Here is a 115,343-nt window from a genome sequence, read left to right on the forward strand (position 1 = left end):
GCGTCGGTCGAGGAGTTGCTCAACCGCCCGGCCGCGACGTTCTGGATCTGGCGCTCCGCGCCCACCGAGCCGACCGAAAATGCGCCCGCCGGGGTTCCCCCGGCGAAGGCGTAGTTCACACCGCCGATCGTCGTGCCGCCGACAACCGTCGTGGTGCCGGATACGGAGTTCAGGCCGATTGCCACGTCGCCGGCGTTGTTGGCCACGGCATTGGGGCCGATCGCGACCGAATCCGTCCCCAGAGCCTGGGAGTCGGGCAGGGTCGAATTGGCGTGGAAATACTTGATGCCGGCACCGGTGTTGATGTTGGTGATCGTATTCCCGATGTCGGCGATATCGGTCGTATTCTGCGTCACCTGCTGATTGGTGGCGAAAAGCTGCGAACCGTTGATGGCGTCGGTCGAGGCGTTGCTGAGCCGGCCCGCGGCGAGATTGGTGAGGGTCCGCTCCGCGCCCGGCGCGCCAATGCTGACGGTCGATGTCGGAGCCGTTCCGGCGAAGCTGTAGGCCGTCCCGCCGATCGTCGTGCCGCTGGTGCCGACCGCTGCGGCGGTCACCGAGCCGGAGCCCAGGGCGACGTCGCCGGAGCTTGCCGCCGCGGTCGCACCGTCGCCGAGGGCGACATTGCCGGCGAGACCGGCGGCACCCGCGGTGGAGCCATTGCCCAGCGCCACGGAGCCCTGCCCGATCGCCTTGTTGTTGTTGCCGATGGCCACCGCGCCGGCGGCCTGATTTGCGGCGGTGGCGCTGGCCGTGCCGTCGCTGTTGGCGATGTTGTTGGCGCCGCCGGTGAAGGCGCCGGTACCGCTGGCGTAGCTCGGATCGCCGATGGCCACCGCGCCGTCGCCATAGGCTTCGTTGCCGTAGCCGATGGCGACCGCCTTGCCGCCGTCGGCCACCGCGCCCGTGCCGATCGCGACGGAATCGGCGGTGATCGCGCTGGCGGCGGTGCCCATGGCGACCGCGTTTATGTCCTGTGCCACCGCGCCCGATCCAACTGCCGTCGAGCCTGCCGCTGTCGAGGCGGCTGTCGTGCCGATGGCGATGGAATCGTTACCGCTGGCAGTGGAGGAACGGCCACCCGCGAACGCATTGGCACCGGTGGCTTTGGAGGCGGAACCAATCGAAGTGGAGTTCGCTCCCGACGCATTGGCGCCGATGCCGAGTGCGGTGCTGGCTACCCCGCCGGCGTTGGCGCTCACGCCGGCAGCAAGCGAATTGTCTCCCGTCGCATTCGCTCCAGACCCGAACGAGGAGGCATTTGCGCCGCTGGCAACGGCGGTGTTGCCAACCGCGGTGCCGGCGGAGCCGCTCGCAATTGAAGCACTGCCCATCGCGACGGCGAAAGCGCCGGAAGAGAGCGAATTGGTGCCGATCGCGATGCTATTCGGTAGCGCCGTGTTGGCCTGAACGCCCGCCTGCGCGCCCAAGCCGAGTGCGATGGACTGGTTGCCCCAGGCGCTCGCCGTGTTGCCCATCGCCGTGGCGCTCGTTCCCGTTGCCTTGGTCAGTATGCCTATGGCAACGGTGTTTTGCTGAGACGCCGTCACATCCGTGCCAAGGGCGATGGCGCCCTGCGCAGTAGCGCCCGCTCCCGCAAGAGTGCGCCCGCCGATATTGATGGAGTTGATCTGCGTAGCGACCGCCTGGAAGCCGATGGCGACGGCATTCTGGTTGCTTGCGATGGCACTGTTACCTTGGGCAATCGAATCCACGCCGGATGCTGTTGCCCCGAACCCGAGCGCGGTGGCGCGCAGCCCGGTCGCGCGGGTAACAGTGCCGATCGCCGTGGAGTTCACTCCATCGGCACGCGCATTATTGCCAAAGGCGGCCGCGCTTGTGGTTGCAACCGAATTGACGCCAATAGCGCTTGATCCGTCCCCGTTGGCCTTGGCGTTCCCGCCCACGGCGAGGGCATTGACGCCGGTTGCGCCTGCGAAGACACCGATGCCTATGGAATTGAGGCCATTGACACCCATCGCATAGCCGATGGCAATCGTGCCGTCGCCCGTTGCACTGTTGGAGCTGCCCAACGCCACGCTGTTATTGCCATTCGTCGCGGTGCCGTTACCGATGGCGACGGAGTTGCCGCCGGTCGCCGAACCGCCGCCCGCGGCATATTGCGCCAGCGCCGGCGTGGCGAGGCCGAGCGCGGCGATTGCCGCCAGGCCGCCGAGCATGCTGGCCGGGCTCATGCCGCAGGCCAGAGCCGAACGCGCGTTGCCGCCGCTGCCCAGTGTTCCGAGACCCATATTCTTGCGACCGAGGCCAAGCACTCGATGCGCGTTGCGCAGCGCCGCCATCAGGCGACGACGGAGCGAGCGGCAGTCGGTGGCGCCGGAGACCCAGTTTCCGGCAAATCGGGCCGACCCGCGCTGACTGATACGTTCTTGCCTGAAGTTCATTGCGAGAATGCCTCCTTGGGTGGATCGCGCTCGATAACGGCAGGTTCCGCCGACCCTGCCGCCAAAGCGTGTCTGCTCGAAAATGGAATGATCACATCAACGCCGCGCGCGAGCAGCGCATGGCCCTGTTTTTCCCCGATCGCCTCGACGCGATCGAGCGTGTTTTCAAGCCAGGCGTCACCCGCCTCGGGCACAGCCTGGAGCGCCGCGGCAACCCGCTCGGTTGGGATCAGCCGCTCGAGATAGGAGCGCACCGCCGCCAGATGGACGGCAGGCGTGTCATGCGCGTGAACGACGGTCGTGAGGCCGTAGAGATAATGGGCCAGCAGCATGTCCTGCTTGGCCAGGGGCACGCCATCTCCATAGCGCTTCTCAAGCGTCCTCGATGCCGACTCCAGCCAGTAACCGATCTCCTCGGAAAGGCTCCGGCGAACCGCCGTGTCGTCGCTCATGTCCCCTCGGCCAGCTTAGAATCCGAATACCGGATTTGCTGCAGAAAGACAGGTTTTCAGGGGCTCGTATTCCAACAAATTGCTGTTTATCTGAAAATATACCGTAGATCTTCCATAGGTTAACGCAAAATTACTTTAGTAATACCTTTTATAAGCCGATCCATAGATAACCGCGCGGGAATTAGCCCTGCCTGCCGGCCCGCGATCGAACCAGCCTCTCTCGCACCTGCATTGGTGTCACGTCGCGATATTTCTTCATCGTGGTGGTAAGATGGCTCTGGCTCGAGAAGCCGCTCAGATAGGCGATGTCGGTGATCGACATGCGCCTGTCGGCCAGCAGCTTCTCGGCAAAGTCGAGGCGAAGGGCAAGAACATATTGATGCGGCGTCACGCCGAACGTCTTGGAGAAAGCACGGGCGAAATGGTAGGGTGACAGCCCGCACACAGCCGCCATCTCGGCGAGCGCAAGCTTGCGCGAAAAGTTCTCGCTCAGGAATTGCTCCACGAGGCGAGCGTGGCCGATCGACAGCCCGCCTTTCGCGTTCAGCAGTGGCCGCCTTTCAGCAGGAATTTCCGAATACCAGGCTGGCAGATCGTCATCGCGCCGCAACTCGGACTCCTGATGCTCAGCCCTCCGCAGCTTTGGCCCAACCTTAGCGGGCGCTTTTGGTTCCCTGGACACAATGGTTCGTGATCGCACGTGCTGTCGGCGCTATCCAGTTTGCCCCCCGGCAACAGCCGTCAAAGGCCATGATTTGGTCCATTCGGTATTTCATGAAATTGCTGTTCCGTCGGGAAAAGTTCCCTTGCGAAAAGTTTTAGCTGCCACGGATGCGGCTGACCCGTCGACGGGTAAGATTTGATCGTCGCGAGGTAACGAGGACGGCTCTCAGGGGCGGCGCATTTCCGTGACGGATTCGCGCGACGGCAAGCAGGTCTCGCCCGACATCAAAGCTTGCGGGGCGTGATTCGCGTCGCGCCGAGTGCGGTGCCGCCTCTTTGCTTCAGCGGCCTCGCGCCAGGCTGCCCAAAATCCCGCGCACGATGGCCCGGCCGACGGACGAGCCGACCGAGCGCACCACCGACTTGATGGCGGCTTCGGCCACGGTCTGGCGGTTTGACGACCGCCGGTTGCCTGTCCCCAGGACATCCTCGAAGCCCGGAATGGTCCAGCGCGAACCGCCGCTGTTTTGCTGCTGTGCCTGGGCCTCGGCGTCCTGCGCCTCCTTGGCCTTTTTCTGCAGCATTTCGAAGGCCGATTCGCGATCGACGGCCTCGTCGTACTGGCCGGTGACCGGGCTCTCGGCGATGATCTTGCGGCGCTCATCGGGCGTGATCGGTCCGAGCCGTGAGGACGGCGGCCGGATCAGCGTGCGCTGGACCATGGCCGGCACGCCCTTGTCCTCCAGCATCGACACCAGCGCCTCGCCGGTGGCGAGCTGAGTGATGGCGGTGGCGCAATCGAAATCGGGATTGGGCCGGAAGGTCTCGGCAGCGGTGCGCACCGCCTGCTGCTCGCGCGGCGTATAGGCGCGCAGCGCGTGCTGGACGCGGTTGCCGAGTTGGGCCAGCACCTTTTCCGGGATGTCGAGCGGGTTCTGGGTGACGAAATAGACGCCGACACCCTTGGAGCGGATCAGCCGCACCACCTGCTCGACTCGATCGATCAGCACCTTCGGCGCATCCTCGAACAGAAGATGCGCCTCGTCGAAGAAGAACACCAGCTTCGGCCGGTCGAGATCACCGACTTCGGGCAGCTCCTCGAACAGCTCCGACATCAGCCAGAGCAGGAAGGTGGCGTAGAGCCTGGGATTCATCATTAGCTTGTCGGCTGCCAGAACGCTGATCGCGCCGCGGCCGTCGCGCGTGGTGCGCATGATGTCGGCGATGCGCAGCGCCGGCTCGCCGAAGAAGTTGGCGGCACCTTGGCTCTCCAGCACCAGCAGCGTGCGCTGGATGGCGCCGACCGACGGCTTGGTGACATTGCCGTAGCGTGCGCTGAGTTCGTCGGCGCGCTCGGCGATGTTGGCGAGCAGCGCCTGCAGGTCCTTGAGATCGAGCAGCAGCAGGCCTTCCTCGTCGGCGATGCGGAAGGCGATGTTCATGACGCCTTCCTGAGCTTCCGTGAGGTTCATCAGCCGCGACAAAAGCAGCGGCCCCATTTCGGAAATGGTAGCGCGGATCGGATGGCCCTGCTCGCCGAACAGGTCCCAGAAGATGACCGGGAATTCCTGGAATTGATAAGGAGCGAGCTTCACCTGCTCGGCGCGCTTGACCAGGAAATCCTTGGCCTCGCCCATCATGGATATGCCGGAAAGGTCGCCCTTGATATCGGCGCAGAAGACAGGCACGCCGGCGTTGGAAAAGCCCTCGGCCAGGACCTGCAGGCTGACGGTCTTGCCAGTGCCCGTGGCCCCGGTGACGAGGCCGTGGCGGTTGCCGTAGCGCAGCAGCAGCTCTTCGGCGCGCTGATAGGAATCGTCGGGCTTGCGGCTGGCGCCGATGAAGATGCTGGTCTCGTCAGCCATATCCGGTCTCCGCAATCTGTTTCGCTCAAAGCCTCTCCCGACGTATAGTAACGCCAGTCGCATGCGGCAATGCCCGGTATCGTTTTGGGGTGCATCGAATTTGGCCTTTGGCGCTTGCGGATTTTGCGCATGTTTGGCAATCGATTGCCTGGCCGCGAGAACCGGCCGGATGACGCATTGTGATATCCAGTTCCTGACCTTAGATTGGTTGGACCGGCTGATGCGGCCAAGAAGCGAGGAGAGCGATGGGCGCCGGCGCCTTGACCAGGGATGTCGACCTTCTGAACCCGGACGCCAAGCGTTGGCTGGCGCTGGCGGAAAAGGCCCTTGCCGGCGGTTCCTTCGAGGAAAAGCTCGTTTCCCATACCGACGACGGCATCCGGATCGAGCCGCTGAGCCAGCGCTCGACGACCGCCGAGCCGTTGCCGCGTACAAATCCGACCGCGCCCTGGATCGTCAGTCAGCGCGTCGACGACCCGGATGTCGCCCGGGCCAGCGCGCAAGCCCTGGAAGACATCGCCCAAGGCGCTACCGGCCTGTCGCTTGTCTTCGAGGGTGCGCCGAATGCCTTCGGCTACGGCCTGCCGCGCACCGCGGAAGCCTTGGAAAGAGTGCTCGACGGCGTGCCGCTCAACCGCGTGCAAGTGCGCATCGACGCGCATCCGTGGAGCCGCGCCGTGGCCGACTGGCTGCTCGCCTTCCTGAGCAAACGCCGCTCCGATCCGGCCAAGCTCAACCTTTCCTTCGGCATCGATCCGGCGGCGATCTTCGCCGGGACCGGGCGGCTGCGCACCTCGATCGAGGCGCTGCAGGAATCGATGCCGCAGTCGCTGGCGCATTTCTTCTCGATGGGCGTGCCGGGCGTGCTGCTCGAGGCCGACGGCCGCGTCTTCCACAATGCCGGCGCCACCGAGGCGCAGGAGCTTGGCACGATGATGGCATCGGTCGTGTCCTATCTCAGAATGTTCGAGAAGGCGCGCCAGCCGCTGGTCTATGCGGCGCCCTATATCGGCTTCGCGCTCAGCGTGGACCAGGACCAGTTCCTGTCGATGGCCAAGGTGCGGGCGTTGCGCAAGCTCTGGGCGAGGGTCCAGGAAGCCTGCTCCATCCCAGCCTCGACCGCCAGCATCCATGCCGAGACCTCGTACCGCATGATGACGATGGCCGACCCGGAGACCAATATTTTGCGTACGGCGATCGCGGCCTTCGCGGCGGCAACCGGGGGCGCAGATTCGATCTCGATCCTGCCGCATACCATCACGCATGGGCTGCCGGCCGGCTTTGCCCGCCGCGTCGCCCGCAACGCGCAGTTGATCATGGCCGAGGAGAGCCACATCGGCCATGTCGCCGATCCGGCCTGCGGCTCCGGTTCGGTCGAGACGCTGACCAACGATCTCTGCGCCGCGGCCTGGGAAGAATTCCAGCGCATTGAGGCCGAGGGCGGCGTGCTCGCCAGCCTGCAGCAGGGCTATATCCAGAATCGCGTCCAGACGGCCGCCGCCAAGCGCAATGGCGCTTACCGGTCGGGCGAACGCGGCATTGTCGGCACGACGCTTTACCGCGTCGGCACAGAGCGCCCGGTCGAGACACTGCCGCAAGAGCGGCGCCCGGCCCTGACCGAAGGCGTTGCGACCTGCGAGCCGCTGTTTCCGGTGCGCATCGACCAGTCGATCGGAGCCGGATCATGATCCCGGATTTCAGCCAGATCGGCTGGTCGGAGCCGCGTCGCGCGCCGGTCGAGATCAAGGGCCAGCGGATGACGCCGGAAGGCATCGCCGTAAAACATCTCTACACGGAAGGCGACCTCAAGGGGCTTGCCAATCTCGACACCTATCCAGGCCTGCCGCCCTTCGTGCGCGGCCCCTACTCCACCATGTATGTCCAGCAGCCCTGGACGATCCGTCAATATGCCGGCTTCTCGACGGCCGAGGAATCCAACGCCTTCTACCGGCGCAACCTCGCGGCCGGCCAGAAAGGCCTGTCGGTCGCCTTCGATCTCGCCACGCATCGCGGCTATGACAGCGACCATCCGCGCGTCGCCGGCGATGTCGGCATGGCGGGCGTGGCGATCGATTCCATCCTCGACATGCGGCAGCTGTTCGACGGCATTCCGCTCAACGAGATGACGGTGTCGATGACGATGAATGGCGCGGTGCTGCCGATCATGGCGCTGTACATCGTGGCGGCGGAGGAACAGGGCGTCGCCCAGAACGATCTCGCCGGGACCATTCAGAACGACATTCTGAAGGAGTTCATGGTCCGCAACACCTACATCTATCCGCCGAAACCTTCGATGCGGATCGTGTCGGACATCTTCGCCTACACCTCCAGGCATATGCCGAAGTTCAACTCGATCTCGATTTCCGGCTACCACATGCAGGAAGCCGGCGCGACGGCCGATCTGGAGCTTGCCTACACCATCGCCGACGGCATCGAATATGCCCGCGCCGGCGTCGCCGCCGGCCTCGACATCGACCGTTTCGCGCCGCGCCTGTCCTTCTTCTGGGCGATCGGCATGAACTTCTTCATGGAGGTCGCCAAGCTCAGGGCCGCAAGGCTGCTGTGGTCGAACCTGATGAAGAAGAATTTTGCGCCAAAGGACGAGCGCTCGCTGTCGCTGCGCACCCATTGCCAGACGTCCGGCTGGTCACTGACGGCGCAGGACCCCTACAACAACATCATCCGCACGATGATCGAGGCGATGGCGGCAACGCAGGGGCACACGCAGTCGCTGCATACCAATTCCTTCGACGAGGCGATGGCGCTGCCGACCGACCATTCGGCGCGGATCGCCCGCAACACGCAGCTCATCCTGCAGAAGGAATCCGGCACCACGCGCATGATCGATCCGTGGGGCGGCTCGGCCTATGTCGAGCGGCTGACGCACGATCTGGCGGCGCGCGCGCTCGCCCATATCGAGGAGGTCGAAAGCCTCGGCGGCATGGCGGCGGCGATCGAGAAGGGCATTCCGAAGCTGCGCATCGAGGAAGCCGCGGCGCGTACCCAGGCGCGCATCGATTCCGGCGAGCAAATTCTGGTCGGCGTCAACGCGCACCGGCCTGAAGCGGATATCGACGTCGATGTGCTGAAGATCGACAATGCCGAGGTGAAGGCCAGGCAATTGGCGAAGCTGCAGCGGCTGAAAGGCACACGCGACGTCGCGGCGCTGGAGAATGCGCTGGCGGCGCTGACCCGTGCCGCCGAGAGCGACGAGAACCTGCTCGAATTCGCGGTCCGCGCGGCGCGCGCCAACGCTACCGTCGGCGAGATTTCGCTGGCGCTGGAAAAAGTATTCGGCCGCCACACGGCGGCGGTGCAGACGATCTTCGGCGTCTATCGCGAGGCGCTCGGCGACAACCCGGCGCTTGAGCGGCTGCAGGAAAAGATCGAAGCGTTCGAAAAGAAATCCGGCGGCAAGCCGCGCATCCTGGTCGCCAAGATGGGCCAGGACGGTCATGACCGCGGCCAGAAGGTGATCGCCAGCGCATTCGCCGATCTGGGCTTCGACGTGACCGTCGGGCCGATGTTCCAGACGCCGGATGAGATCGCCAAGCTCGCGGTGCAGCATGACGTCGACATCATCGGCGCCTCCTCCTTAGCCGCCGGGCACCTGACGCTGATCCCAGAGCTCAAGGACGCGCTGAAGAAACTTGGCCATGGCGACATGCTGATCGTCGCCGGCGGCGTCATCCCGCCGCAAGACTACGACGCGGTGCTGGCGGCAGGGGCGGCGGAGATCTTCCCGCCGGGAACCGTCATCCCGGAAGCGGCCAACCGGCTGATGGATCGGTTGCTGGCCGATCAGTGAGGGCTTGCTGATTTGGCCAAAAGGTTGTTCTATGGAAATAGATGCAACCATGGCGTGCTGATGTTCAAGACAACCATCCACGGGCTTGAGGACGGATCGGGGGCCTTGCTACTGCCACGCGAAATGCTTGACAGCTTGAACCTTCAGGTCGGCGATGAGCTCCAGATCGTCGAAACCGACGACGGCGTCATTCTAAGGCCAATCCGCCACGACAACTACAAACGGCAAATGAACGCTGCTCGCGATGTCGTGGACAAATACGAAGCTGGGTTGTTACAGCAGCTGGCAATTAGGCTTGGCTGCTAGTTCTCGACCTTGTCCGAGAGCTTGACGATTTCCCATTCCTTGCCGTTGACGGTCACGACCTCGCCGATCTTCTTGCCGAATAGAGCCACGGCCATCGGCGAGACATGGGAAATGCTGCCCTTCGACGGATTGGCCTCGTCCTCGCCGACGATGCGCCAATGCACCTTCCTGCCGTCATCGCCTTCCAGGGTGACGCCCATGCCGAAGCGCACCACATCGCTGCCCGGCTCCGGCACCGAAAGCTCCGCGCTTTCGCGTCGCGCGGTCCAGTAGCGCAGGTCGCGCGATACGACAGCGAGGCGCTCGCGGTCGCCACGCCTTTCAGCCTTGGCCATCAGGTCGCGCAGCTCGGCGAGATTGTCCTCGATCATCGCCAGGCCGCGCTCCGTCACCAGGTTGCGGTGCGTGCTGACCGGCCGTTCGCCGACGCCGGCAATGGCGTTCTCGCTGTCTTCTTCGCGCGTGAAAGCTCTGCTCATGCGGTGAACTTAGGCTTGGCGAGGCGACTGCACAAGCGGTTTGCCGATGAGCCCGCCTTGGCACGATTCCTGCGACAGACAGGGCGAAACGCCAGGACCTGTGCCGATGTTGAACAGACGAACGCTGCTTGCCCGGACCGCCGGCTTCGCCGTTGCCGGCGTCTTTGCCGGCAAGGCATCGGCCAAGTCGCTGCCGGGCATCGAGATGGCCGCGATGCGCGGCTCGATCAACGCCACGGAGATCGGCGTGCAGCCGGGCGCGGTCGACGACCAGAGCAAGGTTTTTGCCAGGATGCTGGCCGAGGCCAGCGACCGCGACCAGCCGGTATTCCTGCCGCCGGGCAGCTATCTCGTCTCAAACCTGAAGCTGCCCGAGCGCGTGCGCCTGTCGGGTGTGCCAGGCGCGACGCGCATCGTCTATGGCGGCAACGGCCATCTGATGATGGCCGAACAAGCCGAGCATATCGAGCTCAGCGGGCTGGTGCTCGACGGCGCCAACCGCTGGCTAGCCGACTACACGCAGGGGCTGCTCGACTTGCGCCGTGTCGCCCATCTCGTCATCGACAATTGCCAGGTGACCGGCAGCGGCAAGAACGGGCTGGCGCTCGAGCATGCCGTCGGTCGCGTCGGTCGCTCGGATATTTCGGGTGCTGCAGATGCCGGCATCTATTCAGTCGAGGCCGGCGGGCTGGAGATTTCGGGCAATAACATTTCGGACTGCGCTAATGGCGGCATACTGGTGCATCGCTGGCAGGCTGCGGAAGACGGCACCATCGTCAGCGGCAACCGCGTGCAGAGGATCGGCGCGCGCAGCGGCGGCACCGGGCAGAACGGCAACGGCATCAATGCCTTCCGCGCCGACAACGTCATCATCTCCGGCAACGTCGTCTCCGACTGTGCTTTCACCGCGATCCGCGCCAACAGCTCAAGCAATTTGCAGATCACCGGCAACACCTGCTCGCGCTCGGGCGAAACCGGGATCTATTCGGAATTCTCCTTCGAAGGCGCAATCATCAGCAACAATCTGGTCGACGGCGCCGCCAACGGCATCTCGATCGTCAATTTCAACGAAGGCGGGCGGATGGCCGTCTGCTCGAACAATATCGTGCGCAACCTCTCGACCATCGGCCCCTACACCGCCGATCCGCCCGGCTTCGGCGTCGGCATCAGCGCCGAGGCCGACACGACGGTGTCCGGCAACGTCGTCGAGAACGCGCCGCTCTATGGCATGCAGCTCGGCTGGGGTCCTTATCTGCGCAATGTCGTGGCGACAGGCAACATCATCCGCAAGGCGGGCACCGGCATCGTCGCTTCGGTCGTCGAAGGTTCAGGCAGCGCCGTTATCTCGGACAATGTCATCGACGGCGCGAAAAACGGCGCCATTGTCGGCCAGCGCTGGGCCGATCCAGTGACCGGGGACCTCACGCAGTCAACCGATACGGGCTACGCGCATCTCACCGTGGAGCGCAACAAGGTGAGTTAGGCCACGGCCACGATGATATGCGCCTGGATCTTGGCGGCAATTTCGCCGCTACCATGTCTGTCGGCTATTGCGGCTTCGGCGTAGTCAGTTGCCGACTCCAATCTTCCGGCCTCCCTGGCCTCGATCTCATTGCGAAGCACGGTGCCCTGACAGTAGGCGATGGCGGGAACGCGTGGCGAGGATGCGCGGCTCTGCTCGGCCCTGGTGTCGATCGTCACATCGGAGAATCCCGCGGCTTCGAGGTCGCTGCGGATCAGGTCCTTGTCGTGGTAACCATGCGGCGTGCGCGCCAGGAAGCGCGGCGGATCATGCGGAAATATCCTGGCGAGAGCATTCGTCACGTCATCGGCGAATATATTCTCCTCGATGCGATCCCAAACGCTGAAGAGGAAATGTCCGCCGGGCTTCAGCACACGCTTTGCCTCGCGATAGGCAGCGGAACGGTCGGGAAAGAACATGGCGCCGAACTGACAACAGACGAGGTCGAAGGCCGCATCCTCGAAAGGCAGCTTCAGGGCATCTGCCTGGCGCCAGGTAATGCGGCTGTCAGGCCCCTGGCGCGAAGCCGCATAATCGAGCATCGGCTGATTGAGGTCGGTTACGATGTAGCTGGCACCAGGAGAGAGTTTCGGCGCCAAGGCACGGGTGACGGCTCCGGTGCCCGCGGCGGTCTCCAAAACGGCCAAGGGTGAGAAAGACGCCGCCCGCCGCGCGGTCTCCGCGGCATAGGCCTCGAAAATCAGCGGCACCATATGACGATCGTAATTTTCCGGGATCGACCCGGCAAACACCTTGTCCGATTCCAGCATAGCCAGCGCCCAGCATCGATTGATGGTTAGGGAGACTAGCAGAAACATGAACTCGCTGCTGTTCGGTTTTGCGTAGAACCGGCGCAGTCCAGGTCGCCAGCAATGAAATTGGCAATCTCAGATTTAGATACACATTGTGTATGCAAAAATGCTATATCGGTGATGGAAGGATACTTCGCCATGGTCACCAAAAACCAGGACACCCACGCCAAGCCCGTCAATCTGCGCATCCGCGAGGATATCCGCATCCTGATCGACCGCGCCGCGAAGATACGGGGGAAGACCCGCTCCGACTTCATGATCGACGCTGCCTACCGCGCAGCCGAAGACACGCTGCTCGACCAGACGCTCGTCAAGGTCGATGCCGAAAGCTATCGGCACTATCTCGATATCCTCGACCAGCCGCCGAGCGGCGAGGGATTCGCCCGCCTGATGAATGCGCCCAAGCCTTGGCAGGACTGATGCTTTCGGCGCCAGCTCTTTTAGCCGATGCGCACGAGCTCGACCTTTTTCAAAGCGGGACCGACAGCCTGGATCAATGGCTTCGACGGCGGGCGCGCGCCAATCAAGTCGGCGGTGCGTCCAGAACCTACGTGATTGCGGAAGGTACGCGCGTCGTCGGTTACTACTGCCTTTCATCGGGCGGACTTGACCTGGCGGATGCGCCCGGTTCGATCCGGCGCAATATGCCCGATCCCGTGCCCATGGCTGTGCTTGGCCGTTTGGCTGTCGATGCGAACTGGCAAGGCAAGGGTCTGGGTGTTGCTCTGCTGCAGGACGCGGTGCTGCGGACGGGCCAAGCGGCAGCCATTCTCGGCATTCGCGGTCTGCTGGTTCATGCCATATCGGATGAAGCCAAGACGTTTTATGAGCGCTATGGCTTTCAGGCTTCGCCAAAGAATCGGATGACTTTGGTGCTGTCGCTGAAGACAGCTAGTTGAGCGCCGCTGTCGGCCGCAGCAAGCCGACCTTGGCACCTATGCGGCTTTCGACCGCGGGATGGGCAAGTTCGATGAGCCTTGCCGCAACCGCATCACCGTTCAGCAGCTTCGCCAGCACGGCGGCGATCATCACCTCCGCCGCTCTGCCGGCCCCGTCATCGCATTTCAAGGCGATGCCGAGGCCAAGTTCGGGCAATGCCGCGCAATAAACGCCTTCGGCGCCGGTCTTGACGAAGATGCGACCGGGTGCCGCCCGCATCAGTGCGACGTCGGCCCTGCCGGTGCCGGCGACCAGGAACGGCTCGGCCATGCAAGCGGCGAGCAGCCGCTTCGCCGCCTTGGCGCGCTCGGGCGCAAAGCCCCTGCCCGTCGCCATGCGGGCAAAGCCCAGCGCAAAACTCTTCAAGGGCACGGCGTAGGTCGGGATCGAGCAGCCGTCGATGCCGCAATGATCGACGTCATGCGCCGCGCCCGTCACGGCTTGCATGGCGTCGCGCACCATCTCCTGCAAAGCGTGGCCGGCTTTGACATAGCCGGCGTGGGAAATGCCGGCATGCACGCAGGTGCACAGGAAGCCGGAATGCTTGCCGGAGCAGTTGTTGTGCAAGGCGTTCGGCACGTTGCCGGCGCGAGCGAGCGCGATGGTGGCGTCGTGGCTCGAGGGCCAGTGCGCACCGCATTCCAGCGCCGTCCTGTCGAGGCCTGCCCTGGCGAGCATCGCGTTGGCCAATTCGACATGGGCCGGCTCGCCCGAATGCGAGGCGCAGGCCAGCGCCAGCTCGCGGTTGCCGAAGCCGTAGGCATCGGCGGCACCCGATTCGACCAGCGGCAATGCCTGGATTGCTTTCACCGCCGAGCGCGGGAACACCGGGCGGTCCGTATCGCCGATCTCCCAGACGGCCTTGCCGTCGGCATCGAAGACGGAGACCGCGCCGCGGTGGGCGCTTTCGACCACCTCGCCGCGCGTGACTTCGACCAGAACCGGATTTGTCATGTTGCCTCCCGCACGCGCCGCCCAAGGAGGGCGCGCTTTGATGCGGGCCGCTTCTACCTGATCCGGTCGAGGATGGAAACGTAGTTGGCGACCGCCGCGCCACCCATGTTGAAGATGCCGCCGAGTTTTGCGCCCGGCACCTGGATGCCGCCGGCTTCGCCGGTGAGCTGCATGGCTGTCAGCACATGCATCGAGACACCGGTAGCGCCGATCGGGTGACCCTTGGCCTTCAGGCCGCCGGACGGGTTGACCGGCAGCCGACCGTCCTTTGCGGTCGTGCCATCCAGCGCCAGCCTGGCGCCCTCGCCTGGCTTGGCGAGCCCCATCGCTTCGTATTCGATCAGCTCGGCAATGGTGAAGCAGTCATGCGTCTCGACGAAGGAGAGGTCGTCGAGCGTGACGCCAGCCTTCTTCAGCGCCTGCTCCCAGGCGCGCTCGCAACCCTCGAAGGAGAGGATGTCGCGCTTCGACATCGGCAGGAAGTCCTGCACATGTTCGTTGGCGCGGAAAGTTACGGCGCGGCGCATCTTCAGCGCCGTCGCCGTGTCGGTGAGAACGAGCGCCGCGGCGCCGTCGGAGACCAGCGAGCAATCGGTGCGCTTCAGCGGACCGGCGACGAACGGGTTCTTCTCGCTTTCCTGGCGGCAGAACTCGTAGCCGAAATCCTTGCGCATCTGGGCGTAGGGATTGTCGACGCCATTCTTGTGGTTCTTGGCGGCGATCATGGCAAGCGCGTCCGATTGGTCGCCATAGCGCTGGAAATAGGCCTGCGCGATCTTGCCGAAGACGCCGGCGAAGCCAGCCGGCGTGTCGCCATCTTCCGGCAGGTAGGAGGCCTTGAGCAGGTTCTTGCCGATCTCGGGTCCGGGCGTGGTCGTCATCTGCTCGGCGCCGACCACCAGCACGATGCGAGCGGCGTTGGCGTCGATGGAGCGGATGCCTTGACGGACGGCGGCCGAGCCGGTGGCGCAGGCGTTCTCGACGCGCGTCGCCGGCTTGAAGCGCAGCCGGTCATCGGCCTGGAGCACGAGGCTCGCGGTGAAATCCTGCGGCGAGAAGCCGGCGTTGAAATGGCCAAGCACGATCTCGTCGACATCGTCCGGACCGATGCCGGCGTGGTCGAGCGCTTCGACGGCGACCTTGGTGATCAGGCCCTCCAGCGTCTCGCCTTCGAGCTTGCCAAAGCGCGAATGCGCCCAGCCGACGATGCATGCGGTCATGGCAGCCTCCATTTGCGCCGCAGCCTAGCACGATCGCGCGCGGCACGTGATTCAATATTGTTCAATAGTGAACCGTTTTCCAGCCCCAGGCATGGACCAGATCGAACTGAAAGGTTGATCCCATGTCGATTTTTTATTGATTGATGCGTCAATAAAAAATAATCTAACCGCAGAACCGGATTCCAAAATGCCGAAAATCGGAATGGAGCCAGTGCGCCGCAAGGCACTGATCGACGCGACGATCTCGGCGATCGGCGAACGCGGATCGCTGGACGTGACCATGTCGGAGATCGCCGGCCGCGCCGGCGTGTCGTCGGCGCTGGCGCATCACTATTTCGGCGCCAAGGACGAGTTGCTCTTCGCGACGATGCGGCACATCCTCGCCGAGCTCAACACCGACACCAGACGCGCGTTCAGCCTTGCCGCCACGCCGCGCCAGCGCGTCTCGGCCGTCGTCGCAGTCAGCTTTTCCGACGACCAGTTCCAGCCTCAGATCATCGCGGCCTGGCTCGCCTTCTATGTCGAGGCGCAGAAATCGATGGAACTGCGGCGGCTGCTGCGCATCTATGCGCGGCGGCTCAATTCGAACCTGATGAGCGGGCTGACCGGCATCCTGCCTCGGACCGAGGCCGACCGTGTGGCGGAAGCGACCGCGGCACTGATCGACGGGCTCTACATCCGCCGCGCGCTGAAAGACGGCGTGCCCGACGCGCAGACCGCGATCGCGCTCGTGGAAGACTATCTCGAAACCAAGCTCAACGGACGGAGCCTGCCTTGACCACCCGGCGACCCAATTTCCTGATCGTCATGGTCGATCAGCTCAACGGCACGTTCTTTCCGGACGGCCCGGCGGACTTCCTGCACGCGCCGCACCTGAAGGCGCTTGCCGCGCGCTCGGCGCGTTTCGCCAACAATTACACCGCCTCGCCGCTCTGCGCGCCTGGCCGCGCGTCATTCATGAGCGGGCAATTGCCGTCGCGCACCGGGGTCTATGACAACGCCGCCGAGTTCACGTCTTCCATTCCGACCTTCGCCCACCATCTGCGCGCCGCCGGCTATTATACCTGCCTGTCCGGCAAGATGCACTTCGTCGGGCCCGACCAGTTGCACGGTTTCGAGGAGCGGCTGACCACCGACATCTATCCCGCCGATTTCGGTTGGACGCCGGATTACCGCAAGCCCGGCGAGCGCATCGACTGGTGGTATCACAATCTGGGTTCGGTCACCGGTGCCGGCGTCGCCGAGATCACCAACCAAATGGAGTATGACGACGAGGTCGTGTTCCTGGCCACGCAAAAACTCTACCAGCTGTCGCGCGAGCAGGACGACGCGGGTCACCGTCCCTGGTGCCTTACCGTTTCGCTGTCGCATCCGCACGACCCCTATGTGGCGCGCAAGCAATATTGGGATCTCTACGAGAACTGCCAGGCGCTCGATCCTGAAACCCCGTTCATCCCGCATGACGGGCAGGATACGCATTCGCAACGGCTCTATCGCGCCAGCGACTACCAAGCCTTCGAGATCACGCCAGAACAGGTGCGCCGTTCGCGGCGCGGCTATTTCGCCAACATCTCCTATGTCGACGACAAGCTCGGCGAGATTCTGGACGTCCTCAAGCGTACCCGCATGCTCGACGACACCACTGTCCTGTTCTGTTCGGACCACGGCGACATGCTGGGCGAACGCGGCCTGTGGTTCAAGATGAGCTTCTTCGAGGGATCTGCCCGCGTGCCGCTGATGATTGCCGGCAAGGGCGTTCCGGCCGGGCCGATCAAGACACCGGTTTCCAATCTCGACGTGACGCCGACGCTCTGCGACCTCGCCGGCATAGACATCGCCGCAATCGCGCCGTGGACCGACGGCCAGTCGCTGCTGCCGCTGCTCGACGGCAAAGCGCGAAGCGGGCCGGTGCTGATGGAGTATGCGGCCGAAGGCTCCTACGCGCCGCTGGTCGCGATGCGCGACGGCAAATACAAATTCGTCCATTGCGAGCTCGACGCGCCGCAACTGTTCGATCTGGATACCGATCCGCTCGAGCGTGACAACCTCGCCGAGGATCCGGCGAACGCAGCCCTGGTGGCGATGTTCATGGACAATGTCAGGGCCCGCTGGGACATGGCTGCCTTCGACGCCGCCGTGCGCGAAAGCCAGGCGCGCCGCTGGGTTGTCTATCCGGCGTTGCGCAACGGCGCCTACTACCCGTGGGATTTCCAGCCGCTGCAGAAGGCGTCGGAACGCTACATGCGCAATCACATGAACCTCGACAATCTCGAAGAGAGCAAACGCTATCCGAGAGGCGAATAATGGCTGACGTTCTCGTTCCCACACTCGACCATCTGAAACAGGCCTATGCCGTCACCTCGACGGCCACGCAGGTGACGCCGCTGCTGGAGTCGGTTGCGCTCGCAAAAGAGACAGGTGCAGCGCGGATCTTCGTCAAGCCGGAGTCGCTGCAATGGGCCGGCTCCTTCAAGGTGCGCGGCGCCTATTGGCGGTTGAACCGGCTTTCGCCGGATGAAGCGAAAAAGGGGGTCGTCGCCTATTCCTCCGGCAATTTCGCGCAAGGGCTGGCGGCGGCCGGCCAGGCGCTGGGCATTCCCGTCACCATCGTCATGCCGATCGACGCGCCCGCCGCCAAGCGCGACGCGACCGCCGGTTATGGCGCGCGCGTGGTGCTGACCGACCATGGCGAGCGCGCCCGCGAGGAAGTTGCGGCTGCAAAAGCGCGCGAGATCGCCGAGAGCGAGCACCTCACCTTGCTGCATCCCTTCGACGATCCTGAGATCGTGGCCGGCCAGGCCGGCGCGGGACTTGAAGCGCTCGACCAGCTGGCAATGAAGAAGGCGCATGCCGATCTGGTGTTCTGCTCGGTCGGCGGCGGCGGACTGATCGGCGGTGTTTCGCTGGCCTTCCACTATCTGTCGCCCAAGACCGAGATCATCGCCGTCGAGCCGGAAGGTTTCAACGGCATGGGCTCGTCGCTGGCGCATGGCGCGATCGAGACGATGCCGATCGGGCCGAAATCGATCTGCGACGGGCTGATGGCGCGCAAGCCCGGCGACGCGCCCTTCGCGGCGGTGAGCGCTGCCGGGGTGCGCGGTGTCACCGTCGACGACGCCTCGGTGCGGCGGGCGATGAAGATCGCGTTCGAGCGGATGAAGCTGGTGCTCGAACCTTCGGGCGCGGCATCGCTCGCAGCGCTGCTCGGCGGCAAGGTGGATGTGAAGGACAAGACCGTCCTTGTGGTTGCAACCGGCGGCAATGTCTCGCTCGCCGACTTTATGGCGCACATGAACAATGCTTGAAGCGGATTTCGTCATCATCGGCTCCGGCTCCGCCGGCTCGGCCATGGCCTACCGGCTGTCGGAAGACGGCAAGCACTCGGTGATCGTCATCGAGTTCGGCGGCACCGATATGGGGCCGCTGATCCAGATGCCGTCGGCGCTGTCGATCCCGCTCAATATGAGCCTTTACGACTGGGGTTTCGCCAGCGAGCCGGAGCCGCATCTCGGCGGGCGCGTGCTTGCCACCCCACGCGGCAAGGTGCTCGGCGGCTCGTCCTCGATCAACGGCATGGTCTATGTGCGCGGACATGCGCATGACTTCGACCACTGGGCCGAACAGGGCGCCGCAGGCTGGGCGTTCGCCGACGTGCTTCCCTATTTCAAGCGCATGGAGGACTGCGACGGCGGCGAGGACGGCTGGCGGGGCAAAGGCGGACCACTGCATGTGCAGCGCGGCACGCGGAAAAATCCGCTCTACGGCGCCTTCGTCGAGGCAGGCCGCCAGGCCGGGTTCGAGCTCACCGACGACTATAACGGCTCGAAGCAGGAAGGTTTCGGGCCGATGGAACAGACCATTCTGGGCGGCCGCCGCTGGTCGGCGGCGAACGCCTATCTCAAGCCGGCGCTCAGACGCGGAAATGTCAGGCTGCTCAAGGGTTTCGCCCGGCGCGTGGTGATCGAGAATCAACGCGCGATCGGCGTCGAGATCGAAGCTGACAAAAAGATTCAGGTCGTCAAGGCGCGGCGTGAGGTGATCGTCGCGGCGTCGTCGATCAATTCGCCGAAGATCCTGATGCTGTCAGGCATCGGCCCGGGTGCGCATCTCCAGGAAAACGGCATCCAGGTGGTTGCCGACCGGCCGGGCGTCGGCGCCAATCTGCAGGACCACCTGGAGCTTTATATCCAGCAGGAATCGACCAAGCCGATCACGCTGAACTCGGTGCTCAATCCCTTCTCCAAGGCGCTGATCGGCGCGCAATGGCTGTTCTTCAAGACCGGCCTTGGCGCCACCAATCATTTCGAGGCGGCAGCCTTCGTGCGTTCGCAGGCCGGCGTCGACTACCCCGATATCCAGTACCACTTCATCCCGGCGGCCGTGCGCTACGACGGGAAGTCGGCGGCGAAGTCGCACGGCTTCCAGGCGCATGTCGGCCCGATGCGCTCGAAATCCCGCGGCTCGGTGAGCTTGCGCTCGCCCGATCCGAAGGCCAAGCCGGTGATCCGCTTCAACTATATGTCGCATCCGGACGACTGGAGCGAGTTCCGCCACTGCATCCGGCTTACGCGCGAGATTTTCGGCCAGAAAGCCTTCGATGGCTTTCGCGGCAAAGAGATTTCACCGGGCAGCCATGTGCAGTCGGACGACGAGCTCGACGCCTTCATCCGCGATCATGCCGAGAGCGCCTACCATCCTTGCGGCACCTGCAGGATGGGCCGCGCCGATGACCTGACCAGTGTCGTCGATCCGGAATGCCGGGTGATCGGCGTCGAGGGGCTGCGCGTCGCCGACTCCTCGATCTTCCCGCGGGTGACCAACGGCAACCTCAACGCGCCCTCGATCATGACCGGCGAGAAGGCGTCCGACCACATCCTTGGCCGAACGCCGCTGGCGCCATCCAACCAGGAACCGTGGATCAATCCGCGCTGGCAGGTGGCGGACCGATAGGGCATTGTCGGGCAGACCGCCCGATCGGCCAACAGTTCTGGAGAAAGCCATGCGCGCCCAACCGACGGCATCGCACTACGTCAACGGCCGCTACATCGAGGACGAAGGCGGTGCGCCGCTGCCGGTGATCTATCCGGCGACGGGCGAGACCATCGCAACGCTGCATTCGGCAACGCCGAACGTTCTGGAGCTCGCCATCGAGGCCGCGCGCGCCGCGCAGCCGGCCTGGGCGCGGCTGAAGCCGGTCGAGCGCGGACGCATCCTGCGCCGCGCCGCCGACATCCTGCGCGCGCGCAATGCCAATCTTGCCCGGATAGAGACGCTCGACACCGGCAAGGCGATCCAGGAGACGCTGGTGGCCGACGCCCCTTCGGCCGCCGACTGCCTGGAATATTTCGCCGGAGCGGTCGCCGCCTTCAATGGCGAGATGATCGATCTCGGCGGACCCTTCGCCTACACGCGACGCGAGCCGCTCGGCGTTTGCGTCGGCATCGGCGCCTGGAACTATCCCATCCAGATCGCCGGCTGGAAGTCGGCGCCGGCTTTGGCCATGGGCAATGCCATGGTGTTCAAGCCGTCGGAGAACACGCCGCTTTCGGCTCTGGCGCTGGCCGAAATATACAGCGAAGCGGGGCTGCCCGACGGATTGTTCAACGTCGTGCAGGGTTACGGCGATGTCGGCGCAGGTCTCGTCGGCCATGATGTCGTGGCAAAAGTTTCGGTGACCGGCTCGGTGCCGACCGGCCGCAAGGTGCTGTCGCTTGCCGGCTCGAAAATGAAGCACGCGACGATGGAGCTCGGCGGCAAGTCGCCGCTGATCATCTTCGACGACGCCGATCTCGAGAACGCCATCGGCGGCGCCATGCTCGGCAACTTTTATTCCACCGGCCAGATCTGCTCGAACGGCACGCGCGTCTTCGTGCAGAAGGGCCTGCACGACCGCTTCGTCGAGCGGCTTGTCGAGCGCACCAAGAAAATCCGCATCGGCGACCCGCTCGATCCGGAAACGCAGATGGGTCCGCTGGTTAGCAAGGCGCAGCAGGACAAGGTCGTTTCCTATATCGAAGCCGGCAAGCAGGATGGCGCCAGCCTAGCCTGCGGCGGCAATTTGCCGTCACTGCAGGGTTTCGAAGGCGGTTTTTTCATCGAGCCTACGGTGTTCACCAATGTTGCCGACACCATGCGGATCGCGCGCGAGGAGATCTTCGGACCGGTGATGAGCGTGCTCAAATTCGGCAGCGAGGACGAGGTGATCGAGCGCGCCAACGATACCGAATTCGGGCTGGCGGCGGGCGTGTTCACGCGCGACCTGCCGCGCGCGCATCGCGTCATCGCCGAATTGCAGGCCGGCACCTGCTGGATCAACGCCTACAATCTCACGCCGGTGGAAATGCCTTTCGGCGGCGTCAAGCAGTCCGGGATCGGCCGCGAGAATTCGCTGGCCGCGCTGGCGCATTATTCACAGCTGAAGGCGGTTTATGTCGAAACGGGGGACGTGGCAGCGCCCTACTGAATAGTTACGGTCGCACATTCTTAGGGAGGGCTACGATGATCTTCTTGATCACTCCCTCGTCCACGTCAAGGTCCGAAATCAAGACGACCACATTTGATCTGAGCCTGCTCGTGACTGCCCCACCGAACCGGAACAGCCCGCTCCTGACATACACTGGTCGGGTAAGTTTCAGATGAGCGGCCAACGAAGCCCTACTGGATATAAAGCTTACGCGCTGGACGTTGCTCCAAGGCATCGGGCCATCCAGCTGCCGCCTATCCCATAGGGTTTCTTTCGTGAGAATGAGCGATGGACGTGAACTCGCCGCGTCCATTGCCGCCCTTGCTAGCGTTCCCGCGAACAGTGCGCCGACAAGAAGACAGCCGAGGATCCCAGCAAGCCACCCCAGCCGGTCGAGTGAATTTCCTGCTTCCCAGTTTTGGACCGCAGTGGAGTAGAAGCTCACTGAAGAAGATAGTGCCCACACCGAGGCTATGCCGAAGATGGGCAAGTACCAAGGAAAGCGGCTGCGGGCTTCTATTGGGAGTTTAATCCTTGTCGGCGGAATGCCCTGGGTCTTCCAAAGGGTTGTATCGCCCGGAAGGTCTACAAAGTCGCCGGCGTCCGCCTCTTCCAACCTTCACCCCTTCTCCGTCGTTCCGTCCAGATACTGCGTCAGCGCACAGACTAGGTGGTAGAAGATGCTGGCCGGCACGTCGGTCGCCAGCGAACGGCCGCGTTCGTCGATGCGGTCGATCCACAGGCCGAGCGGCGCCGGATCTATGTGCCAGCGGAACAGGCGGCCGACGCGCGCCTCGATCTCGGGCTTGAGGTCCGGCCCGCCCGAGCCGTCGAGCGCGATTGCCGCTTTGATCGCCTCGGCCTGCGGCCAGCTTCGCGAGACCGTGTCGAGCGGCAGTCCCTGGCGCGAGACGGCGCCATAGGCGAGGCCGGTGGCGCGGTTCAGGCCGTTGGCAACGGCCGAGGCATAGAGCTTGCGCGCGAAAGCGGTGAGTTCGCCCTGGCCGCTGCGAGCGGCGAAATCGACCAGCAGCGAGGCCCATTCGAAGTGATGGCCAGGCTCGGTCCAGCTCCGCTTCTCGCCCGCCGCCGGCTTCCAGCCGTCGTCGAAATATTCACCCAGTGTCCAGCTTTCGGCATCGAAGAAATGGCTGCGGAAAAGATCGATGATGCGTGCCGCGCGGCGCAGATAGGCGCGCTCGCCCGTCGCCTTGTGCCAGGCGAGGAAGGCCTCGAGCAGATGCATGTGCGGATTGGAGCGCCGTTCCTCCGCGCCGTCGGAGGTTTCCAGAAAGCCGGTCAGGCGGGCATCTTCCAGATGCGCGTCGAGGAAGGCGAATGTCTCCTCTGCGAGCCGCAGCGCGTCGGGATGGCCCGACATATGGGCGTGGGCGAGCGCCAGAAGCACGCAGGAATGGTCGTAGGCATCCTCGACCGGATCGGCGACCGAGCCGTCGATGTTGAGCGTGCGCACCCAGCCGCCGCGATCGGTGCGGCCCTGCCCCGCCATGAAGTCGATGCCGTGCGCGATCAGCCGGTCGGCCGGGCCGTCCCAGCCGCGCTCCTTGGCGACCGCGAAAGCATAGACCTGACGCGCCTGGGTGCGCATGCGCTTGGGTTTCATCAGCGGCGCGGCGTCGAAGCCCAGCGCCTCGTGGAAGCCGCCATGGCGTTCGTCGACGCCGAGCGTCGACCATAGCGGCAGCGTCTCCTCGAACAGCCAGTGGCGCACGCGGCGCCGCCAGGCGCCGCTCTCGATGACGCGGTCATGCGCCGGCGTGAACCTTGTTTCGAGCCGGCCGGATTTCTCCAGTTGCTCGACGATCTTCTTGACGTGCTGGCTGTGGCTGACCGGCGCGACGAACGTCGCATCGGCCGTGGAGACGATCGCCACGTCCTTCATGCCGATGGCCGACAGCAGCCGACCCTCGCTGCGGATATAGGAATTCTCGCAATCGATGGCGACGACGTCTCCAACGATGACGTTGCCGCCCTTGTCGGACGGGCCGACATCGAGCAGCGACTGCCAGGAGCCGAGATCGTTCCAGCGGAAGCCGGCGGGCACCATGGCGATATCTTTCGCCTGCTCCATGATGGCGTAGTCGATCGAGGTCGACGGGATCGCGGAATAAAGGTCCAGCGGCATATAGAGGCCGGACAGATCGCTGGTCGCAGCCTCGTAGGCGGCCTCCGTCGCCTGCCAGATTTTCGGTTCATGGGCCGCGAAGGCGTCGCGCATTGCGCCGGCGCGAAACAGGAAGATGCCGGTGTTCCAGTAGAAGCTGCCGGCGTCGACATAGGCCTGCGCGGTGGCAAGATCGGGCTTCTCGACGAAGCGCGAGACGTCGAAGACGCCGTCCCTGCCGGTCCCGACCTCGATATAGCCGTAGCCGGTCTCGGGCTGTGTCGGTTTCAGGCCGAACACCACGAGCCGCCCGGCATTTGCCGCGGCCGCGCCCGCCTCGATGCTCTGCCAGAACTGAGCGGCCGTCGAGATCTCATGATCGGACGGCACCACCAGAACCAATTCGTCGCCATAGTCGGAGAGCGTGCGCAGGCTGGCCAGCGCCACGGCGGCGGCCGTGTTACGGCCCGTCGGCTCGAACAGCGGTCCGCCGCCGGCCAGATCGATGCCGGCAAGGTCGGCATGGACGCGGTCGGCGTGACGCTCTGAGGCGATCAAGAAAATCGGCGTCTCGCCTTGCGTGCGCGCCGCCAGCCGGCGCACGGTCTTGGCCAGCATCGAGCCGTCGCCGGAGAAGTCGTGGAACTGCTTGGGGTTGTCCTCGCGCGATAGCGGCCACAGCCGCGACCCGACGCCGCCGCTCATGACGAAACTGACGATGCGCTGGCTCATGAACGACCCTGTCAAAAGTCCGGCTCCCATGGGTCGGACTTACGACAAAAGCCTTTAAGCCCACCTTTACCTCACAACCAAATGCTATGCCATTGGGCCAAGCTTCGCGAAAGAAAGGAAATGCGACAGAAGGACTGCCATTGCCGCTTGCAGGATCAGAAAGCGGCAGCTATAAGCCCGCGGTCTGGTCACGGAGTGTAGCGCAGTCTGGTAGCGCACCTCGTTCGGGACGAGGGGGTCGCAGGTTCAAATCCTGCCACTCCGACCAGAAAAAACAAGCACTTGGCCTTTCCCGAAATCGCCATCCGTCTGAAATCCGGACTGCCGTCAATCGTCGCCGTAGCTCTCCGGCAGATGGCGCCGGAGTTCCATCGCGTCGTGGAGAACGCGGCCAATTCCGACGACCTCAAGCGTCATCCGGTAGAGCAGAAAATGGCGTGGTCGCAGAACAATGCCGTGTTCGGTCCGTGCTCGATCCCGACTATAGCGCAAGTGATAGCTGCGGATATTGTTTCCCAGGTCCGCGCGGGCGATGCTGCCCACCCTTCGGGATCGGCAGCAATGTCGCGCAGCGCCGCAATCAGCAACCCTTCGTAACGGACACGCGCGATCTCGCCGAAATTGAACTTCCGTGTAGGCGAGTATTTGAACGATGTCTTCCTTCGCGGCTGCTGAAAGCCGGTACAGGACCATGGCGTTACAAGCCTGGTTTTTTCGCGCGTAAGCTTGCCTGCCGCCCCAGGCCATTCATAAGTTTTTCGAGACTGTCTCCAGCAATATCCTCGAAACGGCCTTGCTCGATGTCGTGGAAACCGATGCTGGCTGCCTCCCTGAGCGCGGCCAGCTTTGCCGACTCCCTCGCCTCGCGCTGCTCGATCAGCCGCAAGCCGTCACGCAATACCTCGCTGGCGTTCTGATAACGCCCGGTTTTCACCAGCCGATCGATCACCTCTTCGAGGTGTTCCGTCAGGACAACATTGCGGGTCGGCATCGCGGTATCAGCTCCAATTCAACAGGCATGATCTAGGGGGATAGCATATTATGCCAATACCGTCGCTCGAACGATGTGTGATCTTCGAAAACAGAATCGTGCGACAACGCTCGACAACGGTTTCTCACTTTGGCCTAATGGCAACCCGCCATGCTCCTGGATGCGCGGGACCGCAGGACGGCGAACCAGGGTTGAGAGTATGAAGTTCACGCCGACGGCCATTCTACCGACAATTGCGGTCCTCTTGTTCGCGGCGGGCTGCTCATCGACCACCGCGTCGATCAGCCCGGCGAACTACGACAAAATGAACTGCCCCGAGCTCAACAATGCGGTCGGCGACACCGCGACCGATATTTCACGCACCGCAATCGCTCGCGGCAAGGTCGCCAACACCAGCGTGCCGACATGGCTGCTCGGCAGCGAGCGCGTGAAGACGGCGATCGCCAATCGCGAAACCGCGCGGATCGAACGGCTGCAGCAACAGCAGCAGGTGATCGTCGCGACGCGGAACCAGAGGTGCCCGTCCTCGCCGTGAGGCGAGCTAGGTCAAGCTTGCCCCGGCTTCAAGCGCTCATGCGGAACCGTGCCGTATCGATCGCGGCGTTCATCAGCGTCTGGGTGTAGGCTTCGCGCGGATTGTCGAAGATTTCTTGCGTCGGCCCTTCCTCGACGATCTTTCCCTGCTTCATGACGATGATGTAGTCGGCCATGGCGCGGACCACCGCGAGGTCGTGGCTGATGAAGAGGTAGGACAGCTCGTGGTCGGCCTGCAGCTTGCGCAACAGCTCGACGATCTGCTTCTGCACGGAACGGTCAAGCGCCGAGGTCGGCTCGTCGAGCACCACCACTTTCGGCTTCAGGATCATGGCGCGGGCAATGGCGATGCGCTGGCGCTGACCGCCGGAGAATTCATGCGGGTAGCGGTTGCGCGCATTGGGGTCGAGGCCGACCTCGCGCAGCGCCTCGACGGCGCGCTGGTCGCGCTGCTTGCCGGTCAATGAGGGCTCGTGCACCAAAAGGCCCTCGGTGATCACCTGGCCGACGGTCATGCGCGGCGACAACGAGCCGAACGGATCCTGGAACACGAGCTGCAATTCGCGCCTGAGCGGCCGCATCGCCTGGCGGTCCGCGTCCGAAATGTCGCGGTCGCCAAAGCGGATCACGCCGTCGCTGGGCAAGAGCCTGAGCAGCGCGCGGCCCAGCGTCGACTTGCCTGAACCGGACTCGCCGACGATGCCGATCGTCTGGTTGCGCTTCAGCCGGATCGAGATCCTGTCCACCGCGCGCAGCATCAGCGGCTCGCCGCCAAGAAAGCCGCCGCCGATCTTGAAGACGACTTCGACATTGCGGCCTTCGAGCAGCACCGGCGCACTGGCGGGCGGCGCCACCTTGGTGCCCGTCGGCTCGGCCGCGAGCAGCATCTTGGTGTAGGCATGCTGCGGATTGGCGAAGAGCGCTTCCGCATCGCCCTCCTCCACCACCTCGCCCAGGCGCATGACATAGACGCGGTCGGCGAAGCGGCGCACGATGCCGAGGTCGTGGGTGATGAAGACGATGGCCATGCCGAGCTTGCGCTGCAGTTCGGCAAGCAGCATCAGAATCTGCGCCTGGATGGTGACGTCGAGCGCCGTCGTCGGTTCGTCGGCGATGAGGATGTCCGGATCGTTGGCCAAGGCCATGGCGATCATGACGCGCTGGCGCTGGCCGCCCGACATCTCGTGCGGATAGGATTTCATCCGCCGTTCGGGATCGGGAATATGCACCAGCCTGAGCAATTTCAGCGCCTCTTCCCGCGCGGCCGCCGCGGAAAGCCCGCGATGCCGGCGGATCGGCTCGATCAGCTGGTTGCCGATTGTGTAGAGCGGGTCGAGCGAGGTCATCGGCTCCTGGAAGATCATGCTGATCTTGCGGCCGCGCACCTGGTTCAGCTCGCTCTTTGACATCGTCAGGAGATTGCGGCCGCGGTAGTCGACCTGGCCGGTCGCCTCGCCATTGGAGGAAAGCAGGCTCATCGCCGCCATCATCGTCTGGCTTTTGCCGGAGCCGGATTCGCCGACGACGGCGACCGTCTCGCCGGCGTTGACCTTGATGTTGATGCCCTTCACGGCCTCGACCGCGCCGTCGAGGGTCTGGAAGCGGACGCGCAGGTCCTTGACGCTGAGGATCGTTTCGGAACCAGTCATCTCAGCGGTCCTTGGGATCGAGCGCGTCGCGCAGGCCGTCGCCGACGAAATTCAGGGCGAACAGCGTCGAGACGAGGAAGAAGGCCGGGAACAAAAGCAGCCAGTTGGCGTAGCCGATGTTCTTGGCGCCGACCGAGATCAGCACGCCCCAGCTGGTCATCGGCTCCTGCACGCCTAGACCGAGAAAGGACAGGAAGCTCTCCAGGATGATGACCTGCGGCACCAAGAGCGTCATGTAGATGACCACCGGGCCAAGCAGGTTGGGGATGACATGGCGCAACAGGATGCCGCGCTGGCCGACGCCCATGGCCTCCGCCGCCTGGACATATTCCTGCCTGCGGATCGACAGCGCCTGGCCGCGCACGATGCGCGCCATGTCGAGCCACAACACAGCGCCGACCGCCAGAAACATCAGCACGAAGTTGCGGCCGAAAAACACCACCAGCATGATGACGAAGAAGATGAAGGGCAGCGAATAGAGCACGTCGACAATGCGCATCATCACCTCGTCGACCTTGCCGCCGGAGAAGCCCGCGGTCGCGCCGTAGATGACGCCGATGACGCCGGCGACGACGCCGGCGAGCAGGCCGATGGCCAGAGAGATGCGTCCGGCCATCAGCGTCCGCGAAAGCAGGTCGCGGCCGGTGTTGTCGGTGCCGAAGAAGAAATATTGCTGCTTCACGGCCGAGCTCATCGTCACTTCGAGGCCGTCGGGCGACTTGTTCTCGATCCTGGTGTCGTCGAAGGCGTCGGAGCGGTCGAGATAGCGGATGTTGCGGTCGTCGATCGGCTTGGTCGAGGTGACGGTGACGATGACGCGATTGCCGTCCTGGTGCCATTCCTTGATGTCGGCGCGCATGCGCTTGATGGCGTCGCCCAGCGCACCCTGGATCATGTCGGGTTTCGGATAGGCCGAAAAGCTAGGCGGCATGCGCACATAGTCGCCATATATGGTGGTGTATGCGTGCGGCACGACCCAGGGACCGCAAATGCTGATGACGGCGATGAAGGCCAGGTAATAGAGGCTGAGCATCGCGGCGCGGTTGCGTTTGAGCCGCGCCCAGGCGTTGCCCCAGAGCGAGCGGCCGACAATCGGCTCGGGCACGGCGACGGCGAGGTCAGTCATAGCGCACCCTCGGATCGACGACCGCATAGAGCAGGTCGACGATCAGGTTGAAGACGATGGTGAAGAGCGCGATCACCACCACGGTTCCCATGACAAGCGTATAGTCGCGGTTGAGGGCTGCATCGACGAAGTAGCGGCCGACCCCGGGGATAGAGAAGATGGTCTCGACGATGATCGAGCCGGTCAACAGCGCGGCCGCCGCCGGACCGGTGAAGGAGACGATCGGCAGCACGGCGCCGCGCAGCGCATGCTTGACCACCACTGACCAGTCCGATAGGCCGAGCGCGCGGGCGGTGCGGATATGGTGCGAACGCAGGCTCTCGATCATGGAGCCGCGCATCAGTCGGGCGACGATTGCGATCTGCGGCAAGGCCAGCGTCAGCACCGGACCGACCTTATTGATCAAGGCGCCGTCGCCCCAGCCGCCGATCGGCAACAGCTTCCAGGACAACCCGAAGACGAGCTGGATCACCGGCGCAGTGACGAAGGTGGGGATGGTGCTGCCGGCGGTGGCCAAGGCGATCACCGAATAGTCGCCTATTTTGTTCTGGTTGAGCGCGGCGATGGTGCCGAGGATCGAGCCCAACAGCAGCGCCAGCACCAGTGCCGAGCTACCGATCTGTACCGAGATCGGCAGGCCCTTGGCGAAGAGTTCGGTGACGGTGAAATCGGGCAAATTGTAGCTCGGGCCGAAACTGCCGCGCAAAAGATTGCCGAGATAGTGGACATATTGCAGCCAGAGCGGATCGTTGAGGCCGAACTGGGCTTCGAGATTGGCCCTGATCTCGGGGCTCAGGCCCCGCTCCTGGTTGAACGGGCCGCCTGGCGCGACGCGGATCAGGAAAAACGCCACCGTCACGATGACGAACAGCGTCGGGATGGCGGTCAACAGCCGCCGGAAGACATAACGCAGCATCGGCGCCCCGCTTCAGCCAGGGCGACAGGCTCTCCAGTCGAAGATCCGTGGCGCGCCGGCATCTCTGATCTTCGCACCGGGCAGCCCGAAAATCCAATCCGACTTTCGGCCCGGCACGACGACAGACCGCGACCGCCGCTCCCAAAAAGAGAGCGGCGGCACGGCCAAGGTTTTTTTCAGTCCTTGGAGATGAAGCGGGACGGATGAATGTCCATCACATTGTCGTCGAAGCCATGCAGCTTCGAGGAAACGATGTCGTGGTAGCTGTAGTAGAGAAGCGGGATCTCGCCAACGTCGTCGACGAGGATGCGCTCGGCTGCGGCGAGGTCCTTCATGCGCTCCTCGGGCTTGCCGCCTGCGGCAGCCGCCTTGTCCATGGCGGCTTCATAGGCAGGGCTGTTGTAGTTCGAGTAGTTGTTGCCGCTCGCCTTGCGCGAGATGCCGAGGAAGGTCTCGGGATCCTTGTAGTCGGCGATCCAGGCGGCACGGGCGACGTCGTAGTTGCCCTTCTGCTCGAGGAAGCTGTAATGGGTCTTGGTGTCGGTGTTGAGCAGCGTCACCTCGACGCCGAGCGGCTTCAGCTGTTCCTGGATGGCCACCGCCGTGTTCTTATGGTTCTCCGAGGTGTTGTAGCGGATCTCCATCTTCAACGGATGCTCGGGTGTATAGCCTAGCTTTTCCAGGATCTTCTTGGCCGCATCCTCGCGGTCGATCTGCGGCATGTCGGCGTATTTGGCCAGTGCCGGCGTGTAGCCCTCGATGCCCGGGGGCACCATCGAATATCCAGGCAGCATCGAGTTCTGCCAGACCTTCTCGGCGAGGAAGTCGCGGTCGATCGCCATCGAGATGGCGTTGCGCAACTCGACATTGTCCCAAGGCGCCTTGTCGGTCTTGACCGCGTAATAATAAGTGCCGAGATACGGCCCGACACGGACTTGGTCGCCGAATTTGGTTTTGAGATCGGCGAGCTGCTCGGTCGGCAGGTCGCCATAGCTGTCGAGCTCGCCCGCCTCGAAACGCTTCATCGCCGACGAGCGATCCTCGGTCGGGATGTAATTGACCACGTCGAGCTTGACGCTCGCGGCGTCCCAGAATTTCGGGTTCTTGACCAATTTCATATGGTCGTTGGGAACCCACTCCGCCAGCGTATAGGCGCCATTGGAGACCAGCTTGCCCGGCTTGATCCAGTCGGCGCCGAGCTTGTCCATGGAAGCCTTGTTGACCGGATAGGTCGCTTGGTGGGTCAGCATCTCCAGGAAGTAGGGCGTCGGAGCCTTGAGCGTGACTTCAAGCGTGTTGGCGTCGATCGCCTTCACGCCCATATCCTCGGCCTTGCCTTTCTTGGTGTTGAAGTCCTCGGCGCCCTTCACCGGATAGAGCATCGAGGCGTATTCTGCAGCGGTGGCCGGATCTTCCAGTCGATGGAACGAATAGACGAAGTCGTCCGCCGTCACCGGGGTGCCGTCCGACCAGAGCCCGTCCTTGCGCAGCTTGAAGGTGTAGACGGTGCCGTCATCCGATACCGTCCAGCTTTCGGCGGCGCCCGGAATGAGATTGGTCTTCTGATCATGCATGACGAGGCCCTGGAACAGGTCGCGTATGATATCGGCTTCGTAGACAGTCGACGTCTTGTGCGGATCGACCGTCTCCGCCTCGGCGGCGGCGCCGCGGTTGTAGACGGTTTCGGCGAAGGCAGGCGTGTAGAATGTGCCGGTGGCCAAGGCCAATGTGGTGGCGAACACCGTCGCCTTCAGCATGTCTTTCAGCATGAAGTTTCTCCCTGTCGGCGCAGCCCCTCAGCCGCGCCTTCTTAAGTTTTGACACCTCGGAACCGTTGAAACGGCCCCGTTTCAGGCGTGCCGCCGGTTCCTTCCGGCGGCTGGTGGCAGGAGACTAGACAGAGCGAAATCTTATTTCAACCATTGCCTGCTTGACGCAAAGTGAGCGCCATAACGCTAAAACAGCGAAACCTAAAGCTTAGAGCTTGCTTTCAACTTGCCACACCTGCCGGTTGTTCCAGCTGTTTTCTGTTTTTGCAGGCGGCCTTTGGCATTCTCCGCGCCATGCTGAAGAACCGAAAATTGCTTGTTCCGTGGTGTCGTTTCCGGGCTGACGCCACGGGCACGTCGGCAATCGAATTTGCCATGCTGGCGCCGGTCTTCATCCTGCTTCTGCTCGGCATGGTTGCATATGGGATTTATTTCGGCGCCAGCCATTCGGTGCAGCAGATCGCCGCCGACGCGGCGCGCACCGCGATTGCCGGCCTCAACCAGACCGAGCGGCAGGCGCTGGTTACCGATTTCATCACTCACGATGTCTCGGGCTATCCGTTCGTCGACGCCAACAAGCTGACCGTCAACGCGCAGGACAGCGCCGTCGACGGCAGCCAGTTCGTCGTCTCGGTCACCTACGATGCGCGCAACCTGCCGATCTGGAACCTGTTCCGGACGCTGCCGCTGCCGGGCACGACGATCCAACGTCAATCGACGATCCGCGTCGGAGGCATATGATGCCCATCAAGGGGGGGCTGGAGCGGCTTATCGTTTCCCGAAAAGGCCAGACCGCTCCATCTGTTTTCAGTGACGCAATTCCGGACGGAAGGCTACGGCGAGGTCGCCGAACTCAACCGCCTCGCACTTTTCCTGGAATTGCTTTCATGGCGGCGACGCGACGGCTGCTCGCCGACCGGAGCGCGAATTTCGCCGTCATGACCGCGCTGTGCACGCCGGTGGCGCTGGCGCTGACCGCCTTCGCGATCGACGAAGGTTCCCTTTACAACGAGCGCCGCGCCGCGCAGTCGATCGTCGACCTTGCCGCAATCACCGCGGCCTCGAACATCACCAACGCCCAGCAGGCGGTGCTGACCGTGCTCAGCGACAACGGTATCACCTCGGTCGCCGTGCAGCAACAGGGCGCGACCGTGGCGCCGACCGCCAGCAAGGCGGTCGTCCAGGTCGTGCCAGGGCGCTACACGGGCGTCAGCACCATTGCCGCCGGCAGCCGGTTCGAGGCGGGCAAGCTGCCCTACAATGCGGTCCAGGTGACGCTCAAGAAGCAGGGTACGCTTTATTTCGCCGGCTCGATCATGGCGCCGCCCACTCTCGGCACGACCGCTATCGCCAGCGCGCAGCCGCAAGCGGCTTTTTCGGTCGGCTCGCGGCTCGCCAGCCTCAATGGCGGCATTCTCAACGCGCTTCTCGGCGGCCTTCTCGGCGGCAACATCTCGCTCAGCGTGATGGACTACAATTCACTGGTGTCGGCCGATGTCGACGTTCTTTCGTTCACCGATGCGCTGGCGACGCAATTGCATCTGACCGGCGTTTCCTACAACGACGTGCTCGCCTCCAAAGCAACGATCGGACAGATCGCCACGGCAATGGCCAATGTGCCGGGGCTCGACCGCACAGCCAAACTCGCTCTGCAGACCATGGCCTCCAGCGCCACCAATACGGTCAGGATTCCGCTCAGCACCCTCATCGATCTCGGCTCCGTCGGTGATCTCGGCATCGGGCAAAAGCCGGCCGGCCTTAACGTGACAGCCAGCGCGCTCAGCATGCTCACCGCGGCTGCCGCTCTGGCCAATGGCACGAATCAGGTCGCGGTCAATCTCGGCGCCACCATACCGGGCCTGGCATCGACGACGCTTGCGATCGCCATCGGCGAGCCGATGCAGAACTCGGCCTGGCTGGCAGTGGGAGAAGCCGGCACCGTGGTGCGCACGGCGCAGACCCGCATCAAGCTCAACGCCAGCGTGACACTCGGCAATTCCAACCTCGGCGGCGGCACCAGTCTTGTCGCCGTCCACCTGCCGCTCAATGTCGAAGTGGCCTATGCCGAAGCGAAGCTGACCGACATCACTTGCCCGACGGGTCCCTCCAGTATCAAGGTTTCGATCGCCGCGCAGCCGGGCGTGGTCTCAGCCCATCTCGCCAACAGCAATGCCAGCGGCTTCGCGGATTTCACCAAGCCGCAGTCCTTCTCCGACGCCGATATCGCGGACCTGAAGCTGTTGCTCGTCCCGCCGCTGCAGGTGACAGGCTCGTCGGCCTTCTCGGTCACCAACATGACGCCGACCAACCTGATCTACAATGCGACCGACATCGCAAACAAGGCGATCAAGACGGTGTCGACGAAGAACCTGACGCAGTCGCTGACGACATCGCTGATCAATAACCTGTCGCTCTCGGTCAACGCGCTGGGGCTCGGCCTCGACATGACCGCCCTGCTCGGCACAGTGAAGCCGGCGGTGACGACGCTGCTCAACGGCGTGACCGCGCCGGTCGACGACCTCCTCTACAATGTGCTTGGAGCTCTGGGCGTCCATGTCGGCGAGGCGGACGTGCGCGTGACCGGCGCGACCTGCGGACGTTCGGTGCTGGTTCAGTAAGAAACCGTCAGCCAATCCTGCCGACGAAACTGCCCAGAGGCGGCAGCGCCAGCACGCTGTCCTCGACCACACCGGTAAGAACGCCGGCGGCGTCAACGTCAAATGCCGTTATCTCGGCCTCGCCGATCTCGGTGGGCAGCGCCCAGCCTGTTGCCTCGGTCGAGAAATTGAAAACGCAAAGCAGCCTTTCGCCATCACACTCACGGAGGAAAGCAAGCACATCGCCCTCGGCCTCGAGAAAGCGGATCGAGCCGGCAATCAGTGCCGGATGGCTCTTGCGCAAGGCAAGGATCGAGCGATAGGCGGCAAGCACCGACCGCTCCTCGCCATTCTGGACGTCGACCGCCCGGGCGCGATGCGCCTGCGGCACCGGCAGCCAGGGCTTGGCCGTCGAGAAGCCGGCATTGTCCGCCTCCGCCTGCCAGACCATCGGGGTGCGGCAACCGTCCCTACCCTTCACGCCGGGCCAGAAGCGGATGCCGACGGGATCACGCAGATCCTCATAGGCTAGCTCCGCCTCCTCCAGCCCCAGTTCCTCGCCCTGATAGACGCAGATCGAACCGCGCAGGCAGGCAAGCAGCGCGATCGAGAACTTCGCCACCGCGCCCGGGCTCTCGCCTTGCCGCGTCCAGCGGCTGACATGGCGTACGACGTCATGGTTGGAGAAGGCCCAGCAGATCCAGCCGTCCGGGGCAGTCGTCTCGAACGCCTCCACGCAGCCGCGCACATGGGCGGCGGAAAATTGCGGGCTGAGCAGGTCGAATGTGTAGCACATCTGCAATTTGTCGCCGCCCGATACATAGGCGGCGAGCGTCTGCAAGGAGCGCTCCTCGTCACCCACCTCGCCGACCGCGGCGCGGTGGGGATATTCGTCGAGCAGCGCGCGGAAGCGCTTCAGAAAGTCGAGGTTCTCGGGACGGGTCTTGTCGAAGAGATGCTCCTGGAAGGCATAGGTGCTGGTGGCGCCATTGGTGCCGGCGGCACTTGCGGCCAAGGGCGGGTTGTCGCGCAGCCAGCGGTCGTGGACATAGTAGTTGACCGTGTCCAGCCGGAAACCGTCGACGCCGCGTTCCAGCCAGAAGCGCACGGTGTCCAAAAGCGCGTCCTGAACGTCCGGATTGTGGAAGTTCAGATCCGGCTGAGCGGCGAGGAAATTGTGCATGTAGTATTGCCGGCGGGTGGCGTCCCATTCCCAGGCCGGCCCGCCGAACAGCGATTGCCAGTTGTTGGGCGCGCTGCCATCCGGCCTGGCGTCAGCCCAGACGTACCAGTCCGCCTTGGCATTGTCGCGGCTGGCACGGCTCTCGACGAACCATTCATGCTTGTCGGAAGAATGCGAGATCACCTGGTCGATGATGAGTTTCAGGCCGAGCCGGTGAGCCTCGGCGACCAGCGCGTCGAAATCTTCCAATGTGCCGAACATCGGATCGACGTCGCGATAGTCGGATACATCGTAGCCCATGTCGGCCATCGGCGACTTGAAGAAGGGCGAGAGCCAGACGGCATCGACGCCGAGCGACGCGACATGGGCGAGCCGCGCGGTGATGCCCTTGAGGTCGCCGCTGCCGTCGCCGGTCGTGTCCTGGAAGGACCGTGGATAGACCTGGTAGATGACGCAGCCGCGCCACCATTCGCTCCCTTGCCCGGAATTTTCGGCAGCCATCACAAGCCCTTCCCGTTGCGCGATTGGGCGGCACGCCGCTCGATCATGAAATTGACGCTGCGGCCGGGCAGCGGCCGCGCAAGATCGACCGGCTGCGCCTCGATCGCCGGGTGCCACTCGTAGCCGTCCCGGACCGGCAAGGTGAAGACGCATTGGCGGCGGTCGCCATTGACCATGACGGCAAGGCGACTGCCTCCGCTATCGCCGAGCATCATGACGAGGCGATGTCGATCGGGATCGTTCCACTCCGTCTCGCCGAGCGGCGCGCCCGTCTCCGTCAGCCACTCGACATCCGGAATGGCCGAAACATCGGCCGGCTTTCCGGTCAAGAAATGCGTGTCCGACAGCGCGGGAAAGGCACGACGCATCGCAGAGAGCGATGAGGCATATCGCTCCAACGCCTGATCGCGGCCGGCCCAGTCGAGCCAGGTAATGGCATTGTCCTGCGCATAGGCGTTGTTGTTGCCTTTTTGCGTGCGGCCGAACTCGTCGCCGGCGGTCAGCATGATGGTGCCGCGCGAGGCGAAAAGCGTCGCCAGCAGCGCGCGCTGGTCGTCGAAGCGCGCCTTGGCAATCGCTGCGTCATCCGTCTCGCCCTCGGCGCCGTTGTTCCATGACAAATTGTCGTTGTGGCCGTCGTGATTGTGCTCGCCGTTGGCGTCGTTGTGCTTGCGCTCATAGGCGACGATGTCGGCCAGCGTCATGCCGTCATGCGCGGCGATGAAATTGACCGCACGGCTCGCCGGTTGGCCCTCCCTGCCGAAGACATCGGAGGAACCTGCAAGCCTTGTGGCCAAGACGCCTACCGCGTCGGCATCGCCGCGCCAGAAGCGCCTGACATCATCGCGATAACGATCGTTCCATTCCAGATATGGCGGCCGGAAATTGCCGAGCTGGTAGCCGTTCGGACCGATGTCCCAGGGCTCGGCGATCAGCACGCGGTCGGCGAGCCCGGGATCGCCGGCAATGGCCCGAAGCAGCGGCGCTTCCGGGTCGAAGGCGCCGTCGACGCGGCCGAGCACCGGCGCCAGATCGAAGCGGAAGCCGTCGACGCTGGCCAAGCTGACGAAATGGCGCAGCGTGTCGAGCACCATCTCGCGCACAACCGGATGGTCGCAGGCGACGGTGTTGCCGGTGCCGGTGTCGTTGACCAGCCTGCCGTCCGGCTGATGCCGGTAGTAGGCCACCGCATCCAGTCCGCGCAGCGACAAAGTCGGCCCGAGCCGGTCGCTTTCGCCGGTGTGGTTGAAGACGAGGTCGAGAACGGTGCCGATGCCGGCCTGACGCAGAGCGGCGACGGTGTCGCGCAGTTCCTTGAGACCGCCGGGCGCGAGGCGCGGATCGAGCGCCATGAAGGTGACGGGATTGTAGCCCCAGGCGTTGCTCAGCCCCAATGGCGGCAGATGCCGCTCGTCGATCGACGCGGTGACCGGCATCAATTCGACGGCCGACACACCGAGACGCTTCAGGTGCTCGACGATGGCCGGATGGGCGAGCGCCGCGATGGTGCCGCGCTGGGTTTCCGGCACGTCCGGATGCAGCTTGGTGAAGGAGCGGACATTGAGCTCGTAGATCAGCCCGCCAGGCCGGAACAGCGGCGGCTGGGGCGGCACCGGTTTGGGCAGCGAACGCGCAATCGCCTTCGGCATCAGCGGAGCGGTGTCGGCGCCTTCGTTGCGTTTGGCGGCAAGCCGCCAATGATATTGGTATGGACGATCGACCTCGACGGCATAGGGGTCGGCGAGAAGCTTGTTCGGATCGAACCACAGGCCGCGCTCCGGCGCATAGTCGCCGTCGGCGCGGAAGCCGTAACGCGCGCCGTCGCCAAGGCCGGAGACAAGGAGCGCGTGCCCGCCCCCGCCTTCGGGGTTGAGCTCCACCCGGTCGGTTTCAAGCGCGCCGGTGTCGTCGAAGATCGAGACCCAAAGACGTCTCGCGGATGAGGACCAGGCGGCGAAGCGGATGCCTTCGGGGGTGATGGTGGCGCCGAAGGTCATGCGAGCGCCTCCCCTTCTCCCCTTGTGGGAGAAGGTGGATCGGCGCGCAGCGCCGAGACGGATGAGGGGTGTTGGAAGAAATGAGGCGCCGGCGATGCGAGCGCCGGTTTGCGCCAAGCTGGAGCACCCCTCATCCGTCGCCTTCGGCGACACCTTCTCCCACAAGGGGAGAAGGGGGAGTCGCGCGCCCCCACCCTCAAGTAATCACGCTCGGCTTGTTGCGGCCGGTGTGGCTCTTAATGCGGGCGATGTCGTCGGCGGCGGCGATGAGAGCCGCGAGCGCTTCCTGCGTGTCGAGGTCGTGCCTTGCCTTGTCCGGCTCGTAGCGCTCGATATAGAGGCGCAGCGTCGCACCCGAGGTGCCGGTGCCGGAGAGGCGAAGCACGACGCGCGAGCCGCCCTCGAACAGGATCCGGATGCCCTGATGCTCGCTCACCGAGCCGTCGACCGGATCGCGATAGGCAAAATCGTCGGCCTTGGCGATCTTCAGGCCGCGCACGGTCGTGCCGGGCAGCGAGCCGAGCTTGGCGCGTAGCTCGTCGACCAGCGCGTTGGCGCGATCGCTCTCGACCTCCTCATAGTCGTGGCGCGAATAGTAGTTGCGCCCGTAGGTCTCCCAGTGCCCGGTTACGATGTCCTTGCAGCTCTCACCGCGCGCAGCGAGGATGTTGAGCCACAGAAGCACGGCCCACAGCCCATCCTTCTCGCGCACATGGTTGGAGCCGGTGCCGGCGCTTTCCTCGCCGCAGATGGTCGCCATGCCGGCATCGAGCAGGTTGCCGAAGAACTTCCAGCCGGTCGGCGTCTCGTAGATGCCGATGCCGAGCTTTTCGGCGACGCGGTCGGCGGCGCCGCTGGTCGGCATCGAGCGGGCAATGCCTTTCAGGCCGTCCTTGTAGCCCGGCGCCAGTTTGGCATTGGCCGCAAGCATCGCCACCGAATCCGACGGCGTGACGAAGATGCCTCTGCCGATGATCAGGTTGCGGTCGCCGTCGCCGTCGGAAGCCGCGCCGAAATCCGGCGCGTCGGGCCCCATCATCTCGTCATAGAGGTGCTTTGCGTGCACCAGGTTCGGGTCCGGGTGGTGGCCGCCGAAATCGGGCAGCGGCTTGAAGTTGCGGCAGGTGCCGTCCGGCGCGCCGAGCCGGCGTTCGAGAATCTCCTTGGCATAGGGGCCGGTTACCGCATGCATGGCGTCGAAGCGCATGCGGAAGCCCGACTTGAAGAGCTTCCTCAGCGCGTCGAAGTCGAACAGGCTTTCCATCAGTTCGGCATAGTCCTTAACCGGGTCGCAGATCTCGACCGTCATGTCGCCGGCCTTGACGGTGCCGATGGTGTCGATGTCGATGGCGCCGATATCGGCGATCTTGAAGCTCTTGAGCTGCTTCGACTTGGCAAAGATCGCGTCGGTGATCTTTTCCGGCGCCGGGCCGCCATTGCCGGCATTGTACTTGATACCGAAATCCTCGTGCGGGCCGCCCGGATTGTGGCTGGCCGACAGGATGATGCCGCCGAAGGTCTTGTATTTGCGGATAATGTTGGAGGCGGCCGGCGTCGACAGAATCCCGCCCTGCCCGACCATCACCTTGCCGAAGCCGTTGCCGGCGGCGATGGCGATCGCCTTCTGGATGACCTCGCGATTGTAGAAGCGGCCGTCGCCGCCGATCACCAGCGTCTTGCCCCGAAAACCGTCCAGCGCATCGAAGATCGACTGGATGAAGTTCTCGGCGTAGTGCTCCTGCTGGAACACCGGCACCTTTTTCCGCAGGCCGGAGGTGCCTGGCTTCTGGTCGGTATAGGGTTTGGTGGGGACGGTTTTGATCATGCCTCAGGCAGCCCTTTTTGAAAGCAGCAAGCGATAGAGTTCGACGTATTTTTCGGCGCTCTTGTCCCAGGAGACATCGGCCTTCATGCCCTGGCGCTGGATCGAGGCCCAGGTCGCGGGCCGCGCATGCTGCTCGACCAGCCGCTCGATGGCGTGGAGCATCGCGCCGCCATTGTTGGGCGCGAACTGGAAGCCGGTGGCGACGCCGGCCGACAAGGCGGCCTCGTTGGCATCGATGATGGTGTCGGCCAGACCGCCTGTCCTGGCGACGACCGGCACGCAGCCATAGCGCAGGCCATAGAGCTGGGTCAGCCCGCAGGGCTCGAAACGCGAGGGGATGATGATGGCGTCGCAGCCGCCTTGCATGACGTGCGAAAGGTCTTCGTCGTAACCGACGACGACACCGACGCGGCCGCGATGCCGGGCGGCGGCGGCAAGCAGCGTGCCTTCGAGGCCGGCGTCGCCTGAGCCGAGGATCGCCAGCCGCGCGCCGGCGGCGACGATGCCGTCGACGACCGCGGCCAGGATGTCCATGCCCTTCTGCCAGGTCAGCCGGCTGATGACGCAGACGATCGGGCTGCCATCCGCTTCCAGGCCGAAGCGCTCTTCGACCGCCTTGCGGTTCTTGCCGCGCGCCGCAAGCGTCTCGGCCGAATAATTGGCGACCAGATGCTTGTCGGTCTGCGGGTTCCAGATGTCGACGTCGATGCCGTTGACGATGCCGTAGAGATCGGTGGAGCGCATGTTGATCAGCCCGTCGAGACCCATGCCGAATTCGGGCAAGCGGATTTCCTGCGCATAGGTCGGGCTGACCGTAGTGATGGCCCAGGCGGCTTGCAGGCCGGCCTTGAGAAAGCCGACGCCGCCATAATATTCGACGCCGTCGAGCTGCATCGCCACGCTCGGCAAGCCGAGCTCGCCGAAGATGCCGGCGCCGAACTGGCCCTGGAAGGCGAGGTTGTGCACGGTGATCAGCGACGGCACGCCGACCGCCTTGCCGTAGCGCATATAGGCAAGCGTCATCGCCGACTGCCAGTCATGGGCATGAACGATGTCGGGCTGGTAACCGGAGATCGCGCCGCCGGCAATGTCACCGCCGGCCTGGCTGAGCGCGGCGAAGCGGCGCCAGTTGTCCGGCCAGTCGGCGCCGGAGGCGGTGCCGTAAGGGCCGCCCTGGCGATCGAAGAGATGCGGCGCGTCCAAAACGAAGAGATCGAGATCGCCGATCTTGGCGGCATGGATCGAAGCCTTGGCGCCCTGCAGCAGCGGATATTGGTAGACCGCCTTCTTCTTGGCGAAGGCCGCCATCACCACGGGATAGCCCGGAACCAGGGTGCGCATCGCCACGCCCTTGCCGGCAAGCGCGATCGGCAAGGCGCCGGCGACGTCGGCAAGGCCGCCGGTCTTGATCAGCGGGAAGATTTCGGGCGTGACCGACAGAACCTGCATGCGCTCCACATTCCGATCTCAAGATGACAGGTCAAAGTGACAACCTGTTGATCCAGTCGTCAGCTTGCTGATCGTTCCTGTCAGCTCGCTGATAGACCCGACAGTCTGCTGATCGACCTTATCGGGCTGACAACTTGTTGACCGACCCTAAGTGGTCGAGAGCTTGTTGATCATGTCCTGCGTGATCAGGCAGATGCCCTTCTCCGATACGCGAAAACGCTTGGCGTCGAGTGCCGGGTCCTCGCCGACAACCAGTCCTTCCGGGATGTGGACGCCGTGATCGATGACGACGCGCTTGAGGCTCGCGTTGCGACCGACCTGGACGTCGGGCAGCATCACCACTTCCTCGAGCTTGGAATAGGAATTGATGCGCGCGCCGGTGAAGATCAGGCTGCGGCGCAGCGAGGCGCCGGAAACGATGCAGTCGCCGGAGACAAGCGAGGAGATCGCCTCGCCGCGGCGGCCGTCCTCGTCATGCACGAACTTTGCCGGCGGCTTCAACTCGGCATAGGTCCAGATCGGCCAATCGCGGTCGTAGAGGTCGAGCTCGGGCGTGATATCGGTGAGGTCGATATTGGCTTCCCAATAGGCGTCCACCGTTCCGACGTCGCGCCAATAGGGTTCGGCCTCGTGCGAGGAACGCACGCAGGATTTTGCGAAGCGGTGGGCGATCGCCTTGCCGTGCTGGACGATGTAAGGGATGATGTCCTTGCCGAAGTCCCGGCTGGAGCCGGGCTCGGCGGCGTCGCGGCGCAGCTGCTCCATCAGGAACTTGGTCTTGAAGACATAGATGCCCATCGACGCCAGGGCGAATTCCGGCTTGTCCGGAATGCCGGGCGGATCGGCCGGCTTTTCGACGAAAGCTATGATGTTGTCCTTCTTGTCGACATGCATGACGCCGAAGCCGGTCGCCTCCATGCGCGGCACTTCCAGGCAGCCGACGGTGACGTCGGCGCCGGCGTCGACATGCTGGCGCAGCATCAGCTCGTAATCCATCTTGTAGATGTGGTCGCCGGCGAGGATGACCATGTATTCGGGGCCGTAGGCCTCGATGATGTCGATGTTCTGGTAGACGGCGTCGGCCGTGCCTTCATACCACTGCGTTTCCGAGACGCGCTGCGATGCAGGCAGGATGTCGAAGCTTTCGTTTCGCTCGGGCCGCAGAAAGTTCCAGCCGCGCTGCAGGTGGCGGATCAGCGAGTGCGCCTTGTACTGGGTGGCGACGCCGAGGCGGCGGATGCCGGAGTTGAGCGCATTGGAGAGGGCGAAATCGATGATGCGCGTCTTGCCGCCGAAATAGACCGCCGGCTTGGCGCGCCGGTCGGTCAGCTCCCTGAGGCGGCTGCCGCGGCCGCCGGCCAACACATAGGCCATGGCATCGCGTGCCAGCGGCTGGGTTCTTCTGATCTCTGCCATTCTGTTACCCTCCCAAACAAGCTGCCCGGACTGTTGCAAGAGCAGGATGAGACATCATCTGCTTCAATCCGTGACGAATTCCAGCATGATCGTCGACAGCGGCGGCAAAAGCATCGTCGCCGATACGCCGCCTCCTTCCCCGCTTGCCTCGACCATGCCGCTATTGCCCATGCCGGAGCCGCCATAGACCTCGGCGTCGGTATTCATGATCTCGCGCCATTTTCCCGCCTTCGGCAGCGGCACGCGATAGTTCTCGCGCGGCACCGGCGTGAAATTGGAGATGACAGCTATCGAATTGCCGTCCGGCGCGCTGCGCAGCCAGGCGAAGACCGAATTGTCGCGGTCGTCGACGATCAGCCAGGAGAAGCCCTCCGGCTCGCAGTCGCGCGCATGCAGCGCCGGGCGCGAACGGTAGAGATAGTTCAGGTCGCGCACCGTCTGCCAGACGCCGCGATGCGGTGCGAATTCCAGCAGATCCCAGTCTAGCGCGCGTTCCTCGCTCCACTCGCGGCGCTGGGCGAATTCCTGGCCCATGAACAGGAGCTTCTTGCCGGGATAGCCCCACATGAAGGCGTAATAGGCGCGCAGCGTGGCGAACTTCTGCCAGTCGTCGCCTGCCATCTTGTGGAGCAGCGTGCCTTTGCCGTGCACGACCTCGTCATGCGAAAGCGGCAGCACGAAATTTTCCGAGAAGGCGTAGACCAGGCCGAAGGTGATGTCGTTGTGATGGTGCTTGCGGAAGATCGGCTCCTTGGAGAGATACTCCAGCGTGTCGTGCATGAAGCCCATGTTCCACTTGAAGCCGAAGCCGAGGCCACCTTCATGCACGGGTCGCGACACTTTCGGCCATGAAGTCGATTCCTCGGCGATCGTCATCACGCCGGGGTGGTGGCCGTAGACCTCCTTGTTCATCTTCTGTAGGAAGCTGACGGCCTGCAGGTTCTCGCGCCCGCCCTTCTCGTTGGGAATCCACTCGCCGGCCTTGCGCGAATAATCGAGGTAGAGCATCGAGGCGACCGCGTCGACGCGCAAGCCGTCGACATGGTATTTCTCGGCCCAGAACAGCGCGTTGTTGACGAGGAACGACACTACCTCGCGGCGGCCGAAATTGTAGATGGCCGTGTTCCAGTCGGGATGGAAGCCCTGGCGCGGATCGGCATGCTCGTAGAGCGCGGTGCCGTCGAAATGGACCAGGCCATGCTCGTCGACCGGGAAATGCGCCGGCACCCAGTCGAGGATGACGCCGATGCCGGCGCGGTGCGCGCCGTCGACGAAGCGGGCGAAGCCGTCGGGGTCGCCGAAGCGGGCTGTCGGCGCATAAAGCCCGGTGGTCTGGTAGCCCCAGGATGGGTCATAGGGGTGCTCCGATATCGGCAGGAACTCGATATGGGTGAAGCCAGTGTCGGCCACGTAGGGGATCAGCCGCGCGGCGAGCTCGTCCCAGGAGAGGAACGTGCCGTCGTCGCGGCGCTGCCAGGAGCCGGCATGGACCTCGTAGATCGAGATCGCCTCGCGCCGGGGATCGGCTTTCTGCCAATAATTGCGATGCGCCTCATCGCCCCATTGATGCGCTATGGGCGGCGCCGTCACCGAGGCGGTCGCCGGGCGCAATTCCGATTCGAAGGCGAACGGGTCGGCCTTCAGCGGCAGGCGCACGCCGTCGGGCCCGATGATCTCGAACTTGTAGGGCTTGCCCGCGCCGATATCGGGAATGAACAATTCCCAGATGCCCGTGTCCTTACGGTCGCGCATCGTGTGCCGGCGACCATCCCAGTCGTTGAAGGCACCGACCACGGAGACGCGCCGCGCATTGGGCGCCCAGACGGCGAAATGCACGCCGGTGGCGCCCTCATGTTCGACGATGTGGGCGCCGAGCTTGTCGAACAGCCGTAAGTGCGAACCCTCGGCCATGTAATAGTCGTCCATCGGACCGAGCACCGGGCCGAAGGAATAGGGATCAGTCAGCCACCAATCGCCGCCGGCATTCCTGGCGTGATAGCGCAGCGGCTGGCGCTTGCGGATCGAGACCTTGCCCTCGAAGAAGCCGGCATCGTCGCTGCGGGAAAGCTCGCCGACCTCCTTGCCGGTCAGCGTGTAGGCGGTGACGAATTCGGCATTGGGCACGAAGCAGCGGGCAATGAAGCCCTTGCCGGCTTCATGCACGCCCAGGACCGCGAAGGGATCGCCGTGCGTTCCGGCGACAATCGCCGCGACATCGCCGGCTGGCGCCAGTCCGTCCGGCCCGCTTGTCGCAGCGGTCGCGCGCGGCTTCCTCATCAAACGGTCGCCCTCCCCGGGCACCTTGTTCTGGCGCATGCCTCGCTCCGGCATGCGCCGTTCTTTGTCTTGGTGCATGTCGTGGTCCCAAAACCGCTACGCACTTTTGGGCGACATGCATCTGGCCACATTCTTTGTGGCTCATGCAATCATATCAGACGGGCACGTTCCAGATGTCTTTCGCATATTGGCGGATTGTGCGATCGGACGAGAACCAGCCGACGCGGGCGACGTTGCGGATGGCGCGCGCGTACCAGTCGGGGCTGTTGCGCCACACGGCGTCGACCTCGCGCTGGCAGGCGGCGTAGGAATCGAAGTCGGCCGCCACCATGAACCAGTCGCTTTGGTAGAGCCCGTTCATCAGGTCGCGATAGCGGTCGGGATCGTCGGGTGAGAAGACGCCGGAGGAAATGGCCGATACCGCCTGCGACATCTCGGACGAGGTCTCGATCACGCCGCGCGGATTGTAGCCATTGTTGCGCCGCTCGGCGACCTCCGCGGTGGTGAGGCCGAAGATGAATATGTTGTCGTCGCCGACATGTTCCTTGATCTCGACATTGGCGCCATCGAGCGTGCCGATGGTCAAGGCGCCGTTCAGCGCGAACTTCATGTTGCCGGTGCCCGAAGCTTCCATGCCGGCGGTCGAAATCTGCTCGGAGAGATCGGCGGCCGGCATCAGCACCTCGGCCAGGCTGACATTGTAGTTCGGCACGAACACCACCTTCAGCAGGCCGCGCACCGACGGATCGCCATTGATGACCTTTGCGACGTCGTTGGCCAGCTTGATGATCAGCTTGGCGTTGTGATAGCTGGGCGCCGCCTTGCCGCCGAAGATCTTGACGCGCGGCATCCAGTCCCGTTCCGGATGCGAGCGGATCTGATCGTACAGCGCGATCGCTTCCAGTATGTTGAGCAGCTGGCGCTTGTATTCGTGGATGCGCTTGACCTGGATGTCGAACAGCGCCGACGGATCGATCCTGATGCCGAGCCGGTCGGCGACGAGATTGGCGAGCCGCGCCTTGTTCTGCCGCTTCACACCGGCGAATTTCTCACGGAAAGCCGCGTCATCGGCGAGCGGATCGAGATCCTTGATCGCCTCGATGTCGTCCATGAAGCGGTCGCCGATCGCCTCGCGGGCAAGCGAGGTCAGGCCGGGATTGCACTGGATCAGCCAGCGCCTGGGCGTGATGCCGTTGGTCTTGTTGTTGATGCGATCGGGATAGAGCTTATGGAGATCGGCGAACACCGTCTCCTTCATCAGCTCGGTGTGCAGCGCCGAGACGCCGTTGATCGAATGCGAGCCGACAAAGGCCAGATTGCCCATGCGCACGCGGCGGTCGCCATTTTCCTGGATCAGCGAGATGCGGGCGATCTGATCGCCCGAGAACTGGTTGGTGGCGCGGGCCTCGAGCAGCACCTGCGCATTGATGGCGTAAACGATCTGCATGTGGCGCGGCAGCAGACGCTCGAACAGCGGCACCGGCCAGCTTTCAAGCGCCTCGGGCAACAGCGTGTGGTTGGTGTAGCCGAAGGTGCGCTTGGTGATGTCCCAGGCCTGGTCGAAGTCCATGCCGTGGACGTCCATCAGGAGCCGCATCAGCTCCGGCACGGCGACCGCGGGATGGGTGTCGTTCAAGTGGATCGCCGCCTTGTCGGGCAGCGATTTCAGGTCGCCATACTGGCTCAAATGCCGCTGCACGATGTCCTGCAGCGAGGCGGTGGAGAAGAAATATTCCTGCCGCAGCCTCAGCTCCTGGCCGGCCATATGGGAATCGGCAGGATAAAGCACGCGCGACAGCGCGTCGGCCTTGTTGCTCTCGGCCAGCGCGCCGATGTGGTCGCCCGCATTGAACTTGTCGAGCAGGATCGGGTCGATCGGCATGCCGGACCAGAGTCTCAGCGTGTTGACGCGCCTGGCGCGCCAGCCGGCCACCGGCGTGTCATAGGCGACGGCCAACACATGCTCGGTCGGCTTCCAGACGTGGCGTTCGAGCCGGCCATCCTTCGAGGTGATCGCCTCCACCGAGCCGCCGAAGCCGACCTCGAAGGAACGCTCGCGCCGTTCGAACTCCCAGGGATTGCCGTGATCGAGCCAGGTCTCCGGCAATTCGACCTGCCAGCCGCCGTGGATTTCCTGGCGGAACATGCCGTTGGCGTAGCGGATGCCGTAGCCATGGGCGGGGATGTCGACGGTCGCCATGCTTTCCATGAAGCAGGCGGCGAGACGGCCGAGGCCGCCATTGCCGAGTGCCGCGTCCGGCTCGAGCCCCGCGATCAGGTCGAGGTCGACGCCGAGCGAGGACAGCGCCTCGCGCATGTTCTCCATCAGGCCGAGATTGGAGAAGGCGTCGCGCATCAGGCGCCCGATCAAGAATTCGAGCGAAAGGTAATAGACGCGCTTTTCCTGCTGGTCGTAAGCCTCCTTGGTCGCCTGCATCCATTGATCGACGATGCGGTCGCGCACCACTTTGATCGAAGCGGTCAGCCAGTCATAGGGCGTGGCGACGGTTGTGTCCTTGCCGACCCGGTATTTGAGCGACATCAAGACTTCTTCGGCGAGCGTCTTGGGGTCGGGATTGTCGAGAACAGGGACTTCGATCGTCATGGCGGATGTCATGCTGCCTCTCGTTCAACTGGCCTGATCATAGCGGCTTTCACCGTTCCTCCCAGCCCATCTTAGTGCGTTGCAGCATAGGTTCAATCGATTTACTCAACCGACCCATCAGCCCGCCTGCGGCAACAGGGACATGTCGTGGGGATCAAGCCGCCAGCGCGTCCTCCGGCGGCTTCTTGGCGCCGGTCATCAGCGCCACCGCATCCGACATGGAAATCTGCTTAGGATCGACGACGCAGAGACGCCTTCCAAGCCGGTGGATGTGGATCCGGTCCGCCACCTCGAAGACATGCGGCATGTTGTGCGAGATCAAAACGATCGGCAGGCCGCGCTTCTTGACGTCCAGGATCAGCTCAAGCACGCGGCGGCTTTCCTTCACGCCAAGGGCGGCCGTCGGCTCGTCCATGATCACCACTTTCGAGCCGAAAGCGGCAGCACGCGCCACCGCCACGCCCTGGCGCTGGCCGCCCGAAAGCGTCTCCACCGCCTGGCTGATGTTCTGGATGGTCATCAGGCCGAGCTCCGTGAGCTTGTCGCGAGCACGCTTCTCCATCGCCGGACGGTCGAGCATGCGCAGCCAGCTGCCAAGCGGACCTGGCTTGCGGATCTCGCGACCGAGAAACATGTTGTCGGCGATCGACAGCGCCGGCGACAGGGCGAGGTTCTGGTAGACGGTTTCGATCCCGGCTTCCCGAGCCTCCATCGGCGACTTGAAGGCAACTGGCTTGCCCTCAAGCCGGATTTCCCCTTCGTCGGGCACGGCCGCGCCGGAGATCGCCTTGATCAGCGATGATTTGCCCGCGCCGTTGTCACCGATGACGGCGAGGATTTCGCCCGGATAGAGGTCGAAATCGGCATTGTCGAGGGCGGTAACGCGGCCATAGCGCTTGATCAGGCCGCGCGCTGTGAGAATGGGCTCCTGGGTCATGACTATGCCGAAACCTTTCTGATCCATTGATCGATCGCCACGGCGCCGATGATCAGTACGCCGGTGAGCAGCACCTTCCATTGCGGATCGGCGCCCAGCATGTTGAGGCCCATCGAGACGACGCCGACGATCATGGCGCCGAACAGCGTGCCAAGGATCGAGCCGCGCCCGCCGAACAGCGAGATGCCGCCGATCACCGTCGCGGTGATGGCCTGCAGATTGTAGTCGGTGACAGCGGCCGACGGCGAGACCGAGCCGTTGCGGCCGATCGAGACCCAAGCCGCGAAAGCGGCGATCAGCCCGGCAAGGGCATAGACCATCATCAGCACTTTCTTGGTCTGGATGCCCGACAGTTTCGCAGCCTCCTGATCGTCGCCGACGGCGTAGACATGGCGGCCCCATGCGGTGTGGTTGAGCACGTACCACAGCAGGATCACCAGCAGGACCATGGCAATGACGCCAAGCGTCAGCACGGCAGAGCCGACCCTGAAGCTCACCGCGAACAGGTGCAGCAGCGGCGCCTGGACGTCGACGTCGGTGTCGCGGATCGTCTCATTGGCCGAATAGATGAAATTCGTGGCCATGACGATGTTCCAGGTGCCGAGCGTGACGATGAAGGGCGGCAGCTTCATGTAGGCGACCAGGAGACCATTGAGCAGTCCGCAGGCGCCGCCGGCGGCAAGCCCAATCGCCACGGCGAGAATGGCCGGCATGCCATAGGTCACCGCGCAATTGCCCATGATCACCGCCGAAATCACCATGATGACGCCGATCGAGAGATCGATGCCCGCGGTCAGGATGACCAATGTCTGCGCGGCACCGAGGATGCCGACGATGGCGATCTGCTGCAGGATCAGCGTCAGCGTGTAGGACGAAAAGAAACGTCCGCCGATGGCGATGCCGAAGATGATGACCGACAGAACCAGCACGATCAGCGGCACCGCCGCCGGCGTGGAATGCAGGAAGTGCTGGGCGCGCTTGACGGCCGATTTGTGCTCGTCGAAGGCGGCGACGCTGGTGTCGCTTCCCGTAAGTACTTTCTCGAATTCCTGTATCTGAGACATATGTCCTCCCGTCTGCATACGGCCTCTCATTGCCGCACACGCCGTCGACGCCTATTCCGGTCTTGTCGCCAGGATTGTCGCGCTTTGACGAAAGCGCATCGTCCACCCGATGCGGCCGGGGATCAAGCCCCCAGCCGCACGGTTCGTGGACCTCTCAGAGCATCAGCCCCAGCACTTGGCCAGGCCTTCCTTGGTGTCGATCGACTTGACGCCATTGGCCGGCTTGTCGGTGACAAGGTTGACGCCGGTGTCGAAGAAGTTCTTGCCTTCGGTCGGCTTGGGCTTGGTGCCGTCCTTGGCGAAGGCGGCGATCGCCTCGATGCCGAGCGCCGCCATCTGTAGCGGATATTGCTGCGAGGTGGCGCCGATGACGCCTTCGGTGACCGACTTCACGCCCGGGCAGCCACCGTCGACCGAGACGATCAGCACCTGCTTCTCGAGGCCGACGGCCTTGAGCGCCTGATAGGCGCCGACAGCGGCCGGCTCGTTGATGGTGTGGATGACGTTGATGGTGTTGTCCTTCTGCAGAAGGTTCTCCATCGCCTTGCGGCCGCCCTCTTCGTTGCCGTTCGTCACGTCATGGCCGACGATGCGCGGATCGGTTTCGTCTCCGATCTTGTTGGGGTCCTTCACGTCGATGCCGTAGCCCATCATGAAGCCCTGGTCGCGCAGGACGTCGACGGTCGGCTGCGAGGGGGTCAGGTCGAGGAAGCCGATCTTGGCGTCCTTGGCCTTGTCGCCGAGCGTAGCGGCCGCCCAGGCGCCGATCAGCTTGCCGGCTTCGAGATTGTCCGTTGCGAAAGTGGCGTCGGCGGCGTCGATCGGATCGAGCGGCGTGTCGAGAGCGATCACCAGCAGGCCGGCGTCACGCGCCTTCTTCACCGTCGGCACGATGCCCTTGGTATCGGAGGCCGTGATCAGGATACCCTTGGCGCCGTCGGCGATGCAGCTTTCGATCGCCGCGACTTGGCTCTCGCTGTCGCCGTCGATCTTGCCGGCATAGGTCTTGAGGTCAACGCCGAGTTCCTTGGCCTTGGCGGTCGCACCCTCCTTCATCTTGACGAAGAAGGGATTGGTGTCGGTCTTGGTGATCAGGCAGGCGCCGACGCCCGCGGCCGACGCGGACGAGGCAAATGCGAGCAGGCCCAGCCCGGCCGCCGCGAATACGGTGGATTTCAGCAGCGATTTCTTGGTCACGATTTCCTCCCAGTGGAACCATTCCGGACGCCAGCCAACCCGGCGCCTCAAACGCATCCAACCATTTCTCCCAGCGTGGACGCCAGATCAAAAGACACCAGTCCGCAACGGCTGTCAATAATTAAATCACTCTTATTTATTATTGACAGCCTTGCGCTGTTCACCCATTCTGAACGAAAAGCATCGAGGGGAAACAGACGGGAGGAAACAGGGTGGAGACCGGCATTGCGAGGCACGGTTCGCCCGAGGCTTTGGAGAGCCGGCTGCACCGCGGCACCAACCAGAGCGGCATGCGCGACCATAATGAACGGCTCGTGCTGTCCCTGGTGCGCCAGCATGGCAGCCTGGCCAAATCCGACATTGCGCGCATGACCGGGCTGTCGGCCCAGACGGTGTCGGTGATCATGCGCGAGCTCGAGGAAGACAAGCTGCTTGTGCGCCAGGCGCCGCTGCGCGGCAAGATCGGCCAACCGTCGATTCCGATGGCGCTCAATCCGGAAGGCGCTTTTTTCATCGGCCTCAAGATCGGCAGGCGCTCGGCCGAGCTCGTGCTGATCGACTTCCTCGGCAACGTGCGCGCCATGCTGCAGCATTCCTACCGCTATCCCGCACCGCGCGAGACCGTCGAATTCGTCACTGCCGGCATCAAGACGATGCGCGGCGAACTGACGCCGGCGCAGGACAAGCGCATTGCCGGGCTCGGCATCGCCATGCCGTTCGAGCTATGGAACTGGGCAGACACGGCCGGCGCGCCGCGCGAGATCATGGACGAATGGCGCCATCGCGACATCCGCGCCGACATCCAGGGGCAGTGCGAGTTCCCGGTTTACCTGCAGAACGACGCGACTTCGGCTTGCGGCGCGGAGCTCGTCTTCGGACGAGCGGGCGCAGCGCGCGATTTCGTCTACTTCTATATCGGCGCCTTCGCCGGCGGCGGCATCGTGCTCAATGGCCGCCTCTACAGCGGGCCGAACGGCAACGCCGGCGCGCTGGGCTCGATGCCGGTGCCGGGGCCGGACGGCAAGCCGACGCAGCTCATCGACGTCGCATCGATCGCGATGCTGGAAAAGGCGCTCTCCGCCAAGGGCATCGACGGCTCCTATCTGTGGACCTCGCCGCAGGAATGGGGCGAGATCGGCGCCGATCTCGACGAGTGGATCGCCAGCGCCTCGCGGGCGCTGGCCTATGCCATTGTCGCTGCCTCGTCGGTCATCGATTTCGAAGCGGCGGTTATCGACGGCTGGATGCCGCTCGATGTGCGGCGCCGGCTGGTCGATGCCGTCACGGAAGCGATCGCCCGGGTCGATGCCGAAGGACTGAAACTGCCTGTCGTGCGCGAGGGAACGGTCGGCATTCACGCACGCGCCATGGGCGGCGCCAGCCTGCCGCTCTCCGAGCGCTTCCTGATCGGGCCTCACACGTCCGGAGGCGCCTGACATGCTGATCGGCATCCCGTCGCTGCTCGGGCCCCAGTTCCTGGCGACGCTCAGGGCAATGGGCCATGGCGACGAGATCGCGATCGTCGACGGCAATTATCCGGCCGAGGAACAGGCGCGGCGGCTGATTCGCGCCGACGGCCACCACGTTATAGCCGTCCTCGACGCCGTGCTCAGTGTGCTGCCGGTGGACGAGGCTGTGCCGGAGGCATTGTTTCGTGCCTCGGTGAAGGGCGACCCGGCGCTGGCCGACGCCGTGCATCATGAGATGGAATCGGTTTGCGCCAGGCGTGCGCCGGGCCACAAGGTGGTTGCTCTGGCCGGGCCCGACTTCTATGCACGCGTCAAGGCGGCGCACGCCATCGTTGCGACCAGCGAACCCAGGCTCTTTGCCAACATCATCATTCGCAAGGGCGTGATCCATCCGCCGGAGACCAAGACGACATGATCCTTTGCTGTGGCGAAGCCCTGATCGACATGCTGCCGCGCACCACGACGCAAGGCGAAGCGGCCTTCGCGCCCTATGTCGGCGGCGCGGTGTTCAACTCGGCGATCGCGCTCGGCCGGCTCGGCGCTCCGGCCGGCTTTTTCTCCGGCCTCTCCTCCGACCTGTTCGGCGGCCAGTTCCGCGAGGCGCTCGGCGCAAGCAAGGTGAGCTCCACCTATGCGCACACCTCGCCGCGTCCGACGACACTCGCCTTCGTGCGGCTCACCAACGGCCAGGCGACCTACACCTTTTATGACGAGAACACCGCCGGGCGCATGCTGACCATCGAGGACCTGCCGAAGCTCGGGCCCGAGATCGAGGCGATGCTGTTCGGCGCCATCAGCTTGATCTCCGAGCCGGCGGGATCGGCCTATGAGGAATTCATGCGGCGCGAGCACCGGAGTCGGGTGATGATGCTCGACCCCAACATCCGGCCGAATTTCATCCCCGACAAGGCGAAGCATCTGAGGCGTATCCGCGAGATGATGGCGATGGCCGACATCGTGAAACTGTCCGACGAGGATCTCAAATGGTTCGATGAGGCCGGCTCACATGAGGATGTGGTGCGCAACTGGCTGGAGCGCGGGCCGAAGCTGATCGTCGTCACCCATGGCAGCGAAGGCGCCGTCGGCTACAGCAAGGCGCACAAGGTCACCGTCATGCCGCAGAAAGTGAAGGTCATCGACACGGTCGGCGCAGGCGACACCTTCAACGCCGGCATTCTGGCCTCCCTGCACGAGCAGGGCCTGCTCACCAAGGCGGCGATCGGCGACCTGCCGGAAGATGCGATCCGCAAGGCGCTGGAGCTCGGCGCCAAGGCGGCGGCGGTGACGGTTTCGCGGGCCGGCGCCAACCCGCCCTGGCGGCACGAAATCGCCTGATCCAGCGTGGGAGCGGACGCGAATCCGCCCTTCGCGGCCGATCACTTTATGTTTCCCACCGGTGGAACGACGCGATGGGAGGGGCCGGAAAACGCCTCTTGCGGCTCGGATTTCCGGGTTTTTCAGGCATTGCGCCGGCAAAATCGGCAACAGGCTGCGACACCTGAGCAATTTGCGCCGGCCGCCACCGGCTTTCTCAGCCGGTTCAAGTCTGTTACCAGCGGGCCGGTTTTACAGGCAGTTTCGAGGGCGACATGCAGTTCATCGATCTTGGCGCGCAGCGCGAACGTATCCGCGACCGGCTGAAGGCCGCGATCGACCACGTCGTCGAGGACGGCCGTTATATCCTCGGGCCGCAGGTCACGGAATTCGAGAATAAGCTTGCCGCCTATATCGGCGTCAAGCATGTGATCGCCTGCGCCAACGGCACCGACGCGCTGCTCCTGCCGCTGTTTGCCGCCGGCATCGGCCCGGGCGATGCCGTGTTCGTGCCGAGCTTCACCTTCGCAGCCACCGCCGAGGTGGTGGCGCTCGCCAAGGCCGAGCCGGTATTCGTCGACGTCGACCGCGACACCTATAACATCGACATCGCCAGCCTCGAGGCGGCGATCGAGATGATCAAGAAGGAAGGTAGGCTGAAGCCGAAGGCGATCATCCCGGTCGACCTGTTCGGGCTCTCCGCGAATTACGAGGCGATCATGGCGATCGCCAAGCGCGAGAACCTGTTGGTGATCGAGGACGCTGCGCAGTCGATGGGCGGTTCCGCCGACGGCACGATGTGCGGCGCCTTCGGCCATGTCGGCTCGACCAGCTTTTATCCGGCGAAGCCGCTTGGCTGCTACGGCGACGGCGGCGCGATGTTCACCAACGATGCTGCGCTGGCCGACAAGCTGCGTTCCTTCGCCTTCCACGGCAAGGGCGAGACGCAATATGACAATGTCCGCGTCGGCATCAATTCGCGCCTCGACACGCTGCAGGCGGCGATCCTGATCGAAAAGCTCGCCATCCTCGAGGAGGAGATGGTGGCCAGGCAGGTGGTCGCGGACCGCTATGCCAAGGGCCTTGGCGACATCGTCAAGGCCTCACGCAATCTCGGCCACGGCCGCTCCGCCTGGGCGCAGTACGCCATCGAGACGCCGAAGCGCGACGGGCTCAAGGCCCATCTCGGCGAAAAGGGCATCCCGTCGGTGATCTATTACGTGAAGCCGCTGCACGAGCAGGTCGCCTACAAGCACTTTCCGCGGACACCGACCGGCCTTGCCGTCTCGGAGGAATTGCCGAAGCAGATTCTCTGCCTGCCGATGCATGCCTATCTGAGCGAGGCCGATCAGAATCGGATTATCGAGACGATCAGGAATTACATCGGCTCGAACTCGGCGCATGTAGCGGCGGCCTGATCTCCCTCAGTGTCGCTCAAGACGACAGAGGGTCGCCATCGCATAGGACTCACAGCCGCGGTTTCTTCACGCTCAGATGGGGTACCGGTGCATATCTCGGGATGCGAATGTGGCGCTATCAGAATCGGGGATGCTCGCGGATCAAGCGGGCGGATGTTCCTCATTGATTAGCAAGGCCAAGCCTGAATGCGGCCGCACTGCATCAGCCGCAGCGTACATGCTCTGCGGTCTTTCTTTGTCAGCCTGACCGGCGCCTCGATCGCCGCCATGTTCGCCAACGGGCTTGCCCGTCCGGCAGTTTACATTCCGCCCTTTCACTTTTGCATACGATGCCACGGCGAAGTGATTGATGCCGGGAACAAATTAGCAGTCCGAAAGTTCGCGAGAACGGCGAACCGGGAGAAAACGGCGAACCGGGAGAAGGGGTGCCCGCTGCCGTCGCCGGTTCGTTGAAGGCCGACTTTCGTTCCAGGATGCCCTGCACATGAAGATTGCCCAGATCGCACCCCTGACTGAGTCCGTGCCACCCAAGCTCTATGGCGGGACCGAGCGCATCGTTTCCTATTTGACGGAAGAGCTGGTTCGAAGGGGCCATGACGTGACGTTGTTCGCCAGCGGCGATTCACGTACTTCGGCCGAACTGGTGGCATGTTGCGACGTTGCACTGCGCCTGAATCCGAAAGCACAGAATCCCATTCCTTACCATGTCATGATGCTTGAAGAGGTTCGCAGACGGGCGAATGAATTCGACGTGCTGCATTTCCACGTCGACGTTCTCCATTTCCCGATAATTCGAGAGTTCGCGCAGCGAACCGTTACCACGCTTCATGGCCGGCTCGACCTTCCGGACCTGGCGCAGCTTTACGCGATGTTCAACGACATTCCACTGGTCTCGATCTCGGATGACCAGCGCCGGCCCATGCCGCCGGTCAACTGGCTTGGAACGGTCTATCACGGCCTGCCGAACGATATCCTCCCATTCCGGCCGAAAGCCTCTGGATACCTCGCGTTCCTCGGTCGCATCTCACCCGAAAAAGGCCCGGAAGCCGCGATAGAAATCGCCGCGCGCGTCGGGATGCCGCTCAAGATCGCGGCCAAAATCGACGCAGTGGACCAATCATTCTGGAGCGGTAAGGTCGAACCCCAGGTGGTTCGACATTCGAATGTCGAGTTCATTGGCGAGATTGATGAGCGTGCGAAGGCGGAATTTTTGGGCAATGCGACGGCGCTGCTGTTCCCGATCGATTGGCCGGAGCCGTTCGGCCTCGTGACCATCGAGGCGATGGCCTGCGGCACCCCGGTGGTTGCCTTCAACCGCGGAGCCGTTCCGGAGGTCATCGATCATGGCGTGTCCGGACTGATAGTGGAAAGCATTGACGAAGCCGTCGAAGCTGTGCGGCGGATAGGCAGTCTCGATCGCGCACGTGTGCGGAAAACTTTTGAAAGGCGATTCACGGTCGGGCGCATGTGCACCGACTATTTGGGGATCTACCGCCTGCTGGCGCGCGACGAGCAATTTCCACTCGGCTCGCGAAACGGGTTCGCCGAAAACGCGGCTGAAATAGCCAGCACTTTTTAACAGCACCGCTTGAGACGAGTTGGCGGTTAGAATCGCCCGCCGCATTCGATCGGACTCGAACAGCGGAAGCTTTGCCGAATATCCGCCAAGATTTCAATGACGCTCTCGGGATCATAGGCATCGCAGCATGGTCGGGCGCAGGCATATGGGATGAGCGCCTGCATCGGCCGTCTGAACAGGAGGGATGAGATGAGCATCGAAGTCGAAGAACGCAAGCTTAATCCAGCGGTCGCTCTCCCCGCACTCGATGAATCGGCCCCGCGCGAGCCGCATAGGCAATTTGCGCTGAAGCATGAGGACTGCTTCGTCGTCGCGGACAGCTATGGCGACATACGCGGCAGCGGCGACGGGCTTTTCCGCGATGATACGCGAGTGCTGTCGCGTTTCCGGCTGTTCATAGGCGGCCGCATGCCGTCGCTGCTCGGAGCGTCGCTGTCGCAGGACAACATCCTATTCACCGCCAATCTCACAAATTTGGCTACCATCGGGCCCGACGGCAGTGAAACGCTGCCTGGGGTCGTGCACATCGAGCGGACCAGATTCATCTGGCACGACCGCATGTACGAGCGAGTCACTTTCACGAATTACTCCGCGCGTGAGGTGTTGCTGCCGGTCCGGTTCGACTTCGATGCCGATTTCCGTGACATGTTCGAGGTGCGCGGCACTACGCGCAGCCGGCGCGGTCGCGCACATGACGCCTTGGTCGGCGAGTCAGGCGTGACATTTTGCTACGAGGGCCTCGATAATGTGGCGCGCCAATCCGTCATCGCGTTTTCGATGAGGCCCGACCAGATCCATCCCCATCATGCAGAGTTTCTCATTCTGGTGGGGAGGCACGACAAAAAGGCGCTGTATCTGGAAGTCGGTCAGAACGAAGAAATCCCGTCCAGTGATCGGTTCCGCGCCGCCGCGGCGCGAGCGCGATTTGCAATGCGCTCAAAGCGTCGACAGGGCGCCACTGTTTTCAGCTCCGGCCGCGTGTTCAATGACTGGCTCACGCGCACACGTGCCGACATCGCCCTGCTGACCACCGATCTGGAGACCGGGCCATATCCGTACGCCGGTATTCCCTGGTTTTCGACTGCCTTCGGCCGCGACGGCGTCATTTCCGCCTTGCAAATGCTGTGGCTCAACCCCGGGCTTGCCCGCGGCGTGCTGGCGTTCCTTGGCCGCTATCAATCGACGGAGACCTCTGTGTTCGACGATGCCGAGCCCGGCAAGATCATGCATGAAACGCGCAAAGGGGAAATGGCTATACTGCGCGAGCTGCCGTTCGGCCGCTATTATGGCGGCGTCGACACCACTCCGCTCTATGTCTACCTGGCTTGGTCCTACGCCGATCGCACGGGCGATGACGAGTTCGTCGATCGCATGTGGGATTCGCTGTGCGCAGCAATCGCGTGGATGGAGGAAGTCGGTGCCCGCAACAGCGACGGTTTCGTGACCTATAATAGGGCGGCGGACACGGGTCTCTTCAACCAGGGCTGGAAGGACAGCGCCGACGCTATCTTCCATGCCGACGGCAAAATACCTCGCGGTCCGATCGCACTGGTCGAGGTGCAAGGCTACGTCTTCGCAGCCTATCAAGGCATGGCCGCCTTGGCAGCCAAACGCGGAGACGCCGCAAAGGCGGCGCACTGGAGCGCCATGGCAGAAAAAATACGCAGCGCAGTGGAGGCCCGGTTCTGGATGCCGGACCGCAATTTCTACGCTTTGGCAATCGATGGAGAAGGCAGGCAATGCGCGGTGCGCGCCTCCAACGCGGGTCACCTGCTCTATGTTGGGCTGCCTTCGGCAGAACGGGCGAAATCAATTGCCGAGCAGTTGCTGTCGGGGCATCTGCACAGCGGTTGGGGCGTTCGCACCTTGGCCGACGATGAGATTCCGTTCAATCCGATGTCTTATCATAACGGCTCGATCTGGCCGCATGACACGGCGATCTGTGCCGCCGGCCTAGCCCGCTACCAGGAGCGCACCAGCGTCGTGAAGCTTATGAGCAGCATGTTCGAGGCGGCGGTCCGGTTCAATATGCGGCTTCCGGAGCTGTTCTGCGGCTTTACGCGGGCGATCGGGGATGCGCCGATCGCCTATCCCGTCGCCTGTCTGCCGCAGGCATGGTCGGCCGGTTCCGCGTTTATGATGCTGCAGGCCTGCTTGGGGATCCGCATCGATGGTTGGAAGCGCGAGATCAATGTCGAACGCCCACGGTTGCCGATAGGCATCGACAACATCGTCATCCGGCACTTAACTGTGGGCGAGGTGAAGGTCGACCTCAATTTCCAGCGCGTCGGTGACCGGGTCGTCTGCTATCTCGGCGAACGGCACGAGGGCCTTGTGCCGCTGGTCGTTCGCTCTTAGTGACCGGGACAGTAGGGCCTGCCATTCGATGCTCACTGTGGCATCCAGGTGCTGCTGGCGACGTCTTGCAGGCTCCCCTTGAACTGAAAAGAGCTGCTTCCAATCTTTTCTCTTGTCTCCAGCCGGTCGTGCAGGTGTTCGAATTTAGCGGTGCATCTGCAGAAACGACCAACGGGGTCAGTTGTTGAAGGGAGGTCACTATGGAAAGTGATGCTTTCAAGCAGCCAGTTTTCGTAGGGGAGAATGGCTACATCCAAAAGATCGACTGCGTGATGGATGCCATTGAGTTTTTGGAAGAATGGCCGGTGGAGAGACGTGGCCTGCTTCACGCGGCGGCCTGCGAGGCGTGCTACTCGGCCTATGACGGTCGGAAACCAGTCGAGGCCGCGCACAAGGCCTTTACGACTTGGGCCCGCAAGGTTGGCGTCATCGAGGACGTGCCCACAGCACCGCCGTGGATGACTGGGCCAAAGATCAGCAACGCAGACCTCTTGTGAGGGTGCGAAAGGCCTCCTCGTCAGGCGCAGCTTGCGACGAATCGCGCCGGAGCGAAACGCAAACCTGGGCGCCGATCCCCTTCTGACCTGCCGGCCCTCCCCCCTCAAGCGGCGAGGCTACGCGCCCTTCCCTCGCGCAATGAAATGCGGATTGGCGAAATCGCCGTCGCTGGCCTGGTTGCGCTTGCCGTAGACGAGCGGCTGGCCGTCCAGCGTGCGCGTCATGCCACCGGCGGCGCGCAGCACTGCGTCGCCGGCGGCCGTGTCCCATTCCATGGTGCGGCCGAAGCGCGGATAGACGTCGGCTTCCGCCGCAGCGAGCAGGCAGAATTTCAATGACGAGCCGATCGAGACGATCTCCGCGGCGCCGAGATCGCGGATGAATTCCTCGGTTTCCGGCGTGTTGTGCGAGCGGCTTGCCACGACCGCGAGCGGCGTGCCCCCTGCCCGCACCGTGATCGGCCGGCGGCCGGCGATGCGATAGTCGGCATCGACCTCCAGCGCCTCGGCCTTGCCGGGTCGCCCGGAGAAAAAGCGTCCCGTGCACGGCGCGAAAACGACGCCGACTTCCGGAACGCCGTGGCGGACCAGCGCGATGTTGACGGTGAAATCGGTGCGGCGGTTGACGAATTCCTTGGTGCCGTCGAGCGGATCGATCAGGAAGAAGGCGCCGTCGAGATCGGGCGTTGCAATTCCCGCTGCGACCTCCTCCTCGGCCACGCAGGGGATGTCCGGATAGGCGGCGCGCAGGCCGGCCAGGATGATCTTCTCGCTTTCGCGGTCGGCTTCCGTTACCGGCGAAGAATCGGCCTTGCTGTCGACGGCGCAGCCTTCGTGGAAGACGCGCATCACCACGCGCCCGGCCTCGAGCGCCAGGCGCTCGAAGACGCCGAGCATCGCCTCGTCAGATACCGCCGCCATTGTCATACTGCTCCTCGGCAATGTCGCGCTCGGTCAGCCAGTGTTCCAAGGCTTCCGCCATCTCCTGCGGGCTCCTGCCCAGAGTCTTCAGGTGTATTTCCGGGTTCTCCGGCGCCTCATAAGGAGAATCCACGCCGGTGAAATTCTTGATCTCGCCGCTCAGAGCGCGCGCGTAAAGGCCCTTCGGATCGCGGCGGGCGCATTCCTCGAACGGGGTGTCGACGAACACCTCGACGAACTCGCCCTCGGCCATCAGCTCGCGTGCCATGCGCCGTTCGGCGCTGAAGGGCGAGATGAAGGAGACGATGACGATCAAGCCGGCATCGGCCATCAGCTTGGCCACCTCGGCGACGCGGCGGATGTTTTCCACGCGGTCGGCGTCGGTGAAGCCGAGATCGCGGTTGAGGCCGTGGCGGACATTGTCGCCGTCGAGGATGTAGGTGTGGCGGCCGGACGCGAACAGCTTCTTCTCGAACAGATTGGCGATGGTCGACTTGCCTGAGCCGGAGAGCCCGGTGAACCAGAACACGGCCGGGCGCTGGTTCTTCAGGTCGGAGCGGCCGCGCTTGCCGACGTCGAGCGACTGCCAGTGGATGTTTTCGGCACGGCGCAGCGAATGCAGGATCATACCGGCGCCGACGGTGGCGTTGGTGATGCGGTCGATCAGGATGAAGGCGCCGGTGGTGCGATTCTCGGCGAAGGGATCGAAAGCGATCGGCGCGCGGGTCGACAGGTTGCAGACGCCCACCTCGTTGATGTCGAGCGACTTCGCCGCCTCATGCGCGAAATCGTTGACGTTGACCCGGTATTTCAGGTCGGTGACTGTCGCGCTCACCTGGTCGGTTTCGGTGCGCAGGATGTAGGAGCGGCCGGGCAGCAGCGCCTGCTCGTCGAACCAGACGATGTTGGCGGCGAACTGGTCGGCGACCTGCGGACGCGCGGCCGGCGACACCAGCATATTACCGCGCGACACCTCCACTTCGTCCTCGAGGACGAGCGTGATCGCCTGGCCAGCGACCGCCTGCTCGAGGTCGCCGCCTTGCGCGACGATGCGCTTGACCCGGGATGCCTTGCCGGATTTCGCGACGACGACCTCGTCTCCTTCAGAGACGGTGCCCGAGGCGATGGTGCCGGCAAAGCCGCGGAAATCGAGGTTCGGACGGTTCACATACTGGACGGGGAAGCGAAACGGCAGCTCGACGGCGGCCTCGTCGACAGACACGGTTTCCAGATGCTCGATCAGCGACGGCCCGGAATACCAGGGCGTGCGCTCCGAGCGGCTGGTGACGTTGTCGCCAAAGCGCGCCGACATCGGGATCGGCGCGACGCTCATGAAGCCCAGTTCCTTGGCGAATTCGCCGTAGTCGGCGACGATCCGGTCGAACACCGTCTTGTCGGAGCCGACGAGGTCGATCTTGTTGACCGCAAGCACGATATGCCGGATGCCGAGCAGCGAGGCGATGATGGAGTGGCGCCGGGTCTGGCGAAGCACGCCCTGGCGCGCGTCGATCAGCACGATCGCGAGATCGGCGGTCGAGGCGCCCGTCGCCATGTTGCGCGTGTACTGCTCGTGGCCGGGCGTGTCGGCGACGATGAACTTGCGCTTCGGCGTGGCGAAGAAGCGATAGGCGACATCGATGGTGATGCCTTGCTCGCGCTCAGCCTCCAGCCCGTCGACCAGCAGCGCGAAGTCGATGTCGTCGCCGGTGGTGCCGTGCTTGCGCGAATCCTTTTCGAGCGCGGCGAGCTGGTCCTCGAATATCTGCTTGGTGTCGGAGAGCAGCCGGCCGATCAGCGTCGACTTGCCGTCGTCGACCGAGCCGCAGGTGAGGAAGCGCAGCAGCGACTTCTTCTCCTGCGCGGCCATGTAGTCGCGGATCGAATCGGCCGGGGCGAGGCTCTTGGCCATCATGTGGCGCATTATCAGAAATACCCTTCGCGCTTCTTCTTTTCCATGGAGCCGGCCTCGTCGCGGTCGATAAGGCGGCCCTGGCGCTCGGAGGTGCGTGCGGTCAACATCTCGCCGACGATGGCTTCCAGCGTGTCGGCATCCGACTCGATCGCGCCGGTCAGCGGATAGCAGCCCAGCGTGCGGAAGCGCACCAGGCGGTTCTCGACCGCCTCGCCGGGATGCAGTTGCATGCGGTCGTCATCCTTCATGATGAGCATGCCGTCGCGCTCGACAACCGGCCGCTCCTTGGCGAAATAGAGCGGCACGATCGGGATGTTCTCCTGCAGGATGTACTGCCAGATATCGAGCTCAGTCCAGTTGGACAGCGGAAAGACGCGGATCGATTCGCCCGGCGCGATGCGGGTGTTGAAGATCTTCCACATTTCCGGCCGCTGGTTCTTCGGGTCCCAGGCGTGCTGGGCGTTGCGGAAGGAAAAGATGCGCTCCTTGGCGCGCGACTTCTCCTCGTCGCGGCGGGCACCGCCGAAAGCGGCGTCGAAGCCATATTTGTCGAGCGCCTGGCGCAGCGCCACCGTCTTCATGACATGGGTGTGGGTGTTGGAACCATGGTCGAACGGATTGATGCCGTCGCGCACGCCGTCCTCGTTGACGTGGACCAAAAGGTCGAAGCCTAGCTTCTGCGCCATCTGATCGCGAAAGGCGATCATCTCGCGGAATTTCCAGGTGGTGTCGACATGCAGGAACGGGAAAGGCGGCTTGGCCGGATAAAAGGCCTTCATCGCCAGATGCATCAGCACGGAAGAATCCTTGCCGACCGAATAGAGCATCACCGGCTTGGAGAAAGACGCCGCGACCTCGCGGAAGATGTGGATGGATTCGGCCTCGAGCCGCTGCAGATGCGTGAGCGCGATATTCATGGAGCGTCGAGCGTTCTCTCGTGCCGTCGGGCGGAATCTTGCATCGCAGGGGCAATCCGATGCCGCCCAGGCGCAGATTTCACTTCGGACAAACTGTTTCGTGCGGGCGTTCTAACAGATCGGCGCCGCCGATAACAATGCAAGACCCGCACGGCGCGCGGTGATTGGAGAACGAATTTTCCAAACACGCCCGGCAAAGCGGAAAATCCTGCCGGAGCCATCGAAAACGCTTAGCGGGAAAAGCCGTGGCTCCCAGACAATTCCGGAACTCGCCGGACCGGGGATTACTGTCGCAACATTGTCGACCGCACTATCGCGGATCGGCGCCAGCCGCTATATGGGCCCGGGGTACGGGCAAGGCGCGGCAAACGGAGACCGGCGAGGCGGCCTTTGGCTGGCTCGATGGATCCGGGCGCAACCTGGAATTGCGAAGCGAAGCATTTGAACCCGTCTACAACGCTCCGGCGCCACCTCACGCCCGCACAGATCAACATCTATTTCTCGATCGTCTGCTTTTTTTCGCCGCCGGTGCTTGGATCGCTGGTCAGCATCGCCTTCAATGCCGGTGGCGTGTGGTCGGCGATGCTGGTGGCCGCGAAGCGGCGACGCTTCAATATCGACCGGCCGATGCTCGCCGTCACGGCGGCGATCTATGCCTATTGCGCGGCGATGGTTCTCGCTTCGATCGTCAACGGCACGCTGGCTGCTGATTTGCGGTTCTTACTGCCGTTGATCACCTTCCTGCTTTTCCCCCTCTCCTATTCGACGTGGAGCATCACCGAGAAGACCGCGCTGGCACGCATCGCCATTCTGGCCAGCACCGCGGCCTGCTTCGGCGCGCTGGCGATGGCCGTGTTCCAGTCCCACCGGCTCGGTGTGAGGGCGGAGGGCGGCGCCGGCAATCCGATCGTCTTCGCTACCGTCACGTGCCTTGCCGCCATGACATGCCTTGCCGGCGCCCTGTCAGGCATCGAGAAACGCTGGAAGCTGCTGGTCCTGGCAGCGATAGCCGGAGCCCTGGCGATCGTCTATTCGGGATCGCGCATGATCTGGGTAGCCGTGCCGATTGCCGGCATCGTCGTGCTCCTCATCAACCGCCGCCGGTTCACCGGTGCCAGCGTGGCGCGCTTCGTGGCGATCGGCGTCGTGGTCGCCCTTGTGATTGCCGCCATCGGCTCTCGCGTCATCCTGGACCGGGCCGATTTCCTGGTCAGCGACTGGGATGCGCTGAATGTCAATGGCGACCATTCGACCGCGCTCGGCTTGCGCGTAGCGATGTGGGAAATCGGTTTTGCCGCGTTTCGCGAGATGCCGATTTTCGGCCACGGCATCTCGGCGAGCCGGGCGCTGATGAAGCACGGCTTGCAGGACCAGTTCGGCCTACAGCAGGGTTTCAGCCATTTCCACAACGGCTTCCTGACGGCGCTGGTCGAGGCCGGCCTGCTGGGAGCATTGGCCCTGGCGTCGATCTTCGTCGTTGCCGCACGGAATGCGGCACGGACGCTGCGCCGCAGCGCCGATCCGGTGGAGAGGTTCGGCGCGACGATGATCCTTGTCGCCGTCATCACCTATCTCACCGGCGGAATGGCCGGAATCCTGGTCGGCCACGATATCCTCGACGCGACGCTGATGGTGTTCCTGATCTCGGGAACCTACCTCGCTTCCGGACGGACGATAGAACCGACCGGAAAAAGCGCGCCCACCATGGCGCCGGGCGCCAGCCCGCAACCATGAAGGTCCTGGTTACCGGCGCGACGGGCTTCATTGGACGCCGGATCGTCAGCCGGTTGGGCGAGGCCGGATTCGACATACGGATCGCATCGCGCCTGCCGCAGCGGCTGGCAGGCGAGGGCGATGCCGTCGCGCTGCCCGCTACCGATGCACCGCAGGAGGCCTTTCTGACCCTGATGCGTGACGTGACGCATGTCGTCCACTGCGCGGCGCTCAATAATGACCGCAGCGCCGGCGCGGCCGACTTGCGAGCCGTCAACGCGACGCTGACCGGACGGCTCGCCCAGGCCGCCGCCACGCGTATCGACGGGCGCTTCGTCTATCTCTCCTCGATTCGCGCCGTGGTGGGCGCAGGGTTCAGCGGCACGATCGACGAGGCCACGCCCCCTGCCCCGCAATGCGCCTACGGGCGCTCCAAGCGCGAAGGCGAGATCGCAATGCTGGAGGCTTTTGCAACGGCCGGACGCGCCGGCGCGACGGCGCTGCGGTTGGCGCCGGTCTATGGCGAAGGCATGAACGGAAATCTGCGCGGGCTGATGCGGTTGGCCGCCACCGGCCTGCCGCTGCCGACAGCCGCTCTGACTGCGGTTCGTTCGCTCCTCTCGCATGACGCCGTGGCCGGCGCCGTGATGCATCTTTTGAGCCGTCCCACGGCACCGCTCCCAATTTATGTGCTGGGCGATGCTTCGCCGGTTGCGGTGTCCGAAATCGCCACCGCGTTCCGGCGCGGATATGGCCGGCCGGCCCGGCTCCTTCCCGTGCCGGCCTGGCCGTTCCGAATGCTGGCCACGCTCAGCGGCAGACGGGCCGCGTGGCAAGCTCTGGTGGCGACGCAGGTCTGCGATTCGTCGTTGCTTGCGTCGGAAGGCTGGGAACGGGAGGCCGACACACTCGGCCGGCTTGAAGAACTGGCGCGACAGAGGAGCCGTTCGCCACTTCCGTGAGCGGTGAACCGCTCTATGTGCGGAAGAACGTGCCCAGCAATATCTTGAGGTCCAGGCCGGTCGAGGCGGCCTTGATGTAAGCCGCGTCGGTTTCAGCGCAAAGTCTTGGATCGGACATGTCGATGCCCTTGACCTGCGCCAGCCCTGTGATGCCTGGAAGTGCTGCCAGCACGCCCAGTTCCTTGCGCCGTTCGATCAGTTCCGCCTGCGTCGGCAGGCATGGACGAGGGCCGACAAGGCTCATCTCACCCTTCAGCACGTTCCAGAGTTGCGGCAGTTCGTCGATCTTGGTTGCGCGCAGAACCTTGCCGACCGCGGTGACCGAACCGGACGGCGCCTCGTGGGTGGGCAAGGAAGGGGTTTCCCGATACATGGTGCGCAGCTTGTGGCAGGCGAAGAGGGCTCCTCCCCGGCCGACGCGGATCTGCGAGAAGATGGCGGGGCCGGTCGACGTCGCCCGGATCGCCAGCATCGCGACAAGCAGGACCGGCGACGCCAGCGCCAGCATCGGAACGGCGACCGCCAGGTCGAGCGCGCGCTTTGCCGTCATGGCTCAGATCCGGCGCCAGAGGAAAGCGACATAGAGCCCGACCGTGCCCATGAATGTCTGCCGGTAGACACCGCTTTTGCCGAGCAGGCCGAAGCGCCTGAGGATATTGCCCTTGCGTGCCCTGATGAACAGGCGAAGGCAAAGCGCTGCATCGCGCGCGATGAGGTCGCGGTTGACGGCTAGGCCGCGCAGATTGGTGTCCGTCCAGGTGGCGAACTGGCCCTTGAACAGACGGCCCAGCCTTGAAAACCTCGCTTTCCATGAAACGTTGGCGCCGACGAGGTTTGCCGCGTGCTGGCGGTATCTGACCAGCGGCCGCGGCTCGTAGCGGACTTTGCCGCCGGCGGCGGTGACGATGAGATAGGCCCACCAGTCATGGCTGACGAATTCGGTTCTGGCCGACGCTTTTGCTAGAAGGTCGCGCGCCTTGCGGTTGAAGAGCATGGTGTTGCCGCCGGCGATGCTTTGCACCAGCGCGTTGCGGAAGGACGGCGGGCGCCGGAAGAGCGGCGAGTAGCCGGCCGGAACGCCAGCCTCAGAGATAGTCGCCGTGCGCGAGCAGAACAGGAGCGGCGTTTCCATGTCCTCTCCCTCCATCCAGCGGATGGCGGCCTCCAGCCGATCCGGCTCCCAGACATCGTCCTGGTCGCAAAAGGCGTAGCAGTCGGCATCGATGCGCGGATCGAGGATCATGGAGCGGAAATTGGCGGCGAAGCCCCTTCGCGGGCCCTGCAAAAGTGTCAGCGACCCCTTGGTCCAGCGCGATCGCCACGCCTCGACGATCGCGGCCGTGGCGTCCGACGAGCCGTCGTCGGAAACCCAGAGATCGACGAGCGGCCAGGATTGCGTAGCCAAGGATTCCAATTGTTCGCCGATATAGGCCGCGCCATCCTTCGTGCCCATGAGAACGGCCACGCGCTGATCTTTTCTGGTCACGGCTTTGGAATCACTTGCCCGCGAGGTGCTTGAAAGGTTTTCAATATCTAATTGCGGGCCCGCGGCAAAGTTTTAACCGACCTGCCCGGCCGCTTTCGGCACCGCCTCTTCGCGCACGCCGCCCATGTCTTCTTCCGCCCGATAGAGCCCGGCCAGGATGGCAAGTGCCGCGGTCTTGTCGCGAGCTTGCATCGCGGCCGCCAGCGCCGGCAGGGCCGCCTCGATCCTCGGCCATTCGACGACGCCGGTCCTGAGGCCGAAGATCTTGGCGGTGTCGAGCTTGACCACCTCCTCGTTCTCGGCGTGCAGCGTCTCGTGCAGCTTCTCGCCTGGCCTGATGCCGGTGAAGCGGATAGGAATATCGGTGTAGGGGCTTTTGCCGGCCATGCGGATCATGGTTTCGGCGACTTCGAGGATCGGCACCGGCTTGCCCATGTCGAGCATGTAGATGGCGTAGTCGTCCTTGCCCTGGCGCTGCTCGGCATCGGCGGCCGACATAATGACGAGGTCGACGGCCTCGGCCATGGTCATGAAATAGCGGGTCATGCGCCGGTCGGTGATGGTGACCGGCCCGCCGGCCTCGATCTGCGCCTGGAAGACGGTCGCCACCGAGCCGTTGGAGCCGAAGACGTTGCCGAAGCGCACGGCGATGAATTTCGTGCCCGAATGACGCAGATCAACGGGGCCGGCATGGCCGTTCGCCGCGCCGGCACGCGGCGGCGGCGAGGCCGCCTGGGCCTCATGCAGCGAGGACACGATCTGTTCGGCCGCGCGCTTGGTGACGCCCAGCACCGAGGTCGGGTCGACGGCCTTGTCGCTGGAAATCAGCAGGAACTGCGGCACCCCGCATTCGGCGGCGATTTCGGCGCAGGCGAGCGTGCCGAAGACATTGGTCTCGATCGCCGCTTCCCAGTTCTCCTCGAGCAGCGGCACATGCTTCAGCGCCGCGGCATGAAAGATGATCGCGGGTTTGAACTCGCTGACGAGGCGCCTCATGTGAGGCCGGTCGGCGACGTCGACGATGCGGCTGGTCAGCCGGTCGCGGTCGGCGTCATCGGTCTGCTGATCGAGCTGGAAAATGCCGAACTCGGAATTGTCGGCCACCAGCACCGCCTCGGCGCCCAGCTCCAGCGCGCGCTTGACGAGCACGCGGCCGATGGAGCCGGCGCCGCCGGTGACCATCACGCGCTTGCCGCCGACGAAGGCGCCGATGCGCGTGGTATCGGTGGCGACCGCCGAACGGCGCATGATGGTTTCCATCTCGACGGCATCGAGAACCAGCTTGCCGCCCTGCCCCAGTTCCGACAGGCCGGCAAACTGGACGACGGCGATGCCGCTGTGGCGGGCGACGCGCACCAGCTCGGCATAGTCTTCGATCTCGCGCTCGACCCCCTGGCCGAAGATCAGGAGGTCGAGGCTTTGCGTGCCTTTGACATAGTCTTCCAGCACCTCGACCAGGCGCGGTCGCAGCGCCACGACCGGAACGCCCTGGATCCGCGTGCCGAGCGGCGCCGCGCTCTCGGTGGCCATGATGCCGGCGATGGCGTATTCGGCGGGCTGCGCCGTGCGGGTGAAGCGCACGATCAGATCCGCCTCGCCCAGCCGGCCGATGAACAGCGCCTGCTTGGTCGAGGCATCGCCGGCGGCGCGGCGCAGGATGCGCCAGCTCGCGCCGTCGCGCAGGAAGCGATAATAGAGCCTGGGCGCCGAGATGATGGTGAAGGAGACCAGGAAGAAGACGATGAACTGGCGCTCGTTGAGGCCGGCGACCGGCTGGAAGAAGAAGCGGAAGGCCAGCGAGGCCAGATAGAGCACCACCGTCAGGCTGCCGCAGCCCTTGAGGATGTTGAAGAAGTCGGGCGTGGAGGCAAAGCGCCAGACGGTGTTGTAGAGGCCGCTGGATCGGAACAGCAGATGGGCGATGAGCACGATGAGCGCCCAGCAGGCCAGCCCGCCGACGGAGAACGCGTCGAAGGAAAGCCGCGACTGCGACAGGATGAGACTAAGCGCCACCGCGACCAGGACCATGACGAGATCCTGGACCATGATGATGGCGCGCCGCATCCTCGGTCGGAGTTCCGATACGGCTTCTACGTATGCGGTCATTGGGCAGTACTGACTCCAGGCGCGGTGATACTATCAGAACGGCCGCGGACAAAACATCGCCCACCGCCACTTCAGATTGCAATTCCCCGACCCGTCACCCGGTTACCGCCTTAGCGCGGAGAGGGCGGGAGGGCTAGAGGTTTTTTGGGCGATATTCGATTGTGCGGATGATTTGACTTGAAGCCGCAATAACTCAGGCTGGATTGCCAGTCGTTCAGAGAAACTGTCAGATACCTAACAGGGAAAGCTAATAAATGTCACGATGTGACGATCCGGCTTCCATCTTTGGCTTCAGCGAGCTCGGCGAGCGGCCGAGTGGAGTCGCTGACGGCGGTGCCGATCAGGTCTGCGGAAGCGGTTTGGCCAGCCCCTAGGCTCGCAGCGTCCCACAAAATGACGCCAGCCTGTCGCGACCGAGCCGGAATCTCAACAGTTGTGCCTGGTGGTTCCGGCTTTCCGCTGTCTCCGCGATGCAAGTATTCTTAACTGAGTCATGTCAGAATCATCTGAATTTCCGGATGTTTGCGGGGCAAATACGCCGGAACGAAGAAGACACGCTGTTGAGTTGTTGATGACGAAGCCGAATGCCGTTCCGATGAATGACCTTAAGCGTCTGTACCAGCGCTATGAGGTTGAAATCGCGCGCGAAGTAGCAAGCACGCTGCGGTCCGGATGGTGGCTCAATGGCGCGGCAGGAAAGCGATTCGCAGCGAACTTTGCGACGTTTGCAGGAGCCTCGGATTGCATCCTCGTCGCAAACGGAACGGACGCCCTTGAACTCGCCTTACGCTCTATCGTCGGGCTTGGCGATCCGCATGGACGCGAGGTGATCGTGGCGGCGAATGCCGGGGGATATGCCAGTTGCGCGTGCTGGCACAACGACCTTATTCCACACTACGTCGATATCGAACCAGCCAGCCAACTTGCAAGCGTCCAGTCGGTGCTGGATGCGGTGAGCACCGACACGGCTGCGATTGTCGCTACCCATCTTTACGGCGGCGTGGTCGATGTACCCGCTATCCGGGCAGGACTTGCCGATGCCGGCATGTCGCACATACCGATCATCGAGGATTGCGCCCAGGCACATGGTGCTCGCATCAGAGGTGAAACGGCTGGATCACTTGGGGATATCGCCACTTTCAGCTTCTATCCGACCAAAAATCTCGGCGCGATGGGTGACGGCGGCGCAGTCCTCACCTCCAACCCAAGACTGGCGGACCGCGTTCGTCAGCTTCATCAGTATGGCTGGAGTTCCAAATATCATGTGGCCCTGCCGGGAGGGCGCAACTCTCGCATGGACGAGGTCCAGGCCGCGATTTTGGATGTGCTGCTTCCGGACTTGAACAGCCGCAACGAACAACGCCGCAGCATCGTTAGCCGATTTAGGGCCGTCACTGGACGCCGGCTCAAATTCCTCGACGGCGGCAACGGCGCCGTCGCACACCTCGCGGTCCTGCTATGTGACGACCGGGACGCATTCCGCACCTTCATGAAGGAGCGCGGGGTCGATACCGATGTCCACTATCCCGTGCTCGATTGCGATCAGGTTGGTTGGGCTGCCCTGCCCATGAAAGGGACCGAAAATCTCGCGATCTCCAGGGCAAGCATCAGTCGTCTCTGTTCCGTCCCGTGCTATCCGGACATGACGAATGATGAGGTCGAGCAAGTGTGCGGGGCCCTCAGCGACTGGGAGGCAATGTGACTGCGCGCTCTCTTGTTTTTCCCATTTACCGCAATGAGCCGAACATCCCTTCCCTGTTGCAGGCCGTCGCCAAATTCGACGCCATCTATGAGGGCGACATCGAGTTTGTCTTCGTCATCGATGGATCGCCCGACCAGTCGGGCGGCCTGCTGGTCAGGGCCTTGAAGGACGCCAGCTACAGATACAAGATCATCTTCCACAGCCGGAATTTTGGCTCCTTCACGGCCATTCGGACGGGGCTCGAGCATGCATCCGGCAAACATGTGGCCGCGATGGCTGCCGACCTCCAGGAACCGCCCGAGCTCATTGTCGAATTCTTTTCGATGCTGGAAAAGGACACGGCCGATGTCGTGTTTGGCCGCAGAACCGGCCGCGACGATCCCCTTCTGACACGTTTCCTGTCCCGGGCCTTCTGGAGCGTTTACCGCAGGCTGATCTTGCCCAGCATGCCGAGCGGCGGCGTGGATATATTTGCCTGCAACCGCCAGGCGCTCGATGCGATCCTGTCAATCGAGGAGCCAAACAGCTCGCTTGTGGTTCAGCTGTTCTGGGTCGGGTTCAGGCGGGAGTTCGTGCCCTACCGGCGGCGCGAGCGGGAGCATGGGAAGAGTGCCTGGGGCATTGGGCGCAGGCTCAGATATATGATGGATTCGATCTTCTCGTTTTCCGATTTTCCGATCGTTTTCATACTCTGGGTAGGCATTGCGGGCTGCGTGCTCAGCCTTGTGTTTGCCGTGATCACCGTCGTCGCCCGCTTGCTGGGCAAGATCGATCCGGCCGGGTACACGACGCTGGTGCTGCTGATCGTGGGGTTTGGATCAGCGATCCTCGCGGTGCAAGGCATCCTTGGCTGTTATCTTTGGCGGGCGGTCGAAAACACCAAATCGCGCCCATTGCGGATAATAAGCCGTATCGTCGACGGGACGTCCGCATGAACGACAAACCATTCTTTGTTCATGACCGCGGTATCTGCGAAAGCACGCGCGTCGGCAATGGAACGCGCATATGGGCGTTTGCTCATGTCCTCCCAGGCGCCGTGATCGGCGCGAACTGCAACATCTGCGATCATGTCTTCATCGAAAATGACGTGAGCGTCGGAGATGACGTCACGATAAAAAGCGGCGTTCAGCTATGGGATGGCGTTCGGCTGGGCAATCGCGTGTTCGTCGGTCCGAATGCGACCTTCACCAACGACCGCTTCCCGCGTTCGAAACACTATCCGGAGCAGTTTCTCCAGACGGTCGTCGAGGACGGCGCGTCGATCGGCGCCAACGCAACGATCCTGCCGGGCATAACGATCGGCCGCCAGGCGATGATCGGCGCCGGCGCCGTGGTGACCAAGAACGTGCCGGCAAACGCCGTGGTCGTTGGAAATCCGGCCGTCATCATCGGCTATCAGACCGGCCCGCAGGTCGAGCCTGTGATGACGCAAGCGGCCCCCGGCGCCGCGGGCGACAGGATGGCGCTGGGCGTCGGCGGATGTGAGCTCTGGCGGCTGCCGCACTTCAGCGACCTGCGCGGCGAGCTGGCCCCGCTCGAGTTCGGACAGAACCTGCCCTTCAAGCCTTTGCGCTCGTTTCTCGTTTACGGCGTCCGTTCCGACAAGGTCAGGGGCGAGCATGCGCACCGCCAGTGCCACCAGTTCCTGATTGCCACCCATGGCCGCCTGTCGGTGGTCGTCGATGACGGCCACGACAGAAAGGAAGTGTCGCTGGCGGATCCCTCGGTCGGGCTCTATCTGCCGCCCGGCGTATGGGGCATCCAGTATAAGTTCCAGCCGGACACGGTCTTGCTCGTCATGGCCTCGCATCCGTATGACGCAAGCGATTATATCAGGGACTATTCGGATTTCCTCGCGACGGTCGGGCCGGATGACCGCTGACCGGATAGGCTCGGATGCGATCCGTTTTCTTGCGGCGGGAGGACTGAACACCGCGCTGACGAGTGCAGTCTACTTTGCCGGCCTGACGATGCTGTCGTCGGGCATGTCCTACACCATTGCCTGGCTGGCGGGCCTCGCATTCGTGATGGTGTTCTATCCGGACCGCGTCTTTCCCGGCGGGCGCACCGGCTTGACGGACCGGCTGGCGGTCGGCGGCTCGGTCGTCGGGGTGTTTGTAGCCGGGTTGGCGACCCTTCATTTTCTCGAGCGAGCGCTGCAAAGCCGAGCGGCGGCGTTCTTTGCAACGCTTGTCGTCACGACGATGCTCAATTTCCTGGTTTCTCGATGGATACTGCGCAGACGATACTGACACGCCCCTCCTCGATCCGGGCGGCGGTCTCGGTGGCCATGATGCCGGCGTATTCGGCAGGCTGGGCCGTGCGGGAGAAGCGCACGATCATGGCGCGCCGCATCCTCGGTCGGAGTTCGCAGGGGGACATGCTATCAGAACGGCGCCGGACAAAACATCGTCCGCCGCCACTCTGGATTGCAAATCCTCAACCCTGTCGCCCGACTGCCGCCTTTAATGTTCACGTCAAAGTGAAGACTGCTGCGTCCATCGGTTACCTACTAAGGGGCCACCGCCCTGATGTCTCCCAGATTACTGTCTAGATGCATGCTGTTGCGAATTGCCGACCCGACTCTTGAATCAGAGGAAGTTATCAGTGAGCCGAGACTGGGAAAACTGGGATGTTGGTGAAATCGCAAATGAGATTCATTCAATCTGGCAGAAGTCCCCAATTGAAAACGCTCATCGCCAAGAGCTTGTGGATATAGTATTGGGTCACGTCCCTGCTACAGCACCGTCGATTTTGGAAGTCGGTTGCGGGTCAGGTCTTATCTATCAAAAACTGATAGGACTTCTACCTACTGGCTCCAGATATATGGGCGTCGACTCGTCTTTAAAAATGTTGAATATAGCGAGAAAAAGTTTTCCCAAAGGCGAATTTCATTTCGGGGACGGCTACGGCCTTCTATTCGAAGATCGGGAATTCGACGTAGTTCTGTGCTTTGAGGTGCTCGGGCATATTCCCGAAATAGAACAGTTCGTGGCGGAATTGCTTCGCGTTTCACGCAAAACGTGCATCTTTACCACTTGGCCGAGCGAGAGTCAGGAGGTAGTGGAAAATTACGAAACGATTGGCAACGTTCAGTTTCTGCACCGACGGTATTCAGACGCCTTTGTTCGGAAAACAGTCAACTGTAGGAAGTTGGAGAGCCAAGGCAACATTGAATCCGTCAAGCTCCGCTCGGGAGGGCAAGTCTATATTGTAACGCGCACGCCATGACGTCTGGTGTGCGCGATGCACTCTACTGTCCGTAATTTATGAGCCGATTGAAGTGCCGTGCCCTTGTGCTACTCGAACTTGGCAAAAGGGAAACGTTTTGGCGTGCCGTACAGCGCCGTTGGCCGCACTACTTCATAGATGGTGACAGGTACGTCTGCTTCCCGCACGAACACTCGAAGCCGCCAGCCCGCCTGAAGATCGGTGACAGAGGTATTCAGGGAAAACTTCACTGGAAGATCCGCTTCAAGGCCCGAGAGAGAGCGTGTCGTAGAGCCCAGGATCTTGTCTTTGTTTGACACGATTTCTATGCCTATGAACCCGACTGTCGTCGGGGCAAGCGGCACGACGCCAAGATAGACTGTCGCGAGGGAGGGAAGCGCGAATTGCACCGTGTACTCCCTGTAGGATAGCTCCGATAGACTCTCGCTCAGCCGCAGCTCATCACGTCGGGCCCGGCCAAAGTGCCGACGGCTGAACAGCTCAAGCGGAGAAAACACGGAGGAAATGGTATCCCACACTTCGCTCGACCGCCAGGTGACGGCTCTCGCAAGTCTGAGTGGGCGAGAGAAATGCTGAGCCTCCACCTCCGAATGGAGCCTAGCAATTGTGGAAGCCACGGTGGGTTCAAATCTTTCGTGGAGCATGTCTGGTCGGACTCCCGAGGCGTCGGTGATTACGCCGATGGACGTGGGCGCCCATCTTTTGAAGGCACTGGCATAGAGGTCCATCAGTTCCGCACGGACGTAGCTCGAGCGCCCAAGAATAGATATCGTCCGGTAGGCGGCGCGCAACATCTCCGCCCGCCGTACAGTTGAATACCCAATAAGCTCCTTGACGGACTGCGCCAACTCTTCAGGTGACGTATTCTTAGCTATCAGGCCGCTATAGCGATGCTTGATCAATTCGGATACACCACCAACATTAGCCGATACAACAGCCAAACCAGACGCCATAGCCTGCAGCATCGTCTGCGGCATGGATTCGTCTAGCGCGGAGATAAGCAACAAGTCGCAGCTCGCGTAGAAGCGTTCCGGATCAGAAACGAAACCATGAAAAATTACATGATCTTCCAGACCTTGCTCCACCACATAATCGCGGCATACTTTAGCGTAGTCAGGGCGGAGGTCATCGTAACCGAGCACATGAACTGTAACGTCGTGCCCCACCTTCTGCAGCAGGAGAGCCGCCTTGATGGCAGCGAGTTGATTCTTGCGAGGCTGGAGCGTTCCTGAGACGACTATCTGCACCGGACTTTGCATAGCGAAGTTCCGAGCCTCACGAGCCTCGAAAAGCGAGAAAAAGACGCTATCAACTGGACAGACAATGCGCCGCACGGGAACCCCAGACGCTTTCTTCCATTGCTCTCCATGCGTTGACGAAGAACAATGAATCGCATGGGCGAAAGCCCGCGTGTTAGCACCCTCATAATATTGGTGGACACTGGCAACAACCGGAACGCCCAGTACCGATCCGAGTGCCGTCATGGTTGGCTGCCATGTAGCGAAATGAACAAGTCCAACATTCGAATCGCCCAGTCGTTCCCCAATGCGTTGGGCAACCTCTATATCGGTCGCATGTAGCGACCGTGCCTTGAATTCGTCGGCGCTGTTCGCTCCATGAGGCCAGTCCTCCTCCAACAGAGGTGCATCCTTCACTGCTTCGCGCCAGCGACGAGCAAACTCCGGTCCGAACTTGTCGTCCCGCCGGACCAAACCAACAACCCGGAAGCCAAACGACGCCACAAGCGCCGCATGTCGTAGCAAATGAAGCGTCGCACCTCCCAGTGCCGCTTCGTGAAACGCGTATAGAACTGCCTTGTTCTTCAAACGCTTGTGAAGTCCTGTCGCAGCGAGCGCGCCATACAGGTCGTAATACTGCACCTCCGCAGTATAGGCACCTTCGACAAATGCCCGCGCCCGCTCCAAGATTTCATCGCGCTGCTCCGCCTTGAGTGTGAGCAAACCTTCAATCGCGTCTGCCCAATCCTCAGGTCGATTACGCACTTTGACACAAACCGTGTCAGGCAGGCCGCTATAGGGTGGCACGTCACTCATCACACTAATTGCACCGGCGGCGACCGACTCCAGCAATTTGATAGGGCTTTTGCTCTGATCTGCGCGTGTCTCACCCTCGAGTGGCGTGAGCGAGAGATCGAAATACGTGTTGCTCAACTCATCCAGATATCTCTCGTAAGAATGGGTGAAAGGCCGGAAATGAACATCGCACTTCAGTGCCGGAAAATCACCCGGATCAACTCCCCAGAAATGAAATTCAACATTGTCTCGGTATTTAGACGCAATACGTTGAAGCCCTGGCCATATCTTCGATATAACTGGCGCGCGAAATTTATTGCTAAATATCGCAATCCTAAGCTTTCCATTCCGTGTGTATAAACGTGGCTCTATGTAGCGACGCTGTATACTGGTATTTAGTCTAATTGCATGCGGGTTATAAGTTTTGACGTCGTCGAGAATTTGATCGCTATATCCAATAACGGCATCAGAAGCAGTCACCTGAGCCACTATGCTGCGATATGCTGGCGTGCCAGGCGCGATAGAGGAATGTTCTGACCCCACTTCATGGAAGCGAAGCATATTGTCATCCATAAGGTAGGCGCAGGAGATCCCTCTTCCCTCGGTGCCCGTCACTAACTTTTCTGCCGATCCTACAGTGCGGTATAGAATGGCTACGTCGGTATCCGAGGTGTCAAAGGAAGGGACATCTCGCTCCCTAACGAAGGTACTTGAAAAACCCTTCTGCCCCTCAAGACGCTCGAAATTGCGGATAGTTACATCGACCGATGTGCTGTAGTCCGGCTTCGACACCAGGATGCGCCTGTGCTGCATTGCTCCTGATGCAGCAACTGCCATTTCTGTAGGAGTACAATAATCATTGAACTTCGATATGAAAGGCAATGCCTCCTCTCTATAATATTCCCTTATCTCTTTATCCGAGAACCTATTTCGCCAACCCTCCGCTGAAATCAGATCGTAATTAGCAATATTGTCAGGTCTTAGCTTTCTATCCCGATCAACTTGGAGGTACTTTGAAGTGCGGGTAAAATCTGCTCGTATATCTCGACCGAGCGAGTTCTTCATGTTAGCGTGAACAATTGAGCACGTCGTATCTATCCATTGGAACGGGGCACTTCGTCCGAAGCGCAGCCAAAGATCGTAATCCGAATATCGCCTAGCCACCACGTGAGGATCGTACATGCCGTGCCTCTCGAAAAGAGCGGCATGGTGAATCACTGAGTTGTTAGCGATGTAATTGCCCTGTAGGAGAAGGGCGTAATTGAACTCCTGTCCCAGCACGCGCTGAAAGGCCTCGCCCTCTTCGGTCGAGCGATAAGCATCGCAACTTCCATAGACGACGCTTGGTACGGACTGGCGCTCGAGCCACCCCATGCGAACCTTCAAGCTGTCTTCCGTCCAAAGATCATCATCAAACTGATAAGCGATGTACTTCCCACGGCCGCGAAGCGCAGCCTGATTCACTCGTAGAGCCGGAAGGCCACTATTATGTTTATAAGAGTGGATGACGACCCGATTGTCGGCAGAATGGTATTCATTCAGCACATCAGCGGTTCCATCGCGCGAACCATCATCCACGACGATGAGCTCTAAGTCACCATAACTCTGTGAAAGGACGCTCTCAATCGACAGCTGCAGAAGCCCATCTGCGCGCGCAAATGTGGGAAGGATAACCGTCACCCTGGGTTCTGATCCTCCCTTCTCTATGCGCCTAATGGAAAGATCGTGGCCACAGTCACCAAACTTCATGCTACCCTCGTAATTCTATGTTTATCAAGTATAAATATCAAAATCAAACATAACTATCCCTGAACCGACTCATACTTTTCTATCACTTCATCAGTCTTTCCGTCCATGACGACCCTTCCTTTTTCGAGCCATACCGTCCGAGCACAAAAACTTCTCAATAAATCAAAATTATGTGAAGAAAAAACTAATATTTTACCTTGCTCCATAAACTCGAACATTCTTCGCTTTGCTTTATTTGCAAAACGAATGTCGCCAGCTCCCATGACTTCGTCAATCAAAAGTATTTCTGGATTTATACTTGTAGATACAGCAAATGCAAGGCGGATGAACATGCCCGCGGAATACGTACGGACGGGATATGACAAGAATTCTCCAAGCTCGGTAAAATCCTCGATTTCAGGCAGCTTTGCCTCTACCTCTTCGGGCGTCATGCCGAGCAGCAATCCTCGGATGCGTATGTTATCTCGACCGGTTTGGTGCATTTCGAAACCGGTTGCAAACTCAAACATGGGGCAGACATGGCCCTCCGTTTCGGCGATACCGCTGGTCGGCGTGTAGATACCTGCTATAACCTTCAACAGAGTGCTCTTGCCCGCCCCGTTAAGTCCGATAAGCCCTACCCTCTCCCCCTGTTCGATAGCGAGAGTGACGTCCTTGAGTGCCTCAACACTGTAGGTGCTGGGGATTGCGCCTCCGCTCCGCTTTCTGGCTAGCCATCCAATCAAGCCGTCGGTGTTCATATCGCCGGTGAAACGCACACCGACGTTCTGTAATCGTATGAAGTTCCGCGTCAAAGGAGAAACACCACCTTCTTGTCCAACCGCCCCGCCACGTACCAGGCAACGCAATACACCACCACAATATAGATCGACACAAAGCCATAACTCGAGAGCGGTGCCAATTCGCCAGTCAGTATTGGATACCGAACGACTTCAATCAAATGATAGATCGGATTGATGAGATAAACAAATTCTAACCCATGAGTCTTTAGAACACTCGCCGGAACGACGATCGGAGTTAAGTAGAATACTATCTGCAACACACCCGCTAATGCATGCGGCAAATCGCGAAAGGCGGTTCCTAGGTAGGAAAAGATAGTAGTTTGGCCTAGTAGCGCAACATATAGCAAAACAAGACCTGGGGCAGCCAAAATCCACCCGGAAATTTGAACGGTTCCTATAAAAATTTGCACAACAGCCACAGCTAGTAGACCCATTGCGAAATTCGTACTGGCGCTTACGACTGCCCGTAAGATATATATCTGCTTTGGGTATGAAAACTGCTTAATATAACCTTCGGCGCTCACAAAGACCGATCCAGCATCGATTACGGACGCGGAAATCACCCCCCAAGTGACGAAACCGAGCATCAGATAGGGTAGAAACGCCTTCAGATCTTGCCCGAACATGACGCCATAGACGAAACCAATAGCCCCAACATACATGCCGAGGTTGAGAAGAATCCACAACGGACCGATGAACGAACGACGGTAGCGACGCTTGACGTCTTGCATACCGATGAAGAACCAGACGCGATGCAGCAGCAACGAGCGAATAACATCCCGGAGTAGCCTGCTCTTGTCTGCACTGGAATAGCTATGCTTCATGAACCGCACCGGTTTGCCCAAGATCGTTTCGCTTCCAATCATGACGCCGTTTCGGGCAATTCCAAGGTTTGAGAGTGGAGCATATCTGGATCAGCCGACACGATATCACCAAGAGTGACCACAATCCCTCGGCGCGATACCGCCCTCGGCAGATGACGCACCCGGATCGGCTAGACATCAAGAAATGAGCCATCAAGCAATTACCAATAATTTTTTTGCTATCCGTCTAGCTACCAAATAAATTCCACCTTCAATATAAGAAACATGTATGTAAATTGCGTATCTTTGCAATTTTCTTAAAGTCCTTCTCCATCCAAATCCGCCACGCCCAAGTTGTTTTGTAAATTTTTGCCGCGACCTATCTATGCTTTGAAATAAACCCGCCCACTCAAGTGACACTTTTTGCAAATTGTATATCTCATCTACGTGCTTAAACGCTGAATTACCAATATTTTTTCGTGTTACTGGTGACCTAATTAGATTTTCTATCGCATTTAGCCACAGCTCCTTGTTGTTTTCAATCAGTAATCCCGTTTCATTGTCTATAACTACGTTTCTGTAGGGGGGAATATTTGAGTATATACCTGCTATGCGGCACGCGCCATATTCCCGGTACTTGTTGTCGGTTTTGCCGCGGTTCGCCTCGTGGTCAAGCAGAGGCGCCAAGCCAATTGCCCAGTTCCTCGAAGCTTGGAACCTGATATAGGTGGCGTAGTCACCGGTATGTGGAAAAAACCGTACCCTCGTCCCCGCTGCGATCCCTCTCGGAAGAACACCGGCAAACTCGAAAATCGTTTTCGGGAATCTTTCCAGAACCGGTTCTATAAGCGGCGCGATCAGATCCAGATCGTCGACACGTGAGGGACTTCCCGCAAATCCGATCCGGATTTCCTCGCTAGCGGATTGAGCCACCCCCTCAATAAGCGAGAAATCAAAAAAAGCCGGCAGGATTGCCACGCGGGTATTAAATCTGGAAACGAATGTTGCTAGCTCAGGAGAATTGACGATCACCGTTTCAGCATGGGAGACCGCGAATTGTAGGGCCTTTCTAATAAGTGGGTGCCGATAATACACGGCAAGCGGGCTTTCCCCTCTGATCCGCCAGAAGTTGTCATCAATGTAGTATATATACGATCTGTTTGCATCGACAAGCAATTGTGCCCACGAAAGAACCAGAGGATCACCGCACCGCACAAACATGGGGATGGTATTTGGAGTAACGTCGTCGATCCGAAGTTCATTTAGAAATTTCACTTCGTAGTCAACACCATGCAATGCACAAGCTCGCATGATTTGCTCTACCAAATATGTGGTAGCAATCTTTGCTTCTATAACCATTAGAATGCTAGCCATGTCGGCCTCGCAAAGCTGTTCGATATGGCGACCACAGCATCCGCTCAACGGTGCGCCCTAGGATCATGAGGCTCTATCTCGGCCAAGGGCCATGCGAATTAAGCCGTCCTGTCGGCTCTCTTCAACGAATCCCTGGCGTGTGTAGACACGAATAGCCCTGGCATTTTCCTCCATCACTTCCAGAAAGAGGTAGGAGAGGTTCAGAAACCCGGTGCTGAAACGGATGATCTCGGCGCACGATCGGCCAATGTAGCCTTTTCCCGCCATTTCAGGCGCAACAAGAAACCGCCCTATTTCGGCGCTTCCGTTAGTGATGTCGTAAACACCGCATTGGCCGACCGGCTCCCCATTCGCTTCCACCAAGAAGAAAAAATCGTCTTCCTTTTGAAGGTAGCTTCTGTACCAAGCAAGGTGCGCGTCGAACGCAATCTTGTCGGAGTTTTTGAACCAAACCCGTGCCTCGTCGCGATTGCGCCAAGCGAGGATGGTCTCGAGATCTCTTTCCTCCATAAGCCTCAAGACGATGGTTCCATCTCCAAAGGGAGCGACGTGCTGCTTCATTGTGCGTATTTGAGAACCAAGTCCGAAACCAGATCCACGTCCGCCTTGCGCATCCGAAGGTGTAGAGGCAAGGAGATGATTTCTTGGCTTGCGATTGCCGCATTCGGGCATGTGCCCGCCGCGAAAGCGTACATCTGGTAATCGGTGTTGTCGCGATAATGGACGCCGGGATAAACGCCGTGCTCGTTCAACGCCAGCATCAGCATGTCGCGATTCTTCACGCGTATTTGCAAGAGATGCTGCGCAGATTCACACCCCTTGGCGGTGGGCACAACGGTTACCCTGTTGTGTCCATCAAAATGCTGCCGATACCAGGCGGCCAGCTGCCGCCGGAAGGAATTGTCGATATCGAGATATTTTAACTGGACGATGGCCATGGCTGCCATGATCGAGTTGCCGTGGAACTTGTAGCCGACCTCCTCGACGTCATACATCCATTTGTAAGCCCCCTGGGCGGCAGTGCGGGCATAAGTGTCCTTGTTGATGCCCAGCCAAGTGAGCTTGCGGACCCGTTCGTCGTCTTCGGCCTCCTTGAAGCAAATCATGCCGGAGTCGGCTGTGGGGAGATTTTTGACAGCTTGGAAGCTGAATACCGAGACGTCCGCCTCACCGCCAACGTGCTTGCCGTCAACGCGGGTGCCCGCCATGTGAGCCGCATCGAGCACAACTTTGATGCCGTTCGCACGGCATATTTCCAGGATCTTCTGATACCTGCCCACGTTCCCGCCCATCCCGACGAAAATGAGGGCTTTTGTTCGATCGGTGATGAGCTTAGCGACGCTTTCAGGGTCCAGGCAAAGATATTCGTCAACGTCGGCGAACACCGGCTTGAGGCCGGCGTAGAGAATGGCGTGGTTTGTCGAAACGAATGTCAATGGCGTTGTTATGACTTCGTCTTCGTTGGTCCATCCATGTTTCGATTTAAAAATCTGGAAAGCGAGATGAAGTCCAACCGTATTAGAATTGAGAAAGTGAGCGTGTGGAATCCCGGTGTAGTCCTTCCACGCCCTTTCAAATTCCGTTGTCTTGAAGCCTAGTCCTGTCCAGCCTTTTTCGAGACATTCACGGATCTCCGATAGACACTCTTCAATGCGGAAACTTGGTACAAATAGCTGAACAGTCATAGTTCCTCCAGCGTTGCCTACTGGTTCAGTTGTGTGTTTGCCAGTCTCGCCTCTCTGAGCACAAGACGAGACACGATTTCTACAGTGGACCGGCGCCACTGTGGCGCGGTCCATCCGAACGCCGAGGCGAACTTCGCTGTTGAGAGCCGTGAATTAACAGGACGCCTAGCCTTGGCTGGATAATCTGCCATAGCAATATCGCGTATCTGCGCGTAAGGACCACCAAACTCCCGGCTGCTGTCCAGGATGTGACGGGCAAAGCCGCTCCAGTTGACATCACCGGTTCCTACCAGATGATAGACGCCGAATCCGGAAAAGTTCCCGTCGTCACACAGGCTTGCCGCCGCCAGCAGAATCGCCTCGGCGATGTCGAATGCCGACGTCGGATTGCCCCATTGGTCGGCGACGACCGCGATCTCGTCCCGCTCCGTGGCCAGCCGCAGCATCGTCTTGACGAAATTCCTGCCGAAGGGGCTGTAGGCCCAGGCCGTGCGCAGGATGAGGTGGCGCGGGTTGGCGGCCGCCACAGCCTCCTCGCCGGCGAGCTTGGAGGCGCCGTAGACGCCGAGCGGCGCCGTCGGGTCGGTCTCGACATAGGCGCCGTCCTTGGCGCCGTCGAAGACATAGTCGGTCGACAGATGGATGATGGGGACGCCGAGCCTTGCCGCGGCTTGCGCCACCTTGCCGGCGCCGGTTGCGTTCACCGCGAAGGCCAGGTCCTTGTCGTCCTCGGCCTGGTCGACGGCGGTGTAGGCGGCGGCCGACACGACGATGTCGGGCCTTACCGCTTCAAGGGCGGCGAACACCGTGTCGGGCCGCGCAAGGTCGAGCGCCGGCCGGCCGACGGCGATGACCTCGATATCGTCGCGGCCCCGCGCCGACTCGACCAGGCTTGCGGCAACCTGGCCCTCACGTCCGGTGACGGCAAGCCTCACGTGGTTACCTTCCTGCTCTCGGCCGCGGCCCCGGCCGGGCTGCTTTCGATCGGACTGTGTTGGCTCTTCGCGACCGAACCGTGGCCCAGCCGCTCGCCGGCGTAGCGCTGCTCGCGGATCGGCCCCCACCACCATTTGTTGTCGAGATACCAGTCGACGGTCCTTGCCAGGCCGCTGTCGAAATCCTCCCGCGGCGTCCAGCCCAGCTCGCGGGCGATCTTGGAGGCGTCGATCGCATAGCGCCGGTCATGGCCGGGGCGGTCGGTGACGAAGGCGATCAGCTCACGATAGCGCTTGCCGCCGGCGCGCGGCCGCCTAAGGTCGAGAAGATCGCAGATCGCCTCGACGACGCCGAGATTGGTGCGCTCGGAATTGCCGCCGACATTGTAGCTCTCGCCCGGCTGCCCCCTGGTGGCCACCAGCTCAAGGGCGCGCGCGTGATCCTCGACGAACAGCCAGTCGCGGACATTGGCGCCGGCGCCGTAGACCGGCAGCGGCTTCTCGTCGAGCGCGTTGAGGATGACCAGCGGGATCAGCTTTTCCGGGAAGTGATAGGGGCCGTAATTGTTGGAGCAGTTGGACAGCACCACCGGCAGGCCATAGGTCTCGTGCCAGGCCCGCACCAGATGGTCGGAGGCCGCCTTCGAGGCCGAATAGGGCGAGGACGGCGCATAGGGCGTCTCCTCCACGAACATGCCGCCGTCGAAAGGCAGGTCGCCGAACACCTCGTCGGTCGAGACATGGTGGAAGCGGAAGCCCGCTTTGCGCTCCTCGGACAGGCCGCGCCAATATTCCAGCGCGGCATTCAGGATGCGGTAGGTGCCGACGATGTTGGTCTCGATGAACGCGCCCGGCCCGTCGATCGAGCGGTCGACATGACTCTCGGCGGCTAAGTTCATGACGATGTCGATGTCGTCGCGGCGCAAGATCTCCAGCACCGCCCGCTCATCGCGGATATCAGCCTGCTCGAAGCGGTAATTATGCGCGTTCTCGATCGGCCTCAGCGAAGCGAGGTTGCCGGCATAGGTGAGCTTGTCGAGATTGGTGACGCGGTAGGCCGGATTGGCGCACAGATGCCGGCACACGGCCGAGCCGATGAAACCGGCGCCGCCGGTGACCAGAAAATTCATGCCGCCGTCCCTCCTCACGCGAACACCTCCGCCGCTCCGAGCAGCGGCGCGCTGCGGTCCTTGTCCGACAGCTGGAAGCCGCCCGCGATCTCCGGCCATTTTATGCCGATCGCCGGATCGTCGAAGCGGATCGAGCGGTCGTGCCCGGGCGAGTAGGTGTCGGTCACCTTGTAGAGCACCTCGGTATGCGGCACGAGCGTGACGAAGCCATGCGCGAAGCCTTTCGGCACCAGCACCTGGTTGCCCTTGTCGGCCGATATCTCCAGCGCTTCCCATTTGCCGAAAGTGGGCGAAGAACGGCGGATGTCGACTGCGACATCGAGCACGCTGCCCCTGATGACGCGCAGCAGCTTGTCCTGCGCGCGCGGCGGCAGCTGGTAGTGCAGGCCGCGCAGCACGCCCGCCGCGGCGGAATAGGAATGATTGTCCTGCACGAAGGCGAGATCGATGCCGGCTTCGGCGAAGCGCTCGGCATTCCAGGTCTCGCTGAAAAAACCGCGCGCGTCGCCATGCCGCTTCGGCACGATCTCCAGCACGCCGTCGAGGCCGAGCGGCCTGACCTCAAGCACCCCGCTCCTCCATCAGATCGGCCACGCGCCGGCGCAGATAGGCTGCATATTCGTTCTTGCCGAGCCGCGCGGCGCGATCCAGAACCTTATCGGCGCTGATCCAGTGCTGTTCCAGCGCAATCTCCTCCGGACACGCGATCTTGATGCCCTGGCGATGCTCGATCGTGCGCACGAAAGACGATGCCTCGAGCAGGCTGTCATGCGTGCCGGTGTCCAGCCAGGCATAGCCGCGGCCGAGGCGGTGGACATGCAACTCGCCACGCTCGAGATAGACATTGTTGACCGCGGTGATCTCGAGCTCGCCGCGCGCCGAAGGGCGGATCGTCGAGGCGATATCGACTACCTTGTTGTCGTAGAAATAAAGACCGGTGACGGCCCAGTTGGACTTCGGCTTTTGCGGCTTCTCCTCGATCGTCAGAGCCTTGCCGGTGGCCTTGTCGAAGGAGACCACGCCATAGCGCTCGGGATCGTCGACATAGTAGGCGAAGACCGAGGCGCCGCCGTCGCGCGTCGCCGCCTCGCGGCAGAGCTGCGACAGGCCACCGCCGAAATAGATGTTGTCGCCGAGAATCATCGACACGCTGTCCGTGCCGATGAAGTCGCGGCCGATGATGAAGGCCTCGGCGAGGCCGTTGGGCTGCGCCTGCACGGCATAGGACAATTCCAGCCCGAATTCGGAACCGTCGCCCAGCAACGCCTGGAAGACCGGCAAGTCGCGCGGAGTTGAAATGACCAGAATCTGGCGAATTCCCGCGAGCATCAGCACGCTCAGCGGGTAATAGATCATCGGCTTGTCGTAGATCGGCAGTATTTGCTTAGAAACCGCTAATGTTAGCGGATAAAGACGTGTTCCGCTGCCACCCGCAAGGATAATTCCTTTCAACAAGCTCTCCTTGAACTACCGCGGCCCCCGCCTCGACGCCAAGTTGCCCGTGCTTAGGTTTCGGGCGCTGGCTTGTCAATGTCGGCTTTGACTGCTTCCCGACGTTACTTCATCGCTTTCTATCATCCGACAGGAGGCGGTTTCGAGCGAAATCCGACAGCGCCATGAAAAAGGGCCGGCGGGCGCTTGTCGCCCGCCGGCCCTTTTCTCGTCGATTGTTCTCAGCCGCGCTTGAGCAATGTCCACACGGCCGGCACAAGGCTGGCGGCCAAAGCCACCTTGATCAGGTCGCCGACGATGAAGGGCAGGACGCCGAACTGCCAGGACTTTTCCGGCCCGATCAGCGTGGCCAGCCAGGCAAAGCCCATGGCCATCATGACAACCTCCGCTATCAGCATGGCGCCGAACAGCTTGAAGGGGTCGCGGTCCCAGCCGCGGTCGGCGGCCCAGCCGGCGATCGCCGCCATGACCACGAAGCCGGCGAGATAGCCGCCCGTCGAGCCCAGCATATAGACAATGCCGATGCCCTTTTCCGGCGTGCCCTGGAAGACCGGCAGACCAAAAGCGCCCTCGGCGAGGTAGAGAAGGAGCGTCGCGACGGCAAGGCGCAGGCCGAAGGCAGAGGCGATCAGCAGCACGGCCAGCGTCTGCAGCGAGATGTCGACCGGGCCGAGCACCACCTTGGTCTTGGCCGAAAGCGTCAGCAGCAGGGTTCCGGCGAGCGCCAGGAAAAGCTGGGTCGCCAGCCGGGCAACACCCCGATCCGGCAGGGTGAGAGAAACAAGCGGGCGCATCGTGGTTGCAGTTGCCATGGTCTTCCCCATTCTGGCTGATTTGCCGGGTGGCTGATTAGCTGGCTCTTAAAGCGCATCGCGCAGAAACGCATTCAGGCGACGCGCTTTAAAAATTGTCTTGATGCATGTCGCTCTCCCAAAAACCGCAGCGCGGTTTTGGGCGACATCCATTGATTTTCCTATATTGGCTTCCGTATCGGTCGGCAATCATTTTGCCGCATCGCAACGGAGCCCGCAGGCATGACCCTTGAGTTCGACACCAGCTTCGCTCCCGCCTATGGCCGGGCGGTTCCGGTTGCGCCGGATGTGCTGCGCATCACCGCAAGAAATCCGGGTCCTTTCACCTTCCACGGCACCAACAGCTATCTCGTCGGCAGCGACACGCTGGCGGTGATCGATCCAGGGCCGGAAGACGACACCCATCTCGAAACACTGCTCAAGGCGATCGGCGGCCGACCGATCAGCCACATCTTCGTCAGCCACACCCATCGCGACCATTCGCCTTTGGCGGCGCGACTGAAGGAGCGCACCGGCGCGGCAACGCTTGCCGAAGGCCCGCATCGGCCGGCGCGCCCCTTGCGCATCGGCGAGGTCAATCCGCTCGACGCCAGCGCCGATCTCGCCTTCGTTCCCGATGTTGTGCTGGCCGACAATGCGCTGACTGAGGGCAACGGCTGGGCCATCCGCACCGTGCTGACGCCCGGCCACACCGCCAACCACGCCGTGTTTGCCCTCGAGGGAACCGGAACGCTGTTTTCAGCCGACCATGTCATGGCCTGGTCGACCTCGATCGTCGCGCCGCCGGACGGCGCCATGGCCGACTATATGAGCTCCCTCGACAAGCTTTTGGCGCGCGACGATCGGTTGCTTTTGCCTGGCCACGGCGGACCTGTGGCCGCGCCCCAAAGCTTCATGCGCGGCCTGAAGACGCATCGCAAGATGCGCGAAAGGGCGATCCTGGAGCGCATCCGCGCCGGAGACCGGACGATCGCGGAAATGGTCGCGGCGATCTATCGCGACACCGACCCGCGGCTACACGGCGCCGCCGGTCTTTCGGTGCTTGCCCATCTCGAGGATCTGGTTGCCCGCGGCCTCGTGACCACAGAAGGCGATCCGGCTATAGACGGCATTTTCAGCCCCGCCGCGTGATCACTCAGCCGGCGCCGCGCCGACCTGCCCGGCGACTTGCTGGTCCAGCTCGCCAAGGAAATCGGTGATGCGGGCGGCGTTGTCGCCGAGGTCGTAGCGGCCGTAGCGCGAGGCCGAGCGCATGTCGACGATGACCTGCTCGCCGTCGTCGGTGATGCGGATGGCGACGTCGGCCGGTAGTCCGAGCACAAAGCCCCTGGCCAGCGCGTTGATCGTCGCCTCGCTCTGCCCGTTGATGTCGGGATAAGGCGCCGTCAACTGCCAGTCGCGGCGGTCGAGCACGGTTTCGACAGCGTCGACGACGGTTTCGAAAGGCAGGTTGTAGCTGCGCCCGCTGACCAGCGGATAGGCCTCGGCCTGCAGGGCCTGCTCGCCCGGGGTCGGCGGCGACAACTCGTTCATATCGCCGGTGCGGTCGCTGGTGTCCAGCACCGGCGGATCGTCGAGATCGGTCGAGATGTCGCGCAGCGGCGGATAGATCGTCGCCCAGTAGACGGCGATGCCGTAGGGTGCCAGCACCAGCAGCGCCAGCAGCGCGCCGATGGAGAGATCGCGGCCGCCGCGATCGCCGAAGCTCCAGACCCTGGCCAAGCCGAGACCGGCCAGCAACAGGGCAAGCGCAGCCAGCAGCGCCACGAGCGCCAGCACCCACAGGAAAGGCGGCGTCTCGACGAGACCCAGCCTGTAAGCGGCAACGGCGGTGAGCAAAAGGACGAGAGAGAATGCCCCGATCCGCCGCGACCAGCCGGCCGCCTTCGACGTCTGCCGTTCAGGAATTGTAGCCATTGTCTGACGCATTGCCCCAGTCCGAACCGAGACTTAGAGGTTTTTGGCGCCGGCTTGAAGCCGAAAGATCGAACATTTTTCGTCAATCCGTCGGCAGGCGGTAATCCTTGAACTGGGCACGCAAACTGGTCTTCTGGATCTTGCCGGTGGCGGTGTGCGGAATTTCGCCGACGAAGGCGACGTCGTCGGGCATCCACCACTTCGCCACCTTGCCGCTCATGAAGGCGAGGATGTCGGTCTTGGTCGGCTCCTTGCCGGGCTTGCGCACGATGACGAGCAAAGGCCGCTCGCCCCATTTGGAATGCGGGATGCCGATGGCCGCTGCCTCCGCCACGTCCGGATGACCGACGGCAAGGTTCTCGAGATCGATGGTCGATATCCACTCGCCGCCGGACTTGATGACGTCCTTGGCGCGATCGGTGATCTGCATATAGCCGCTGGCGTCGATATGGGCGACGTCGCCGGTGTCGAACCAGCCGTCGGCGTCGAACTGCTCGGCGCCGGCGCCGCCATAATAGGCTCGGGCCACCGCGGGGCCGCGCACCTTGAGATGTCCGAAGGTCTTGCCGTCCCAGGGCAGCGCGTTGTTGTCGTCGTCCGTCACTTTCATCTCGACGCCGAAGGGGGGAAAACCCTGCTTGCCTTGGACATCGAGCCGCGCCTCGCCGGTCAGCGCCTCATATTGCGGCTTCAAGGTGCAGAGGGTGCCCAGCGGCGACATCTCGGTCATGCCCCAGGCATGCACCACCTGCACGCCGTAATTGTCCTGGAACTTGGCGGTTATGGCGCGCGGACAGGACGCCCCGCCGATGACGACCTTCTTCAGGTGAGGCAGCTTCTTGCCGGTTTCCTCAAGATATTGCAGCAGCATCATCCAGACGGTGGGCACGGCGGCGCTGAACGTCACCTTTTCGGTGTCGAGCAGTTCATAGATCGAGGCGCCGTCCATCTTGCAGCCCGGCATCACCAGCTTGGCGCCGATCATCGGACCGCTCTGGCCGAGCCCCCAGGCGTTGGCGTGAAACATCGGCACGACCGGCAGGATCACGTCCCGGGTGGACATGCCCATGGCGTCGGGCATGGCTGCCATCATGGCGTGCAGGACATTGGAGCGGTGGCTGTAGAGAACGCCCTTCGGGTCGCCCGTCGTGCCCGACGTGTAGCACATGCCGGCGGCGGTATTCTCGTCGAACGTCTTCCAGGTGAAGGCGCCGTCGGCTTCGGCCAGCCATTCCTCGTAGGCGACGGCGTTGGGCAGCGACGTTTGCGGCATATGCGCCAGGTCGGTCAGCACGATAACCCGTCGCAGCGATCGGACCGCGCCGGCGATCTTTTCCAGGATCGGCACGAAGGTCAGGTCGACGAAGATCGCCTTGTCCTCGGCATTGTTCATGATCCAGGCGATCTGCTCGGGAAAAAGCCTCGGGTTGAGCGTGTGATAGATCGCGCCGATGCCCATGATGCCGTACCAGGCCTCGATATGGCGGGCGGTGTTCCAGGCAAGGGTCGCGATGCGGTCGCCGAGCCTGAAGCCGTCACGCTCCAGCCGTTGCGCCACCTTGAGCGAACGGTGATGGATTTCGGCATAGCTGGTGCGCACGATCGGGCCTTCGATCGAACGCGACACGACCTCCCGGCTGCCGTGCTGGCGTTCCGCATGGTCGAGCAGCTTATGGCAAAGCAGCGGCCATTCCTGCATCAATCCAAGCATCAATTCCTCCCTTTGCGCATTCGCGTCATTTGTTTCACGCATTGTGAAACGAACCGGCGGTTTGTCCAGCCGCCATAAGTCGAAGCCAGTGGATGGATCGAAGGACCGGGAAAACCGCCATAATCCGGCCATCGTCGCCGTTAAGCTTCGTTAACGGGCTGGGTGAGATTGGCGAATGGAGAGATTCGCATGGACGCGCAGCTCGACGAAAAAGCCCTCGAAAGCACGCTTGCCGAAAGTCTGGACGATCTGACGCCGGACATCAAAACCGTTTCCGAAGATGAATTTGCCGAAGTCGTCGGCGGTGCGCTGGAGGCCGTCGGCGGAACGCTGCTGTTCAAGATGCGCGTTGAAAACGGCGCCGAGGGCGAGCATGTCGCCGCGGCCTGCATCGGCAACGCCGACAATCGTCAGTTCCTGCTGCTCACGCTGCCGACCACAGGCGGCGCGCTGAAGGTCGAGACGGCGGCGAGAAGCACCAATCCGGTCGCGGGCATTGCCGCCGCCTATGCCGGCCTCATGGATGCCTTCAAGACGGCCGCCTGACGACCCGAAGCAGACGTTCAATGAATGGTGATGACGCCAAGCGTGACGCGAGCTTGCGCGACGCGCCTGCGCGACACATGTAAGTCTCCCCTGAGAACGTTTCACGTTTCGCGGAAACGACGAAACGTTCTCTCTTTGTTTTGACGCAATTCCGGAAAAACCGCTTCGCACTTTTCCCGGAATTGCTCCAGGAGACCATCATGGACAAGCTTGCCAATCCAGCCCCCGGCTTCCAGCGCAACCCGGACAAGGTGATCACGGTCGAACCTTATCGCGGCACCGTCACGGTCCGCGCCGGCGACAGGATCATCGCCACATCGACTGCGGCAAAGGTTCTCTCGGAGCCACCTTACCCGGCCGTCTTCTACATCCCGTTCGACGATATCGATTTTGGCAAGCTCGCCCCGACCGACCATTCGACACATTGCCCATACAAGGGCGATGCCAGCTACTGGAGCGTCCAGCCGGCCGGCGAAGCCGGCGAGAATGCGATGTGGGCTTATGAGCATCCGTTCGACGAAATGGTCGAGATCCGCAATCACGGCGCGTTCTACACGAACAAGGTGACGGTCGAAGCCACGCCGGACTGAGCCGTAAAGGGAGGGGCGCTTAGGTCGATCTCGGAAGGAGGTGGCCGCCAAAATTCAGCGGTCGCCACCCTCGCGCCGCGCTCTCAATCGGTGGTGCCGTCATTGCCGACGCCCTCGGCATCGTCGAGGCGTACAAAGGTCATGCCCTTCTGCTTCAACGCCAGTAAGCCCTGAACCACGCCCTCGCCGGCGGCATGGGTCGGCTGGTTGATGTGGGCGATGATGACATCGCCGTCCTTGGCGGCGCCGATGCGGCGCGCCGTTTCCTTCGCGCCGAGCAGCGAACCGCCGTCGCCATTGACCGAGAAGCCTGCGATCTTGAAGCCCAGCCTGCGGATCATGGCGATCGCCGAGGGACTGTATTCGGCGGTGGCGCCGCGGAACCATTTTGCCGCAGGGCCGCCCGCGCCGGCCAGGGCGGCGGCGCCGGATTCAACCTCGGCCTGCACGGCGTCCGGGCTGCCGGCGCTGCGGATGCCGAAGATCTTCCGCGGCGTATCGACCGCCGGAACGTGGCGGCCGCCGTGATTTTCCAGCTCGAACAGGTCGGGATGCGCCCGCATGATCTCGACGGCGTCGGCATTGCGCTTCAGCCAGATGCCGGTAACGAAGATCGTCGCCGGTATCCTGTTGTCGACAAGCGCCGAAAGTATCCTTGTGTCGGTCGTTCCGCCGCAGGCATCGAGCGTCAAGGCGACGCGACCGCCGCCTTCAACGCCCTGCGGCTTCAGATGCAGCGTCGGCTCGAGCAGCGTCGCGGCATTGCCCGCCGACGCCGCGAACAGTGCCATCGCGCAAAGGGAGTTTCGAAGCAAACCCATCATTCATTCCACATCGGCAGACTCGGCATCATCCTTTGCGCCGCGCCAAAAACTTGTCTCTACAAGACCGGCATCTAGGCGAAAATCGGGACGGCAAACAGCGTAAAAACAGCAATCGCGAAAATTTGCTTTCGCCTATACAGCTGCTTCCAGAGGCATCTCGGTTCGGGCCAGCAACTGGAGCGCTGCCTCGACGACGGCGTCGACCTCCAGACGCCAGACGCAGCATGCCTTGTTGGGGTCGGGCCGTTCGCACAGGTCGCCACCGACGCAGTCACAAGGCATGGACGGGCATACCGCGACGCTCGGCGCGCCGACTGGCCCCCAGTGGATCGGGCTCTGCAGGCCGAACAGGCCGACGACGGGAGTGCCGACTGCGGCAGCCATGTGCATGGGGCCGCTGTCGTTGCCGAGAAACAGCCGCGCCTGCTTGAACAGCGCCGGCAACGTTTCGAGCGGGAGCGCTCCGACCAGGTTGACGATCGGCGTCTTCGCAGTCGCCAGAATCTTCTCGGCCACCTCGTTCTCGTCCGGGCCGCCGACCAGGGCGACGTCGAGACCGGTTTCGGCCGCTATCCGATCGATTGCGGCGGCAAAGCGCTCGGGCTGCCAGCGGCGCCCAGGGAAGCTTGCCCCGGCATGCACCGCGACAAAGGCGTTCGGCCGAAGGTGCAGCTTGTCCAGCAGCGCCAAGGCTTTCGTCGTCTCGAACGGCAGCGGCCGGAAGGCGGGAGCCCGCGCGCGCAAGTCCACGCCAAGTGCCTCCAGCGGCGAAAGATAACGATAGAGAAAGTGCTGCTCGCCATACCCGAACGGCTTGGCCTTCACATTGGCAGGTTGGCGCGCAAACCAACCCAGGGGCCTTTCGGACGGGTGATATCCCACGCGAACCCGTGCGCCGACCAGCCCCAAGATGAACCGCGACGTCTTGGTGTCGGTGATGTCGATGGCCATGTCGAAATGGTAGCGGCGCAACTTAAAGAGCGTGAGAACGAGTTCCTGCAGGCGTAGCAGCGGCGTGCCGCGCATATGGGAACGGCGGAAGGTCACAACCTCCGAGGCGATGCCGTTGGCGGTGAGGAGACCGCCGAAGCGGGCGTCGCAGAGGAAGACGATGCGGGCGTCGGAATATTCGAGCTGCAGGTTCTTCGCCAGCGCGGAGGCAAGAACGAGATCGCCAATGTGCTTCGTCTGCAAGATCAGGATCGAGCGGACTGCAAAGGGAGCCCGCAACATCGGTGTCTGAGCTCCGGACAGACCGGAGTTCGCGAAGCTGGGTTGAGATGTCGACATGTGGAACCATCACGCGCATTTTCACGTGATCTTATACAAGACGACACGGTCGCGGACCATCGGACTCTCGCGCGCGGATAGAGCGTTTCACCGTTTCTCGGAAACCGCAGAGAATGCGCTATTTCGTCGTCTTTGACGCAATTCCGGACGGAAGGCTAAGGCGAAGTCCCAGGACCTGACCGTTTCACACTTTTCCTGGCTTGCGCAAAGAGGGGGACGCGGCCGACAGGCGGTCCGGAATTCCGGCAAATGTCAGACCGCGGCTTCCAGGACCATCTCGGTGCGCGCCAGGAGTTCCAGCGCCGCGTCCACTACCGGATCGACCTCCAGGCGCCAGACGCAGCATGCCTTGCTCGGGTCGGTCCGGCGGCACAGGTCGCCCCCGATGCAGTCGCAAGGCATCGATGGCCGCAACGAAATGCTGGGCACGCCGACCGGCGCCCAAAGGACCGGGTTGGTCAGGCCGAACAGGCCGACGACCGGCGTTCCGGCCGCGGCTGCCATATGCATCGGTCCGCTTTCGTTGCCGAGAAACAGCCGCGCCTCCCTGAGCAGCGCCAGCAGCGTTTCCAGCCGCAGCGTGCCCGCCAGGTTGACGACGGGCGTCTTCGCCGCGGCCATGATCCTGTCGGTCGCCTCAACCTCGTCCGGACCGCCGACGAGGACCACGCGCAGGCCGGTTTCGCGGACGATTCTGTCGATTGTCTCGGCAAAGCGCTCCGGCTGCCACCGCCGCCCCGCGAAGCTTGCTCCGGCATGGACCGCAACAAAAGCGTTTGGCTGGATCTGGGGCCTGGCGAGCAAGGCGAGGACGCGCGTCGTCTCGAAGGGCAGCGGCCGGATGGCCGGCGCCCTGACGCGCAGATCGATGCCCAGCGCCTCCAGCGGAGACAAATAACGGTAGAGATAGTGCTTCTTGCCGAATCCGAACGGCTTCATCCTGACGGTGGCGGGTTGACGCTCGTGCCAGCGCAAAGGCCGCTCCGTCGGAAAATAGCCGACCCTGACCGGAGCGTTGACCAGTCCGGAAATGATCCGCGAGGTCTTGGAATCTGTGATGTCGACGGTCATATCGAAGCGGTGCTGCCGCAACGTGCGCACCATCCGGAAGAGCTCGCGCCCTCGTTCGAGCGGCGAGCCACGCATCTTGGCACGGCTGAAGGGGACGACCTCGGAAGCTATGCCATGCGCAGTCAGGAAGCCGGCGAAATGGGCTTCGCAGAGAAACACGATCCTGACGCCCGGATATTGAAGCTGCAGGTTCTTCGCCAACGCCGAGGCAAGCACGATGTCGCCGATGAACTTGGTCTGCAGGATCAGGATCGATCGGTAAACGGATGGGGAAATCTGCAACATGGGTTTTCCGACACCAACAAATTCGGTGCCGGAAAGTCGCTTGAAACGATGTCGAGATTCAGGGCCGTCACGCGCACGTTCGCGTGACATTGCATACAAAACCGTAAGGTTTCGGGACGTCAGACGCGTTTTGCTGCGCCCTTCGCCGCCGCCACTGCCGCCTGCGCGGCGGCCAGCCTGGCGATCGGCACGCGGTAGGGCGAGCACGACACATAGTCGAGGCCGACTTCCTCGCAGAAATGGATCGAGGCCGGATCGCCGCCATGCTCGCCGCAGATGCCGAGCTTGATGCCCGGACGCGTCGCCTTGCCCTTTTCGGTCGCGATCCGCACCAGTTCGCCGACGCCCTCAATGTCGAGCGACACGAACGGATCCTGTTCGATGATGCCCTTCTGCCGGTAGGTTTCGAGGAAGGACGCCGCATCGTCGCGCGAGATGCCGAACGTGGTCTGCGTCAGATCGTTGGTTCCGAATGAGAAGAATTCGGCCGCTTCGGCAATGACATGCGCGCGGATCGCCGCGCGCGGCAATTCGATCATCGTGCCGGTCAGATAATCGATCTTGGTGCCGGTCTCCTGCATGACGCTTTGCGCGACCGCATCGATGCGCGCCTTGACGTATTGCAATTCCTTCACCAGGCCGACCAGCGGCACCATGATCTCCGGCACGACCAGCGCGCCGGCCTTGTGGCCGGCCTCGACCGCCGCCTCGAAGATGGCGCGCGCCTGCATCTCGGCGATCTCGGGATAGGAGACGGCGAGCCGGCAACCGCGGTGGCCCAGCATCGGGTTGAATTCGTGCAGCGCTTCCGTGCGCTGCCTGAGCTTGTCGGCCGACACGTTCATGGCGGAGGCGACCTCGGCGAGCTCGGCCTCGGTCTTCGGCAGGAATTCGTGCAGCGGCGGGTCGAGCAGACGGATCGTCACCGGCAGGCCGGCCATTATCTCGAACAGCTCGAGAAAGTCTGAGCGCTGCATGGGCAAGAGCTTGTCCAGGGCCGCACGCCTGTCCTTCTCGGTGTCGGCCAGGATCATCTCGCGCATGGCGACGATACGGTCGCCATCGAAGAACATGTGCTCGGTGCGGCAAAGCCCGATGCCCTCGGCGCCGAAAGAGCGCGCCATGCGGGCGTCGAGCGGCGTTTCGGCGTTGGTGCGCACCTTCATGCGGCGCGTGGCGTCGGCCCATTCCATGATAGCGGCGAAATCGCCCGACAGCTCCGGCTGCAGCATGGCGACCGCCCCTTTGAGCACCTGGCCGTTGCCGCCGTCGATGGTGACGATGTCGCCTTTGCGGAAGGTCTGGCCCATCGAGAGCAGCGTGCCGGCCTTGTAGTCGACACGCAGCGAGCCGGCGCCGGATACGCAGGGCTTGCCCATGCCGCGCGCCACCACCGCCGCGTGGCTGGTCATGCCGCCGCGCGTGGTGAGGATGCCTTCGGCGGCATGCATGCCGTGGATGTCCTCCGGGCTGGTTTCGATGCGCACCAGGATTACCTTGCGGCCTTGCGCCCTGGCGTCCTCGGCATCGCTGGAGGAAAAAACGATCTCGCCGGTGGCGGCGCCGGGCGACGCCGGCAGGCCCATGCCTATGACATCGCGCGCGGCATTCGGGTCGATGGTCGGATGGAGCAGTTGATCGAGCGAGGCCGGATCGATGCGGGCGACCGCCTCCTCCCTGGTGATCAGCCCATCCTTCGCCATCTCGACGGCAATCTTCAGCGCAGCCTTGGCGGTGCGCTTGCCGGAGCGGGTCTGCAACATCCACAATTTGCCGCGCTCGATGGTGAATTCGAGATCCTGCATGTCGCGGTAGTGCTTTTCCAGCCGGTCGGAGATGTCGACGAAAGCCTGGAAGGCGTCAGGCATAAGCTTCTGCAGCGACGGCTTGTCGGAGCCGGCGGCGATGCGCGCCGCCTCGGTGATGTTCTGTGGCGTGCGGATGCCGGCCACCACATCCTCGCCCTGGGCATTGACCAGGAATTCGCCGTAGAGCTGCCTCTCGCCGGTCGAGGGATTGCGCGTGAAGGCGACGCCGGTCGCGGACGTGTCGCCCATATTTCCGAATACCATGGCCTGGACGTTGACGGCGGTGCCCCAGCTTTCCGGGATGTCGTGCAGGCGCCGGTAGGTGATGGCGCGGTTGTTCATCCAGCTCGAGAACACGGCGCCGATCGCGCCCCAGAGCTGTTCCTGCGGATCTTGCGGGAACGGCTTGCCGAGTTCTTCCTCGACCTTGGCCTTGTAGAGCGAAATCACGCCTTGCCATTCCTGGGCCGTCAGGCCGGTGTCGAGCTCATGGCCGAGACTGGCTTTCTGGTCCTCGAGGATCTCCTCGAACACTTCGTGGTCCAGGCCCATGACGACGTCGGAATACATCTGGATGAAGCGGCGGTAGCTGTCATAGGCGAAACGCGCATCGCCGGAATCGGCGGCCAAAGCCTCGACCGTCTCGTCGTTGAGGCCGAGATTGAGCACCGTATCCATCATGCCGGGCATCGAGGCGCGAGCACCGGAGCGCACGGAGACCAGAAGCAGCTTCGACGGGTCGCCGAAGCGGCGGCCGGTAATCCGACCGATATGGTCGAGAGCGGAGACGACATCCGTCTCGAGTCCGCTGGGATAGGTGCGGCCGTTGGCGTAATAGGCGTTGCAGACCTCCGTGGTGATGGTGAAACCGGGCGGCACCGGCAGCCCGAGGCTGCACATCTCGGCCAGATTGGCACCCTTGCCGCCGAGAAGGTTGCGGTCGCCGGCACGGCCCTCGGCGGCACCGTCGCCGAAGGTGTAAACCCACTTGGTCATGCTTGCCCTCCAGTTCGTGGAAGATAGAAACATCCGGATGATGGCCGTTTCCCACCTTCCCTGCTCCGAGCGATAGGATGCTGCACTGCGAAAGGCAAGGCACCGGCAAGCAACCACTGCGGCTACAATCGATTAAGCAAAAGCTGCGTCAAAAAGACTTGCTGGAGGGAAACGACCGATATAGAACATAACGGGAACGCAGTGGAGTAGCGTGATGAAACTCAATGGAAAACTCGACTATCTTGAACTGCCGGCGACGGGCGGCACGCTGGACAGCGTCAAATCCTTCTACAGCGCCGCCTTTTCATGGTCGTTCACCGACTACGGTCCGACTTACGCAGCCTTTGCCGAAGGGCTCGACGGCGGCTTCCAGGCAGATGCCGGCGAGGCGCCGGCCAAGCCGCTTCCGGTCATCTACTCCGAAAATCTCGAGGAAACGCTGGACGCGGTCGAGAGTGCTGGCGGCACCATCGTCAAGCCGATCTTTTCCTTCCCGGGCGGCAGGCGATTCCACTTCACTGATCCGGCCGGCAACGAACTGGCCGTTTGGGGACATTAGGAAAAGACGCGGATTTCGAGTTATTTTTGATGTTGACAGCCGGGCTCATTCCAATGAGCGTCAGCAATCTTCCAACAGCAAAGCAGACTGATGAAATTCGGCTCAAGCGGCGTTCGGGGTTTGGCTTCCGAATTGGTTGGAAGGCCAAGCGGACTTTATGCCGAGGGTTTCGCCCGGCGCTTGCGGTCGACCGGATTTCAGCAAGGCAAGGTCTTCGTCGGGCGCGATTTGCGCGACAGCAGTCCAACGATTGCCGAAGACTGCATGGCGGCATTGGCCGCGGCCGGCTTCCAGCCGGTCGATTGCGGTCCCATCCCCACGCCCGCGCTCGCCTTTTACGCCCGCCTGCACGGCGCTGCGGCGCTTATGGTGACCGGGTCGCATATTCCCGCCGACCGCAACGGCATCAAATTCTATGGGCCGAAGGGCGAGATCGACAAGGCGGACGAGGCCGCCATCACCCGTCACGTCGCGGAACTGTCGGATCGATATCCCTGGCCTCCGGCCCATGCGGACCGGCAAGCCGGCCATGAACAGGCGCTCGCGGCCTTTCGAGATCGTGTCGATGGCATTCTGCCCCCTGGCGCCCTTTCCGGAATGCGTCTCGGCGTTTACCAGCACAGCACGGTTGCGGCGGAGCTGCTGGTCGAGGTCCTGCGGTCCTACGGCGCCGAGGTGATCCCCGTCGGGAAAACGGAAACCTTCGTGCCCGTCGACACGGAGGCCGTCGACCAGGAAACGATGGCGAGGGTGAAAGGCTGGGTGCGCGAATTCGAATTCGACGCAGTGCTCTCCGCCGACGCCGATGCCGATCGCCCGCTTGTCATCGACGACAGTGGCGAGCTGTTCCGCGGCGACCTGATCGGGCTGGCCACGGCGCTGTTCCTCAAGGCCGACATTGTGGTGACGCCGATCACCTCCAATTCAGGCATCTCCGAGGCTTTCGGATTCGGCGTCAGGAGAACGAAGGTCGGATCCCCTTTCGTCATAGAGGAAATGGACGCCGCGCGGCAGGCAGGCGGCATTATCGTCGGCTTCGAAGCCAATGGTGGGGTTCTTCTGGGGTCGGACTGCGTGGTGAACGGCAAGATCTTGTCGGCGTTGCCGACACGGGATTCGTTTTTGCCGATCCTGGCGGTGCTGGGCACGATGGCATCGTCCGGAAAATCGCTTTCCGGCCTGCGCGAAACCTGGAGCCTTCCGGTCTGCGCCAGCGAACGGCTCGAGAACTTCCCTGTCGAGAAATCGCGCGGCTTGATGCGAAAGCTCGCCGACCGTGATGCTTTGCAACACTTCCTTGCCCCCTTCGGCAGCGTCTTGGACGTCGATGAGACCGATGGTCTCAGGGCACGGATGACCAGCGGCGAGATCATCCATCTGCGGCCTTCCGGCAACGCTCCCGAATTTCGGTGCTATGCCGAGGCCGCCAGCCATGACAGGGCGAGCGAGATTGTGGCAATGGCGCTGGAACGAGCGCGCGACACCACACTGGCAGATGAATCAGAAGCCGTATAACGAAGACGGAGCCGGCGATCGCCGCAGGCTTGGGGCGCGGCCCGCTCTACAATAACGGGGACACGTGCCCCACGTCTCGCCCGAGCCCTGAGAGCATCGATGACAAGAACGGCGTTGATAACCGGCATTACGGGGCAGGATGGCGCCTATCTGGCCCAGCTCCTGCTTTCGAAGGGTTACCGAGTCCACGGGCTGGCGCGGCGGTCGAGCACAGCCGACGTCAACACCATGCGCCTGAAATGGCTGGGGATCGAAAACGATGTGCGGATCGTGGACGGCAACCTGACGGACCTGTCGGGTCTTAGTCGAACCATGCGCGACGTAAGGCCGGACGAGGTCTACAACCTGGCCGCACAGTCTTTCGTCAGATCCTCGTGGCAGCAGCCGATCCTGACAGGCAACGTCACCGGTATCGGCGTCACCAATGTTCTCGAGGCGCTGCGTCTCGAGATCCCCGAGGCGCGTTTCTACCAGGCGTCGTCGTCGGAGATGTACGGCCTTATCCAGGAGCCGGTGCAGTCGGAGACCACGCCTTTCCATCCCCGCTCTCCCTATGCGGTGGCGAAGGTCTATGGTCACTGGATCACCGTCAATTATCGCGAGAGCTTCGGCCTGCACGCTTCGAGCGGCATCCTGTTCAATCACGAATCGCCGCTTCGCGGCATCGAATTCGTGACACGCAAAGTCACGGACGCCGTCGCGCGTATCAAGAAGGGCCTGGCAAGGGAACTGCGCCTGGGCAACATCGACGCCAAGCGCGACTGGGGCCACTCCAGGGACTATGTCCGCGCCATGTGGCTGATGCTGCAGCAGGATCAGCCAGACGACTATGTGGTCGCCACCGGCAGGACGACGACGGTGCGCGATATGTGCAGGATCGCGTTCGAGCATGTCGGGCTGGAGATGGATGACCATCTTGTCATCGATCCCGACCTGTTCAGGCCGGCGGAAGTCGAAATCCTGCGCGGCAATCCGGCCAAGGCAAAGGCGAAGCTCGGATGGGAAGCGACGATCTCCCTGGAGGATATGATCCGCGAAATGGTGGACGCCGATCTGGCGCGCCACTCGGCTGTCAGGAATTGAAAGGAAGCTCTTGCATCCACGGGTCGATGACTTGACGCACAGTCTTCCGCCACGCATCCGCATGCGGACAATTCGTCGTGGTCCGTGAGGCCGGCATGCGCGTTTTGATAACCGGCGCCAACGGTTTCGTCGGGCCCTATGTGGGCGACGCGCTGCGCAGGATTTGCGGCCGCGAAATTGCCATTGCCGCGACCTCCAAGGATGGTGGTCCGCATCCCGCCTTCGGCCTGGTGGAAGAACTGGACGTGACCGATCCGGCCGCCGTCCATGATGCCATTGCCCGTCACCAGCCCACCCATGTCATTCACATGGCGGCGGTCGCGGCCCTGGGTGCCGCCCAGGCCGATCCCCGCAACACATGGCGCATTCATGTGGACGGCGCGCTCAACGTGGCCCATGCCATCCTCGACAAGGCACCGGACTGCTGGCTGGTTCATGTCGGATCGGGCCTGGTCTATGGCGAAAGCGCCAGGACCGGACGCCCGCTCGACGAAGGCACGCTGCTTGCTCCGATCGACGACTACGCCGTGACCAAGGCCGCGGCCGACCTCGCGCTCGGCGCGCTTTCGCGCCAGGGATTGAAGTGTGTTCGAATGCGCCCCTTCAACCATACGGGCCCGGGCCAGACCGAGGCATTTGCCGTGCCGGCCTTCGCCATGCAGATCGCCCGGATCGAAGCGGGCCTGGCTCCGCCGGTGATCCGCGTCGGCAATCTCGATGCGAGGCGCGATTTCCTGGATGCGCGCGACATCGCCAACGCCTATGCGCGCGCGGTTCTGAAGAGCCGCGATCTTGCGCCGAACGCCATTTTCAACCTTGCGTCCGGCCTCTCCTGGCGAATGGGAGACGTCCTCGATCGGCTGCTGGCCCGCAGCAGCGTCACGATCGTCACGGAGCAGGATCCGCTGCGGCTGCGGCCGAGCGATCTGCCATGCATCGTCGGCGATGCCACCCGCGCCCGGACCCTGCTCGGCTGGGCGCCCGAGCATTCCTTCGACGATACGCTTGCGGCCGTCCTGGAGGATTGCCGCGTACGCGTGGCCCAGGCGTAGGCAAGGATGCATGCCTGCTTCCCTGAAGCCGGAGCTGAGCCGCTCGCGGCCTGCACCGCCCGAAGCTGCCGCGCGACGCGTGCGGCTTACGATCCACCGCGGGGCGATCGGGCGACGAACTGGCCGGAAATGACGGCCCCGCGTCACTGCCGATTTTAGTTGATCTCCCGGCATTGAGCTTTGCGTCGCCTCGTCCTATAAGGCCGCGCGCAGCGCGGCATGCCCGCCTGCTGGGGCGTCGCCAAGTGGTAAGGCATCGGTTTTTGGTACCGACATTCCCAGGTTCGAATCCTGGCGCCCCAGCCAAACTCCACATCAACGCCAAGCTCGAACGGACGATCGGCCAACGCGTTTGAAGCATCGCGTGGTTGACCGGAAAGCCGGTCGGACATCAGGCGCCTTTAATGGCGATTGCGGTGGTGAGCAAGATCAGGCTCAGCATCGCCAGTGTCGCGCGGATAACGTGCGATAGTTCCCAGCGGTTGCGCAGCGCCGTCCACTCCTGCGCTGGTGGAAGCGGAGCTCCGTCGCTGCCTTCAGTCGCGAAGAAGCGCTTGGCAGGCGCGTTCAGTTCCACGTCCTGCAGCCAGTGCTTGTTGACCGGCTGGGTCATGAACCAGAAGACAAACTGCATGGCGAGGAGTGCGATCAAGGCGCCGGCGATCAGCCAGACATGGAGCGCACCGCTCGACGTCAGCATCAGCGCAAAAGTCGCGAGGATCCCACCGATCTCCGCGATGCCGCCTCCAATCGTGAACCCCGGGTAGTAGATGCGTTGGACAACGAAATACTCTTGCCTGCCGAGTAGCAACTTGCCCGGCAGCTCCAGCGCGTGGGCGAGCGCCATGGCCATCGCACCGGCCACGAGGACGACGGTCAGGACCTCCAAAAAGACATACATCGGATCGGCCTCTCACTCCAGCTCGAGCCCTTGTGCGGGAGCAACCTCGTCAAGACCGAACGTGATCCTGCCGACCGGGTTCCCATCGGCGTACGCTCCAATTCGGCTGGGCGGCGCGCTGTATGGGCCGTGAGCTGGGCGAAACACCGCGATCGTTTCGACGCCAACCATCGGCCTAAACCTTTTCCGCCGACAGGCGTTGTTCGTTCCAGACGGACCGACAAACACCGTTCGGAGAGGTTTCAACCGATGTATTTCATGGCACTGGCCACCGATTATGATGGCACGCTGGCGCATGATGGCCTTGTCGCGGCCAGCACGATCTCGGCACTGGAGAAGCTGAAGAAATCCGGGCGCAAGCTGATCCTGGTCACCGGGCGGGAACTGCCCGATCTCAAGGAGGTGTTTCCCGAACTTTCCCTGTTCGACAAGGTGGTCGCCGAAAACGGCGCGCTGATCTACACGCCGGCCAGCGAGGAAGAGCGTACGATCGCCCCCTCGCCTTCCGCGGATTTCGTCGACAGGCTCAAGAAGCGCGGCGTGAAGCCGCTGTCCGTCGGCCGCTCGATCGTCGCCACCTGGGAGCCGCACCAAGCCACCGTGCTCGACGTCATCAAGCAGCTTGGGCTGGAGCTGGAGATCATCTTCAACAAGGGCGCGGTGATGATTCTGCCTTCCGGCGTCAACAAGGCGACCGGGTTGGCGGCAGCGCTCGACGACCTGAAGCTGTCGCCGCACAATGTCGTGGCCGTCGGCGACGCCGAAAACGACCACGCCTTCCTCAGGGCTTCGGGCTGCAGCGTCGCGGTGGCCAACGCGCTGCCCGCCGTCAAGGAAACCGCCGACCTCGTCACCAAGGAAGCGCGCGGCAAGGGCGTCGAGGAGCTAATCCGCAGGCTGGTCAAGCACGATCATCTGCTGGCTAAGAAACGCTTGCGCGGCGTGCTGCTCGGGACCTCACGCGGCAAGGACATCTACTTGTCGCCGATGGAAACGGTGCTGATCGCCGGCAGCTCGGGCATCGGCAAATCGACCTTGGCCACAGCGCTCACCGAAAGGCTGGTCGAAAAGGGTCTGCAATTCTGCATTTTCGACCCCGAGGGCGACTATGACGGACTGAAAGGCGCGGTGCCGCTCGGCAACGGCTCGACCGCGCCGAACAAGGAACAGTTGCTGGAATTGATCGAGAAACCGCAGACCAATATCGTGGTCAACGGCCTGGCGCTGAAGGTCGATGAGAGGCCCGATTTCTTCGCTGAATTGCTGCCGGGCCTCGGCAATGTCCGCTATCGCACGGCAAGGCCGCACTGGCTGATCATCGACGAGGCGCATCATTTGATGCCCAAGCGACGCGGGGATACGCGATCCGTGCTTTCGATCGAGCTGCCCGGCACGGTGCTGATTACTGTCCATCCGGAAGCGATCTCGACCGATGCGCTCGGCCTGGTGACGGCGGTGATTGCGCTTGGGCCCAAGGCGAAGGGCGTGATCAAGACCTTCTGCAAGGAAACGGGGCTCCAGGCTCCAAAGAGCATTCCGTTGCCCAAGGGCGACCGGGTACTGTTCTGGCGGCCGCACGACGGCAAGAAGCCGTTCACCGTAAAGGCAATCGAGCCGGACCAGTCGCTGAAGCGCCACAGCCGCAAATATGCCGAAGGCGAGCTCGACGAGGCAGGCAGCTTCTACTTCACCGGTCCGAGGAAGGCGATGAACCTCAGGGCCCACAATCTCATCATCTTCGCGCAGATGGCGGAAGGCATCGACGACAAGACATGGGAATACCATCTGCGCGCCGGCGACTATTCCAAATGGTTCCGCCAACAGATCAGGGACAAGGACCTCGCCCGAGAAACGGCTGAGGCGGAGAAGAACAAGGCATTATCGGCCGACGAGAGCCGCAAGCTGGTGATCGACGCCGTGCGGCGGCGCTACACGGCGCCTGCTACGGCTGCGGAGAAGTAGAGCAGGTTCGCCGGCCTGACCGGCCGAGCTTTCAGCTCGCCTCGCGCATCGCCTCGGCCGCCTGCAAATCCACCGAAACCAGCTGGCTGACGCCCTGCTCGGCCATGGTGACGCCGAACAGCCGGTCCATGCGCGCCATGGTGATGGGGTTGTGGGTGATGATGACGAAGCGCGTCTCGGTGGTCTTCGACATCTCGTCCATCAAATTGCAGAAGCGCTCAACATTGTGATCGTCGAGCGGCGCGTCGACCTCGTCGAGCACGCAGATCGGCGCGGGGTTGGTGAGGAACACCGCGAAGATCAGCGACATCGCCGTCAGCGCCTGCTCGCCGCCGGAAAGCAGCGTCATGGTCTGCGGCTTCTTGCCGGGCGGGCGGGCGAGGATTTCCAGCCCCGCCTCCAGCGGATCCTCCGACTCGATCAACTGCAGCTCGGCCGTGCCGCCGCCGAAGAGATGCGAGAACAGCCGCTGGAAGTGGCCGTTGACCACCTCGAAGGCCGACAGCAGCCGCTCGCGGCCCTCGCGGTTGAGGCTCTGGATTGCCTGGCGCAGCTTGCGGATCGCCTCGATGATATCCTCGCGCTCGGAAACGATGGTTTCCAGCCTGTCGGACAGTTCCTTCTGCTCCTCCTCGGCGCGCAGGTTCACGGCGCCGAGCCGCTCGCGCTCGATCTTCAGCCGGTCGAGCTGGCGTTCGATCTCGGCCATGTCGGGCATCGGATCGTCGGCCTCGAGGCCGGTATGCTTGATGACCAGATGTGGCGGCGTGTTCAGCGCCTCCTGGATGCGCGCCTCGACCTCGGCGCGGCGTTCATCCGCCGCGGTCAGCCGCTCCTCGGCGCGAACGCGGGTTTCGCGCGATTCAGCGAGCGACTGGATGGCAGCGGTGGCCGCCTTGTCGAGCTCCGCCTGCTTGTTTTCCGCCTCCTGCAGGCGGTCGCCGGCGGCCTTGCGCAGCGCCTCGGCCTCGGAAAGCTGCGTCAGCAGGGCGCGGCGCTTGGCGTCGATCTCGTCGGGCGCATCGGCCAGCCGCTCGCGCTCGGCTTCGGCCTCCGCCTTGCGCTCGCCGAGGGCGGCGATCTGCGTCGAGGCATTTTCGGCGCGCTCCACCCAGTTTTTGCGCTCGGCGCCGATGGCGTCCAGCCGGCGCATGCGCGCCTCGGCCTCGCGCCGCAGCCCTTCATGCACGGCGCGTGCATCGGCAAGCGTGGCGCGGTCGCGCGAGACGTTGGCGGAAGCCTGTTCGAGCTGAAGCTGCAGGTCGCCAAGATCGGGCGCGTCCTTCAGCATCTCCTCGGCTTCGAGGAAGGAGGCCTGCGTCTCCTCGTGGCTGTCAACGATGCGAGCGCGTGCCTCTTCTAGCGCGGCGCGCCGGCTCACCAGCTCGCCGCCAGCCTTCTCGGCCTCGGCCAGCGCGTTACGCGCGGCATCCAGCGCATGCTGGGCATCGCGGCCGGCCTGGCGCGCATTGCGCTCGGCCTCACTTGCCAGGCGCATCGCCTGCTCGGCGCGAGCCAGCGCTTCCTCAGCCTCGCGCACGACGCGCGTCGCCTGCACGGCTTCGGCGTCGAGCTCGGCCAGGCGGTTCTTCTGCGCCAGCCGCTGCGCGGCGGCGGTCGGGGCATCGGCACTCGCGGTCAGGCCGTCCCAGCGCCAGAGCGCGCCGTCGCGGCTGACCAGCCGCTGGCCGGGCGAAAGCTGCGCCTGAATACGACGGCCGTCGGCGCCGTCGACGATGCCGACCTGCGCCAGACGGCGCGCAAGCTGCGGCGGCGCGCGCACAACGCTGGCAAGGCTCTTCACGCCTTCAGGCAGCGCCGCATCGCCGGGCTGCACCGCGCTTTCGCCCCAATGCACCGGGGCGGTGCGGTCGAGCGGGACGTCGAGATCCTCGCCGAGGGCTGCGCCAAGCGCGGTTTCATAGCCGCGCTCGACATTGATCTGTTCCAGCACGGCGGGAAAGAGATCGCCGCTGGCGGCGTTGAGGATCTTGGCCAGCGTGCGCGCTTCGGTCTCGATGCGCGCCAGTTCGGCCCTGGCGTCCTGCAGCGGCGGGCGAGCCGCGCTTTCGGCGGCGCGAGCCTCGGCGACGGCCTGCTCGGCGGAAATGGCGCCGGCCTCGCTCTCCTCCAGCCGAGCCAGCGCGTCCTCGACCAGCAGGCGCTTCTCGGCCGGATCGGGCAGGCCGGAAATGCGCGCGACGATATCGGAAAGCTCGCGATCTACCTCGGCAAGCTGGCGCGCGAAGCGGTCGCGGCGCTCGGCGGTTTCTCGCAGCGAACGCTCGATCTGGTGGCGCGAGGCGGCCGCCTCGGCGCGCTCGGCGGTCAGCGCGGCAAGTTTTGCCTCGCTTTGCGAGAGCGTCACGCCGGCCTGCTCGAAGGCGGCGCGCGTGGTCGCCTCGCGCTCGGCAGCACCTGCATTTTCCGAGTTGAGCTCGGCTTCCTCGGTGCGCAGGCGCTCGAGGATGTCGGCATTGTCGCGCACCATTCGCTCCTCGCGGGCGATGTCGGCGTCGAGCTGCTGCAGCCGGCGTTCGAGCTCGGTCTGGCGCGCACGGATGCGGCCGGCCTCTTCCTCGATCTGGGTCTTGGCGATCGACAGGCGCTGGAAGGCGGCGGCGGCGGCGGCTTCGGCGTCGCGCAGATCGGGCAGCCGGTGCGCGGCGATGCCCTGCTCCCTGGCCGCCGCCATCTGGGCGGCGGCGCGGTCGCCGACCAGCGTGGTGGCGACGGCAAGCGCTGAACGCGCCTCGCCTTCCTGCGCCTTGGCCAGCGTCCAGCGCAGATGCAAGAGCGTTGCCTCGGCCTTGCGGATATCGGCCGACAAGTTCTTGAAGCGCGAGGCCTGGCGCGCCTGGCGCTTCAGGCTCTCGATCTGGCCTTCCAGCTCGCCGACGACGTCGTCCAGCCGCTCGAGATTCTGCTCGGCACCCTTCAGTCTGAGCTCGGCTTCATGACGGCGCGTGTGCAGGCCGGAAATGCCTGCCGCCTCTTCGAGCAGCGCGCGACGGGCCTGGGGCTTGGCCTGGATCAGCTCGCCGATGCGGCCCTGCCCGACCATCGAGGGCGAGCGCGCGCCGGTCGATTGGTCGGCGAACAGAAGCTGCACGTCCTTGGCGCGCGCTTCCTTGCCGTTGATGCGGTAGAGCGAGCCCGCCTCGCGCTCGATGCGGCGCGACACCTGCAGCTCATCGGCATCGTTGAAGGCGGCGGGTGCCGTGCGGTCGGTGTTGTCGAGGAAAAGCGTGACTTCGGCGGTGTTGCGCGCAGGCCGCGCACCCGAGCCCGAGAAGATCACGTCGTCCATGCCGGACGCGCGCATGTTCTTGTAGGAGCTTTCGCCCATCACCCAGCGCAGCGCTTCGACGAGGTTCGACTTGCCGCAGCCGTTCGGCCCGACAATGCCGGTCAGCCCGCGTTCGATGACGAACTCGCCGGGCTCGACGAAGGACTTGAAACCAAGGAGGCGAAGGCGCGAAAACTTCATTCGCGCCGCCCAACACTACAGGGGTGCGCGCCAAAGCCGGACCGCTTCGGCGCGGCCTGGATGTCAGAGCAGAGGGTCGATGATGGCCGACATTTCCTCAATCGACATCGCCCCTTTGTAGGTCTTTCCATTGATGAAGAAGGTCGGCGTCGAGTCGACCTTGAACTCGTCCGCTCCGCGTTTCTGGACTGCTCTCACATCGTCCAGAAGTTTCTGGTCCGTCAAGCAGGACTCAAAGGACTCCTGTGTAAAACCGGCAAGCTTCGAGATCTGCAGCAGCGCTTCCTTGGTGTTGCTGACGCCAACCCAGCTCGGCTGCTGCTTGAACAGCACGTCGACCATGGCGAAGTAATTATCCTTCGAGCAGCGCGCCAGCATGAAGCCGGCCTCAGCGCTCGGGTCGAATGGGAATTCGCGCAGGATGTAACGGACCTTGCCGGTGTCGATGTATTTCGACTTCAACTGAGGGAAGGTGGTGTCGTTGAAATGCGCGCAATGCGGGCAGGTCATCGATGCGTATTCGACGATTGTGACCTTGGCGTCGTCCTTGCCGAGCTGCTTGTCGGGCAGCGCGCCGGGCTTCAGCAGCTCCGCCATGTCGACGGTGCCCTGCGCCTCGGGCACCTGGGCCGCCGCCGGCGTCGCGGCCGGCTTGGCAGGCGTCGACGGGTTGGCCGGCTTCACATCGGCGGCCTTGGCCTCCTCGCCGGAGTCGCTGCATGCTGCAAGCAGCGCCACCGCAGGAACAGCAGCCAGCGTGGTCAGAAGGTTTCTGCGAGACAGACTTTTGCCAAACGGGGCACGGTTCATGCGAATCACCTGATATCGGTTGGATTTTGCAATGCAAGGGCTAGAAAAGGCGAGAGTTGGCGCGAATTAAGGCATCGCGATCCCCAATCCAATCGGGAAACTTGATCACAAGCATCACGAATGCGCGAGATCGGTAACGCATTCATGACGCTTCTTACGACCCTTTGGGCTTCCTTTCACCCATAATTGTAGCGCCGAGCCGCTCCAGCGAACCGCGCAGGCCGTCGTCCTCGATCTTGCCGACCATGCGCGAAAGCTTCGATTTCTCGGCCTCGCTCAAAGGCCGCGGCGCCGGCTTTGGGCACGCCTTTTGCGAAAGCACCGGTTTTTGCAGAATCTTGATGCGGCCGACCGCGTTGAAACCCAGGAAGGCGTTGACGCGGTTGATCACCTCGCCGGCCTCGTGCTGCAGATGCAGCGCGGCCATGCCCTCGCAGGCGATGATCAACGTCGCCGGCTCGAACGGATCGTCTTCGTGCAGGCGGCGCGGCCACTGGATCTTCTCCGGCCGCGAATGGCTGGCGAGCCGAGGCCCGGCGATTTCTTCCCAGGACTGCACCAGCCCGATCGAGATGCCGGCGCGCTTCTTCAGCACCGGATCGAGGATCTCGGTCGCGAGATCGCTGACCGGAACGGGATTGCCGAAGGGCCTTTTCCCTGCCATGTGCGTTCTCCAGTCCCCAGTTCATCCGATCAATGGCACCACTAAACCAGACCCGCAAGGCATCACCGCAGGCCGCATCCGGCGACGCGGGATCCGGAGATACCAGCAAAGCTGGATCCCGGGATATCGGGGCCTGCCTGCTTGCCTGGTATGATGCGCATCATCGCGACTTGCCCTGGCGCGTGACGCCCGGCGCGTTTGCGCGCGGCGAAAGGCCCGACCCCTATCGCATCTGGTTGTCCGAGGTGATGCTGCAACAGACCACGGTCGAGGCGGTAAAAGCCTATTTCCGCACGTTCGTCGAGAAATGGCCGACGGTCGAGGCGCTGGCGGCGGCGCCCGCCGAGGACGTGATGAAGGCCTGGGCCGGGCTCGGCTATTACTCAAGAGCGCGCAACCTGAAGGCCTGCGCCGACCTCGTGGCGCTGCGAGGCGGCCGCTTTCCCGACACCGAGCAGGGCCTGCGCGAATTGCCCGGCATTGGTGCCTACACAGCGGCGGCGATCGCGGCGATCGCCTTCGACCGGCCGGCGGCAGTCGTTGACGGCAATGTCGAGCGGGTCGTGGCCCGGCTCTATTCGATCGAGACGCCGCTTAGCGAAGCCAAACCGCAAATCCGCGCCCTGGTGGAAAAGCTGGTCCCGCAAACGCGGCCCGGCGATTTCGCCCAGGCGATGATGGATCTCGGCGCGACGATCTGCACGCCGAAGCGGCCGCGCTGCATGCTGTGCCCGGTGCGCGAGGATTGCAGCGCCATTCTCAGCGGCGATCCGGAACGTTTCCCGGTCCGCCTGCCGAAAGACGACAAGCCGCTGCGCAAGGGTGCCGCCTTCGTCGCCGAGCGCGACGACGGCGCCATCCTCTTGCGCAAGCGGCCCGACAAGGGCCTGCTCGGCGGCATGACGGAGGTGCCGACCACCGCCTGGACCGCCAGGGTGGATGGCGCGACGACGGCGGATGCCGCGCCTTTTCCCGCCGATTGGCGGCGCGCCGGGCAGATCGGCCACGTCTTCACACATTTCGCGCTCGAGCTCGACATCTTTCATGCCCATGTCAAGCGCGATGCGCCCGACGGGTATTTCTGGTCGCTGGCCCATGAAATTTCCGGGGAAGCGCTGCCCACCGTCATGAAAAAGGTAATCGAGACGGCCATACCGGGCGCGACCAAAAAGCAGCACCCGCATTGAAAGGGCCGCAATGACCGAAATCCGCCATATCGTCTTCGACATCGGCAAGGTGCTTATCCATTACGATCCGGACATTCCATTCAGCCGCCTGATCCCCGATGCCGAGGAGCGGCGGTGGTTCTTCGACAATGTCTGCACAAGCGCCTGGAACATCGAGCAGGACCGTGGCCGGACCTGGGAAGAAGCCGAGTCGTTGCTGATCGCCGAGCATCCCGCCCATGCCGAGAACATCCGCAACTTCCGCCGCCACTGGCACGATATGGTGCCGCATGCCTATGACGACAGCGTCGCGCTGCTCGAGGGCCTGATCGATGACGGCCGCGACGTGACCCTGCTCACCAACTGGGCGTCGGACACATTCCGCGAGGCTCGCGCCCGTTTTCCGTTCCTTGAAAAGCCGCGCGGCATCACGGTCTCCGGCGACATCGGCCTGATCAAGCCGGACCGCGCCATCTACGACCATCACGTCGCTTCGTTCGGGCTCGATCCGGCGGCTTCGCTATTCATCGACGACAGCCAGAAGAATGTCGACGGCGCCAAGGCCGCCGGCTGGCAGGCGGTGCTGTTCACCGACGCCGAGACGCTTAAAGCAGACCTTGAGCGGCTGGGGATTGCTGCCTGATCTGAATCGCTTGCGGCGATCCGTTGATGTTTTGGTTCAGCTTCAGGCGAATCAGCCCCCTGCCCGCTCCATGCCGAGGCGGGCGATGCGGCGCAGCTCGTCGATCGGGGTCAAGCCGCCGCTGCGCTCATAGTGCCAGAAGGTCCAGCCATTGCAGGCATCCAGCCCCTGCACCTCGGCGCCGATCTTGTGGATGGAGCCGGCGCTGTCGCCGATGGCCAGCGTGCCGTCGGCGCGCACTTTGGCCGCCCAGCGCTTCTTGGCGTCGTAGAGCGTGGCGCCCGGGGCCACCAGGCCATTGTCGAGCAGGCTGATGAAGGCGACGCGCGGTTCGGCGCGCTTGCCGGACAGCACGGTGAGATCGGCGCTTTCCAGGGGCCGTACCGCGGCGATGCGCTCATTGGCGGCATCGATATAGGCTTGCTCGCGCTCGATGCCGACAAAGTGGCGGCCCAGGCGCTTGGCGACGGCGCCGGTGGTGCCGGAACCGAAGAAGGGATCGAGCACGACGTCGCCCGGCTTGGTCGAGGCCATCATGATGCGGGCAAGCAAGGCCTCCGGCTTCTGCGTCGGATGCAGCTTGTTGCCGTTCTCGTCCTTGAGCCGCTCGCCGCCGGTGCAGATCGGGAACAGCCAGTCGGAGCGCATCTGCAGGTCGTCGTTCGAGGCCTTCAGCGCTTCGTAGTTGAAAGTATAGCCCTTGGCCTTCTGGTCTCGCGAGGCCCAGATCATCGTCTCATGCGCGTTCTGGAAGCGCCGGCCACGGAAATTCGGCATCGGGTTGGTCTTGCGCCAGACGATGTCGTTCAGGATCCAGAAGCCGAGATCCTGCATGCGGGCGCCGACGCGGAAGATGTTGTGATAGGAGCCGATGACCCAGATGGTGCCGCTGGGCTTCAGCACGCGCCGCGCCGCGAGCAGCCAGGCACGGGTAAAGGCGTCATAAGCCTCGAAACTCTCGAATTGATCCCAGTCGTCGTCGACGGCGTCGACCTTGGACTGGTCGGGCCGGTGCAGGTCGCCGTCGAGCTGCAGATTATAGGGCGGGTCGGCGAAGATGATGTCGATCGACTTTTCCGGCAGGCGGTCAAGCGCGGCGACGCAATCGCCTTTCAGGATGGTATCCAGCCATTCGGACCGCTGGGGAGCGTGGGAAAGCTCGTCGAGAAGACGCATGGCAGACATCAAAACACCCAAAGCACGCGTTACGGTTTACTGACTGTTATGGTTACCGATCAGCGTAAACATTCAGTGAAGGCTGCAGACGCTTGCTCGGTTTGCGAAGAGCGGCCCGTTGGTGTATGCCGCACCGCTTGGGCCAGCCATGCCACGCTCCCCTTCTCAACGTCCGGATTGCCATGCCCCAGCCAGACCTTGTCATCTTCGATTGCGACGGCGTGCTCGTCGATTCCGAAATCATCGCCGCGCGCGTCGATGCCGAGCTTCTGACGTCGGCCGGATTCGAGATTTCGGCCGAGGAGCTTGCCGAGACCTATGCCGGCCTGACCTTCAAGGACATCATGTTGCGGGTCGAGGAGAAGTCGCGGATCCCATTCCAGGCCTCGCTGATCGACCGCGAGGAGGAACTCGTCGACCGCAAGCTGCGCGCAGACATTCGCATCATCGACGGCGCTCGCGAGGCGGTGGCGGCCGTAACCGCGCCGCGCGCCGTCTGCTCCAATTCACGCACTGAGCGGGTCGAATTCATGCTGGAGAAGGTGCGGCTGCTGCCGTTCTTCGCCGGCCGCATCTTTTCGGGCCTCGATATTCCCAGCAAGAAGACCAAGCCGGCGCCGGACGTGTTCCTCTACGCCGCCGAAAAGCTCGGCGCCAACCCGAAAAACACTTTCGTGATCGAGGATTCCGTGCACGGCATCGCCGGCGCCAGGGCCGCCGGCATGCGTGTCATCGGCTTCACCGGCGCCGGGCACAGCTATCCGGGCCATGCCGATGCGCTGACCGAGGCCGGCGCCGAAACGGTCATCCGGCGCTGGGCGGAGCTCAACAGCACGATCGCGGCGCTGTCGGAGTGGTCGGAAGACGCCTAGAAACCCAAGGGATCCGGCTAGCAGCGCGTCGTCAGCGTCGACAGCTGGTCTGTGTCGTAGCGGTTTCGCAGATCGGCGAGCGCTTTCGGATCCGGCGCGCCCTGCGCCGTGAGTTCGGCAAGCTCTTCGAAGTAATGTTCGTGACCGGGCGGAGAGACGGTCATCAGCACGCGCGCCGGCTTCTCGCTGACATTCGTGATGTTGTGCGGCATTCCCGGCGGGATGAACAGAAAGGTGCCGGGCGTTGCCCGAATCGTCCTGTCGCCAACATGCCATTCACATTCGCCCTCGAGCAGATAAAAGGTCTCTTCCTGCACCCGGTGAACGTGCCGCCCGGTGGCGAATTCCGGCGGGATCGTCCAGTCGAACATGCTGGTGTGCCTGGTATTTTCATCGGTAACGAGGAAAGCCATTGGATGGCCACGCAACATGACGCCCTTCTTCTCGTCGGGCATGCGGATGACGGCATCAGCGCTCATTTTATCCTCCTCTGACAGGGCGCTTGATTGCGGCAAGCGTTCGCGCAACATCGGCTGCTCACACCGGAAAGTCGTGAATCCGTTGCCAAAAATTTGCTAAAAGACTCCAATGACAGCCAGGGGCGACGCCTACCAGTTCGGCCCGTTCCGCCTCGATCCCGAGGTGGGCATTCTCTTTTACGGCGCCGAGCCGACCATGCTCGGGCGGCGCGCCGTGGCGCTGCTGCGGCTGCTGATCCAGAATGCGGGCCAACCCGTATCGAAGGACGCGCTGATCGATGCCGGCTGGGGCGGATCGGCGGTTGCCGATAACAATCTGACGGTTCAGATTGCAGCCTTGCGCCGGACTCTGGCCGACGCCGCGAATGTCGCGAGTTGGATCGAGACTTTGCCGCGCCGCGGCTATCGCTATGTCGGACCGGCCGTCGCCACCAATGTTCCCGACACCTCGGCCACCACCCGCGCCGCGTCGGCACCGAGCTTGCCTGAGAAGCCCTCGATCGCGGTCCTGCCGTTCTCGAATTTGAGCGGCGACCCGCAGCAGGAGTATTTTGCCGATGGGATGGTGGACGACATCATCACAGGCCTGGCGCGCATCAAATGGCTGTTCGTCATCGCGCGAAACTCGACCTTCAGCTACAAGGGTCGCGCCATCGACGTGAAGCAGGTCGGCCGCGAGCTTGGCGTTCGCTATGTCCTCGAAGGCAGCGTGCGCAAGGCCGGCGGCAGCGTTCGTGTTACCGCGCAGATGATCGATGCATCGACCGGCGCTCATGTCTGGGCCGAGCGCTACGATCGCAGCTCCGAAGACATCT

General features: G+C 62.9%; 95 protein-coding genes and 2 tRNA genes (1 of these 97 running past the window's edge). 43 read left to right on the forward strand and 54 right to left on the reverse strand.

Going from position 1 to position 115,343, the window contains the following annotated elements:
- The 4 genes from LB552_RS10140 to LB552_RS10155 form a co-directional block, all read right to left on the reverse strand.
- Positions 1-2,405, reverse strand: a 2,405-nt coding sequence (locus tag LB552_RS10140; RefSeq protein WP_411965814.1) for a YadA family autotransporter adhesin, incomplete at its 3' end; no start/stop codon positions are given.
- The gene (locus LB552_RS10145; RefSeq protein WP_224604757.1) at positions 2,402-2,857 is read right to left on the reverse strand and encodes a hypothetical protein; all 456 of its coding nucleotides are present in this window, start codon (positions 2,855-2,857) and stop codon (positions 2,402-2,404) included. The genes LB552_RS10145 and LB552_RS10140, both read right to left, overlap by 4 nt.
- A 181-nt stretch (positions 2,858-3,038) precedes the next feature.
- Entirely contained in the window at positions 3,039-3,467 is a 429-nt protein-coding gene (locus tag LB552_RS10150) for a helix-turn-helix transcriptional regulator (protein ID WP_224604771.1), read from the reverse strand.
- Between the two features lie 394 nt (positions 3,468-3,861).
- Positions 3,862-5,385: a helicase HerA-like C-terminal domain-containing protein gene (locus LB552_RS10155; RefSeq protein ID WP_224604772.1), complete on the reverse strand. Its 1,524-nt coding sequence runs from the start codon at positions 5,383-5,385 to the stop codon at positions 3,862-3,864.
- Positions 5,386-5,630: 245 nt separating this feature from the next.
- Between LB552_RS10155 and LB552_RS10160 the strand changes: the two genes are divergently transcribed.
- Genes LB552_RS10160 through LB552_RS10170 form a run of 3 tightly spaced genes read left to right on the forward strand, consistent with a single transcriptional unit; the run spans position 5,631 to position 9,499 of the window.
- Positions 5,631-7,073, forward strand: a complete 1,443-nt coding sequence (locus LB552_RS10160) for a methylmalonyl-CoA mutase subunit beta (protein ID WP_224604774.1) — start codon at positions 5,631-5,633, stop codon at positions 7,071-7,073.
- On the forward strand, positions 7,070-9,193 hold the full coding sequence (scpA, locus tag LB552_RS10165; protein ID WP_224604776.1) for a methylmalonyl-CoA mutase: 2,124 nt from the start codon (positions 7,070-7,072) through the stop codon (positions 9,191-9,193). The genes LB552_RS10160 and scpA overlap by 4 nt, the downstream gene beginning before the upstream one ends.
- A 60-nt stretch (positions 9,194-9,253) precedes the next feature.
- The gene (locus LB552_RS10170) at positions 9,254-9,499 is read left to right on the forward strand and encodes an AbrB/MazE/SpoVT family DNA-binding domain-containing protein (RefSeq protein ID WP_224604779.1); all 246 of its coding nucleotides are present in this window, start codon (positions 9,254-9,256) and stop codon (positions 9,497-9,499) included.
- On the opposite strand, the gene greA is transcribed toward LB552_RS10170, so the two are convergent.
- Complete coding sequence (gene greA, locus LB552_RS10175; RefSeq protein WP_140845738.1) at positions 9,496-9,978, reverse strand: transcription elongation factor GreA; 483 nt, start codon at positions 9,976-9,978, stop codon at positions 9,496-9,498. The genes LB552_RS10170 and greA overlap by 4 nt on opposite strands.
- A gap of 106 nt (positions 9,979-10,084) precedes the next feature.
- Here greA and LB552_RS10180 point away from each other — a divergent pair, with 106 nt between their 5' ends.
- Entirely contained in the window at positions 10,085-11,461 is a 1,377-nt protein-coding gene (locus LB552_RS10180; RefSeq protein WP_224604781.1) for a TIGR03808 family TAT-translocated repetitive protein, read from the forward strand.
- Here the strand turns inward: LB552_RS10180 and LB552_RS10185 are convergent.
- Positions 11,458-12,270 carry a class I SAM-dependent methyltransferase gene (locus LB552_RS10185; RefSeq protein ID WP_224604794.1) on the reverse strand — a complete coding sequence of 271 codons (813 nt, stop codon included), beginning with the start codon at positions 12,268-12,270 and terminating at the stop codon, positions 11,458-11,460. The two genes, LB552_RS10180 and LB552_RS10185, sit on opposite strands and share 4 nt — an antisense overlap.
- Positions 12,271-12,450: 180 nt before the next feature.
- Between LB552_RS10185 and LB552_RS10190 the strand changes: the two genes are divergently transcribed.
- Positions 12,451-12,732, forward strand: a complete 282-nt coding sequence (locus tag LB552_RS10190) for a DUF1778 domain-containing protein (protein WP_224604796.1) — start codon at positions 12,451-12,453, stop codon at positions 12,730-12,732.
- Positions 12,732-13,211, forward strand: a complete 480-nt coding sequence (locus tag LB552_RS10195) for a GNAT family N-acetyltransferase (protein ID WP_224605935.1) — start codon at positions 12,732-12,734, stop codon at positions 13,209-13,211. The genes LB552_RS10190 and LB552_RS10195 overlap by 1 nt, the downstream gene beginning before the upstream one ends.
- Here LB552_RS10195 and LB552_RS10200 read toward each other — a convergent pair.
- Together LB552_RS10200 and LB552_RS10205 are read right to left on the reverse strand one after the other, a co-directional pair.
- Positions 13,204-14,205: an asparaginase gene (locus tag LB552_RS10200; protein ID WP_224604798.1), complete on the reverse strand. Its 1,002-nt coding sequence runs from the start codon at positions 14,203-14,205 to the stop codon at positions 13,204-13,206. The genes LB552_RS10195 and LB552_RS10200 overlap by 8 nt on opposite strands.
- A gap of 53 nt (positions 14,206-14,258) precedes the next feature.
- Entirely contained in the window at positions 14,259-15,425 is a 1,167-nt protein-coding gene (locus LB552_RS10205; RefSeq protein WP_095767166.1) for an acetyl-CoA acetyltransferase, read from the reverse strand.
- A gap of 187 nt (positions 15,426-15,612) precedes the next feature.
- Here LB552_RS10205 and betI point away from each other — a divergent pair, with 187 nt between their 5' ends.
- From betI to betB, 5 genes are read left to right on the forward strand one after another with little or no spacing between them, the layout of a single operon-like run.
- Entirely contained in the window at positions 15,613-16,203 is a 591-nt protein-coding gene (gene betI / locus LB552_RS10210; protein WP_224604800.1) for a choline-responsive transcriptional repressor BetI, read from the forward strand.
- Entirely contained in the window at positions 16,200-17,729 is a 1,530-nt protein-coding gene (gene betC / locus LB552_RS10215) for a choline-sulfatase (protein WP_224604804.1), read from the forward strand. The genes betI and betC overlap by 4 nt, the downstream gene beginning before the upstream one ends.
- Positions 17,729-18,730, forward strand: coding sequence for a threonine/serine dehydratase (locus LB552_RS10220; RefSeq protein WP_224604812.1), 1,002 nt, complete (start codon positions 17,729-17,731; stop codon positions 18,728-18,730). Before betC ends, LB552_RS10220 begins: the two co-directional genes overlap by 1 nt.
- On the forward strand, positions 18,723-20,375 hold the full coding sequence (gene betA, locus LB552_RS10225; RefSeq protein ID WP_224604817.1) for a choline dehydrogenase: 1,653 nt from the start codon (positions 18,723-18,725) through the stop codon (positions 20,373-20,375). The genes LB552_RS10220 and betA overlap by 8 nt, the downstream gene beginning before the upstream one ends.
- A gap of 49 nt (positions 20,376-20,424) precedes the next feature.
- Positions 20,425-21,888, forward strand: coding sequence for a betaine-aldehyde dehydrogenase (gene betB, locus LB552_RS10230; protein ID WP_224604819.1), 1,464 nt, complete (start codon positions 20,425-20,427; stop codon positions 21,886-21,888).
- A 4-nt stretch (positions 21,889-21,892) separates the two neighbouring features.
- Here betB and LB552_RS10235 read toward each other — a convergent pair whose 3' ends face one another.
- Together LB552_RS10235 and LB552_RS10240 are read right to left on the reverse strand one after the other, a co-directional pair.
- Positions 21,893-22,504 (reverse strand): hypothetical protein, encoded by a 612-nt coding sequence (locus LB552_RS10235; RefSeq protein ID WP_224604822.1) that lies wholly within the window; start codon positions 22,502-22,504, stop codon positions 21,893-21,895.
- Between the two features lie 3 nt (positions 22,505-22,507).
- Positions 22,508-24,745, reverse strand: a complete 2,238-nt coding sequence (locus LB552_RS10240; protein WP_224604825.1) for an AGE family epimerase/isomerase — start codon at positions 24,743-24,745, stop codon at positions 22,508-22,510.
- Positions 24,746-24,936: 191 nt separating this feature from the next.
- On the opposite strand from LB552_RS10240, the gene LB552_RS10245 reads away from it, so the two are divergent.
- A tRNA-Pro gene (locus tag LB552_RS10245) sits at positions 24,937-25,013 on the forward strand.
- Between the two features lie 14 nt (positions 25,014-25,027).
- Positions 25,028-25,342 (forward strand): hypothetical protein, encoded by a 315-nt coding sequence (locus LB552_RS10250; RefSeq protein WP_224604828.1) that lies wholly within the window; start codon positions 25,028-25,030, stop codon positions 25,340-25,342.
- 100 nt (positions 25,343-25,442) lie between these two features.
- On the opposite strand, the gene LB552_RS10255 is transcribed toward LB552_RS10250, so the two are convergent.
- Positions 25,443-25,736: a type II toxin-antitoxin system ParD family antitoxin gene (locus tag LB552_RS10255; protein ID WP_224604843.1), complete on the reverse strand. Its 294-nt coding sequence runs from the start codon at positions 25,734-25,736 to the stop codon at positions 25,443-25,445.
- A gap of 199 nt (positions 25,737-25,935) precedes the next feature.
- Here LB552_RS10255 and LB552_RS10260 point away from each other — a divergent pair, with 199 nt between their 5' ends.
- The gene (locus LB552_RS10260) at positions 25,936-26,271 is read left to right on the forward strand and encodes a hypothetical protein (RefSeq protein ID WP_224604846.1); all 336 of its coding nucleotides are present in this window, start codon (positions 25,936-25,938) and stop codon (positions 26,269-26,271) included.
- Between the two features lie 28 nt (positions 26,272-26,299).
- Here LB552_RS10260 and LB552_RS10265 read toward each other — a convergent pair whose 3' ends face one another.
- The 4 genes from LB552_RS10265 to LB552_RS10280 all read right to left on the reverse strand — a co-directional run bounded on the left by LB552_RS10265 (position 26,300) and on the right by LB552_RS10280 (position 31,730).
- Positions 26,300-27,919 carry an ABC transporter ATP-binding protein gene (locus LB552_RS10265; protein WP_095766841.1) on the reverse strand — a complete coding sequence of 540 codons (1,620 nt, stop codon included), beginning with the start codon at positions 27,917-27,919 and terminating at the stop codon, positions 26,300-26,302.
- 1 nt (position 27,920) lies between these two features.
- Positions 27,921-29,045 carry an ABC transporter permease gene (locus LB552_RS10270; protein ID WP_224604849.1) on the reverse strand — a complete coding sequence of 375 codons (1,125 nt, stop codon included), beginning with the start codon at positions 29,043-29,045 and terminating at the stop codon, positions 27,921-27,923.
- Entirely contained in the window at positions 29,038-29,961 is a 924-nt protein-coding gene (locus LB552_RS10275) for an ABC transporter permease subunit (protein WP_095766839.1), read from the reverse strand. The genes LB552_RS10270 and LB552_RS10275 overlap by 8 nt, the downstream gene beginning before the upstream one ends.
- A 176-nt stretch (positions 29,962-30,137) precedes the next feature.
- Complete coding sequence (locus LB552_RS10280; RefSeq protein ID WP_224604850.1) at positions 30,138-31,730, reverse strand: peptide ABC transporter substrate-binding protein; 1,593 nt, start codon at positions 31,728-31,730, stop codon at positions 30,138-30,140.
- A 375-nt stretch (positions 31,731-32,105) separates the two neighbouring features.
- On the opposite strand from LB552_RS10280, the gene LB552_RS10285 reads away from it, so the two are divergent.
- On the forward strand, positions 32,106-32,471 hold the full coding sequence (locus tag LB552_RS10285; RefSeq protein WP_245340453.1) for a TadE family protein: 366 nt from the start codon (positions 32,106-32,108) through the stop codon (positions 32,469-32,471).
- A 146-nt stretch (positions 32,472-32,617) separates the two neighbouring features.
- On the forward strand, positions 32,618-34,348 hold the full coding sequence (locus LB552_RS10290) for a TadG family pilus assembly protein (protein ID WP_224604864.1): 1,731 nt from the start codon (positions 32,618-32,620) through the stop codon (positions 34,346-34,348).
- Between the two features lie 7 nt (positions 34,349-34,355).
- Here the strand turns inward: LB552_RS10290 and LB552_RS10295 are convergent, their stop codons facing one another.
- The 10 genes from LB552_RS10295 to LB552_RS10340 form a co-directional block, all read right to left on the reverse strand.
- Positions 34,356-36,011: an alpha-glucosidase family protein gene (locus LB552_RS10295; RefSeq protein ID WP_224604880.1), complete on the reverse strand. Its 1,656-nt coding sequence runs from the start codon at positions 36,009-36,011 to the stop codon at positions 34,356-34,358.
- Positions 36,011-38,008 carry a glycogen debranching protein GlgX gene (gene glgX, locus LB552_RS10300; RefSeq protein WP_224604895.1) on the reverse strand — a complete coding sequence of 666 codons (1,998 nt, stop codon included), beginning with the start codon at positions 38,006-38,008 and terminating at the stop codon, positions 36,011-36,013. The genes LB552_RS10295 and glgX overlap by 1 nt, the downstream gene beginning before the upstream one ends.
- A 196-nt stretch (positions 38,009-38,204) precedes the next feature.
- The gene (locus tag LB552_RS10305) at positions 38,205-39,833 is read right to left on the reverse strand and encodes an alpha-D-glucose phosphate-specific phosphoglucomutase (protein ID WP_224604898.1); all 1,629 of its coding nucleotides are present in this window, start codon (positions 39,831-39,833) and stop codon (positions 38,205-38,207) included.
- A gap of 3 nt (positions 39,834-39,836) precedes the next feature.
- A complete protein-coding gene (gene glgA, locus LB552_RS10310) occupies positions 39,837-41,282 on the reverse strand; it encodes a glycogen synthase GlgA (protein WP_224604901.1) in 1,446 nt (481 codons plus the stop codon).
- A 147-nt stretch (positions 41,283-41,429) separates the two neighbouring features.
- Positions 41,430-42,698: a glucose-1-phosphate adenylyltransferase gene (gene glgC, locus LB552_RS10315; protein WP_095766832.1), complete on the reverse strand. Its 1,269-nt coding sequence runs from the start codon at positions 42,696-42,698 to the stop codon at positions 41,430-41,432.
- 63 nt (positions 42,699-42,761) lie between these two features.
- The gene (glgB, locus tag LB552_RS10320) at positions 42,762-44,975 is read right to left on the reverse strand and encodes a 1,4-alpha-glucan branching protein GlgB (RefSeq protein WP_224605938.1); all 2,214 of its coding nucleotides are present in this window, start codon (positions 44,973-44,975) and stop codon (positions 42,762-42,764) included.
- 154 nt (positions 44,976-45,129) lie between these two features.
- Complete coding sequence (locus LB552_RS10325) at positions 45,130-47,592, reverse strand: glycogen/starch/alpha-glucan phosphorylase (protein WP_224604904.1); 2,463 nt, start codon at positions 47,590-47,592, stop codon at positions 45,130-45,132.
- A gap of 142 nt (positions 47,593-47,734) precedes the next feature.
- Positions 47,735-48,517, reverse strand: a complete 783-nt coding sequence (locus LB552_RS10330) for an ATP-binding cassette domain-containing protein (RefSeq protein WP_176477005.1) — start codon at positions 48,515-48,517, stop codon at positions 47,735-47,737.
- Between the two features lie 2 nt (positions 48,518-48,519).
- Entirely contained in the window at positions 48,520-49,581 is a 1,062-nt protein-coding gene (locus LB552_RS10335) for an ABC transporter permease (protein WP_095766830.1), read from the reverse strand.
- Between the two features lie 162 nt (positions 49,582-49,743).
- Positions 49,744-50,730: a sugar ABC transporter substrate-binding protein gene (locus LB552_RS10340; RefSeq protein ID WP_411909284.1), complete on the reverse strand. Its 987-nt coding sequence runs from the start codon at positions 50,728-50,730 to the stop codon at positions 49,744-49,746.
- A gap of 260 nt (positions 50,731-50,990) precedes the next feature.
- Between LB552_RS10340 and LB552_RS10345 the strand changes: the two genes are divergently transcribed.
- From LB552_RS10345 to LB552_RS10375, 7 genes are all read left to right on the forward strand, one after another.
- On the forward strand, positions 50,991-52,214 hold the full coding sequence (locus LB552_RS10345) for an ROK family transcriptional regulator (protein WP_140845712.1): 1,224 nt from the start codon (positions 50,991-50,993) through the stop codon (positions 52,212-52,214).
- 1 nt (position 52,215) lies between these two features.
- Complete coding sequence (locus tag LB552_RS10350; protein WP_095766828.1) at positions 52,216-52,662, forward strand: RbsD/FucU family protein; 447 nt, start codon at positions 52,216-52,218, stop codon at positions 52,660-52,662.
- Positions 52,659-53,582, forward strand: a complete 924-nt coding sequence (locus LB552_RS10355; RefSeq protein WP_224530021.1) for a carbohydrate kinase family protein — start codon at positions 52,659-52,661, stop codon at positions 53,580-53,582. The genes LB552_RS10350 and LB552_RS10355 overlap by 4 nt, the downstream gene beginning before the upstream one ends.
- Before the next feature lie 254 nt (positions 53,583-53,836).
- Positions 53,837-54,979, forward strand: a complete 1,143-nt coding sequence (locus LB552_RS10360; protein ID WP_224604906.1) for a DegT/DnrJ/EryC1/StrS family aminotransferase — start codon at positions 53,837-53,839, stop codon at positions 54,977-54,979.
- Positions 54,980-55,463: 484 nt separating this feature from the next.
- Positions 55,464-56,558: a glycosyltransferase family 4 protein gene (locus LB552_RS10365; RefSeq protein ID WP_224604909.1), complete on the forward strand. Its 1,095-nt coding sequence runs from the start codon at positions 55,464-55,466 to the stop codon at positions 56,556-56,558.
- A 189-nt stretch (positions 56,559-56,747) separates the two neighbouring features.
- Entirely contained in the window at positions 56,748-58,916 is a 2,169-nt protein-coding gene (locus LB552_RS10370) for an amylo-alpha-1,6-glucosidase (protein ID WP_224604912.1), read from the forward strand.
- A gap of 200 nt (positions 58,917-59,116) precedes the next feature.
- Positions 59,117-59,413 carry a DUF982 domain-containing protein gene (locus LB552_RS10375; RefSeq protein ID WP_224604916.1) on the forward strand — a complete coding sequence of 99 codons (297 nt, stop codon included), beginning with the start codon at positions 59,117-59,119 and terminating at the stop codon, positions 59,411-59,413.
- A gap of 117 nt (positions 59,414-59,530) precedes the next feature.
- On the opposite strand, the gene cysQ is transcribed toward LB552_RS10375, so the two are convergent.
- The 3 genes from cysQ to cysD are packed head-to-tail and all read right to left on the reverse strand — an operon-like array spanning position 59,531 to position 63,163.
- A complete protein-coding gene (gene cysQ / locus LB552_RS10380) occupies positions 59,531-60,310 on the reverse strand; it encodes a 3'(2'),5'-bisphosphate nucleotidase CysQ (RefSeq protein WP_224526676.1) in 780 nt (259 codons plus the stop codon).
- Between the two features lie 7 nt (positions 60,311-60,317).
- Complete coding sequence (gene cysN, locus LB552_RS10385) at positions 60,318-62,255, reverse strand: sulfate adenylyltransferase subunit CysN (protein WP_224604918.1); 1,938 nt, start codon at positions 62,253-62,255, stop codon at positions 60,318-60,320.
- Positions 62,256-62,257: 2 nt separating this feature from the next.
- Positions 62,258-63,163, reverse strand: a complete 906-nt coding sequence (gene cysD, locus LB552_RS10390) for a sulfate adenylyltransferase subunit CysD (protein ID WP_224707448.1) — start codon at positions 63,161-63,163, stop codon at positions 62,258-62,260.
- A 441-nt stretch (positions 63,164-63,604) separates the two neighbouring features.
- On the opposite strand from cysD, the gene LB552_RS10395 reads away from it, so the two are divergent.
- Complete coding sequence (locus LB552_RS10395) at positions 63,605-64,897, forward strand: O-antigen ligase family protein (protein WP_224604920.1); 1,293 nt, start codon at positions 63,605-63,607, stop codon at positions 64,895-64,897.
- Positions 64,894-65,838 carry an NAD-dependent epimerase/dehydratase family protein gene (locus LB552_RS10400; protein ID WP_224604921.1) on the forward strand — a complete coding sequence of 315 codons (945 nt, stop codon included), beginning with the start codon at positions 64,894-64,896 and terminating at the stop codon, positions 65,836-65,838. The genes LB552_RS10395 and LB552_RS10400 overlap by 4 nt, the downstream gene beginning before the upstream one ends.
- A 13-nt stretch (positions 65,839-65,851) precedes the next feature.
- On the opposite strand, the gene LB552_RS10405 is transcribed toward LB552_RS10400, so the two are convergent.
- The 3 genes from LB552_RS10405 to LB552_RS10415 all read right to left on the reverse strand — a co-directional run bounded on the left by LB552_RS10405 (position 65,852) and on the right by LB552_RS10415 (position 69,430).
- Positions 65,852-66,388 (reverse strand): sugar transferase, encoded by a 537-nt coding sequence (locus LB552_RS10405; protein ID WP_224604923.1) that lies wholly within the window; start codon positions 66,386-66,388, stop codon positions 65,852-65,854.
- Between the two features lie 3 nt (positions 66,389-66,391).
- A complete protein-coding gene (locus LB552_RS10410) occupies positions 66,392-67,303 on the reverse strand; it encodes a glycosyltransferase family 2 protein (protein ID WP_318012027.1) in 912 nt (303 codons plus the stop codon).
- A gap of 93 nt (positions 67,304-67,396) precedes the next feature.
- Positions 67,397-69,430 (reverse strand): UDP-N-acetylglucosamine 4,6-dehydratase, encoded by a 2,034-nt coding sequence (locus tag LB552_RS10415; protein WP_224604926.1) that lies wholly within the window; start codon positions 69,428-69,430, stop codon positions 67,397-67,399.
- 571 nt (positions 69,431-70,001) lie between these two features.
- Between LB552_RS10415 and LB552_RS10420 the strand changes: the two genes are divergently transcribed.
- The 5 genes from LB552_RS10420 to LB552_RS10440 all read left to right on the forward strand — a co-directional run bounded on the left by LB552_RS10420 (position 70,002) and on the right by LB552_RS10440 (position 74,363).
- On the forward strand, positions 70,002-71,132 hold the full coding sequence (locus tag LB552_RS10420; protein ID WP_224604941.1) for a DegT/DnrJ/EryC1/StrS family aminotransferase: 1,131 nt from the start codon (positions 70,002-70,004) through the stop codon (positions 71,130-71,132).
- On the forward strand, positions 71,129-72,067 hold the full coding sequence (locus LB552_RS10425; protein ID WP_224604954.1) for a glycosyltransferase family 2 protein: 939 nt from the start codon (positions 71,129-71,131) through the stop codon (positions 72,065-72,067). Before LB552_RS10420 ends, LB552_RS10425 begins: the two co-directional genes overlap by 4 nt.
- Positions 72,064-73,014 carry a WxcM-like domain-containing protein gene (locus LB552_RS10430; RefSeq protein ID WP_224604957.1) on the forward strand — a complete coding sequence of 317 codons (951 nt, stop codon included), beginning with the start codon at positions 72,064-72,066 and terminating at the stop codon, positions 73,012-73,014. Before LB552_RS10425 ends, LB552_RS10430 begins: the two co-directional genes overlap by 4 nt.
- Positions 73,004-73,384, forward strand: a complete 381-nt coding sequence (locus LB552_RS10435) for a hypothetical protein (protein ID WP_224604959.1) — start codon at positions 73,004-73,006, stop codon at positions 73,382-73,384. Before LB552_RS10430 ends, LB552_RS10435 begins: the two co-directional genes overlap by 11 nt.
- Before the next feature lie 355 nt (positions 73,385-73,739).
- Positions 73,740-74,363 carry a class I SAM-dependent methyltransferase gene (locus tag LB552_RS10440; RefSeq protein WP_224604963.1) on the forward strand — a complete coding sequence of 208 codons (624 nt, stop codon included), beginning with the start codon at positions 73,740-73,742 and terminating at the stop codon, positions 74,361-74,363.
- Positions 74,364-74,431: 68 nt separating this feature from the next.
- Here LB552_RS10440 and LB552_RS10445 read toward each other — a convergent pair whose 3' ends face one another.
- The 11 genes from LB552_RS10445 to LB552_RS10495 all read right to left on the reverse strand — a co-directional run bounded on the left by LB552_RS10445 (position 74,432) and on the right by LB552_RS10495 (position 87,118).
- Positions 74,432-78,145 carry a glycosyltransferase gene (locus LB552_RS10445; protein ID WP_224604967.1) on the reverse strand — a complete coding sequence of 1,238 codons (3,714 nt, stop codon included), beginning with the start codon at positions 78,143-78,145 and terminating at the stop codon, positions 74,432-74,434.
- A gap of 53 nt (positions 78,146-78,198) precedes the next feature.
- On the reverse strand, positions 78,199-78,903 hold the full coding sequence (locus tag LB552_RS10450; RefSeq protein WP_224604970.1) for an ABC transporter ATP-binding protein: 705 nt from the start codon (positions 78,901-78,903) through the stop codon (positions 78,199-78,201).
- Positions 78,904-78,935: 32 nt separating this feature from the next.
- On the reverse strand, positions 78,936-79,793 hold the full coding sequence (locus LB552_RS10455) for an ABC transporter permease (protein WP_224604973.1): 858 nt from the start codon (positions 79,791-79,793) through the stop codon (positions 78,936-78,938).
- Between the two features lie 150 nt (positions 79,794-79,943).
- The gene (locus tag LB552_RS10460) at positions 79,944-81,104 is read right to left on the reverse strand and encodes a glycosyltransferase family 1 protein (RefSeq protein WP_224604976.1); all 1,161 of its coding nucleotides are present in this window, start codon (positions 81,102-81,104) and stop codon (positions 79,944-79,946) included.
- 63 nt (positions 81,105-81,167) lie between these two features.
- Positions 81,168-81,665: a GNAT family N-acetyltransferase gene (locus tag LB552_RS10465; protein ID WP_224604979.1), complete on the reverse strand. Its 498-nt coding sequence runs from the start codon at positions 81,663-81,665 to the stop codon at positions 81,168-81,170.
- A complete protein-coding gene (locus LB552_RS10470; protein WP_224604981.1) occupies positions 81,662-82,789 on the reverse strand; it encodes a DegT/DnrJ/EryC1/StrS family aminotransferase in 1,128 nt (375 codons plus the stop codon). The genes LB552_RS10465 and LB552_RS10470 overlap by 4 nt, the downstream gene beginning before the upstream one ends.
- A 17-nt stretch (positions 82,790-82,806) precedes the next feature.
- Positions 82,807-83,724 carry a dTDP-4-dehydrorhamnose reductase gene (gene rfbD, locus LB552_RS10475; protein ID WP_224604983.1) on the reverse strand — a complete coding sequence of 306 codons (918 nt, stop codon included), beginning with the start codon at positions 83,722-83,724 and terminating at the stop codon, positions 82,807-82,809.
- Positions 83,721-84,854 (reverse strand): dTDP-glucose 4,6-dehydratase, encoded by a 1,134-nt coding sequence (gene rfbB, locus LB552_RS10480; protein WP_224604985.1) that lies wholly within the window; start codon positions 84,852-84,854, stop codon positions 83,721-83,723. The genes rfbD and rfbB overlap by 4 nt, the downstream gene beginning before the upstream one ends.
- A gap of 14 nt (positions 84,855-84,868) precedes the next feature.
- Positions 84,869-85,423, reverse strand: a complete 555-nt coding sequence (gene rfbC / locus LB552_RS10485; protein ID WP_224604987.1) for a dTDP-4-dehydrorhamnose 3,5-epimerase — start codon at positions 85,421-85,423, stop codon at positions 84,869-84,871.
- Positions 85,416-86,306, reverse strand: coding sequence for a glucose-1-phosphate thymidylyltransferase RfbA (rfbA, locus tag LB552_RS10490; protein ID WP_224605008.1), 891 nt, complete (start codon positions 86,304-86,306; stop codon positions 85,416-85,418). The genes rfbC and rfbA overlap by 8 nt, the downstream gene beginning before the upstream one ends.
- A 221-nt stretch (positions 86,307-86,527) precedes the next feature.
- Entirely contained in the window at positions 86,528-87,118 is a 591-nt protein-coding gene (locus tag LB552_RS10495) for a biotin transporter BioY (protein ID WP_140846213.1), read from the reverse strand.
- Positions 87,119-87,340: 222 nt separating this feature from the next.
- On the opposite strand from LB552_RS10495, the gene LB552_RS10500 reads away from it, so the two are divergent.
- Entirely contained in the window at positions 87,341-88,249 is a 909-nt protein-coding gene (locus LB552_RS10500; protein ID WP_224605011.1) for an MBL fold metallo-hydrolase, read from the forward strand.
- Here the strand turns inward: LB552_RS10500 and LB552_RS10505 are convergent, their stop codons facing one another.
- Both LB552_RS10505 and LB552_RS10510 read right to left on the reverse strand, forming a co-directional pair.
- Positions 88,250-89,035 (reverse strand): DUF1499 domain-containing protein, encoded by a 786-nt coding sequence (locus LB552_RS10505; protein WP_224605013.1) that lies wholly within the window; start codon positions 89,033-89,035, stop codon positions 88,250-88,252.
- 82 nt (positions 89,036-89,117) lie between these two features.
- Positions 89,118-90,746, reverse strand: a complete 1,629-nt coding sequence (locus tag LB552_RS10510) for a fatty-acid--CoA ligase (protein WP_224605014.1) — start codon at positions 90,744-90,746, stop codon at positions 89,118-89,120.
- A 189-nt stretch (positions 90,747-90,935) separates the two neighbouring features.
- Here LB552_RS10510 and LB552_RS10515 point away from each other — a divergent pair, with 189 nt between their 5' ends.
- Entirely contained in the window at positions 90,936-91,292 is a 357-nt protein-coding gene (locus tag LB552_RS10515; protein ID WP_095766801.1) for a hypothetical protein, read from the forward strand.
- A 200-nt stretch (positions 91,293-91,492) separates the two neighbouring features.
- Positions 91,493-91,882 carry a DUF427 domain-containing protein gene (locus LB552_RS10520; RefSeq protein ID WP_224605016.1) on the forward strand — a complete coding sequence of 130 codons (390 nt, stop codon included), beginning with the start codon at positions 91,493-91,495 and terminating at the stop codon, positions 91,880-91,882.
- An 83-nt stretch (positions 91,883-91,965) separates the two neighbouring features.
- On the opposite strand, the gene LB552_RS10525 is transcribed toward LB552_RS10520, so the two are convergent.
- The 4 genes from LB552_RS10525 to ppdK form a co-directional block, all read right to left on the reverse strand.
- Entirely contained in the window at positions 91,966-92,703 is a 738-nt protein-coding gene (locus tag LB552_RS10525) for a polysaccharide deacetylase family protein (protein ID WP_224605019.1), read from the reverse strand.
- A gap of 135 nt (positions 92,704-92,838) precedes the next feature.
- Entirely contained in the window at positions 92,839-93,939 is a 1,101-nt protein-coding gene (locus LB552_RS10530) for a glycosyltransferase family 9 protein (RefSeq protein WP_140846208.1), read from the reverse strand.
- A 309-nt stretch (positions 93,940-94,248) separates the two neighbouring features.
- On the reverse strand, positions 94,249-95,352 hold the full coding sequence (locus tag LB552_RS10535; protein WP_224605026.1) for a glycosyltransferase family 9 protein: 1,104 nt from the start codon (positions 95,350-95,352) through the stop codon (positions 94,249-94,251).
- A 119-nt stretch (positions 95,353-95,471) separates the two neighbouring features.
- Positions 95,472-98,156 (reverse strand): pyruvate, phosphate dikinase, encoded by a 2,685-nt coding sequence (ppdK, locus tag LB552_RS10540; RefSeq protein WP_224605029.1) that lies wholly within the window; start codon positions 98,154-98,156, stop codon positions 95,472-95,474.
- Positions 98,157-98,370: 214 nt separating this feature from the next.
- On the opposite strand from ppdK, the gene LB552_RS10545 reads away from it, so the two are divergent.
- The 5 genes from LB552_RS10545 (at position 98,371) to LB552_RS10565 (ending at position 102,671) form a co-directional block, all read left to right on the forward strand.
- On the forward strand, positions 98,371-98,715 hold the full coding sequence (locus tag LB552_RS10545) for a VOC family protein (protein WP_224545796.1): 345 nt from the start codon (positions 98,371-98,373) through the stop codon (positions 98,713-98,715).
- Between the two features lie 90 nt (positions 98,716-98,805).
- Entirely contained in the window at positions 98,806-100,230 is a 1,425-nt protein-coding gene (locus tag LB552_RS10550) for a phosphomannomutase (protein ID WP_224605032.1), read from the forward strand.
- Positions 100,231-100,329: 99 nt separating this feature from the next.
- Positions 100,330-101,313 (forward strand): GDP-mannose 4,6-dehydratase, encoded by a 984-nt coding sequence (gene gmd / locus LB552_RS10555; protein WP_224605034.1) that lies wholly within the window; start codon positions 100,330-100,332, stop codon positions 101,311-101,313.
- Between the two features lie 95 nt (positions 101,314-101,408).
- Positions 101,409-102,365, forward strand: a complete 957-nt coding sequence (locus tag LB552_RS10560; RefSeq protein WP_224605037.1) for an NAD-dependent epimerase/dehydratase family protein — start codon at positions 101,409-101,411, stop codon at positions 102,363-102,365.
- A 231-nt stretch (positions 102,366-102,596) separates the two neighbouring features.
- A tRNA-Gln gene (locus tag LB552_RS10565) sits at positions 102,597-102,671 on the forward strand.
- An 85-nt stretch (positions 102,672-102,756) separates the two neighbouring features.
- Here LB552_RS10565 and LB552_RS10570 read toward each other — a convergent pair.
- The gene (locus LB552_RS10570) at positions 102,757-103,266 is read right to left on the reverse strand and encodes an anthrone oxygenase family protein (protein WP_224605039.1); all 510 of its coding nucleotides are present in this window, start codon (positions 103,264-103,266) and stop codon (positions 102,757-102,759) included.
- Positions 103,267-103,515: 249 nt separating this feature from the next.
- On the opposite strand from LB552_RS10570, the gene LB552_RS10575 reads away from it, so the two are divergent.
- On the forward strand, positions 103,516-105,228 hold the full coding sequence (locus LB552_RS10575; protein ID WP_224605042.1) for an HAD family hydrolase: 1,713 nt from the start codon (positions 103,516-103,518) through the stop codon (positions 105,226-105,228).
- A 31-nt stretch (positions 105,229-105,259) separates the two neighbouring features.
- Here the strand turns inward: LB552_RS10575 and smc are convergent, their stop codons facing one another.
- The 3 genes from smc to LB552_RS10590 form a co-directional block, all read right to left on the reverse strand.
- Positions 105,260-108,718: a chromosome segregation protein SMC gene (gene smc / locus LB552_RS10580; protein ID WP_224605045.1), complete on the reverse strand. Its 3,459-nt coding sequence runs from the start codon at positions 108,716-108,718 to the stop codon at positions 105,260-105,262.
- A gap of 63 nt (positions 108,719-108,781) precedes the next feature.
- Complete coding sequence (locus LB552_RS10585) at positions 108,782-109,528, reverse strand: DsbA family protein (RefSeq protein WP_140847337.1); 747 nt, start codon at positions 109,526-109,528, stop codon at positions 108,782-108,784.
- Positions 109,529-109,682: 154 nt separating this feature from the next.
- On the reverse strand, positions 109,683-110,192 hold the full coding sequence (locus LB552_RS10590; RefSeq protein ID WP_224605047.1) for a DUF721 domain-containing protein: 510 nt from the start codon (positions 110,190-110,192) through the stop codon (positions 109,683-109,685).
- A 32-nt stretch (positions 110,193-110,224) separates the two neighbouring features.
- Between LB552_RS10590 and mutY the strand changes: the two genes are divergently transcribed.
- Both mutY and LB552_RS10600 read left to right on the forward strand, forming a co-directional pair.
- Positions 110,225-111,379: an A/G-specific adenine glycosylase gene (mutY, locus tag LB552_RS10595; RefSeq protein ID WP_224605050.1), complete on the forward strand. Its 1,155-nt coding sequence runs from the start codon at positions 110,225-110,227 to the stop codon at positions 111,377-111,379.
- Between the two features lie 10 nt (positions 111,380-111,389).
- Positions 111,390-112,001, forward strand: coding sequence for an HAD family hydrolase (locus LB552_RS10600; RefSeq protein ID WP_224526337.1), 612 nt, complete (start codon positions 111,390-111,392; stop codon positions 111,999-112,001).
- A 51-nt stretch (positions 112,002-112,052) separates the two neighbouring features.
- Here LB552_RS10600 and LB552_RS10605 read toward each other — a convergent pair whose 3' ends face one another.
- On the reverse strand, positions 112,053-113,186 hold the full coding sequence (locus tag LB552_RS10605) for a site-specific DNA-methyltransferase (protein ID WP_224605052.1): 1,134 nt from the start codon (positions 113,184-113,186) through the stop codon (positions 112,053-112,055).
- A 173-nt stretch (positions 113,187-113,359) separates the two neighbouring features.
- Here LB552_RS10605 and LB552_RS10610 point away from each other — a divergent pair, with 173 nt between their 5' ends.
- Entirely contained in the window at positions 113,360-114,049 is a 690-nt protein-coding gene (locus LB552_RS10610; protein ID WP_224605057.1) for an HAD family hydrolase, read from the forward strand.
- 17 nt (positions 114,050-114,066) lie between these two features.
- On the opposite strand, the gene LB552_RS10615 is transcribed toward LB552_RS10610, so the two are convergent.
- A complete protein-coding gene (locus LB552_RS10615; protein WP_224605950.1) occupies positions 114,067-114,528 on the reverse strand; it encodes a cupin domain-containing protein in 462 nt (153 codons plus the stop codon).
- Between the two features lie 109 nt (positions 114,529-114,637).
- On the opposite strand from LB552_RS10615, the gene LB552_RS10620 reads away from it, so the two are divergent.
- Positions 114,638-115,343: the 5' end (the start) of a winged helix-turn-helix domain-containing tetratricopeptide repeat protein gene (locus LB552_RS10620; RefSeq protein WP_224605060.1), read on the forward strand. The gene runs 857 nt beyond the window's last position; only the first 706 of its 1,563 coding nucleotides appear in the window; the start codon lies at positions 114,638-114,640; its stop codon lies off the right edge, out of view.

The organism is Mesorhizobium sp. CA7 (genome assembly GCF_020165015.1).
In the GTDB taxonomy this organism is placed as follows: Bacteria; Pseudomonadota; Alphaproteobacteria; order Rhizobiales; family Rhizobiaceae; genus Mesorhizobium.

Excerpts from the sequence above, each read along its gene's own strand:
- LB552_RS10290 (WP_224604864.1), top strand. The coding sequence starts at position 32,618 with ATGGCGGCGACGCGACGGCTGCTCGCCGACCGGAGCGCGAATTTCGCC.
- LB552_RS10605 (WP_224605052.1), bottom strand. The coding sequence starts at position 113,186 with ATGTCTGCCATGCGTCTTCTCGACGAGCTTTCCCACGCTCCCCAGCGG.
- LB552_RS10355 (WP_224530021.1), top strand. The coding sequence starts at position 52,659 with ATGATCCTTTGCTGTGGCGAAGCCCTGATCGACATGCTGCCGCGCACC.
- LB552_RS10495 (WP_140846213.1), bottom strand. The coding sequence starts at position 87,118 with ATGGCAACTGCAACCACGATGCGCCCGCTTGTTTCTCTCACCCTGCCG.
- LB552_RS10590 (WP_224605047.1), bottom strand. The coding sequence starts at position 110,192 with ATGGCAGGGAAAAGGCCCTTCGGCAATCCCGTTCCGGTCAGCGATCTC.
- LB552_RS10275 (WP_095766839.1), bottom strand. The coding sequence starts at position 29,961 with ATGCTGCGTTATGTCTTCCGGCGGCTGTTGACCGCCATCCCGACGCTG.
- LB552_RS10220 (WP_224604812.1), top strand. The coding sequence starts at position 17,729 with ATGGCTGACGTTCTCGTTCCCACACTCGACCATCTGAAACAGGCCTAT.
- LB552_RS10600 (WP_224526337.1), top strand. The coding sequence starts at position 111,390 with ATGACCGAAATCCGCCATATCGTCTTCGACATCGGCAAGGTGCTTATC.
- LB552_RS10455 (WP_224604973.1), bottom strand. The coding sequence starts at position 79,793 with ATGATTGGAAGCGAAACGATCTTGGGCAAACCGGTGCGGTTCATGAAG.
- glgX (WP_224604895.1), bottom strand. The coding sequence starts at position 38,008 with ATGACCTTCGGCGCCACCATCACCCCCGAAGGCATCCGCTTCGCCGCC.
- LB552_RS10335 (WP_095766830.1), bottom strand. The coding sequence starts at position 49,581 with ATGTCTCAGATACAGGAATTCGAGAAAGTACTTACGGGAAGCGACACC.
- LB552_RS10350 (WP_095766828.1), top strand. The coding sequence starts at position 52,216 with ATGCTGATCGGCATCCCGTCGCTGCTCGGGCCCCAGTTCCTGGCGACG.
- LB552_RS10375 (WP_224604916.1), top strand. The coding sequence starts at position 59,117 with ATGGAAAGTGATGCTTTCAAGCAGCCAGTTTTCGTAGGGGAGAATGGC.
- LB552_RS10325 (WP_224604904.1), bottom strand. The coding sequence starts at position 47,592 with ATGACATCCGCCATGACGATCGAAGTCCCTGTTCTCGACAATCCCGAC.
- LB552_RS10500 (WP_224605011.1), top strand. The coding sequence starts at position 87,341 with ATGACCCTTGAGTTCGACACCAGCTTCGCTCCCGCCTATGGCCGGGCG.
- LB552_RS10465 (WP_224604979.1), bottom strand. The coding sequence starts at position 81,665 with ATGAAGCAGCACGTCGCTCCCTTTGGAGATGGAACCATCGTCTTGAGG.
- LB552_RS10200 (WP_224604798.1), bottom strand. The coding sequence starts at position 14,205 with ATGACAAATCCGGTTCTGGTCGAAGTCACGCGCGGCGAGGTGGTCGAA.
- glgB (WP_224605938.1), bottom strand. The coding sequence starts at position 44,975 with ATGAGGAAGCCGCGCGCGACCGCTGCGACAAGCGGGCCGGACGGACTG.
- LB552_RS10415 (WP_224604926.1), bottom strand. The coding sequence starts at position 69,430 with ATGACCGCATACGTAGAAGCCGTATCGGAACTCCGACCGAGGATGCGG.
- betB (WP_224604819.1), top strand. The coding sequence starts at position 20,425 with ATGCGCGCCCAACCGACGGCATCGCACTACGTCAACGGCCGCTACATC.
- LB552_RS10575 (WP_224605042.1), top strand. The coding sequence starts at position 103,516 with ATGTATTTCATGGCACTGGCCACCGATTATGATGGCACGCTGGCGCAT.
- LB552_RS10285 (WP_245340453.1), top strand. The coding sequence starts at position 32,106 with ATGCTGGCGCCGGTCTTCATCCTGCTTCTGCTCGGCATGGTTGCATAT.
- LB552_RS10445 (WP_224604967.1), bottom strand. The coding sequence starts at position 78,145 with ATGAAGTTTGGTGACTGTGGCCACGATCTTTCCATTAGGCGCATAGAG.
- LB552_RS10195 (WP_224605935.1), top strand. The coding sequence starts at position 12,732 with ATGCTTTCGGCGCCAGCTCTTTTAGCCGATGCGCACGAGCTCGACCTT.
- gmd (WP_224605034.1), top strand. The coding sequence starts at position 100,330 with ATGACAAGAACGGCGTTGATAACCGGCATTACGGGGCAGGATGGCGCC.
- LB552_RS10420 (WP_224604941.1), top strand. The coding sequence starts at position 70,002 with ATGACGAAGCCGAATGCCGTTCCGATGAATGACCTTAAGCGTCTGTAC.
- LB552_RS10330 (WP_176477005.1), bottom strand. The coding sequence starts at position 48,517 with ATGACCCAGGAGCCCATTCTCACAGCGCGCGGCCTGATCAAGCGCTAT.
- LB552_RS10525 (WP_224605019.1), bottom strand. The coding sequence starts at position 92,703 with ATGGGTTTGCTTCGAAACTCCCTTTGCGCGATGGCACTGTTCGCGGCG.
- LB552_RS10160 (WP_224604774.1), top strand. The coding sequence starts at position 5,631 with ATGGGCGCCGGCGCCTTGACCAGGGATGTCGACCTTCTGAACCCGGAC.
- LB552_RS10145 (WP_224604757.1), bottom strand. The coding sequence starts at position 2,857 with ATGAGCGACGACACGGCGGTTCGCCGGAGCCTTTCCGAGGAGATCGGT.
- LB552_RS10405 (WP_224604923.1), bottom strand. The coding sequence starts at position 66,388 with ATGACGGCAAAGCGCGCGCTCGACCTGGCGGTCGCCGTTCCGATGCTG.
- LB552_RS10305 (WP_224604898.1), bottom strand. The coding sequence starts at position 39,833 with ATGATCAAAACCGTCCCCACCAAACCCTATACCGACCAGAAGCCAGGC.
- LB552_RS10530 (WP_140846208.1), bottom strand. The coding sequence starts at position 93,939 with ATGTTGCGGGCTCCCTTTGCAGTCCGCTCGATCCTGATCTTGCAGACG.
- LB552_RS10545 (WP_224545796.1), top strand. The coding sequence starts at position 98,371 with ATGAAACTCAATGGAAAACTCGACTATCTTGAACTGCCGGCGACGGGC.
- LB552_RS10430 (WP_224604957.1), top strand. The coding sequence starts at position 72,064 with ATGAACGACAAACCATTCTTTGTTCATGACCGCGGTATCTGCGAAAGC.
- LB552_RS10365 (WP_224604909.1), top strand. The coding sequence starts at position 55,464 with ATGAAGATTGCCCAGATCGCACCCCTGACTGAGTCCGTGCCACCCAAG.
- glgC (WP_095766832.1), bottom strand. The coding sequence starts at position 42,698 with ATGGCAGAGATCAGAAGAACCCAGCCGCTGGCACGCGATGCCATGGCC.
- LB552_RS10520 (WP_224605016.1), top strand. The coding sequence starts at position 91,493 with ATGGACAAGCTTGCCAATCCAGCCCCCGGCTTCCAGCGCAACCCGGAC.
- LB552_RS10265 (WP_095766841.1), bottom strand. The coding sequence starts at position 27,919 with ATGACTGGTTCCGAAACGATCCTCAGCGTCAAGGACCTGCGCGTCCGC.
- betA (WP_224604817.1), top strand. The coding sequence starts at position 18,723 with ATGCTTGAAGCGGATTTCGTCATCATCGGCTCCGGCTCCGCCGGCTCG.
- LB552_RS10260 (WP_224604846.1), top strand. The coding sequence starts at position 25,936 with ATGAAGTTCACGCCGACGGCCATTCTACCGACAATTGCGGTCCTCTTG.
- betI (WP_224604800.1), top strand. The coding sequence starts at position 15,613 with ATGCCGAAAATCGGAATGGAGCCAGTGCGCCGCAAGGCACTGATCGAC.
- LB552_RS10435 (WP_224604959.1), top strand. The coding sequence starts at position 73,004 with ATGACCGCTGACCGGATAGGCTCGGATGCGATCCGTTTTCTTGCGGCG.
- cysN (WP_224604918.1), bottom strand. The coding sequence starts at position 62,255 with ATGCGCCACATGATGGCCAAGAGCCTCGCCCCGGCCGATTCGATCCGC.
- LB552_RS10470 (WP_224604981.1), bottom strand. The coding sequence starts at position 82,789 with ATGACTGTTCAGCTATTTGTACCAAGTTTCCGCATTGAAGAGTGTCTA.
- cysQ (WP_224526676.1), bottom strand. The coding sequence starts at position 60,310 with ATGCTCGGCGTCTTCGAGCGCCTGGCGCTCGAGGCCGGGCGCGTGGTG.
- LB552_RS10370 (WP_224604912.1), top strand. The coding sequence starts at position 56,748 with ATGAGCATCGAAGTCGAAGAACGCAAGCTTAATCCAGCGGTCGCTCTC.
- LB552_RS10610 (WP_224605057.1), top strand. The coding sequence starts at position 113,360 with ATGCCCCAGCCAGACCTTGTCATCTTCGATTGCGACGGCGTGCTCGTC.
- LB552_RS10360 (WP_224604906.1), top strand. The coding sequence starts at position 53,837 with ATGCAGTTCATCGATCTTGGCGCGCAGCGCGAACGTATCCGCGACCGG.
- scpA (WP_224604776.1), top strand. The coding sequence starts at position 7,070 with ATGATCCCGGATTTCAGCCAGATCGGCTGGTCGGAGCCGCGTCGCGCG.
- LB552_RS10240 (WP_224604825.1), bottom strand. The coding sequence starts at position 24,745 with ATGAGCCAGCGCATCGTCAGTTTCGTCATGAGCGGCGGCGTCGGGTCG.
- LB552_RS10510 (WP_224605014.1), bottom strand. The coding sequence starts at position 90,746 with ATGCTTGGATTGATGCAGGAATGGCCGCTGCTTTGCCATAAGCTGCTC.
- LB552_RS10205 (WP_095767166.1), bottom strand. The coding sequence starts at position 15,425 with ATGACCGCATGCATCGTCGGCTGGGCGCATTCGCGCTTTGGCAAGCTC.
- LB552_RS10170 (WP_224604779.1), top strand. The coding sequence starts at position 9,254 with ATGTTCAAGACAACCATCCACGGGCTTGAGGACGGATCGGGGGCCTTG.
- LB552_RS10155 (WP_224604772.1), bottom strand. The coding sequence starts at position 5,385 with ATGGCTGACGAGACCAGCATCTTCATCGGCGCCAGCCGCAAGCCCGAC.
- LB552_RS10515 (WP_095766801.1), top strand. The coding sequence starts at position 90,936 with ATGGACGCGCAGCTCGACGAAAAAGCCCTCGAAAGCACGCTTGCCGAA.
- rfbB (WP_224604985.1), bottom strand. The coding sequence starts at position 84,854 with ATGAATTTTCTGGTCACCGGCGGCGCCGGTTTCATCGGCTCGGCCGTG.
- LB552_RS10295 (WP_224604880.1), bottom strand. The coding sequence starts at position 36,011 with ATGGCTGCCGAAAATTCCGGGCAAGGGAGCGAATGGTGGCGCGGCTGC.
- LB552_RS10560 (WP_224605037.1), top strand. The coding sequence starts at position 101,409 with ATGCGCGTTTTGATAACCGGCGCCAACGGTTTCGTCGGGCCCTATGTG.
- LB552_RS10255 (WP_224604843.1), bottom strand. The coding sequence starts at position 25,736 with ATGCCGACCCGCAATGTTGTCCTGACGGAACACCTCGAAGAGGTGATC.
- LB552_RS10400 (WP_224604921.1), top strand. The coding sequence starts at position 64,894 with ATGAAGGTCCTGGTTACCGGCGCGACGGGCTTCATTGGACGCCGGATC.
- LB552_RS10190 (WP_224604796.1), top strand. The coding sequence starts at position 12,451 with ATGGTCACCAAAAACCAGGACACCCACGCCAAGCCCGTCAATCTGCGC.
- LB552_RS10585 (WP_140847337.1), bottom strand. The coding sequence starts at position 109,528 with ATGAACCGTGCCCCGTTTGGCAAAAGTCTGTCTCGCAGAAACCTTCTG.
- ppdK (WP_224605029.1), bottom strand. The coding sequence starts at position 98,156 with ATGACCAAGTGGGTTTACACCTTCGGCGACGGTGCCGCCGAGGGCCGT.
- LB552_RS10550 (WP_224605032.1), top strand. The coding sequence starts at position 98,806 with ATGAAATTCGGCTCAAGCGGCGTTCGGGGTTTGGCTTCCGAATTGGTT.
- smc (WP_224605045.1), bottom strand. The coding sequence starts at position 108,718 with ATGAAGTTTTCGCGCCTTCGCCTCCTTGGTTTCAAGTCCTTCGTCGAG.
- LB552_RS10615 (WP_224605950.1), bottom strand. The coding sequence starts at position 114,528 with ATGAGCGCTGATGCCGTCATCCGCATGCCCGACGAGAAGAAGGGCGTC.
- LB552_RS10180 (WP_224604781.1), top strand. The coding sequence starts at position 10,085 with ATGTTGAACAGACGAACGCTGCTTGCCCGGACCGCCGGCTTCGCCGTT.
- LB552_RS10570 (WP_224605039.1), bottom strand. The coding sequence starts at position 103,266 with ATGTATGTCTTTTTGGAGGTCCTGACCGTCGTCCTCGTGGCCGGTGCG.
- mutY (WP_224605050.1), top strand. The coding sequence starts at position 110,225 with ATGGCACCACTAAACCAGACCCGCAAGGCATCACCGCAGGCCGCATCC.
- LB552_RS10535 (WP_224605026.1), bottom strand. The coding sequence starts at position 95,352 with ATGTTGCAGATTTCCCCATCCGTTTACCGATCGATCCTGATCCTGCAG.
- glgA (WP_224604901.1), bottom strand. The coding sequence starts at position 41,282 with ATGCAGGTTCTGTCGGTCACGCCCGAAATCTTCCCGCTGATCAAGACC.
- LB552_RS10505 (WP_224605013.1), bottom strand. The coding sequence starts at position 89,035 with ATGGCTACAATTCCTGAACGGCAGACGTCGAAGGCGGCCGGCTGGTCG.
- LB552_RS10185 (WP_224604794.1), bottom strand. The coding sequence starts at position 12,270 with ATGCTGGAATCGGACAAGGTGTTTGCCGGGTCGATCCCGGAAAATTAC.
- LB552_RS10460 (WP_224604976.1), bottom strand. The coding sequence starts at position 81,104 with ATGGCTAGCATTCTAATGGTTATAGAAGCAAAGATTGCTACCACATAT.
- LB552_RS10280 (WP_224604850.1), bottom strand. The coding sequence starts at position 31,730 with ATGCTGAAAGACATGCTGAAGGCGACGGTGTTCGCCACCACATTGGCC.
- LB552_RS10270 (WP_224604849.1), bottom strand. The coding sequence starts at position 29,045 with ATGACTGACCTCGCCGTCGCCGTGCCCGAGCCGATTGTCGGCCGCTCG.
- greA (WP_140845738.1), bottom strand. The coding sequence starts at position 9,978 with ATGAGCAGAGCTTTCACGCGCGAAGAAGACAGCGAGAACGCCATTGCC.
- cysD (WP_224707448.1), bottom strand. The coding sequence starts at position 63,163 with ATGAATATCGCGCTCACGCATCTGCAGCGGCTCGAGGCCGAATCCATC.